Source organism: Rhodococcus sp. D-6, from assembly GCF_040256695.1.
Lineage (GTDB): Bacteria > Actinomycetota > Actinomycetes > Mycobacteriales > Mycobacteriaceae > Rhodococcus > Rhodococcus pyridinivorans.
This window is the reverse complement of record NZ_CP132970.1, coordinates 974,132-1,089,474: the sequence shown is the minus strand read 5'-3', so window position 1 is coordinate 1,089,474 and position 115,343 is coordinate 974,132. Positions and strand designations below refer to the sequence as shown.

Here is a 115,343-nt window from a genome sequence, read left to right as displayed (position 1 = left end):
GACCTGTTCGCCGCGTTCGCGGGCCTGCTCGTACTCGGCCATCTCCAGCGGCGTCGGCGGCAGCGGCACGTCGGGGCCGTACTCGGCCACGAGGTCGTCGAGGGCGATGCCGTGCTGCTCGAGGATGGTCTGTTCGAGTTGCTCGATCCGGAGCGAGGCCTGCGCCCGGGCCACTTCGTCGCGATGCACCGCGTCGGTGAGCTGGTCGCGCTGCACGGACAGTTCGCGGACGAGTTCGCGGGCCCGTTCGAGTTGCTCGGCGCATTCGGCGCGGCGCCGGTTCAGGTCGTCGCGCTGTGCGAGTGCCGTCGCTACGGCCACCTCGAGTTGTTCGGCGAGTCGCTGCCCTGATTCGGCCACCGCCGCGGCGACGACCGCCGCCTGACGACGCGCGACGCGGGCACGTTCGGCACGAGCGCGGGCCTCGCGCTCGGCCTGCGCGGCGCGGCGGAGCGAATCCGCTTTGCCCCGAAGCGCTTCGGCACGTTCCTCGGCCGTGCGTGCCGCGAGTCGCGCCTCGACCTCGACGGCCCGGACCTCGGCGAGCGCGGTCGCGGCCATCTCCCGCTCGGCGGCGGTGTGATCGGTGCCCGCACCGTCGCTACTTCCGGCCGAGTCGTCCTCGGCCAGGCGCAGTCGCTCCTCGAGCTCGACCAGCTTCTCCCGTGCCGCGTCGCGTTCCTTCTCTGCCTCCGTGCGTTGGGCTGCGAGGCGTCCGGATTCGGCGTGAGCGGTGCGTGCCGCCTGGCCGAGCCGACCGAGTTGTTCGTAGACGGCCGACATCGCCGCGTCGGACTCGTTGAGCGCGGCAAGGGTCTGTTCGACGTGTTCGGCGCGTTCGGCCTGTTCCGCGAGTGCGCCCGCGAGGGCTGCGGCCAGTTCCTCGGAGCGACGCTCGGCCTGTTCGAGGCCGGCACGGGAGGTGTCGATCGCCGCCTGGATCTCGAGGGTGCTCGGGGCGCGGTGCGAGCCGCCGACCACCCAACCCGCGCCGGCGAGGTCTCCTCCGCGCGTCACGGCGCGCAGATCGGGCCGGGCAGCGCAGACCCCGAGGGCAGTGGGCAGGTCGTCGACCACGACGGTGCGGGCCAGCAGGCCGTCGACGCCTCCGCGCAGGTCGGCAGGGCACTCGACGACCTCGCGGAGCCATCGGGCACCGGACGGCAGGTCGCCGGTGTCGGTGGGACCGGCAGTGCCGGGCAGGACGAATGCCACCCGGCCCTGGTCGGCTTCGGCGAGCGCTGCGACCGCCGAGATCGCGGCGTCGGCCGACTCCACCTCGAGGGCGTCGGCCGCGGCGCCGAAGGCAGCTGCGACGGCGGCCTCGTATCCCGAGGACACCCGGAGCCGGTCGGCGAGGCGCCCCACGAGTCCGTCGCCGGAACGCGTGTCGATCAGCCAGGCCGCGCCGTCGGTGCGTTCGAGTCCCATCGACAGGGCTTCGATACGGGCGCCGAGCGAGGCGACCACCTTGCCCGCGGCGCGTTCTGCCTCCTGGAGTTCGGTGACCCGCTCGTCGGCGAGCCGCTGTGCTTCCAGCGCTCGTTCGTGCTGCGCGTCGGCGTCGATCTCACCGGCGTCGAGATCGTCGATGCGTGCCTGAGCGGTCTCGAACTCGGCCTGTGCGGCGACGCCGCGGAGCCGGGCCTCCTCGATGGCGACGGTCAGGCGTGCGATCTCCGCGTCGATCGATTCGGCGCGGGTGCGCATCGTCTCGACCTGGCCTGCGAGACGCGCGAGGCCCTCGCGCCGGTCGGCGACGGCACGCACCGCGGCCAGATGTGCGCGTTCGGCGGCCGCTGCGGCCTCCTCCTGCGCGGCGAGCTGCTCGCGGGCCGCCTCGAGGGCTCCGTGCGCGATCTCGACGGCCTCGACCAGTTCCGCTTCCTCGGCGGCGATCCGGTCGGCACGGGCTTCCATCTCGTCGGGATCCTGACCGGAACGGTCCTCGGGTTCGGCGTGCAGGTGCCGGGCGCGTTCCTGCGCGACCCGCACGGTCGCCGAGACGCGCTCGGCGAGGGCGGACAGGCGGAACCAGGTCTGCGACGCCGCTTCGGCACCGGGAGTGAGCTGCGCGAGGGCCTGTTCGTGGCGGGCGAGTTCGGCGTTAGCGTCGTCGAAGGCCGCGAGCACGGTGTCGAGCCGCTCCCGGACCATCTTTTCCTGCTCGTCGTGCCCGGCGAGTTCGGCGCGGCGCGTGACGAGGTCGTCGGCGGCCAGACGTAACCGCGCGTCGCGCAGGTCGGCCTGGATGGTCTGGGCGCGACGCGCGACCTCGGCCTGCCGGCCGAGCGGTTTGAGCTGGCGGCGCAGCTCAGCGGTGAGGTCGGTGAGGCGCGCGAGGTTGGCCTGCATCGAGTCGAGCTTGCGCAGCGCCTTTTCCTTGCGCTTGCGGTGCTTGAGGACGCCGGCGGCCTCCTCGATGAAGGCGCGTCGGTCCTCCGGGCGGGATTCGAGGATCGCGGCGAGGCGGCCCTGACCGACGATGACGTGCATCTCGCGGCCGATACCGGAGTCGGACAACAGTTCCTGTACGTCCATGAGACGGCAGGAACTGCCGTTGATCTCGTACTCGCCCGCGCCGTCGCGGAACATGCGGCGAGTGACGGAGACCTCGGAGTACTCGATGGGCAGCGCACCGTCGGAGTTGTCGATGGTGAGCGTGACCTCGGCGCGTCCGAGCGGCGGGCGGCCGGCGGTTCCGGCGAAGATGACGTCCTGCATCTTGCCGCCGCGCAGGGCCTTGGCGCCCTGCTCCCCCATCACCCAGGTGAGTGCGTCGACGACGTTCGACTTGCCGGACCCGTTGGGGCCCACCACACAGGTGATACCCGGTTCGAAACGGAGAGTCGTCGACGAGGCGAAGGACTTGAAGCCCTTCAACGTCAGACTCTTGAGGTACATGGGTGAGAACTCTACCGGCGGGTTGTGACTGCTTTCCTAGGCCGGGTGCACCGCGCGGACCGTCCCGTCGAAACCGGTCGTGTACAGGACGTTCGGGTCCCAGCCCGGTCCCGAACCGAAGGCGAGCGAGGACATCAGCGGGATGCCCTCGGCGATGCGGCAGCTGTGCCCGGTCGCCGGATCGACCCGCAGGACCGCGCCGGCGAGGTTGAGCGCGATGTACAGCGCGCCGTCGGGACCGATCGTGAGGTCGTCGGGCATAGAGAGCAGCCCCGGCCCGGGCAGGTCGATGCTGCGCACGGGTCCTTCGAGGTCGCGTGCGTCGAGGATGTGGAGCCGGTTGACGTTCTCGAAGGTCGTCACGGTGTAGACGGTGTCGCCGTCGACGGCGATGCCGTTGACGGATCCGAGATCGGTACGGACGACGCGGGCCTCGCCACCGCCGGCGGGCACGAGGGTGAGTCCGACCTCGCCGAGATCGCGTGAGGTGAGCATCGATCCGTCCGACAGCCGGCCGAGGCCGTTGGGCATGACCAGCCCGGTGCCGTGGGTGCCGCGTTCACCCGTATCGAGGTCGAGCGTGTCGATCGTGCCGTCGGCGATCCCGGCCAGCCCCGAGACGGTCGTGTTGCCCACGTTCAGGTACACGGTGGGAACGTCGACGACGATGCCGCCCGGACCGGTCACCTCGGACAGCACGGTGGTCACGCTGCCGTCGGGAGTGATCCGGCGCAGCGCTCCGGGGCCGACGAAGGAGGTGTCCGAGACGAGCAGACTGCCCCGCTCGTCGAACGCAAGGTTCTCGAGGACACCGAGCCCCGACGCGACCGTCGTGACGGACCGCGGTGCGCAGGCAGCCGGACCGGCCGCCGCCGGTGCTGCGGCCAGGGGTGCCACTGCCACAGCGGCGGCTGCTGCCGCCACCATCGTCGAACGTGCACGCCTGCCCATATGTCTCCCCCTCGCCGACCGCGACCCCCGGCCGCGTGCACCCGATCGCGACAGGATACCAAGCCGAACGGACAAACAGGACGGACGTCAACGTTCGACGAAACCGTCGAGGTCGCCGCGCGCGGGATCCCACGAGTCGACGACGAGCCGCACCTCACCGGGGGTGTCGTCGGACCGCAGCCACGCGAGGAGCTGTTCGAGTGCCGGCCGGGGGCCCTCGGCCACGACCATGACGCGACCGTCGGGATGATTCGTCGCGTGCCCGACGAGACCGAGTTCGAGTGCGCGGGCACGCGTGAACCAGCGGAAACCGACCCCCTGGACGCGGCCGTGCACCCACGCCGTGAGCCGTTCGACGTCTGCGGGGGCGCTCATCGATCAGTCCTCAGGGGTGATCGTCAGCGAGACCTCGGTGCCCGCCTCGAGCGTGCGGCCCACCGTGCACACCTTGTCGACGGAGCGTTCGACGAGGGCGATGAGGCGGTCCCGTGCGTCTGCGTCGAGCTCCGACAGGTCGAGGACCATCTCCTCCTCGAGGTGCGGGTAGACCTCGTTCTCGCGGTCGGCGGCACCGGAGACGCGGATCGTCGCGTCGTAGTCGTCGCCGAGCCTGCGGGACAGCGGGAAGTCCGAAGCCATGCCGGAGCACGCGGCGAGCGCGATCTTGAGCAGCTCGCCCGGGGTGAAGACGCCCTCGACGCTCTCCGAGCCGATGAGCACCTCGGCGCCGCGGGAGCTGCGTCCGGTGTAACGACGCGTGCCGGTGCGCTCGACCCACAGCTCGGTGGTGGGAAGGTCGGAAGTCTGGTCAGCCATGGAGGAAATCCTGCCATGTCCCGTCGACCGGGATGTCGCGCAGGATGGTCACGAAGTCCTCGACCTCGGCGGACGACGCGTCGGCACTGCGTCGCAGCACTCCGACCGGTTCGACGGTGCCCGCGGTGGGTACGTCCAGGCGCCGGACCACGCCGTCGGCGAGGTCGTCCCGGGCCGCGCGTTCGGTGGTGATCCACACGGCGTCGCTGCGCCGCACCACCCCGCGTGCCACGGCGAGGTCGAGTGTCTCGATCAGCCCGACCGGCAGTCGCAGGCCGTGACGTTCGAACAATGCCTCGGTCGCGTGGCGCGGTACGGTTCCGCTGGTCGCGACCACCAGGGGGTGTTCGAGCGTGTCGGCGACGGAGACGGAACGCCCGGCGAGGGGGTGGCCGGGCCGGACGACGAGGATCAGCGTCTCGGCGTACAGGAGCTCGAACGACAGCCCCACCATCCGGGACGGTTCGGCCATGCGCCCGAGGACGACGTCGAGGGCGCCGGCGGCGAGCGCCGACAGCAGGACGGCATTGGGGTCGGTGCGGATCCGGATGTCCAGATCGGCGCGCACGCGGCGCAGCTCCGCCAGAGCTTCGGGGAGTACGTACCCGGCCACGGTGGGTAGGGCCCCGATCCGCAGCGGCTCGCGGGCAGGTTCGGCCGCTCCCGCCAGTGCGGCCACAGCTGCGTCCAGTGAGGTGGTGACGTCCTGCGCGTATCGCAGGAAGCGGTGACCCGCCGCGGTGAGGCGCGCACCGTGTCGGCCGCGGTCGAGGAGTTTCGCTCCGGCGAGCACCTCGAGCTCGTTGAGTGTCTTCGTGACGGCCGGCTGACTCAGCTGCAACAGCTCGGCGGCCCGACCGACCTGCCCCTCGCGCGCGACGGTGACGAAACATCTCAGGTGCCGGAGGCGGATGCGTCGCACCTGCTCCGGGACGGACGAGGACGGACCGAACGCGGATTGCATTACTGAAAGTTATGAATCAACTGCCTTTTTGTCAATTTACATGAGTTTTTATTCACCTTATGGTTGTGTCCACAGCTCAGAGATCGGAGATCGCATGTCCACCGGCGAATACGTCGAGCGCGACCACACACTGCACCCACCCGCGCTCACCCCCGGCTACCGCACGTCGGTGCTGCGCGCACCGCGCAACGCGCTCATCACGCCGAAGCCGACCCTGTCGGAGATCACCGGACCCGTCTTCCGCAGCGACGAGCTCGGCGCCCTCGACAACGACCTGATCCTGAACTTCTCGAAGGACGGCCTGCCGATCGGTGAGCGCATCATCGTCCACGGCTTCGTCAAGGACGAGTTCGGCAATCCGGTCGAGGGCGCACTCGTCGAGGTGTGGCAGGCCAACGCCGGTGGCCGGTACCGCCACAAGAAGGACACCTATCTCGCTCCCATCGATCCGAACTTCGGCGGTTGCGGGCGGATGCTCACGGACGCGAACGGCTACTACCAGTTCCGGACGATCAAACCCGGCGCATATCCGTGGGGCAACAGCCGCAACGCCTGGCGCCCGGCGCACATCCACGTGTCGATCCTCGGCCGTGGGTGGGCGCAGCGCCTGATCACCCAGCTGTACTTCGAGGGCGACCCGCTCATCGAGAAGTGCCCGATCGCGCGGACGATCCCGACCGTGGATCAGCTCCGCAGCCTGATCGCCCAGGAGGACCCCGCCTCCAACGCGCCGTTCGACGCCCGCGCCTACCGCTGGGACATCACCCTGCGCGGTCGCCGCGCCACCTTCTTCGAGAACACCGACCTCCCGGGAGCCCCGCGATGAGCCTGCCCACCGATCCCTACCGGCCCGTGCCCCCGCTGCTCCCCCGCGCGATGGTCACGCGTTTCCCGGAAACGCCCTCGCAGACCGGCGGCCCGTACGTCCACATCGGGCTCGCGCCGCAGCAGGCCGGCTTCGACATCTTCGACAACAACTTCGGCAACGTCCTCGTCACCGACGAGACCGAGGGCGAGCGAATCGTGTTGGAGGGCCGCGTCATCGACGGCACCGGCACCCCGGTGCGCGACGCCCTGCTCGAGAGCTGGCAGGCGAACGCGCACGGCCGGTACGCACATCCGGACGACGCACAGGACAAGGATCTCGATCCGAACTTCCGCGGCTGGGGACGCACCGGCGGCGACTTCGAGACGGGCGTGTTCACGATCGAGACGATCAAGCCCGGGGCCGTCACCAACCCCGACGGCTCCGTCTCGGCACCCCACATCCTGCTGGTGGTCTTCGCGCGCGGCATCAACCTGGGGCTGCACACGCGGGTCTACTTCGAGGACGAGGCCGGGCTCAACGCCGAGGATCCCGTCCTGAAGGGCATCGAATGGGAGGTGCGGCGCAACACCCTGATCGCGTCGCGTTCCGAGCGCGACGGACGCACCGTCTACACGATCGACATCCGGCTGCAGGACACTCCGGACGGTGGCGCCGAGACGGTCTTCTTCGACATCTGAACCACCACCTTTCCGAACGGCCCGGTATGCGCGTGCGCTACCGGGTCGTTCGCGGTCGTGGCTGACACTTCGGGCAGCTGTACGACGAGCGGTTCATGAACTTCTCGCGGCGGATCGGCGCGCCGCAGCGTCGGCACGGCTCGTTCTCGCGTCCGTAGACGTTCAGGGAACGCTCGAAGTAGCCGGACTCCCCGTTGACGTTGACGTACAGGGCGTCGAACGACGTACCACCCTGCCCGAGGGCCTCCGCCATCACCTCGGTGGCCGCATCGAGAGCCGACCGGAGCTTCGGACGCGACAGCGCGTCGGTGGGCCGGTTGCCGTGAATCCTTGCGCGCCACAGCGCTTCGTCGGCGTAGATGTTGCCGATGCCGGAGACGACGGTCTGGTCGAGCAGCGCACGCTTGATCTCGGTGTGCTTGGTGCGCAGCACGGCCACGACCGCATCCGGGTCGAACCGGGGATCCATCGGGTCGCGGGCGATGTGCGCGACCGGCAGCGGCAGACGATCACCGTCCACCTCCACGAGCGGGGCCAGGGCCCAGCCTCCGAAGGTGCGCTGGTCGACGAAACGCAGATCGGCACCGTTGTCGAGGACGGCGCGGATACGCAGATGCTTCTCGTCCGGCACGGTCGGAGGCTGCACGAGCATCTGCCCGCTCATCCCCAGATGCACCACGAGAGCCAGATCGGCCGGTTCGAGCACGAGCCACATGTACTTGCCGCGGCGCTCGACCGAAGCGACCTTCTGACCGGTCACCTGCAGTGCGAGATCGCGCGGACCGGGCTCGTGCCGTCGGACGGCACGCGGATGCAGCACCTGCACCGAGTCCACAGTCGCGCCGACGACGTGCGCGTCGAGTCCGCGACGGACCACCTCGACCTCGGGAAGTTCGGGCACCTGCGGTCAGTTGTCCTCGGTGGGCGTGTCGGCGGATCCGGACTGCTGGTCGGAAGCCCCGGCATCACCGGTCTCGGCAGCAGTGCCCTCGGTCAGCGCGTTCCATGCGGCCGACGCGGCCTTCTGCTCGGCTTCCTTCTTGGTGCGTCCGACACCGGTGCCGTAGGGATTGCCACCGATGAGGGCGGTGGCGGTGAATTCCTTGTCGTGATCCGGACCGGTGGCGGTGATCTCGTAGGCGGGAACACCGAGACCGCGCTCGGCGGTGAGTTCCTGCAGACTCGTCTTCCAGTCCAGACCGGCACCTAGGCGCGGGCCGCGTTCGAGCAGTGCGGCGAACAGGCGCAGAACCACTTCGCGCGCGACGTCGATGCCGTGCGCGAGATGGACGGCGCCGAGGAGCGATTCCATTCCGTCGGCCAGGATGCTGGCCTTGTCGCGTCCGCCCGTCAGTTCCTCGCCCTTGCCGAGCAGGAGATGCACTCCGAGCCCGCCTTCTCCGAGGCCGCGCGCCACCTCGGCGAGCGCGTGCATGTTGACAACGCTCGCGCGGATCTTGGCGAGTTCGCCCTCGGACTTGTCCGGGTGGGTGAGGTAGAGCTTTTCGGTCACCGCGAGCCCGAGGACGGCATCGCCGAGGAACTCGAGACGTTCGTTGGTGGGCAATCCGCCGTTCTCGTAGGCGTACGAGCGGTGGGTGAGCGCCAAGGACAGGAGTTCTGCGTCCAGAGGCACGCCGAGGGCGGCGAGGAGAGACTCGTGGCTCTCTTCGCCGCCCTCGGTAGCTGTTTCGGAGGACTTGCTCGTCACGTGAATACCGATTAGACGGGCGCGGTCACCTGACGGCCGTTGTAGGTGCCGCACGACGGGCACGCCACGTGGGGCAGCTTCTTCTCTCCGCAACCCCGGTTCGGGCAGGTGACGAGCGTCGGCGCAGTGGTGTTCCACTGGCTGCGCCGCGACCGGGTGTTGGAACGCGACATTCTGCGCTTGGGGACGGCCACGTCTACTTCTCCTCGTTGTTCGAGCTGTCGATTTGACTGCTGGGTTCTTCGGAGCCCGCGCCGAACTTGGCTGCCAACCCAGCCCAGCGAGGATCCATTGTCTCATGACGGTGCCCGGATTCTGCAATCGCCAGGCGAATGCCGCATTCGGGGCACAATCCCGCACAGTCGTCACTACACAACGGCTGCAGCGGAAGTTCCAGACCAACCGCGTTCACGAGGACCGGTTCGAGATCGATCAGATCGTTCTCGACGCGGTACACCTCGTCGTCCTCGGTGGTCTGCTCAGTGACGCTGTTCGGGTAGGCGAACAGCTCGGTGAGGTACACGTCCACCGGCTCAGTGAACGACTCGAGGCATCGAGAGCACTCGCCGAGGGCGTCGACACGAACACTACCGGTGACCAGGACGCCCTCGGACACCGACTCCAGGCGGAGATCGAGATCGATCTCGGAGCCTTCCTCGATCGCGATCAGATCGAGCCCGATGCGCGAGGGTGACGGCACCTTCCGCTCGACCGTACGCATCGAACCGGGCCGGCGGCCCAGGGAGAGCGTGTCGAACACCAGCCCCGAGTCCCGGCCGGAACGGGACGTGCTGGAATCACGGGTGGACACGGGGAACTCACCTTCTTCGGACGACGCAGGACACGACTCGGTCGTGATAGGGCAACCGCTCCATGATACGCGATGGGCGGCAGGAGCGAAAATCCCGCGGGTCAGCGGCGACGGCTCGCCCGGTGGTCGGCCTCCGCGAAGTCGGGAGCACCCGACAGCCGCAGCTGCTGCCGGCCGCGGCCGACGGACCGCAGCGTGGTGCCGAGCAGTTCCTCGAACTCTCCCAGCTTGCCGTCGATGTACTCGTCGCACTCCGTCCGGAGACGGTCGGACTCGGCGTGGGCCGAATCGATGACACGCGCCGACTCGGCGTGTGCGGCCTGCACGACCTCGGTCTGCGACACCAGACGTGCCTTCTCGGCCTCGCCCTCGGCCACGGAACGCTCGTAGGACGCCTGCCCGGACTCGACCAGACGGTCGGCCTCGACGCGGGCACGCCCGGTCACGCTCTCGTACTGCTTGTTGCCCTCGGCGACGAGATCGTCGGCCTCGGCCTGCGCATCGCGCACCAGTTCCTCGGCGTGGGCGCGGGCCTCCTTGACCATCCGGTCCGCTTGGGCCTTCGCGTCCGCGAGCATGCGGTCGGCGTCGGCGCGCGCGTCCTCGAGGAGGGTGCGTGCCTCCTCGTCGGCGTCCCCGACCGTCTTGTCGGCCTGAGCCCGCGCGTCGTTGATCAGCTTGTCACGGTGATCGAGGACGTCCTGCGCGTCGTCGAGTTCGGGCGGCAGCGCATCGCGCACGTCGTCGAGCAATTCGAGGACATCGCCGCGCGGTACCACGCAGCTCGCCGTCATCGGAACGCTACGTGCCTCTTCGACGATTGCGACCAGCTCGTCGAGTGCCTCGAATACCCGGTACACGCCCAACCCCAATCACTCGCTCGACACGACCGGTGCGGCCGCGCCGCCGTCCAGTCTGCCGCAGCGCAGGGCACGCTCGTGTGCCCTGCGCTCGGTGTGTCGGGATACGGCCGTCACAGGCCGTGCGGAGGGTCCGGTCTATTTCGCGGCGGCCCGCTCGGCCAGGCGCGTGAGCAGACGATCGTGCACGGAGCCCGGCAGCATCTCGGAGACGTCGCCACCGTAGGTCGCGACCTCCTTGACGAGCGAGCTCGAAAGGTAGCTGTAGACCGGGTTGGTGGCGACGAACAGCGTGTCGACGCCGGTGAGCTTGTGGTTCATCTGCGCCATCTGCAGCTCGTAGTCGAAATCGTTGGCGCCGCGCAGGCCCTTGACGATCGCGGTGATCCCCCGCTCGCGGGCGTAGTCGACGAGCAGGCCCTGCCAGGCGTCGACCGTGACGTTCGGCAGGTGCGACGTGGCCTCGGTGAGCATCTCGAGGCGTTCGTCGATCGTGAACATCCCCTGCTTGTTGGGATTGATCGTGACGGTCACGACGACCTCGTCGAACTGGGCCGAGACCCTGCCGATGACGTCGAGGTGTCCGTTGGTGACCGGGTCGAAGGATCCTGGGCAGACCGCGCGGCTCATGACCCAGCACCGTAGCAGGTGGCGATTTCCACTCTCGTCTCGCCGTAGCGCTTCGACCTGCCGACCTCGAATCCCTGCGGCCACACCGTTTCCGGTGATCGCGACGATCGTTCGACCACGACGATCGAGCCGTCCTCGACCCAACCTCCGGACACCAGCGTCCCGAGCACGCCGGTGACGGCCTCCTCGGTCACGGCGTAGGGCGGGTCGGCCAGGACGAGGTCGTAGACGCGGTCGGGGGTGCCCGCAAGCACGGCGGATACCGGTGCGGTGCGCAGCACCGCACCGGACAGTCCGACCGTCGCGATGTTCTCGCGGATCACGCCCGCCGCCTTCGCGTCGGACTCGACGAGCATCGCGTGCTCGGCGCCGCGGGACAGCGCCTCGAGGCCGAGCGCCCCCGACCCCGCGTAGAGGTCGAGGACGGCGGCCCCGTCGATGTCCATGCGTGCGTCGAGCGAACTGAACAGGGCTTCGCGCACCCGTTCGGAGGTGGGCCGGGTTCCGCGGGGCGGCACCTTCAGGCGCCGCCCCCCTGCCCGGCCGGCGACGATCCGTGTCACTCGGCGCTGTCTCCCGTGGACACCTCGACGAGCAGGTCGCCACCTTCGACCTGTTGCACCGGCCCGATCGCGACGCGCGTGATGCGGCCGCCGCGCGGCGCGGTGATCGCGGCCTCCATCTTCATGGCCTCGATCGTGGCGACGGTGTCGCCCGCCGAGACGCTGTCGCCCTCGGACACGACGAGGGTGACCATGCCGGCGAACGGCGCCGCGACGTGACCGGGATGGTTGCGGTCGGCCTTCTCCGCGGCAGGGGTCTCCGCGGCCACCGAGCGGTCGCGCACCGACACCGGGCGCAGCTGCCCGTTGAGGATGCACATGACCGTGCGGTAGCCCTTCTCGTCGGCATCGGAGATCGCCTCGAGGCCGATGAGCAGTTCGACACCCTTGTCCAGGCGCACCCGGTGCTCGTCGCCGTGCCGCAGACCGTAGAAGAACTGGTTGGCCGACAGCTCGGTGGTGTCGCCGTAGGTCTCGCGATGCTGCTCGAACTCCTTCGCGGGACCCGGGAAGAGCAGGCGGTTGAGCATGCGGCGACGCTCGTCGGACGAACCGCCGAGGGCCTTCTCCTCCTCCGGCGCGAGCGGGGTGATCGGCTTGGGCTCGGCGCGGCCCGACAGCGCCTTGCTGCGGAAGGGCTCGGGCCAGCCGCCGGCCGGGGTCCCGAGATCGCCGCGCAGGAAGCCGATCACCGAATCGGGGATGTCGTACTTGCCGGGCTCGGCGGCGAAGTCGTCGACCGAGACGCCCGCGCCCACGAGGTGCAGCGCGAGGTCGCCGACGACCTTGCTCGACGGCGTGACCTTGATCAGGCGGCCCAGGAGGCGGTCGGCGCCGGCGTAGGCGGCCTCGACTTCTTCGAAGCGGTCGCCGAGGCCCAGCGCGATGGCCTGCTGGCGCAGGTTCGACAGCTGACCGCCGGGGATCTCGTGGGTGTAGACGCGGCCGGTCGGTGCGGGCAGCCCCGACTCGAACGGTGCGTACACCTTGCGCAGCGCCTCCCAGTACGGCTCGAGATCGCACACGGCCTGCAGGTCGAGACCGGTGTCGAACTCGCTGTTCGCCGCGGCGGCGACGATCGCCGACAGGGCGGGCTGGCTCGTCGTACCGGCCAGCGCCGCGGACGCACCGTCGACGGCGTCGGCACCGGCGTGCCAGGCCGCGAGGTAGGTGGCGAGCTGACCGCCCGGGGTGTCGTGTGTGTGCACGTGCACCGGCAGATCGAAGTTGCTCCGCAGCGCCGACACGAGCGTCGCGGCGGCCGGGGCGCGCAGCAGACCCGCCATGTCCTTGATGGCCAGGACGTGCGCACCGGCCTCGACGATCTCCTCGGCCAGACGCAGGTAGTAGTCGAGCGTGTAGATCGACTCGTTCGGGTTCGACAGGTCGCCGGTGTAGGACATCGCGACCTCGGCGAGGGTGGTGCCGGTCTCGCGCACCGCGTCGATTGCCGGACGCATCTGGTCGACGTTGTTCAGCGCGTCGAAGATGCGGAAGATGTCGATGCCGGTGTCGGTGGCCTCCTGCACGAAGGCGCGGGTGACGGCCTCCGGGTAGGGGGTGTAGCCGACGGTGTTGCGTCCGCGCAGCAGCATCTGCAGGTTGATGTTCGGGATCGCCTCGCGCAGCGCCGCGAGCCGCTCCCACGGATCCTCGTGCAGGAAGCGCAGTGCGACGTCGTAGGTCGCGCCACCCCACGCCTCGATCGACAGCAGTTGCGGCGTCATCCGGGCCACGTGCCCGGCCACCGTCAGCAGGTCCTTGCTGCGCACGCGGGTCGCGAGCAGCGACTGGTGGGCGTCGCGGAAGGTGGTGTCGGTGACGCCGATCGCCTTCTGGTCACGCAGCGCACGGGCGAAGCCCTCGGGTCCGAGCTCGAGCAGACGCTGACGCGAACCGGCCGGCGGCTCGGCGTTCAGGTCGATCGCGGGCAGCTTGTCGTGCGGGTAGACCGTGGTGGTGCGCTCGCCGTGCGGCTTGTTCACCGTCACGTCGGCGAGGTACCGCAGGATCTTGGTGCCGCGGTCGGCGGACGAGCGCAGAGTCAGCAGGTGCGGGCGCTCCTCGATGAACGAGGTGTTGACGTTGCCGCCGCGGAAGTCCTCGTCGTCGAGCACCGCCTGCAGGAACGGGATGTTCGTGGCGACACCGCGGATACGGAACTCCGCGACCGCGCGGCGCGCGCGGGCGACGGCGGTCTCGAAGTTGCGGCCGCGGCAGGTGAGCTTGACGAGCATCGAGTCGAAGTGGGCGGAGATCTCCGCGCCGACCGAGGTGCCGCCGTCGAGACGGATACCGGCACCGCCCGGAGTGCGGTAGCCGGTGATGCGGCCGGTGTCCGGACGGAACCCGTTGGCGGGGTCCTCGGTGGTGATGCGGCACTGCAGCGCCGCGCCGCGGATGGTGATGCCCTCCTGCGACAGGCCCAGTTCCTCGAGCGACTCGCCTGCGGCGATGCGCAGCTGGGACTGCACGAGGTCGACGTCGGTGATCTCCTCGGTGACCGTGTGCTCGACCTGGATACGCGGGTTCATCTCGATGAACACGTGGTTGCCGCGTTCGTCGACGAGGAACTCGACGGTGCCCGCGCACTGGTAGCCGATCTCCTTGGCGAAGGCGACGGCGTCGGCGCAGATGCGGTCGCGAAGCTCGGGATCGAGATTCGGGGCGGGGGCGAGCTCGATGACCTTCTGGTGGCGGCGCTGCACCGAGCAGTCGCGCTCGTACAGGTGGATGACGTTGCCGTGCTTGTCGGCGAGGATCTGCACCTCGATGTGCCGCGGGTTGACCACGGCCTGCTCCAGGAAGACGGTGGGATCACCGAAGGCCGCGTCGGCCTCGCGGGAGGCGGCTTCGATGGCCTCGCGCAGTTGGGAGGGCTCGGCGACCCGGCGCATGCCGCGTCCGCCACCGCCGGCGACAGCCTTGACGAAGACCGGGAAGTTCATCGTTTCCGAGGCGGCGACCAGCTCGTCGACGTCCGACGACGGCTCCGACGACGCCAGCACCGGGAGGCCGGCGGCCTTCGCCGAGGCGATCGCGCGGGCCTTGTTGCCCGTCAGCTCGAGGATCTCCGCCGACGGACCGACGAAGGTGATGCCCGCTTCGGCGCACGCCGCGGCGAGGTCCGGATTCTCGGAGAGGAACCCGTAGCCGGGGTAGATCGCGTCGGCACCGGCCGACACGGCCGCTTCGACGATCTTCTCGACCGACAGATATGCGCGGACGGGGTGCCCCTCCTCACCGATCTGATAGGCCTCGTCGGCCTTCAACCGGTGCAGGGAGTTCCGGTCTTCGTACGGGAACACCGCGACCGTCCCGGCGCCCAGTTCGTAGGCGGCACGGAATGCGCGGATCGCGATCTCGCCACGGTTGGCGACAAGCACTTTCGAGAACATTGGTCGACGGTACCGCGACGTAACATGCCGCCTTCGACGCGCGTTCCACATCGTGGGACAAGGCGCCCGGATGGCACGACTGGAACGATGCAGTCGGCCCCGTCGTAACACGGCGTCAACATGCCGGGCACGGCCACCGAAACCTCACCGCGGGTTCTGCGGCACGGTGTACGGAACGTAACTCAGGACTTGTCGAGATAGGCCACGCGCTCGGCGTCGAGCGCGGCCCGCACCATGCTTGCGAGCCCCGGGTGGTGTTCGAGGCCGGGATCCTTCTCCGTCACCGTCCGGGAGAAGTCGCGAGCCGCCTCGATGACGTCGGCGTCGTCGACGAGCGAGAGTAACCGCAGCGTCGACACGGTGCCGGACTGGGCGACGCCGAGGACGTCGCCCTCCCGGCGCAACTGCAGGTCGAGCTGGGCGAGTTCGAAACCGTCGGTGGTGCCGGCGACGGCCTCGAGCCGCATCATCGTCGGGGTCGCGGGCTTCGCGTCGGTCACGAGCAGACACAGGCCCTGATGGCCGCCACGACCGACGCGACCCCGCAGCTGGTGCAACTGGCTGACACCGAACCGGTCGGCATCGACGATCACCATCACGGTCGCGTTCGGCACGTCGACACCGACCTCGACGACGGTCGTGCACACGAGCACGTCGAGCTCCGCGGCGTTGAAGGCCTGCATCACCGCGTCCTTCTCGTCGCCGGGGAGGCGACCGTGCAGCAGCCCCACCCTCAGATCCCGCAGCGGACCGGAAGTGAGGAACTCGAACTGCTCGAGCACAGAGACGGTTTCGGGCGGGGCCTGCTTGCCCTTCCCCGATCCCGACGGCTCGGGCCCGTCCGGATCGAAGAGCGCGTCGTCGTCGGAATCGCCGTCGCCGATGCGGGAACACACCACGTAGGCCTGCCGCCCCTCGGCGACCTCCTCGCGGATGCGTTCCCACGCGCGGTCGACCCACTTCGGATGCACCTTCGCCGGCACCACGCGGCTGACGATCGGCGACCGTCCTCTGGGGAGTTCGCGCAGGGTCGAGACCTCGAGGTCGCCGAGCACCGTCATCGCGATGGTGCGCGGGATGGGTGTTGCGGTCATCACCAGCACGTGCGGGGACGCGCCGTCGCGACCCCGCGAGCGCAGTGCGTCGCGCTGTTCGACACCGAAGCGGTGCTGCTCGTCGATCACCACCAGGCCGAGGTCGAAGAACTGCACCGTGTCCTCGATCAGCGCGTGCGTGCCGATGACGATGCCGGCATCGCCCGTCACCGCCTCGTTGAGCGCGGCCCGCTTGCGTGCGACCCCCATCGAGCCGGTCAGCAGGGTCACGCGGGTCGCGAGTTCGTGAGCGCCGAGTTCGCCCGCCGCGGCGAGATCGCCCAGCATCTTCGTGAGCGAGCGCGCGTGCTGCGCCGCGAGCACCTCGGTGGGTGCGAGCAACGCGCACTGCCGACCGGCGTCGATCACCTGCAGCATCGCCCGCAGCGCCACGATGGTCTTGCCGGAACCGACCTCGCCCTGGAGCAGCCGGTTCATGGGGTGTTCGCGTGCGAGATCGGCCGCGATCTCGTCGGCCACCGAGAGCTGCCCGGCCGTCAGTTCGAAGGGCAGCCGCCGGTCGAACTCGTCGGCGATCCCGCCCTCGCGGCGCGGGCAGGACGGCGCCGACCGCACCTCGACGTCGTGCCGGCGTCCGGCGAGCACGAGCTGCACCGCGGCGGCCTCGTCGAACCGCAGACGGTCGCGTGCCCGGTCGATCTCCTGCTTCGTGTCGGGCAGGTGGATCGAGCGGAGCGCCTCGTCGAGGCCCACGAAGCCGTGCTCGTCGCGCACCCACTCGGGCAGCGGATCGTCGACGTGGTCGAGCTGGTCGAGCACCTGCCGCACGCAGCGCATGACGGTCCACGACTCGACCTCGCGGGTCGCGCGGTACATCGGGATCAGCGCGCGGTCGAAGACCGACATGTCGACTCCCGATCCGTCCTGCGCGGTGCGGGCGAGACCCGCCAGGGCGCCGGCGCCCCGCACCCGCGCGGGGGTCGCCGAGACCAGGTCCTCGGCGTCGCGCGGTTCGGGCAGCACGAGATAGCTCGGATGGGTCAGGCTCCACTTGTCGCGGAAGTACTTCACGGTGCCGGAGAACATCGCGCGCACGCCGGGCTTGATGTTGTGCTTGACCCGGTGCGGGTTGAAGAAGGTGACGTCGATGCTGTGGCGATCGGAGCGCAACCGCACCGCGAGGCGTTTGCCGGCGCGGGATTTCATCGGCACCTCCTGCGCCGACTCGACCCGCGCGATGATCGTGATGTGCTGGCCCTCCGCGGGCTGGCTCTCGCCGAGTTCGGCGCCCTGGGTGGCGTAGCGGTGCGGATAGTGCCTCAGTAGATCCTCGACGGTGGTCATCCCGAACGCGTCGTGCAAGGCGTCCGCCGTCTTGCGGCCGAGGACATGATCGAGCCGGTCCGCGAGTGTCGCCACTGCCGTCCCTTCCGCTACTCCTGCGGTGGCCTCGCGGCGCACCGGCTACTCGACGCCGAGCTGCAGCAGGTCGCCGCGCTGACCGCCCTGGTAGACCACCACGTCGATCTCCGGGTGACGGCGATCGAGGTGGGCGGCCAGTTGCTCGACGAGTCCGTCGGGGGCGTCGGCGCCGACCAGCATCGTCACGAGCTCGCCGCCCGCGGCGAGAATCCTGTCGAGCAGCGACGCTCCCGCTGTCACCAGATCATGCTCGATCACTACGACATCATGGCCGGCCAGTCCGAGACTGTCGCCGGGCTCGCACGTTCCGACCCAGGTCAGCGCGCGTTCGTTCGCGTACCGCAGCGATCCCCAGCGCACGCACGACGCCGCCTCCGACATCGCGAAGGCGTCGTCGACCGTCGCGCGCATCGGATCGTGCACGGCCAACGAGGCCAGCCCCTGGACGACGGAGGAGGACGGCAGGAACATCACGTCACGGTCGTCCCGCCGCGCCCGGGCGCCCACGGCGACGACGTCCTGCGCGGAGAGCGCACCGTTGGGCAGCACCAGGACGTCCCGGCTCGGCAGTGCCCGGATCGCCTCGAGCAGTTCGTCCGGGGCTGAGATCTCCTCGGCCCGCAGCACCCGGGCACCCTCCGCCTCGAACAGTTCGGCCGCGCCCTCGCCGCCCACCACTGCGAGGACCGCCCGGGACTGTTCCTCCGCCGACTCGGCACGGACCCGGGCAGGAGCCGTGCCCAGCGCGACGGGACCGTCGCCGCACCCGCGACGCGCGGACTCGAGCGCGAAGCACGTGATGTCGATGCGGCTCAGCGAACCCGCCGCGAGACCGGCCTCCACGGCAGCTCCGGGCTCGCAGCAGTGCACGTGAACGGACCAGCACCCCGATCCCCCGGAAACGATCGCGACCGAGTCGCCGAGCGCGTCGAGGGAGGACCTCAAGGCATCCATGCGCGCGTCGTCGGAATTCCCGACGAGATACATCACTTCGTACTCCTGCTGGTCGCTGTCGTGACGTTCGTCGACGATCTCGGGTTCGACGACAGGCCGCGAGGTGCCGGCGAGCACCATCCGGCGATCGGGCCGTATTCCGGTGGTGACCTCCACCAGGCAGTCGAGCAGCACGAGCAGGCCGAGGCCGCCGGCGTCGACGACCCCTGCCTCGGCGAGGACGTCGAGCTGGGTGGTGGTGCGCTGCAGCGCGTCGGCGGCGGCGTCGGCACTCGCGACGGCGACATCGCACACGGTCGCATCCGTCTCCGAAGCGACGCGGGTCGCGCCCTCGGCCGCAGCTTCGAGGACGCTGACGATGGTGCCCTTCGCGGGTGCGCTGAGCGCTCCGGTCACGAGCGTCGCGGCGTTGGAGAAGGCGGCGGCGAGGTCCCGGGCGCCGACCGTCGTCAGTCCCGCGATCGCGTCGGCGAGACCGCGCAGTGCCTGTGCCAGGATGATCCCGGAATTGCCCCGCGCCCCGGCGAAAGCACCACGCGCGAGCCCTTCGGCGACGTCGGATGCGGTGAGCGCGCCGTCCACGGGCCCGCCGATCCGGGCCGCCGCGGCCTGCAGGGTGATCAGCAGATTGTTTCCGGTGTCCCCGTCGGGCACCGGGAAGACGTTGAGCGAGTTGATCTCCGCTCGGCGCTGTTCGAGCGCTTCCACACCGAACTCGACCCACCGGCGCAGCGCCCGCCCGTCCACCGTGTCCTCGGCTCCGAGCAACGATTCCACCCCCTTCGCCTCGTCCTGCGAGCATCGTCCACCTCTGCGATCGGTACCGTTGCGCACGGTGCCGAGCCCTGGCGAACAGGTTAGCCGCGAGTCGTCGCACCGTCCGGTTTGGCCAACCGCCCTCGAGTTCGCTAAGCTTGCCGGGTTGCCTCGCACGGGCGGCTCGTTCCCCGTGTTCGCAAGGCGAAACAACAGACAGAAGATCTATCCACTAGACACAAGGAGTTCGCGACATGGCTGCCGTCTGCGACGTATGCGCCAAGGGCCCCGGCTTCGGGAAGTCGGTCTCGCACTCGCACCGGCGTACCAACCGTCGCTGGAACCCGAACATCCAGAGCGTGCGCGCTCAGGTTGCACCGGGCAACACCCGCAAGATGAACGTGTGCACCTCCTGCCTCAAGGCCGGCAAGGTCGTCCGCGGCTGATTCCCGGTCGAGTCGTCGCGAAGGCCCCCTGCGCTGATTACGCAGGGGGCCTTCGCCGTTCGATCCTGCGGCCCGATATCGTGCGGGAATGACCGAGAACCAAGTTTCCTTCCCCGACAGCGACTCTCTCCGTTCATTGGTGAGCGTGGAGGACCGCGTCCTGCGGATCGCCGTGGCGACCTCCGAGCACGGCACCTCCCTGTCCCCCGCAGGGATGGAGCAGGGCATCGCAGCCCTGCGTGCGGCAGGCCCGGAGATCGGCGCCGTGCTGCTCGTCGGTGAGGGTGCGAACTTCTGCGCGGGCGGCAACGTCCACGGATTCGCCGCGGCCGAGGACCGTGGCGCCCACCTGCTCGAGATCGCGAACCTCTTCCATGACTTCGTGCGCGCACTGGAGAAGGCGGCCGTGCCGGTCGTCGCCGCCGTGCACGGCTGGGCCGCCGGCGCCGGCATGAGCCTGGCGCTGCTCGCCGACATCGCGCTCGCCGGCCCCGGCACGAAGATGCGCGCCGCGTACCCGTCGATCGGCTTCTCCCCCGACGGCGGCATGTCGTGGACCCTGCCGCGGATCGTCGGCCCGTCGCGGGCACGGGAGATCATCATGACCGACGCCGTGATCGGCGCCGACGAAGCCGTGCGCCTGGGTCTGCTCAGCCGGCTCGTCGCCGACGGCGAGATCCAGAGCGAAGGGTTGCGACTCGCACGAACCCTCGCGCACGGCCCCACGCAGTCCTACGCCGCCATCCGCTCGCTCGTGGCGGGCTCGGCCGGACGATCGCTGTCCGACCACCTCGATGCCGAAGCCGCCTCGATCTCCGCGGCCGCGACGACGCCCACGGGTATCGAGGGTGTCGACGCCTTCGTCGCCAAGCGGCGTCCGGACTGGGATTCGGCCCGCGCCTGACATCCGGGCGGCGGATCGGTGGTCAGGGCAGTCGCCAGTCCACCGGTTCGCCGCCCTGCTCGACGAGCAGGGCGTTCGCGCGGCTGAACGGACGCGACCCGAAGAATCCGCGTGAGGCCGACAGCGGGGACGGGTGCGCCGACTTCACGGTGGGCACACCACCGAGCATGGGTTCGAGGGTCGCCGCGTCGCGGCCCCACAGGATCGCGACGAGCGGGGTACCGCGCGCGACCAGCGCGCGGATCGCCTGCTCGGTGACGGCCTCCCAGCCCTTGCCGCGATGCGAGGCCGGCTGGCCCGGCGCGACGGTGAGGACCCGGTTGAGCAACAGGACACCGTGCTCGGTCCACGGCGACAGGTCGCCCGTGGAGGGCTGCGGCAGACCGAGATCGTCGGTGTACTCGCGGTAGATGTTGGCGAGACTGCGCGGGATCGGCCGGACGGTCGGAGCCACCGAGAAGCTCAGTCCCACAGCGTGACCCGGAGTGGGATAGGGATCCTGCCCGACGATCAGGACGCGGACGGACTCGAACGGCTGTGTGAAGGCACGCAGCACGTTCGGACCGGACGGCAGGTAACTGCGGCCCGCGGCGAGTTCGGCGCGGAGGAACTGCCCCATCGCGGTGATGTCACCTGCGACGGGTTCGAGTGCTCGCGCCCAGCCCGGGTCGACGAGTTCGGACAGGGGCCGACCGGCACGGGGCTCGTCCGCTCCCCCGTCCGCGGACTGTGTGTCGACGGTGTCGGCCACCTGTCACTCCTGGTCGATGCGGCGGAGAGCGGTCCGGTAGTAGGCGGCGTTCGCCGCATACATCTCGGCGTTGGGGTCGAATTCGTTCTCGGGGATCTCGTAGCCCTCGCGGACCTTCGCGGGGATGCCCATCGCCATGCGGCGGGGCGGAAGTTCGAAGCGCGGTGGGATCAGGGCGCCGGCGGCGACCTGCGCCCCGGCGCCGATGACCGATCCGTTGAGGACGAGCGAACCCGAGCCGATCAGCGCGCCGTCACCGATCGTGGAGCCCTCGATGTGCGCGTTGTGCCCGACGACGCACCGCGCGCCGATGACGGTGGCATCGATCGCGGTGCAGTGGATGATCGTGCCGTCCTGGATGTTGGTCTTCTCCCCCACGGTGATCGTGCCGTAGTCCCCGCGCAGCACCGCCGAGGGCCACACGGAGGCACCGGCACCGAGGGTGACGTTGCCGATCACGACCGCGTCGGGGTGAACCCACGCGTCGGGATGGATATCGGGGACACGCTCGCCGAGTGCGTAGACAGCCATGACTGCAGAACCTATCTCGAGCGAACCCCACCCGAAGTGGTCGCCCTAGTGACCAGCGCCCGCCGCAAAGCTCTCCCAGCCTCCGGATCCGTCGCGGCGCTGCCCGTCGACCGTGACGCCGGAGCCTTCCAGGACCACGCCGATCGGCCGCCATCCGTCCGGCAGTGCGACCTCGCGAGGGAAGCACGCTGCGAGGGCATGGTCCTCGCCGCCGGTGAGGATCCATTCCCACGGGTCGGCCGCCAGCACCCGACCGGTCTCGCGGAGTTGCGTGTCGGGAGCGAGCGCACCGGAGTCGAGGTCGATCGCGACCTCCGAAGCCGTGCAGATGTGCTCGAGATCGGCGACGAGACCGTCGGAGATGTCGGTGCATGCGTGGGCGCCTGCTGCGGCCGCTGCAGGACCTGCGGCGTAGGGCGGAGTGGGCACACGATGCGCCGCGACGAGTTCGGGGAAGTCCCGGTTGCCGGACAGCAGCAGGGCCAGACCCGCCGCGGAACGACCGGTGCGACCGGCGAGGGCGACGACGTCGCCGGGGCGGGCGGTGGAGCGGAGCAGCGGTGGCCGTCCGTCGAGTTCGCCGAGCACGGTGACCGAGACGATCACCTGACCCGCTTGCACGAGATCGCCTCCCACGACTCCGGCGCCGATCTCCTCCGCAGCCTCCCCGATGCCCGCCGAGATGCCGTCGAGCACGGCGACGGGAGTCTCGGGCGGACAACCGAGGCCGACGACGAAGGCCGTGGGGCGGGCGCCGACCGCGGCGACATCGGCTCCGTTCTGGGCGACCGCCTTGCGTCCGACCTCTTCCGGGCTCGACCAGTCGAACCGGAAGTGACGTCCTTCGACCAGCATGTCGGTCGAGATCGCGATGCGCCCGTCGGATGCTGTCACGACCGCTGCGTCGTGGCCCGGCCCGACGAGTGTGCTGTCGGGTTGCCGCCGTGCTCTCACCGCGCGCTCGATCACGGGGAATTCGCCGATGTCGGCGACGGTGGGTCCGCTCGGGTTCGTCACGGTGACGGTCGCCTCTTTCTCGGTCGGCGGCGGGAGAGAGCCGGCACGTGCCCTGCTACGTTCGATCACGCTACCGCCCCCTGTCCCCGAGCCCGGATGCTGGACACGATGAACGACACCTCTGCTTCCGATCGCGAACCTTCCGACGACGCCCCCGTCGAGGCACCCGGATCGGACGGGATGCGACGCAGTCCCGCTCTGATCGCCACGGCGATCGCACTGCCCGTCGCCCTGCTGGTCGGAGTGGTGGTGGCGGCCGTGATCGTGTCGCAGTCACCGGTGAATACACCCGTGGGTCTCGGTCCCGTGCCCGCTCCGGAGGCGGAATCCGAATCCTGCTCGCAGTTGCTCGACGCGCTGCCGGAGGAGCTCGGCGACTACACGCGCGCCGAACTGGCCGATCCGGCACCGGTGGGTGCTGCGGCCTGGCAGTCGGACGACGGCGAGGAGGTCGTCCTGCGTTGCGGTCTCGACCGGCCCGACCAGTTCGACCGAGCGGCGGCGCTGCAGGTGATCGACGACGTGCAGTGGTTCGAGGTGTCGGGGGCCGAGCAGGGCATCCCGGCGAGTACGTGGTTCGCCGTCGACCGTCCGGTCTACGTGGCCTTGACCGTGCCCGACGGATCCGGGCCGACCCCGCTGCAGGACATCACGGCGACGATCTCCGCGACGCTCCCGCAGCAGGAGATCGATCCGGCGCCGATCCGCTGAGCCGGACGGACGAGAAAGGTCGGCCCCGGCACCGTGATGTGGTGCCGGGGCCGACCGTGTTCGTCGCCGCGTCGATCAGGACGCGTGCATGGTCCCCGTGCGCTGGTAGCGCTCGTGGAAGGAGAACGCCTCACCGAGCAGGTGCGGGGTGTGACCTGCTCCGGGGGTGGCTTCTGCGCGCTCGATGTAGTCGAGCAGTTCGGCGCGGTAGTCGGGATGCGCGCAGCGCTCCACGACGACCCGCGACCGACGGCGGGGGGACAGTGCGCGCAGATCGGCGAGACCCTGTTCGGTCACGATGACCTGCACGTCGTGCTCGGTGTGGTCGACGTGCGGCACCATCGGGACGATCGACGAGATCGCGCCGTCGCGGGCCGTCGACGGGCTCAGGAACATCGACAGGTAGCCGTTGCGCGCGAAGTCGCCGGAGCCACCGATGCCGTTCATGATGCGGGTGCCCATCACGTGGGTGGAGTTGACGTTGCCGTACACGTCGGCTTCGAGCATGCCGTTCATGGCGATGATGCCGAGTCGGCGGACGATCTCGGGGTGGTTGCTGATCTCCTGCGGCCGCAACATGATGTGGTCGCGGTAGAAGTCGATGTTCTCGACGAAGTCGTTCAGCCCCGCTTCGGACAGTGCGAGGGAAGTCGCCGAGGCGAACCGGACGGTGCCGTGTTTGACGAGGTCGAGCATGCCGTCCTGGATGACCTCCGAGTAGCAGGTCAGCCCCCGGTACGGTCCGCTGTCGAGACCGGCGAGAACGGCGTTGGCGACGTTGCCGACACCCGACTGCAGCGGAAGCAGCGTGTCGGCGGGCAGCCGTCCCGCGGCGACCTCGTGCGCGAAGAAGTCGAGGACGTGGTCGGCGATGGCCCGGCTGGTGGCGTCGGGCGCCGTGAGCGCGGTGGCGCTGTCGGGACGGTCGGTCTCGACGACCGCGACGACGCGTTCCGGATCGATCCGGAAGTAGGGCTGGCCGATGCGGTCCTCGACGTCGGTGAGGTCGATCGGACGACGGTTCGGGGGAAGCGCGGTGCCGTAGTAGACGTCGTGCACGCCGTCCATGGCGGCGGGGATCCACGAGTTGACCTCGAGGATCACCTTCTCGGCGACGTCGAGCCAGGTCTTGTTGTTGCCGATGGACGTGGCGGGGATCAGCTCGCCCGTCTCCGTGATGCCGGAGATCTCGACGACGGCGACGTCGATGTGTCCGTAGTAGCCCTCCCAGACCTGCTGGGCGACGTGCGACAGGTGTATGTCGACGTAGTCCATCCGGCCTTCGTTGATCCGCCCTCGGGCGGTGGGCTCTGCCTGGTACGGCATACGCAGCGCGATTCCGTCGACGTCGGCGAGCATGCGCTCGGTGTCGGAGGCCACCGACGCTCCGGTGAGCAGGTTGATCCGGAAGTCGCCGCCGGTCGCCCGCGTGCGCCGGATGTGTTCGGCGAGCGCCGGGGTCACTGCCTTCGGGGTGCCTGCGCTGGCGAAGCCGCTGATGGCGACCGTGTCGCCGGGGCGAATCCACTGGACGGCGTCCTGAGCCGACACGATCTTCTTGCGGTAGGTCTCATGACGTACCCGAGCCTCGGCCGGGGTCACGACGACCGACTCCACAGACGGCGCTGCGGGGGATGAAAGGGCTGCGTACATGACGACGACCATAGCGACGCGGATGATCCGCTCATCACACTCGGTCCGGATCAGCGATCGCCGTCACCAATTCGGACACAGAGTGCCACGAGTCGCACTCCAAGATCGATGCAATCGGAAGTTGTTGTTTCGCAAGCTTTTACATCATGATCTCTGCCACGCCGACTGACACTGGGTGCCACCCTCTTTCGTGAGAGCCACTCCGTCGCCATCTCTAGGGTATCCCCGTTCGCCGCCGCGTCAGTACCGTTCGCCGCCCCCGGAGAACCGTTCACCGCCGCCGTGACGGAACGTCGTCGGGCACGATTGCAGCATGACGAACTCCACCGACCTGTTGCGCGACGATGCCGAGCACCTCCTCCGCGAGCTGGCAGGCCCCGATGCCCGGCTCCGCGACGACCAATGGGTCGCGATCGAGGCGCTCGTGGTACACCGTCGCCGCGCCCTCGTCGTCCAGCGCACAGGCTGGGGAAAGTCGGCCGTCTACTTCATCTCCGCCAAACTGCTGCGCCGGCAGGGCCGCGGTCCCACGGTGATCGTGTCGCCGCTGCTCGCCCTGATGCGCAACCAGGTCGCGGCCGCCGAGCGGGCGGGCGTCCACGCCGCGACCATCAACTCCGGCAACGTGACGGAATGGGCGGCGATCCACGAGCGGATCGCGGCGGGTGAGGTCGACGTCCTCCTCGTCAGCCCCGAACGCCTCAACAACCCCGACTTCCGCGACCAGGTCTTGCCCTCCCTCGCCCGCGACGCCGGATTGGTGGTCGTCGACGAGGCACACTGCGTGTCGGACTGGGGTCACGACTTCCGGCCCGACTACCGCCGCATCCGCACCCTCGTCGCCGAACTCGGCGACGACATCCCGGTCCTGGCGACGACCGCGACCGCCAACGACCGGGTGGTCGCCGACATCGCCGCCCAGCTCGGTGTCGGCGGGAGCAGCGACCTCGGTGGAAGCAGCAGTGCCGGTTCCGGCGGCACGCTCGTACTGCGCGGCGGTCTCGACCGTCCGTCGCTGCACCTGTCGGTGGTGCGGATCGACGAACCGGCACGACGCGCGGCGTGGCTCGCGCAGCATCTGAAGGATCTGCCGGGCTCGGGCATCGTGTACGCGCTGACGGTCTCCGCCGCCCGCGACCTCGCGGCGTTGCTCACCGACCACGGCTATGCAGTGGCGGCATACACCGGTCAGACCGAGCCGACCGAGCGTGAACAGCTCGAGGCCGATCTCCTCGACAACAAAGTCAAGGCGCTCGTCGCGACCTCGGCGCTCGGCATGGGCTTCGACAAGCCCGACCTCGGCTTCGTGGTGCACCTCGGCGCTCCCTCGTCCCCGATCTCCTACTACCAGCAGGTCGGGCGCGCGGGTCGCTCCACCGAGCGCGCCGAGGTGGTTCTGCTCCCCGGCCCGGAGGACCGCCGGATCTGGCAGTGGTTCGCCTCGGTCGCCTTCCCGGACGAGGCGCTCGTACGACGCGTGATCGCAGCGCTCGATACCGAACGGCCGGTATCGACACCCGCCCTCGAACCGCGGGTCGACCTCACGCGCTCCCGCCTGGAGATGGTCCTCAAGGTCCTCGACGTCGACGGAGCGGTGAAGAGGGTCAAGGGCGGCTGGATCGCCACCGGGCAGCCCTGGACGTACGACGAGGAGCGCTACGGGCGCCTCGAGGAGGCCCGCGCCGCGGAACAGGAGGCGATGCTCGAATACGAACGCACCACCGAATGCCGCATGGTCTTCCTCCGCCGTCAGCTCGACGACCCCGATCTCGACACCCGGAGCCCCGGCTGCGATCACACCGCCGGAGGCCCCGGCTGCGGCCGGTGCGACAACTGCATCGGCTCCCGGTGGGAGACGTCCGTCGGCGACGACGAGGTCGCCCGCACCCGCGCCCGGCTCGAACGCCCCGGTGTGGATCTGCCGCCGCGCCGGCAGTGGCCCACGGGGATGTCGACCCTCGGGATCCCGCTGTCGGGCCGGATCACGGACGGTCCGCGCCCCGGGCGCGTGCTGGGCCGGCTGTCGGATCTGGGATGGGGACCGCGACTGCGCGAACTGCTCGACGGACCGGACCGCGAAGTGCCGAAGGCGGTGGTCGACGCGTCGATCGCGGTGCTCGCCGCGTGGGACTGGGAGGACCGGCCCACCGCCGTCATGGCCATGGACTCCCCCACGCACTCCCTGCTCGTCGAGTCACTTGCGTCCCGATTGGCACAAATCGGACGATTACGAGATCTAGGTGTATTGCGACGCCGAGGCGGGAATACGGAGCCGACGGCAGCGAACTCGGCATATCGGGTCGCCGCACTGATCGACGCGTGGGAGCGACCCGACAACCTCGGGTCGAGTGGTCCGATCCTTCTCATCGATGCGGTGACCGACACCGGCTGGACGTTCACGATGGCGGCGAGAACTCTCGTCGCGGCGGGAGCCGACGCGGTGTTGCCGTACGCACTCGCGAGCCCGAAGTAATCGCCACGAGGAGGACCGACGTAACATGTTTGTGACCGGCATCACAACATGCGCTCGACCTGCACGGACCACAGGGTTCCGATCCCGATTCCGGACACGGGCGTGATCTCGACACCGGAAGTTGTTAGGTTGAAAGGACATATGAGGCCCGTCAAGGAAAGAAGTACCCCGACCCCCGACTCGGCTGAATCGAATACCGCGACCACCTCTTCGGAGGTGGCAGCAACCGAGTCCGGTAGTGAGCCGGCTGCAATCGAATTCCGGCGTCCGCGTATCGCCGACGGTAGACGACTCTGGCAGATCGCGCGTGATTCGCAGGTTCTCGACGTCAATTCCGGTTACGCATATGTGTTGTGGTGTCGCGATTTCGCCGACACATCGGTCGTCGCAACGGACGACACCGATCGCCCCGTGGGATTCGTGACCGGCTACCGCCGTCCCGACTCCCCGAACACCCTGTTCGTCTGGCAGGTGGCAGTCGACGCAGACCAGCGTGGACGTGGAGTGGCGGGCCGTATGCTCGACGCTCTGCTCGACCGACTCGAGCCGCTCGGCGTGACCCGTCTGGAAACGACGGTGAGTCCCGACAACGAAGCGTCGATCGCAATGTTCACCGCTCTCGCGCGTCGCCGCGGAACGCATATCACTCGCACCGAGTTGTTCGCGCCCGACGATTTCCCCGATTCACATCTGGCCGAGGATCTCTACACCATCGGCGAATGATCGCAGCGCGTGTGCGCACGACATCTTCATAATTCTCGAATAATCGCAGGAGGACCACGACATGACCATCCTGGAAAACAAGCCCGAGACCACCAGTAAGCCCGATACTGCGATTTTCTCGCACCTCGAATCCGAGGTCCGGAGTTACAGCCGCGGCTGGCCCGCCGTTTTCGACAAGGCATCGGGATCCTGGCTGCGCAGCGAGGACGGCAAGGACTACCTCGACTTCTTCGCCGGCGCCGGAGCCCTGAACTACGGCCACAACAATCCGGTTCTCAAGTCGGCCCTGGTCGACTACATCATGAGCGACGGCGTCACCCACGGCCTCGACATGTACACCGTCGCCAAGCGCAAGCTGCTCGAGACCTTCGAGTCGCACGTGCTCGCGCCGCGCGGCCTGGACTACAAGGTCCAGTTCCCCGGCCCGACCGGCACGAACGCCGTCGAGGCGGCGCTCAAGCTCGCCCGCAAGGTGACCGGTCGCGAGTCGATCATCAACTTCACCAACGCTTTCCACGGCATGACCCTGGGTGCGCTGTCGGTGACCGGTAACTCGATGAAGCGCGCCGGCGCGGGTATCCCCCTCGTCCACGCCACGCCGATGCCGTTCGACAACTACTTCAACGGCGTCACCGAGGACTTCCAGTGGTTCTCGCGCGTCCTCGACGACGCGGGCAGCGGCCTGAACCGTCCGGCCGCGGTCATCGTCGAGACCGTGCAGGGTGAAGGCGGCGTGAATGTTGCTCGCCCCGAGTGGCTTCGCGCTCTGGCCGACCTGTGCAAGGAACGCGACATCCTGCTGATCGTCGACGACGTGCAGATGGGCTGCGGCCGCACCGGCCCGTTCTTCTCGTTCGAGATCGCCGGCATCACGCCCGACATCGTGACCCTGTCGAAGTCGATCGGCGGATACGGAATGCCGCTGGCGCTCACCCTGTTCAAGCGTGAGCTCGACGTGTGGGGCCCGGGCGAGCACAACGGCACCTTCCGCGGCAACAACCCGGCTTTCGTGACGGCGGCTGCCGCCCTCGAGCACTACTGGGCCGACGACAAGCTCGAGCGCGACACCCTGCGCAAGGGCGAGCGCATCCGCCAGACCTTCATGAACCTGTCGGACATGTTCGACGGCGTCTCGACCCGCGGCCGCGGCCTGGTCCAGGGCCTGGTCTTCGACAAGCCGGAGGACGCCGACAAGGTTTGCGCCCTGGCCTTCGAAGAGGGTCTGCTCGCCGAGACCTCCGGTCCGTCGGACGAGGTCGTCAAGCTGCTGCCGCCGCTGACCATCACCGACGACGAACTCGAGTTCGGGCTGAACATCCTGGCGGAAGCGACCGCCAAGGTCCGTTCCTGAGCGGTCCCCCGCTCCGCCCGTTCCGAACCCACTTGCAGAAGAAGGACTTTCGACACCCATGATCGTTCGTACGACAGAAGAGATCACCGGCACCGAGCGCGACGTCGTCTCGGAGGACGGCCAGTGGCGCAGCAAGCGCATCGTCCTCGCCGGCGACAAGGTGGGCTTCTCGTTCCACGAGACCACCATCGAACCCGGCACCGTCAACGAGTTCCACTACGCCAACCACGTCGAGGCCGTATGGCTCGTCGAGGGCACCGGCAAGCTCCAGGACCTCGACAACGACGTGGAGTACGACCTCGCTCCGGGCACGATGTACCTGCTCAACGGACACGAGCGTCACCGCGTGCTCCCCGAAACGCGCATGCGCATGCTGTGCGTCTTCAATCCCCCGGTCACCGGCCGTGAGGTGCACGACGAGAACGGTGTGTACCCGTTGATCGTCGAACCCGCCTGAGCGCGGTAACCACGTGACCGATGCGGGGCGGACGCTTAGAGTCGAGACCATGACTCCCGAGCGTGCGCCCCGCATCGCTGTCGGCCCCGAGCGCGACCCCCGTTTCGAACGGGCGGTCACGGGCGGGGGCGGCGTGCCCTGCGGACTCGAGGAGACCCCCGACGCGCTCGTCTGGACGGCCGGGCCGCAGGACTTCCCCGAGGTCCTCCCCGCCTCCGTCCGCTGGGTGCAGCTACCGTCCGCCGGTGTCGAGTACTGGCTGTCGCAGGGCGTCGTCAAGGCCCATCCTCGCGTCACCTGGACGTCGGCGGCCGCGGCCTACTCCACGACCGTCGCCGAGCACGCGCTCCTGCTCCTGCTCGCCGGGGTCCGGGCCCTGCCGGCCCATCTGGCGGCCACCTCGTGGACACCCGAGAGTCTCGCGCCGGTCGTCGGCACCCTCCGCGGCGCGACGGTCGGGATCATCGGCGCCGGGGGTGTCGGCCGGGCGCTGATCCCGATGCTGGCCGCGCTGGGGGCGCGCGCGCTCGCCGTCACCCGCAGCGGTCGTCCCGTGCCGGGAGCCATCGAGACGTTCCCCGTCGAACGTATCGACGAGATATGGCCTCTGGCAGATCATTTCGTCATCTCCGCGACAGCCACTCTCGACGTCGAGCAGCTCGTCGGCGCAACCGAGCTCGCAGCGATGAAGTCCACGGCGTGGGTCGTCAACGTCGCCCGGGGCGATCTCGTCGACACCGACGCCCTCGTCGCCGCTCTCCGATCCGGCGCGATCGGTGGTGCAGGGCTCGACGTCACCGATCCCGAACCGCTCCCCGAGGATCATCCGTTGTGGACGCTCCCCAACGCCGTGATCACTCCCCACGACGCCAATCCACCCCCGCTGCGCATCCCGGCCTATCTCGAGCACGTGATCGAGAACGTCACACGCTTCGCATCCGGCCTCGTGCCGATCGGGGTCGTCGATCCCAGCGCCGGCTACTAGGCCACGTCTACCGGGCCACCGTTACCGGGCCATAGGGCTCACTCCGACGGCTTCTCGTCGCGTTCCGCCCATTCCAGGAGCGGATCGAGGGAGAAGACCGCGTCGTCGATACCCGAGTGCAGGTCGCCGAGTTCCTCGAACCGCTTCGGCACGGTCCGGATCGTGAAGTCCCGCGGTTCGAGGTCGTCGATCTCCTCCCACCGCACCGGAGTGGAGACCGTCGCCTCCGACACACCGCGGACCGAATAGGCACTGGCGATCGTGTGGTCGCGCGAGTTCTGGTTGTAGTCGACGAAGACCGCCGACGGGTCGCGTTCCTTGCGCCACCATGCCGTCGTCACGTCGCCGGGCGCGCGTCGTTCCACCTCCCGCGCGAAAGCCCATGCGGCCCTTCGGACGTCGTCGAACTCCCATTCCGGCGCGATCCGGACGTAGACGTGCAGGCCGTCGCCGCCCGAGGTCTTCGGCCAGCCCACGGCACCGAGTTCGTCGAGCACCTCGTGCGCCACCTTCGCGACACGCCGGACCCGGTCGAAATCGCAGTCGGGCATCGGATCGAGGTCGATCCTCCACTCGTCGGGTCGCTCCACGTCGCTGCGCCGCGAGTTCCACGGATGGAACTCCACGGTGGACATCTGCACGGCCCACACGACGTCGGCGAGATGGGTCACGCACAGTTCGTCGGCATCGCGGTCGTAGCGCGGGAAGTGCACCCGCACGGTCTCGACCCAGTCCGGAGCCCCGCGCGGCAAACGCTTCTGGTGTACCTTCCGCCCTTCGAGCCCGTCGGGGAACCGGTGCAGCATGCAGGGCCGTTCGCGGAGTGCCCGGACGATCCCCTCCCCCACGCTCAGGTAGTAGTTCGCGAGGTCGAGCTTGGTCGCCCCGATCTCGGGGAAGTACACGCGCTCGGGGTGCGAGATGCGCACCGTGCGACCGTCCACGTCGAGTTCGACTGCATCGGCGTCCTTGCTCATCCGCGTCTCCCGTCCCTCCCTGCGTGGAGGCGTCCTGTGCACCATCCTGGCCTCTCGATTCCCACCCCCGTGCGGAAATACACCCCGGCGCACGATTTCCTCCGCGTGGCACGTCCGGGCGCTAACGTCGAAGCGATGCTGCTGCACTCGGTTGTCGACACCTCCGTCGCCGTCGCCGCCACACGGTCACGACGCACCAAGATCGATCTGCTGCGGGAATTACTCGGGCGCGCCGAACCTCACGAGGTCGAAGCGGTGGTCTCATGGCTGTCCGGAGAGATGACCCAGGGTCGCCTGGGTGTCGGTTTCCGCACCCTCGCCGGCCTCTCCGCACCGGTCGCCGACGATCCCGTGCTCGACGTCGACGAGGTGTCCGGCTTCCTCGACCGCCTCGCCGGCATCTCCGGTTCCGGATCCACCGCCGCGCGGCAGCAACTGCTCCTGGATCTGTTCGGACGGGCCACCGAGGCCGAGCAGCGTTTCCTCGTCGCGCTCCTCGGCGGTGAGCTGCGGCAGGGCGCGCTCGAAGGGGTGATGACCGATGCGGTCGCAGCGGCAGCCGGTCTCCCCGTCGAACCGGTCCGTCGGGCGGTGATGTTGTCGGGCCGACTCGCGCAGGCCGCAGCGGCGGCCTTCGAGGGTGGTGTCGACGCGCTGGCGGAGTTCGGCCTGGAGCTCGGCCGACCGGTCCGGCCGATGCTCGCCTCACCCGCCGAGTCGCTCGAGGCGGCACTCATCGAGTTCGACGGGGCGGTGAGCGTGGAGTACAAACTCGACGGTGCACGCATCCAGGTGCACCGCCACGAGGACGCGGTGTGGATCTTCACCCGCACGCTGCGCGACATCACCGCATCGGTCCCCGAACTGGTCGAACTCGTCCGGGCGCTGCCGTGCCGCAGTGTCGTGCTCGACGGCGAGACACTCGCGCTCACCGATGCCGGCCGTCCCCGACCGTTCCAGGAGACCATGAGCCGGTTCGGTGCCCGCTCCGAACGCGAACTGCTTCTCCACCCGTACTTCTTCGACTGCCTGCACCTCGACGGCGCCGACCTGCTCGACGAGCCGCTGTCGGTGCGTCGCGACCATCTCGCCCGCGTCGCGGGTGAGCACCGCATCCCCACGCTCGTCGCTCCGGACGCCGACAGCGCCGAGGCGCACCTCGGTGACTCGCTCGACAACGGTCACGAGGGCGTCATGGTGAAGTCGCTCACATCGACCTACACCGCCGGCCGCCGGGGCCGAGCCTGGCAGAAGGTCAAACCCGAGCACACCCTGGATCTCGTGGTGCTCGCCGCCGAATGGGGTTACGGGCGCCGCACCGGCTTCCTGTCCAACCTGCACCTCGGTGCCCGCGACCCCGACGGTGGTCCGCCGATCATGGTCGGGAAGACGTTCAAGGGACTCACCGACGCGCTGCTGCAGTGGCAGACAGAGGAATTCCCACGCCACGAGACACACCGCGACGAGCACACCGTCCACCTGCGACCCGCGATCGTCGTCGAGATCGAACTCGACGGAGTGCAGACGAGCAGCCGCTATCCGGGCGGGGTGGCGCTGCGCTTCGCACGGGTGCTGCGGTACCGGCCCGACAAGTCGGCCGCCGACGCCGACACCATCGATGCGGTCCGCGCGCTGCTGCCCGCGGCACCGGTTCCCGGAAGCGGCCTACCGTAGAAGGAGTGATCGACGTTCCACTCCGTTCCGACGACCTGCCCACTCTCCTGCACGGCCGTCGGATCGCTGTTCTCACCGGCGCCGGGCTGTCGACGGACTCCGGTATCCCCGACTATCGCGGACCGGACTCGCCGCCCCGCAACCCGATGACCTACCAGCAGTTCGTCGACGACGCGGAGTTCCGGCAACGCTACTGGGCCCGCAACCACGTCGGCTGGAAGCACATGGACGCCGCCCGCCCGAATCCCGGGCACCGGGCGCTCGCGGCCCTCGAACGCGCCGGTTCGGTCGTCGGCGTGATCACCCAGAACGTCGACCTGCTGCACACGAAGGCCGGCAGCCGGCAGGTCGTCGACCTGCACGGCACCTACGCGCAGGTCCGATGCCTGTCGTGCGAACACCTCATCTCGCGGTTCACGCTGCACGAACGGCTGTGCGCGGCCAATCCGGGATTCGACGACCGGATGCGCGCGACGACCGGTCTCGAGGTCGCCCCCGATGCGGACGCGGTGGTCACCGACACCGAGGACTTCGTCGTCGTCGACTGCGAGCGCTGCGACGGGATGCTCAAACCCGACATCGTGTACTTCGGGGAGACGGTGCCGCGCCCGCGCGTCGATCTCGCCTTCTCGGTGGTGGACGGTGCCGACGCCCTGCTGGTCGCCGGGAGTTCACTGACGGTGCAGTCGGGGTTGCGGTTCGTACGTCGCGCCGTGCAGCGGAACATCCCGGTGGTGGTGATCAATCGTGGCCCCACCCGCGGGGATGCGCTGGCGACCCTCAAGCTCGAGGCGGGTACCTCGGAGACCCTCGCCTTCCTGGCCGACGCGGTGACCGCACCGACTTCGTGAGGTTCTCAGACCACCCGGACGAGGTCGTCGGCGTGCACGACGGGTCGCTGGAGATCCGGCGGCAGCTGACCGGTCGAGAAGCCGATCATGAAATCGAGTTCGGACGCGTCGTAGGCCACCACCCCGCGCGCGACCGTGCGGCCGTCGGGCGCGACGATGCCGACGACGTCGCCGGCGTGGAAACCGCCACTGGTGCCGGTGATTCCGGCGGCGAGCAACGAGCGTCGCCGCTCCATCACGGCCCGCACGGCACCCTCGTCGAGATACAGCGAACCGTGGACGTCGGCGGCGTGCCGCACCCAGAAACGCCGCGCCGACAGACGCTGTGGGCGGGCCGCGAAGGCCGTGCCGACGTCGGCGGCGCCCAGCGCACGATCGGCCTGGGAGGCCGCGGCGAGCAGCACCGGCACGCCGGAGTCCGCCGCGAGACGGGCCGCGGACAGTTTCGACGCCATGCCACCGGTGCCCAGCGCGCCGCCCGATCCGGCGACCACACCGTCGAGATCCTCGGGGGTGCGGACCTCGGGGATGAGGTTCGCGGAGCCCTTGCGGGGATCCCCGTCGTACAAGCCGTCGACGTCGGACAGCAGGATCAGCGCGTCGGCGCCGATGAGATGCGCGACGAGTGCAGCGAGCCGGTCGTTGTCGCCGAAGCGCAGTTCGACGGTCGCGACGGTGTCGTTCTCGTTGACCACCGGCACCGCCCCGAGCGAACGCAGCCGGTCGAGGGTGCGTTGCGCGTTGCGGTGCTGAGTGCGCCGGCCGATGTCGTCGGCGGTGAGGAGCACCTGGCCCACCGTGCGGTCGTAGCGGGCGAAGGAGGTGCCCCAGGCGTGGGCGAGGGTGAGCTGCCCGACGCTGGCCGCGGCCTGCTTCGTCGCGAGATCACGCGGCCGACTCGTGAGACCGAGCGGTGCGAGCCCGGCACCGACCGCACCCGAGGAGACCACGATGACACTCGAACCCGTGCGGATCCGGGCCTCGATGGCATCGACGAGACGATCGAGCCGGCCACGGTCGAGTCCACCCACCAGGCTCGTGATCGCCGACGAGCCGATCTTGACCACTACGCTGCGGGCGTGGGAGACGACCTCCCGGGTGTCGCTCATGTTCTCCTCGGTACGCTTCGGGCTTCCTGAACGGTGGGGACGCGCGGACGGTTACTCGAACTCGTCGTCGGTGGCCAGGCCGCGGCGCACCTTCTTCGCGTGGCGACGCTCGGCAGCGCCGACGCGGTCGACCTGGTCGAGACGGGCATCGGTGCCGCGACCGGTGGGCACGACGTCCACGCCGGCCTGCGTCTGCGGTTCCCACTCGAAGCCGACCTCGCCGATGGTGACCCAGCATCCGGGTTCCGCGCCGAGCTTGACGAGCTTGTCCTCGACGCCGAGACGGGCGAGTCGGTCGGCGAGGTAACCCACGGCCTCGTCGTTGTCGAAGGCCGTCTGGCGCACCCACCGCTCGGGACGGGTGCCCCGCACGATGAATCCGCCGGGCACCTCGGGATCGCGGACCACGGTGAAGGCCTCCTCGTCGCGGGCGACGGGACGGATCACCGGGCGGGTGGGCGCGGCCGGCGGATGCGCCGCCCGGTACTCGTCGACCATCCTCGCGAGGGCGAACGTCAGCGGACGCAGGCCGTCGCGGCTCACGGCCGAGATCGTGAAGACCGGCCAGCCACGGGCCTCGAGTTCGGGGGTGACGAACTCGGCGAGTTCTTTCGCGTCGGGCACGTCGGCCTTGTTGAGGATGACGATGCGGGGGCGCTCGGCGAGGTCGCCGAGTCCGCTGTCGCCCGACAGCGCAGGCTGGTAGGCGGCGAGTTCGGCCTCGAGCGCGTCGATGTCGGAGATCGGGTCGCGGCCGGGTTCGAGGGTCGCGCAGTCGACGACGTGCGCGAGCACGGCGCAGCGCTCGAGATGACGGAGGAAGTCGAGGCCGAGGCCGCGACCCTCACTGGCGCCGGGGATCAGGCCGGGCACGTCGGCGACGGTGAAGGTCGTGTCGCCCGACTGCACCACACCGAGATTCGGCACGAGAGTGGTGAACGGGTAGTCGGCGATCTTCGGCTTGGCGGCCGACAGCACCGACACGAGCGACGACTTGCCGGCCGAGGGGAAGCCCACGAGGCCGACGTCGGCGACGGACTTCAGTTCGAGGACGAGGTCGAGTTCCTCGCCTTCCTCACCGAGGAGCGCGAAGCCGGGGGCCTTGCGTGCCTTCGACGCGAGTGCGGCATTGCCGAGACCACCGCGACCGCCGTGCGCGGCGACGAAACGCGTGCCGGTGCCCACGAGGTCGGCGAGGATGCGGCCGTCGCGGTCGAGTACGACGGTGCCGTCGGGAACCTTCAGGACGAGGTCGCCGCCGTTGGCACCGTTGCGGTGGCCGCCGGCGCCCTGGGCACCGTTGGTCGCCTTGGCGTGCTGGTGGAAGTGGAAGTCGAGCAGGGTGTGGACGTTCCGGTCGACTTCGAGGACGACATCGCCGCCGTTTCCTCCGTTACCGCCGTCGGGGCCGCCGAGCGGCTTGAACTTCTCGCGGTGGACGGAGGCGCAGCCGTTGCCGCCCTTACCGGCGCTGACGTGCAGCACCACCCGGTCGATGAAGCGGGACATGGGTGGACCTTCTCTCGTCCTAAAAAACAAACCTGGTGATCAACGCAACAAGGGCGGGTCAGGGTGTGCGACCCTGGCCCGCCCCTATTGGGAGTATGTCGCGGGAGCTGGTCCCGCGGTGTCCGTTACCGGACGGCAGATCAGGCGTCTGCCGCAGCCGGAACGATGTTGACGGTCTTGCGACCGCGCTTGGTACCGAACTCGACGGCACCGGCCGCGAGAGCGAACAGCGTGTCGTCGCCGCCGCGTCCCACGTTCACGCCGGGGTGGAAGTGGGTGCCGCGCTGGCGCACGATGATCTCGCCGGCGTTGACGGCCTGGCCACCGAAGCGCTTGACGCCGAGTCGCTGTGCGTTCGAATCGCGACCGTTACGGGAGCTGGATGCGCCCTTCTTGTGTGCCATGACGAACCCTCCTGGGGTTGAAGCTCGAAGCTCGGTTTACTTGATGCCGGTGACCTTGACGACCGTCAGCTTCTGACGGTGGCCCTGGCGCTTGTGGTACCCGGTCTTGTTCTTGAACTTGTGGATGCGGATCTTCGGGCCCTTGGTGTGCTCGACGATCTCGCCGGTGACCGAGACCTTGGCCAGCTTGTCGGCGTCGGTGGTCAGTTCGGATCCGTCGACGACGAGGACCGGGGCAAGCGAGACAGCAGCGCCGGGCTCACCCTCGATCTTCTCGACCTTGACGAGGTCGCCTTCAGCGACCTTGTACTGCTTACCGCCGGTCTTGACGATCGCGTACGTTGCCATCGGACGGCTACCCCTTGCTTCTTCGAACGTGCTCGCGCCACAGTGCTGCGGACGCGACTGGTCTGGTGTGGTTGCTGACTCGGGTCCCGCCGGCATCCTGAATCCGGACGCGGCTGGGCACTATCGCCGAGTAGCGACTGAACAAGATTACGGGAAGGTGACTCTCAGGGTCAAACCGGGTGGCACGGTAGTGCCCGCTTCCGGGCCGGTCGTGACCGGCCCGGAAGCGGAGAGTCACGCTTCGGCGTCCACCGGAGGTCCGGCGGGGCGCCCTGCGGCACGCCGCGAACGCGGCCGCCGCACGATCTCCACCGGCGTCTCGACCGGTGTGCTCGGCCGGGAGTCCGACTCGGCCCCCGTGGACGACCCGGTCGTCGCGGGGACGACGAACACCTTGGCTGTAGGCCCACCGTCCCCGGCGGGCGCTGCGGCCGCCCGGGCGACCCTGCGTGCCCGACGGCGACGCGGAGCCGGTCCTGCGGCCTCGACGGAAGCCGCTCCGTCGGTGCCCTCCCCTGCGCCGGAGACGGCCGTCTCGGACACGGCAGCCTCGGGAACAGCGGTCTCCGCGACCGCGGCTTCGGCTGCTGCGACCTCTGCCTCGATCTCGGCGGGCTCGTCGGAGGCGGTCGTCACCGTGGTGGCGTCCTCCCCTGCGACGGGCTCCTTCGTCGGTGCGGCGACCTTCTCGGGCTCGACGGCCCGCAGCGGCTCGGTGACCTTGACCGGGTCGACGTCGCCCGCAGGTGCGGACGCCGCCTCGGATGCGGTCTCGGTCGCTGCCGGCTCTGCGGCCGGAGCGTCCGCGGCCGGTGTCGAGTTGTGCGCGGCCATCGCGAGCGCGACGGGGTGCGCGGCACGCTTGACGACCTCTTCGGGCGACGGCGTCGTGTGCGTCTCGGCGGCGGGCTCCTGCGAACTCTTGTCGCGTCCACGCTTACGCCGCGAACCACCGCCGGACGAACGACCGGAGTCGTCCGAGGACTTCGACTCGATCGGCTCCGAGTGCACGATGAGGCCGCGGCCGCTGCAGTGCTCACAGGTGGTGGAGAACGCCTCGACGAGACCGGTCCCGAGCCGCTTGCGCGTCATCTGGACCAGGCCGAGCGAGGTGACCTCCGAGACCTGGTGGCGGGTGCGGTCCCGGCCGAGGGCCTCGGTCAGGCGACGCAGTACGAGGTCGCGGTTCGACTCGAGGACCATGTCGATGAAGTCGACGACGATCATGCCGCCGATGTCGCGCAGGCGCATCTGGCGGACGATCTCCTCGGCCGCCTCGAGGTTGTTACGGGTGACCGTCTCCTCGAGGTTGCCGCCGGAACCGGTGAACTTGCCGGTGTTGACATCGATGACGGTCATCGCCTCGGTGCGGTCGATGACGAGCGTGCCGCCGGACGGCAGCCACACCTTGCGGTCGAGAGCCTTCGCGAGCTGCTCGTCGATGCGGTGCGCACCGAAGACGTCCACCGAGTTCTCCGAACGGTAGCGCTCGACGCGCGGCAGCAGGTCGGGTGCGACCGTCCGGATGTAGCTCTCGACGGTGTTCCACGCCGAATCGCCCTCGATGACGAGCTTGGAGAAGTCCTCGTTGAACAGGTCTCGCACGACCTTCACGAGCAGATCCGGCTCCTCGTAGAGCGTCTTCGGCTGGCCCGAGGCGTCGGCCTGCAGCTTCTCGGACTGCTCGCGGATCGACTCCCACTGCGTCTGCAGGCGGGTGACGTCGCGCGAGAGTTCCTCCTCGCTCACGCCCTCGGCGGCGGTACGGATGATCACGCCCGCCTCGGAGGGGACGATCTCGCGGAGGATGTCCTTCAGACGCTTGCGCTCGGTGTCGGGGAGCTTGCGGCTGATGCCCGTGGACGAACCTCCCGGCACGTAGACCAGGAAGCGTCCGGCGAGGCTGATCTGGGTGGTCAGACGCGCGCCCTTGTGACCGACCGGGTCCTTGCTGACCTGCACGACCACCTGGTCGCCGGGCTTGAGGGCCTGCTCGATCTTACGGGAGTTGCCTCCGAGGCCGGCGGCCTCCCAGTTCACCTCACCCGCGTAGAGCACGCCGTTGCGGCCACGGCCGATGTCGATGAACGCCGCCTCCATGGACGGGAGGACGTTCTGCACGCGACCGAGGTAGATGTTGCCGACCATCGACGCCGAACCGGAGGTCGTGACGAAGTGCTCGACGAGGATGCCGTCCTCGAGCACCGCGACCTGCGTCATGCCCGCGTGGGAACCGCCCGTGCGTTCGCGCACGACCATGACCCGGTCGACAGCCTCGCGGCGGGCGAGGAACTCGGATTCGGTGAGGATCGGGGGCCGGCGGCGACCGGCCTCGCGACCGTCGCGACGACGCTGACGCTTCGCCTCGAGGCGCGTCGAACCGCTGATGCCCTGGACCTCGTCCTTGGCGCGGCTCTTCGGACGCGGCTCCCGCTCGTGGACGACCGTGGGAACCGAGTCGTCGTCGGTGCTCGCGGTGTCGGTGTCGGAACCGCGACGGCGACGGCGACGGCGGCGACGACGGGACGTCCCCCCGCCCTGCTCGTCGTCGGTGTCGTGCTCGTCGCTGCTCTGCTCGTCGCCCGAGGCGGACTCGTCGGAGGTGCTCTCCTCGGTGCCGGCGGTCTCCTCGGCGGGAGTCTCCGCTGCGGTGGACTCCGCTTCGGCGGACTTCTCCGTCTCCGCGGCCGCGGACTTCTCCGTCTCCGCGGCGGCGGACTCGGAGTCCTCGCCGGTCGCGGTCGTCTCGTCCTGCTGGTCGGTGTCGGTGCCGTCCCCGCGTCCACGTCCACGACCGCGACGTCCGCGTCGGCGGCGACGCGGCTGGTCGTCCTGGTCTTCGTCCGCCTGGTGCGACGGCGCTTCCTCGGTGGACTCGGCGGCCGGCTCGGCGGTCTGCTGCTCGTCCTCGGCCGGTGCCTGCTCGGTGTCCTTTCCGCGGCGTGCGCGCCGGCGACGCGGGCGGGTCTCCTCCTCTCCCTCGGCAGGCGAGGGTACCTCGGGCTGGAGGAACAGCGGTGCAGCGACGATCGGCTCGGCCGTGGTGGACGGCTCGGGCATCTCGAACAGCGGCGTGCTCTGCTCCACCGACGTGAACAACCCGGTGGGTCCTCCGACGGAGGGGACCTCGACGGCCTGCGGTGCGGTCTCGTCCGCGGTCTTCTCGGCGGGTCGCAGCTCGTCGCTCTCGACCGGCGCGGCCTCGGCGGTCTCCGCAGCCTCGGGAGTCGTCTCCGCGGCAGGCTCGGGGGCGGTCTCGGCCTCGGGAGCCGTCTCCGCCACAGCTTCGGGAGCTGTCTCGGCTGCAGCTTCGGGAGCCGTCTCGGCTGCAGCTTCGGGAGCCGTCTCGGCTGCAGCTTCGGGAGCCGTCTCGGCTTCCTGCACGGCGGGCTCGGCCGTGCCCGTGTCGTCGCTCAACGCAGCGTGCAGGTCCTCCGCGACGTCGCGTGGGAGGGTCGAGTGCGCACTGCGCAGCTCGGTGCCGCGCTCGGCGGCTTTCGCGATCACCTGCTTACTGGTCAGCCCCAGCAACTTGGCGAGGGCATGGACGCGGATCTTGGCAGGCAGACCGAGGAGGTTCCGTCCCCCTGCGTCCGACGCTTCGATCGAGTTGTTCTCCGGCGGCTCTTGATCGGCCACGTAGGTCTCCTAAGGCCCCCGGGCGCGTCCACCACCGACAACAGCGATGTGAGCGGCCACGCGGGGGCGCAGCTTGTGTACTCGCGCCGGGTGGGCGCGAGTCCTTCCGGTCTCGCATCGCGCGGTCGTCCGGTGCCCGTTTTCACTGCACGGCCGAGCAATGCCTGGCTTGATCGCGGGTCGAGCGCCGGAACATCCAGCGTGCCGCCGAGCGAGGTGTCTCCTTCGTCCTCGGCCACAGCGATGTCGGGCATCGATCCGTGATGTCGTTCGGCCGCTCCGCACGCGGTGTGTGCGGAGCAACCTCTGCCAGTATCCCACACGGAGATGCACGGATACGCCAACGGCGCCCCGGAGGGCGCCGTCGGCGGTGTCGGGAGGCGCGAAGCGCGACGCCCCGAGAGGTTTCGTGAGCGACACACCAGGCGCCGCTCGTGCGGGGCTGTTACTTCGCAGCCAGGGCGGGGAACCAGAGAGCGATCTCGCGCTCGGCGGACTCCACCGAGTCGGAGCCGTGGACCAGGTTCTCGCCCGGGTCCAGGCCGAGGTCGCCGCGGATCGAGCCGGGCACGGCCTTCTCGACCGGATCGGTGCCACCGGCGAGTTGACGGAACGCCGCGATCGCGCGCGGGCCTTCGAGGACCGCGGCCACGAGGGGGCCGCCGGTAATGAACTCGATCAGCGAGGGATAGAAGGGTTTGCCCTCGTGCTCGGCGTAGTGCGCTCCGGCGACCTCCTCCGTCGCTGTGCGCAGCTCGAGAGCCACGATGTCCAGCCCCTTGCGCTCGATGCGCGAGAGGATCTCTCCGACGTGACGGCGTGCGACGCCGTCGGGCTTGATCAGTACCAGGGTCCGCTCAGTCACGCGACAAGCCTAGAGGTCGTCCCGCTGGCCCGGCAGCAGACCCCTGGATTCGCGATCCCTGATGTCCTTGCGCAGGTAGAAGATGTACGCCCACACCGCGGCGAAGAGCACACCCACCGCACCGAACGCGAGGTCGACGAAGAAGCCGAGCACGGCGAGCACCTGCAGCGTGATGTTGAACGGGATCGCCCACGACTTCTTCTGCACCCCGGCTCCGAGGAACATGAGAACGGCGAGGCCCACGACGTAGGTCGTCGACCACGCGCTCAGTCCCCCGCCGACGGTCGCGATCACCGGCAGCACCAGCAGCACCACGATCGCCTCGAGCACGAGCGTTCCCGCCATCACGCCGCGGAAGCCCTTCCAGGGGTCCGTCGTCGGCGGCCGGAACTTCTGTTCCTCCGGCTTGTCGTTGCTCACGCGGGATCCTTTCCGAACAGACTGCGGGCCGCACCTGCGGTCACCACCGAACCGGTGACCACGACCCCGGCGCCCGACACCGCTTCGCCGGGCTCGCCGACCTCCTCCGCGATCGCGATCGCGGTTTCGATCGCATCCGGGAGCGTCGCCGCGGTGACGACCCGTTCGTCGCCGAATCGGGCGACGGCGATGTTCGCGAGATCGTCGACGTCCATCGCTCGCGGCGACCCGTTGTGGGTGACGACGATCTCGTCGAAGACCGGTTCGAGCGCCTCGATCAGACCTGCGACGTCCTTGTCGGCCATCACGCTCACGACGCCCACGAGCTTGCGGAAGTCGAATTCCTGGGCGAGCGCGGCCGCGAGGGCCTTCGCGCCGTGCGGATTGTGCGCGGCGTCGAGGAAGACGGTGGGCGCATTGCGCACCCGCTCGAGCCGGCCCGGCGTGGTCACCGACGCGAACGCGTCGCGCACCGCCTCGACATCGAGCTGCTTGCCGGGGCCCGCCCCGAAGAACGCCTCGACCGCGGCCAGCGCGACCGACGCGTTGTGCGCCTGGTGCTCGCCGTGGAGCGGCAGGAAGATGTCGGTGTAGAGACCCCCGAGACCCTGCAGGTCGATCTGCTGTCCGCCGACGGCGACCGCACGCCGCACCACCGCGAACTCGGATCCCTGACGGGCCACGGCCGCGTCGGCCTCGACGGCCTGCCGCAGCAGCACGTCCATCGCCTCCGGTTCCTGCTGCGCGATGATCGCCACGGTGTCGCGGGGCACGAGACCGTCGTCGGGTGCCTTCTTGATGATCCCGGCCTTCTCCCCCGCGATCTCCGTGAGGGTGTCGCCGAGATAGCCGGTGTGGTCGATGCCGACGGGCGTGATCACCGCGACCTGCCCGGTGACGACGTTCGTGGCGTCCCACCGTCCGCCGAGACCGACCTCGACGACCGCCACGTCGACGGGTGCATCGGCGAACGCCGCGAACGCCATGGCCGTGGTGACCTCGAATTTGCTCATCTTCGGGCCACCGGCCGCCTCGGACTGCTCGTCGATCATCCGGACGTACGGTTCGATGTCGCGGTAGGTGTCGACGTAGGTCCGCGGCGAGACCGGCGCGCCGTCGATGCTGATCCGCTCGGTGGCGAGCTGCAGGTGCGGGCTCGTCGTCCGGCCGACCCGGTGGTGCATGCGGGTGAGCAGCGCGTCGATCATCCGGGTTGTCGACGTCTTGCCGTTCGTGCCGGCCACGTGGATCGACGGGTAGCTGTTCTGCGGCGAGCCGAGGATGTCCATGAGCGCGGCGATCCGCGCCAGGGACGGCTCGATCTTCGTTTCCGGCCAGCGCTTGTCGAGCTCGGCTTCGACGAGCGTCAGTTCGGCCAGGTCCACCGGGGACGGCGCCCCCGGGGTGTCGGTGCTCACGCCGCGCCCAGCTCCTTCAGTCGTGCGGTGATCCGTGCGATCTCCTCTTCCGCGATCTGCTTGCGACCGCGGATCTTCTCGACCACCTGATCGGGTGCCTTCGCGAGGAAGGCCTCGTTCGACAGCTTCGCGGAGGTGCCCGTCAGTTCCTTCTCCGCGGCGGCGAGATCCTTGCGCAGGCGCGCGATCTCGGCGCCGACGTCGATGCTGCCGGAGGTGTCGAGCTCGACGGTGACCGTCGCGCGGCTCAGCCGGACCTCGATCGACGCGGTGGCCGAGAACGAGTCCTCCGGCGCGGTCAGGCGCGCGAGCGACTGCACGGCCGGCACCTGCGCGACGAGATCGGCGTCCTCGACACCGACGAGCCGGGCCGCGACCTTCTGCGACGGCTTGAGACCCTGGTCGCTGCGAAACCGGCGGATCTCGGTGACGAGCCTCTGCAGGTCGGCGACCCGCTGCGCCGCGGTCTCGTCGGTGGCGATGCCGGACGTCTCGGGCCAGGACGCGACGACGACGGACTCGCCACCGGTGAGCACCTTCCACAGGGTCTCGGTGACGAACGGGATGACCGGGTGCAGCAGGCGCAGCAGCTGGTCGAGGACGGTGCCGAGCACAACCTTGGTGCCGTCGGCGTGGGCGCTGCCCTCGGCGAGCTGGACCTTGGCGAGCTCGAGATACCAGTCGCAGACCTCGTCCCACGCGAAGTGGTAGAGCGCCTCGCACGCCTTCGAGAACTCGTAATGATCAAAGGCCGCGTCGACCTCGGTCCGCACCTGCTCGAGGCGGTCGAGGATCCACCGGTCGGCGTCGGTGAGCTGCTGGCGGGCCGGGAGCTCGCCGATCACCGCGCCGTTCATCAATGCGAACTTGGTCGCGTTGAACAGCTTGTTCGCGAAGTTGCGCGACGACTGGGCGTGGTCCTCACCGACGGCGAGATCGCCACCCGGGTTCGCGCCGCGCGCCAGCGTGAAGCGCAGGGCGTCGGCGCCGAAACGCTCGACCCAGTCGAGCGGGTCGATGCCGTTGCCGCGCGACTTCGACATCTTCTTGCCGAACTGGTCGCGGACGAGGCCGTGCAGGAACAGATCCCGGAACGGCACCTGCGCCTGGTGCACCGCGTCGTCACCCGACACGTAGGTGCCGAACATCATCATGCGGGCGACCCAGAAGAACAGGATGTCGTAGCCGGTGACGAGAACGCTGGTGGGATAGAACTTGTCGAGCTCGGGGGTCTTCTCCGGCCAGCCCATCGTGGAGAACGGCCACAGGCCGGACGAGAACCACGTGTCGAGCACGTCCGGGTCCTGCTCCCAGCCCTCGGGGGCGATCTCGTCGGGGCCGAAGCACTCGACCTCGCCGTTCGGGCCGTACCAGATCGGGATGCGGTGACCCCACCACAGCTGACGCGAGATGCACCAGTCGTGCATGTTGTCGACCCAGTCGAACCAGCGCGGTTCCTGGCTCGCCGGGTGGATGACGGTGTGACCGTTGCGCACCGCGTCGCCGGCAGCCTGGGCGAGCTTGTCTACCTTGACCCACCACTGCATCGACAGCCGCGGCTCGATGGTCTCGCCGGACCGCTCGGAGTGGCCGACGCTGTGCAGGTAGGGGCGCTTCTCGGCGACGACGCGGCCCTGCGCGGCGAGTTCCTCGCGGATCGCGATGCGCGCCTCGAAACGGTCCATGCCGTCGAAGCGGGTGCCGGAGTCGGCGATACGACCGGCCTTGTCCATGATCGTGGGCATCGGCAGGTCGTGCCGCAGGCCCATCTCGAAGTCGTTGGGGTCGTGCGCAGGCGTGATCTTCACTGCGCCCGTACCGAATTCGGGGTCGACGTATTCGTCGGCGATGATCGGGATCTGCCGGCCGGTGATCGGGTGCTCGAGCGTCGTGCCGATGATGTCCTTGTAGCGCTCGTCTTCGGGGTGCACCGCGACGGCGGTGTCGCCGAGCATCGTCTCCACACGAGTGGTAGCGACGACGACGTGCGGCTCGTCGTCGTTCAGGGAGCCGTAGCGCAGGGAGACGAGTTCGCCCTCGACCTCCTCGAACTTCACCTCGATGTCGGAGATCGCGGTCTGCAGCACGGGCGACCAGTTGACCAGGCGCTCGGCGCGGTAGATCAGCCCCTCGTCGTAGAGGCGCTTGAACATCGTCTGCACCGCGCGGGACAGCCCCTCGTCCATGGTGAAGCGGTCGCGCGACCAGTCCACACCGTCGCCGATGCGACGCATCTGGCCCTGGATCATGCCGCCGGACTCGGCTTTCCACTGCCAGACCTTCTCGATGAAGGCCTCGCGACCGAGGTCCTCCTTCTTCTTGCCGTCGGCGGCGAGCTGCTTCTCGACGACGGTCTGGGTGGCGATGCCGGCGTGGTCCATGCCGGGCAGCCACAGCACCTGGTAGCCCTGCATGCGCTTACGGCGGGAGAGCACGTCCATGAGGGTGTGGTCGAGGGCGTGACCCATGTGCAGGCTGCCGGTGACGTTCGGCGGCGGCAGGACGATCGAGTACCCGGGCTTGTCGCTCGTGGGGTCGGCCTCGAAGTAGCCGGCGTCGACCCACTGCTGGTAGAGCTCCGCTTCGACGGCGCTGGGGTCCCAGCTCTTGGGAAGGGCGTCGGCGGGGTTCTGCGAGTTCTCTGGCGCACTGGTCACCCGTCAATCGTAAGCGTCGCGGCGAACCTCCTGGACACGGGCCACGACAGAGATGGACAAGGGTCGCGACAGAGCCGGACAGGGGTCGCGACAGAAGAGTGTGGCCCGCTCCCCGACCGGGTATCGCAGTGCCGGGCGGCCGAATGCGCGGACGCCGAACGGACAGGACGGAGGACACCGTCATGATGCGGGCATTGATTTTCGCTGCAGGTGCGGCCGCGGGATTCGTCGCGGGGACCCAGGCGGGACGCGAGACCTACGACAAGATGCGGGGGCGTTCGAACGAGCTGTGGCACAACCCGGCAGTGCAGGAAAAGGTCATTCCTGCGGTACAGGACAAGGTGACGGAAGCGGCCGGCGTCGTGAAGGAGAAGGCACCGCACCTCCAGGAGACGGTCGGTGGTCTCGCCGAGAAGGTCACCCATCGCGGCGGATCGGGTCAGCACTCGGCCGGTTCCGGTTCCGCGACGAGCGAGTCGACACCGGCCACCGACGAGCCCACGCGTCCGCCGGTCTCGCCGGGCGACCAGCCGCGCCCGCCCGAATAGCGAGGCAGTAGACCCCGAGCGGACGTCCTCGGTCAGCCCAGCTCGTCCGGCAGGTCGAGCGGGCGACCGAGCACGTGCTCGGACAGGAACGCCTCGACGGTCCGGTACCAGATCTTCGAGTGCTGAGGCTTCAGCACCCAGTGGTTCTCGGACGGGAAGTACAGGAAGCGGTGGACGGTGGTGCCGTCGTCCTCGGCGGGTCGACCCGATTCGTTGAGCAGCTCGTACCACAGGCGCAGGGCTTCGCCGATCGGGACGCGATAGTCCTTGTCGCCGTGGATCACGAGCATGGGCGTGACGATGTCGGCGACGAACAGGTGCGGTGAGTTCTCGACCGCCATCTCCGGGGTCATCTCCCGCTGCCAGTACCAGGCAACGTCGGTGGTCGGGGTGAACTGGTCCAGCGCCCACAGACCCGCGTGGGTGACGACCGCGCGGAACCGGTCGGTGTGCCCGGCGATCCAATTGGCGAGATATCCACCGAACGACCCGCCCATCACCGCGGTCCGCTCCTCGTCGATATCCTCACGCGCGACCGCGGCATCCGTGACGGCCATCAGATCGGTGTACGGTTCGCTCCCCCACCGACCCCAGCCACGCCGCACGAAGTCGTCGCCGTAGCCGGTGGACAGTGCGGGATCGGGCAGCAGCACCGCATAGCCGCGGGCGACGAGGAGCCACGGGTTCCAGCGCCACGACCAGGTGTTCCAGCTGCTCAGCGGACCGCCGTGCACCCACAGAAGCATCGGCGCGGGGTCGTCGGCGGACGCCGTGTGCGGAAGCGCGAACCACGCCCGCAGCGGCGTGCCGTCGGCGGCCTCGGTGGTCAGTTCCTCGAGACGTCCCGGCAGTTCCGGGAGCGCAGCGGGAGCACGTAGCGGCGTGACGGTGCCGGCGTCCGGTCCGGTGAGGTCGATGCGCACGGGGTGCGGCGGCGCTTCGTAGGAGGCGCGCAGCGCGTACGCCCTGCTGCCGTCGGGTGCGAGGCAGACGTCCGTGTAGGCGGCGTCGTCCGCGGTCAGGCGGTCGGGCTGCGCGGACCCGAGTCTCTGCACGAAGACCGGCGCACGGCCGTGATCGTCGGCGGTGAGCACGAGACCGGAACCGTCGGGCAGCCAGGTGACGGAAGTGGGACGTCTGTCCCATTCAGGGGTCTCGATGGTCGTGGTTCCGCTCGCGATGTCCAGGACGCGGACGGTGATCTGCGGCGGGTTCTCCGCGTCGCCCATCGATTCGTGCAGGTAGGCGAGCTTCGTCCCGTCGCGCGAGATCGACGGGTGCGTCGCGTCGCCGGTCTCGTCGTCGACGAGCGGGGTGCGCAGGCCGGTGCCGAGATCGACCCGCACGAGCGTGACCCGGCGCGAGGCGAGCGGACCGGGGACCACCCAGGTCGCGGCGGCGAACGAACCGTCGGCAGCGATGTCGACGGAGCCATCACGCAGCGACCCTCGGATCCCGGGCGTGAGGTCGGTGAACCCGTGGCCGCACGTGTCCGGGACGAGCAGGTGCGGCTGGTCGGGTCCGAGATCGTGGTCCCAGTAGCGCACCGGATAGCCCGTGTGCAGCACCGCGGTGACGACCTTGTCCTTACGGGCGTCCCGGATCCGTTCGTCGTCGGACTCGCTGTGGCCGAGGACGGACGCGACGAGGACGATCCGGTCGGCCCCGGATGCCGCGTGCACCGATGCGAATCCACCCTTGCGGGATCCGACCTGCTCGGCCTCGCCGCCCGCTGCGGGCAGTCGCCACAGCGACACCGGCGGATCGTCCTTGCCCCGGGCGGCGGTGAACAGCAGATCGCCGGACGCGGTGAAGGTCGGGTTCGATTCACCCGTGGTGCCGTGGGTGAGGCGTCGCGCCGGGGCGTTGCCTTCGGGATCCACCTCCCACAAAGCCTCGGTGTACGAGGTGGCCTTGTCGTCGAGCGTCGACTGCGTGATCACCAGGCGATTCCCGTCCGGGGACATCGTGAGGGAGGTGACGCGAGGAAGCGCCAGGTAGTCGTCGAGCTCGTGGAAGGCCGTCATGCCTGGACGATATCGGGAGCGGCGGTGGGCGGTCCGCAAGGTGGCACCGAGTTCGTCTGTAACCTGGTCGTTCGGCGGGTACATCCCGTGGCAACGCCGTCACCCAGTCCGAACGGAGCACTCACATGGTCGACCTCGCATACGTCATCGCCGGCTCGGAAGCGACCGGTGGCGCCGGTCTGCAGGTCGACCTCAAGACGTTCCAGCAGCTCGGTGTGTACGGGGTGGGCACCACGACGTGCATCGTCTCGTTCGACCCGAAGAACAACTGGGGCCACCGCTTCTTCCCCGTCCCGGCCGACGTGATCGCCGAGCAGATCGAGGCCGCCACCGCCGCCCACAATCTCGACGTGGTGAAGATCGGCATGCTGGGCACGCCCGCGACGATCGACGTCGTCGCCGAGGGACTCGAGAAGCAGGACTGGCGGCACGTCGTGCTCGACCCGGTCCTGATCTGCAAGGGCCAGGAGGCCGGCGCGGCCCTCGACACCGACAACGCCCTGCGCGCGCAGGTGCTCCCCCACGCCACGGTCGTCACCCCGAACCTGTTCGAGGCACGGACGCTGTCCGGGATGGACGAGATCACCTCGGTCGACCAGCTCATCGAGGCGGCGCGTCGCATCCACGACCTCGGCCCGAAGTACGTCGTCGCGAAGGGCGGCGTCGAACTCGACGGCGAGGACGCCGTGGACGTGCTGTTCGACGGCTCCGAGGTCACCCTCCTGACGGCACCGAAGGTCGGCAACGAGCGTGTCTCCGGCGCCGGCTGCACCCTCGCCGCCGCGATCACCGCCGAACTCGCGAAGGGCGCGTCGGTCGCCGACGCCGCGGCCCGCGCGAAGGATTTCGTCACGACCGGGATCAAGGGCCGCGTGTCCGCCAACACCCCGTTCGACACCGTCTGGCAGGGCGCCTGATCCGAAGGCGGGAAGCATCCCGTCAGCGCGGCTGCCGCCACATCCCCCACAGGGTCGGCCCACCACCGGGGATGACGATGGCGCGGGTGACCTCGAACCCGAACCGCTCGTAGTAGGGAACGTTCGATTCCTTGCTCGACTCGAGGTAGGCGGGGGCGTGTTCGGCGTCGGCGCGGTCGAGGCCGGCCTTCATCAGGGCTTTGCCGAGGCCGGTCCCCCGCGCATCAGGTGAGGTGCCGATCGTCGACAGGTACCAGTGCGGTTCGTCCGGATGCGCCGCGTCGAGGGTGACGTTGACCTGCCCTCCCCGCTTCATGTAGCGGCCGAGCGCGGCGTAGAAGCCGGGCAGGAGGCGGAGCGAGGTCCACGCATCGGTGCGCCATCGTCCGGGCGGCGCCCACATCGCCGCGCCTCCGACGGTCCCACCGGACTCGGCGATGTCGGTGGCTCCCAATGGCACCATGTGGTGGCGGGCGTCGGCGGCGAAGAAACGGGTCATGCGGCGGATACGGTGCTCCTCGTCCGGGAACATCCACGCGAAGACCGGATCGTCGAAGAACGCCTCGGCGATCACCCGAGCGAAGACCGGAATGTCGCGGCGCGTGGCGGTTCTCGGTTCGACGGCCATGTCGGCAGCCTACGACGAAGACGTGCCCGACGACCTGCCTTCCGTCGCCAGTTCCTTCGCGAGGGGCGTGGGGAACCGCGGCATCACCCGCACCCCACCCAGCCAGTCGTCGAGGCGGGCGGCTTCCTCGCGTAGCACCGCGGTGCCTTCGGCGCCGATGTCCTCGAGCAGATGCAGGCTCACCGCTCCCGTGTCGGTCTGCCACCACGTGCCGACGATCCGTCCGTCCCACCAGGCGGTGGGACCGGCGTTGCCGTTGGAGTCGAACAGCGCCTCCTTGTACGGCCCGAGATACCACTCGCGTTCGGTCCACCCCATGACCGTGGGGTCCAGACCGGGCAGCAGTGCACCCCACGGTTCGACGGGAGCGGGCTCGTCCACGTCGTCGGCCAGGAGGTAGCCGGGACGGCCGTCGAGATCGACCTCCACCACGTCGAGTTCGGCGAGGGCCGCGCGGACGGCAGTGAGGGTGGAGCCGAGCCACCATTTCAGATCCCCCTCGGTGCCGGGACCGAATGCGCGCAGCCACATCCGCACGAGTTCGCGCACACCCGTCGCCTCGTCGACGGGGTCGACGGCCGAGCCCAGCCACGACTCGGTGGTCGTCCAGGTGGGGCGCGAAACCCGCCACGACCCCTTGTTCGACGCCCGGACCACTTTCCCCTCGGCGGAGAGCACCGTGAGCACGCGAGGCGCGAAGGTGACCGGCCCACCCCAGGATTTGCCGGCACCGAACTCCAGCGCGCCGTCGAGGAGCGGGATCTCGGCCTTGAGCTCGCTCGATGTCGCCTCCCGCCCGTCGGCCAGGGCGGCGAGGATGTGGCGGCTCACCTCGTCGAGCCAGCTCTCGCCGTCGTCGTGCAATCCGGCCTTCACGACGTCCTTGACGACCGTGCGCCGTTGTGCGGCGGCAACCCGGGCGCTCGCCCCGGCCTGCACCACCGGGAGGGTGTCGAGCGGGACGACGAAGACGGTGCGCCGCATGGCCATGTGTTTGACCATGGTGCGGTCGTCGTAGAGCGCCCTGTCGAGGTCGGCCACGGTGAACCCGTCCACACGTGCCCACGCCGACAGGTAGACGGTCGCCGGGTCGGTGCCGTGCAGGCACACCAGGGACGTCGCCGCGTCGACGGCGTCGGGGGCGCGGTGGGCGGGATGCAACCGGTGCCGGACGGCCAGTCGTGCCCGGCGTTCGTCCACGTCGATCCTGGGTGCGGCCATGGCCGTCATCGTAGGACCGGCCACCGACCTCGGGCGCGCGGTGAAGGGGCCCCGCGGCCTCAGGCTGCTCGTTCGCGCAGCCAGGCCATCGCCTCCATCCGGTACTCGTCGATGCCCTTGTACTGCGCGATCTCGCGCGGCAGCTCCTCGACGATGTCGGCGAGCTGGTACGCCCACTGCGGGTAGGCGGCGATCTCGGCGAGGGGTGCCATGTAGGTGCGGATGTTGAACACGATCGCACCGGTCGTCGGCAGCCGGATGAGGTGCTCGAGTTCGATGCGCAGCTGGATCCTCCCCCAGTCCTTCTCGGCCATCAGGCGGGGGATGTCGTCCATCCACTCGGGCATCGTCTCGAGGCTCGTGTCGCGGCGCCGCGAGCCGACGGCCGAGAAGGTCCAGTTCACCCGTCGGTAGGGCTGGTCGGCGGTGAGCCGGCGCAGGAACTGCTCGGCCCGGTCGGTGACCCCGTCGCGCGTGAGACCGGGTACGGGACGGTGGATCTCGTGCATGCTCATGCCGATGTCGAATTTCACCGACCAGTCGGCGGAGGAGGTCACCACGGCGGCGTCGAAGTAGAGGTGGCCGTCGCGTTCGGTGACGAGCAGGACGTCGTCGGGGATCTGGCAGGCGACGAACACCAGCGGGTGTTCGGGCAGCGTCTCCGGATCACCCGGGACGAAGGTGCAGTCGATTCCGAGAGGTTGGTTGCGCCAACGGTATCCGGATCCGAGGCGGTCGAGGGTCATGAGGTCGGGATACGACGCGGCCATCTCGCGGAAGTAGAACATCAGCAGGTCCCACGAGGCCGGGGTCATGTGCGGGAGGTAGCGGACCCGGTGCGGGTCCCGCTCGAGGATCCCCTGTCGCAGGGCCATCATCTCGACGTAGTCAGGTCCGAGGTCGACGATGTGCTCGCCCCAGCCGCCGGCGAACGTGTCGACGCGGCGGCGGGCGGGTTCGACGTTGACCCCGTAGCGGAATCTGTTCTCACCTTCGAGAAAAGGCCACGGGAGATAGGACAGGTCGCTGGTAACGGTCACATTCGGTCCTTCCGGTCGGTTCTGTCAGGCGACGGCTCCGAGATAGGTGCCGTGGTGACTCGACAGGTGCGGGCGGATCTCGAGGGAGATCCCGCACCCGGCGCACGAGATCCTGTCGCCGGGTCGCGCGTCGGCCCGCTGTGTCGTCTCGCAGTGGGGGCAGAAAACCGTCAGCGTCACCGTCGACGTGACGTAGGTGATGAGTTCGCAGGGCAGGGCGCCGGCCTGCCGGGCGGCGGCGGTGTAGGCCATGGCCTCGGCGGCCGGACCGGCGACGAGGATGCGTGATCCCGCCCGCAGCGCGGCGACCGCTTCGGCGGCGCGACCGGGTGTCGGGTCGTAGAGGGCGGCGGCGTCGCGTCCAAGTTCGGAGGCGTCGGCCATCCAGTGCCGCACCGCCTTTCGCGCGAGTTCGCAGTCGCTCGCGGCGAGGACGAGGAAGGCGCGACCGGCACGGTCGAGTGCGGGTGGGTCGCCGTGGACGAATCCGGAGGCCTTCACGACCGCACACCCCCGTAGGTGCGGAGCCAGCGCACCCCCGGTTCGCGGGTGCGGGTGATGCCCTTGTAGTCGGCCATATCCTCGGGCAGCTCCTCGAGGACACGGCACAACCGCTCGGCCCATTCCGGTACGCGGGCGATGTCCTCGAAGGGCAGCAGGTAGGTGCGGATGAGGAACATGATCGCGCCGGAGACACCGAGGCGCACGAGGTGCTGGACCTCGACGCGCAGGTTCAGCCGGCGCCCCACGTCCTCGAGCGGCCCCTCGGCGAGCAGCCGCCGGTCGCGTCCCCACACGGGATAGGTCTCGGTGGACTGGTCGAGGAGGCGGTCGACGCTGAGCGACCAGTTGGTGCGGCGGTACTGCCGGCCGGGCTGCAGGCCCATGAGGAACTGCTGGGCGCGCGGGATGACCCCTTCGGTGTGCACGCGCGGGACGGGCCCGTGGATCTGCAGGAAGCTCATGCCGACGTCGAAGCGCAGCGACCAGTCGGCGGCGAAGGTCACCAGTCCGGCGTCGCCCCAGAGGGCACCCTCACGCTGGTCGAGCAGCACGACGTCCTCCTGGAGGTGCCTGCCGACGAACAGCAGGGGTGGTTCGGGCAGGGTGGACGGATCACCGAACACGAAGGACTGTTCGACGCCGAGTGCCCGGTTGGTGAATTGCCGGGCCGCACCGTCCCCGTCGAGCGAGAACGTCTCGGGGTGGGCGGCGGTGAGCATCCGCATGAGGGTGAGCATCGCGTCCCACTGGGCGATCTCCATGTGCGGCAGAGCCTGGAACCGGGTGGGGTCCTCGGCGAGGATGCGGGTGCGTTCGGCGAGATCCTCCCGGTACCGGCCGTCGACGTCGACGGGGTGGGTCCCCCATCCCCCGACGGGTGTCTCCACGACACTGCCGGCGGGTTCGACGTTGGTGCTGTAGCGGTAGGTGTCGCGGGGGAAGGGGAACGGGAAGCGGGCGATGCGGTCGGGGATCGCCGCGCTGTCGCCGAGGGCCTCGAGGTCGATCGTGGTACTCACAGATCCAGCTCCAATCGGGGTCCGTTCGCGCGGGAGACGCACGGCATGAGGCAGTCTCCGGCCTCCTTCTCGGCGGCGCCGAGATACAGGTCGCGGTGTTCGATGTCGCCGCTCACCACGGGCAGCCGGCACTCCCCGCACACGCCCTGACGGCAGAGGCTGGGGACCGCGATGCCGCGGGATCCGAGCGCTTCGAGGAGGCTGACACCCGAGGCGACGTCCACGTCGACGCCGCTGCGGGTGAGGTGTGCGGTGAACGGTTCGCCGGGGTCGAGGTCGCCGACCCCGAAGTGCTCGTAGTGCACGCGGGCGCCGGGCCAGCCGGCGCGACCGGCACGGTCGGTGAGTTCGTCGATGAGCGCAGCCGGGCCGCACGCGTAGAGGTGGGTGCCGATCGGCTGGTCCAGCAGCGCGGGTCCCATGTGCTCCCAGAAGCCGTCGCGGCCGGTGTGGAGGTGGAGGCGGTCGCCGCACAACTGCTCCAGGTCGTCGAGGTGGGCGGCGTCGCCCTCCCGGTGGACGTAGTGCACCTCGAACGAGCGGCCCCACTGCACGGCGGCGCGGACGTGGGACAGGATCGGGGTGACGCCGATTCCGCCGGCGACGAGCAGGTGGTGCCGCGCGGTGAGGACCGGGGCGAAGGCGCTGCGCGGGGTGCTCACCTGCACCCTGTCCCCCGCTCGCAGGGAGTGGATCCAGCGGGAGCCACCGCGGCCGTCCTCCTCGAGCCGTACGGAGATGCCGTAGTGGTCGGGCTCGAAACCGGGTCCGGTGAGGGAGTAGGAGTTCCGGCGGGATTGCCCCTCCGGCCCGGTTCCGCAGGTCACGACGATGTGACTGCCCGGGGTGAAGGAGGGCAGGAGTGCGCCGTCGGACGCGACCAGCCGCATGTGCCGCACGGTCGGGGTCAGTGCGGTGACCTCGTCGACCGCCAGCACCAGGCCGGCGTCGGACGGCACGTTCGTTGCGGGGCTGTCGGACATCAGGGTCATCAGCGTTCCTCCGCGTCGATCATGTAACCGAGGTAGGCCGCGTGGTGACGCGAGACATGGTGGTAGACCACGAGTTCCGCGCGGCAGTTCGGGCAGGTGGTGCACCGGCCGACCTCGACGTCGGCGAGATGGGTGGTGTGACAGTGTGCGCAGTAGACCGCGCGGTCGGCGGTGTCGATCGGGACGGGCATGATCTCCTCGTCGACGAGCCCGCCGGCCACCGCCACGGCCCTTGCGGCGAGGACGGCGGCCTCGGATCCGACGAGGACGAGTCGGCAGCCGACCCGGGAGGCGTCGAGCTGCCGTCGGAGGACGCGGGCAGCCGTGTCGCCCCACTCGGCGGGCAGACGCATCCAGTCCACCCGCCGACCGTCGAAGGACAGCAAGAGATTCCGCGCCTGCTCGGCGGCCTCGTCGCCGAAGGACAGGATCGTGAAGGTCCGTCCCCCGCCGGCGATGCTCCGTTCCTCGTCCCACCTCGGCACACTGGTGGTGTCCATACAGACGTTCACGGCATCTCCTAGGGCGCGAAGGAGCGGAGGCCGACGTAGAAGGCGAGCGCGCCTTCGGGGGTGGTGAAGCGGATGCGGGATCCCTCGGGGAAGAAGATCGCGTCGTACGCACGGGCGATCTCGACCTGGCCGGTGTCGAGGTTCTCGAGGCGGAACTCGCCGTCGAGGACGACCTTCATCTCGTCGTATTCGTAGGTGTAGTCGAGGGGCGCCTCGGTGGGTTCGAGACGGAAGTAGCCGGAGGCCATGGGGCAGCCTTCGGGATTCGGGTGGACGTCGTCGATGTAGCCCTTCGTTCCCGGGAACTCGTCGACCGACATCTGCGGGAGGTTCTTCCAGAAACCGGAGGTCACTCGGAATGCGGGCACGGTGGTGGTCTCGGACATGGCAACTCCTCAAAGGGAAGGAATGCGCGAACGCGCGGTGTGCAACGAGAACGTCGATCGCTGACGTGAAACAGACGATAATGGGAAGAAACGCAGCGATGGTTGCAGTTCTGTTAACGCGCGTAACCGATTCCTCTCGAGGGCAAGGGAATCCGGTCCCTCGAGGAGGTTCCCCGGAGCCGGACGGAACATCCGTCAGCGGCCGGGATCGAAGAGGGCGCGATGCCAGATACGCGTGACGATCTCTGCGGCCCGTTCGAGCGGTATGGGCGTCTCCTGCAGGGCGTCCTGCGCGTACCAGACGTAGGCCGACCCAGCGCGGGCGGATCGCCCGGTCCGACTCCGGTGCCGTCGCCCGGCTGCGCGCCGCGGGCTCGGTGATGCCCGGCAAGACCCACATACCCGAGTTCTGCCAGTGCGCGACCAGCGACAACCTGCTCGGCCGGGAGACCGGGAACCCGTGGGATCCGTCCCGTACGCCGGGCGGTTCGAGCGGTGGCGCCGCGGCTTCCGTCGGCGCCGGTCTCGCGACGATCGCGCTCGGCTCGGACGGCGGCGGGTCCATCCGCATCCCGTCGGCCTTCAGCGGACTCGTCGGGTTCAAGCCGACCACCGGATCGTGCGCGGACGAACGGGGTTTCCGCGCGATGACTGATTTCGTCACTGCCGGCCCGCCGGCCTGGACGGTGGACGACGCCCGCATCATGACGGAGATCCTCGCCGAGACGACCTTCGAACGCACCACGGTGCGGCACCGGCGGATCGCCTTCTTCCGGCGCCCGGACGGACGTCCGGTCGATCCCGCGGTCGCCCGCACCATCGAGACCGTCGCCGGAATCCTGTCGGATCTCGGGCACGAGGTCGTCGAGACCGACATCCCGATCCGGGGGTGGAACGAGATCTTCGGGCCGCTCGTGCTCGACGACGGGCTGCGCGAACGCGCCCATCTGCTCGACGATCCGGAGCTGCTGACCCCGCTACGAGCGGGCGAGTCCGCGAGCCGCGATGCAGCTGACCAGCGCCGAGGTCGCCGGTGCCCGCGGGCACTGGACGGATTCCTCCTCCGCATGGACGATTTCCTGCACCGTTGCCGTCAAGGGCATCGACACCCTGAACGGTACCGAGGTCGACGACCTCTACTTCTCTGACTGCGAGTTGCCCGCCGACTCGGTGGTCGGTGAGGTCGGCCAGGGCTGGTCCCAGCTCATGCCCGGGCCGGCGACCGAGCGGCTGATCCTCGCCGCCCAGATGCTCGGCGTCGCCGAACGTGCCTTCGACGACCCCTAGGGTCTGGCGCGGGCGTCGTCGATGGCCAAACTCGAGGCGACGGAGGTCGCCAAGAACACGGCCCTCGAGTGCATGCAGATGATGGGCGGCTACGGCTACTCCACCGAGTTCGACATGGTGCAGCACGTGCGCGCGGCCCTCGGCGCGACGATCTACGGCGGAACCAACGAGATCCAGCGCGACATCATCGGGAACTCGTTCGGTCTCCGATGGAACCCTCGCTCACACGAACATCGCAGCGGCGGGACGGTCCTTCGACCGTCCCGCCGCTGTTTGTCGTTCGCATACAGGCGGTTTCCACGCCAAGCGTCACCGCGATCTCACGGTTGCGTAACACGCCCGTCATGGATACCGTGTTTCCTTCTATTCGACAGCGATTCCTACAGTGAAACTTCGTCGAACCGAGGAGCCCCCATGACGCTGGAAGCCACCGACACATCCGTGCTGCGCCTCCCGTCCACGAACGGCCGGTCCCCCGAGACCTCCGGCACCGCCGGTCTGGCCGAGCTCGCACACGCGACCGGCACCCGCTTCATCCTCGCCGTCTTCACCACCCTGTCCGGAAAGCCCTGCGCCAAGCTGGTTCCCGTCGAATCCGTCGACGAGCTCGCCACCGACGGTGTCGGTTTCGCCGGCTACGCCGCGGGCTCGATGGGCCAGGTCCCCAAGGACCCCGACCTGGTCGCCATCCCCGACGTCTCGTCCTTCACCCCCATCCCCTTCGTCCGCGAGGGCCTGGCGCTGGTCCACTGCGACCCCTACGTCGAGGGCAAGCCCTGGCCGTACGCCCCGCGGGTGATCCTCAAGACCGCGCTCGCGCAGGCCGCCGCCAAGGGCCTGAGCGTCAAGGTGGGCACCGAGATCGAGTACTTCCTCGTCCAGCGCGACGAGAACGGAACCCTGCGCACCGCCGACGCCCTCGACACCTCCCGCCAGCCCTGCTACGACGCCCGCGACGTCACCCGCATGTACGAGCACCTGACGTCGATCTCCTCGGCGATGAACACCCTCGGATGGGGCAACTACGCCAACGACCACGAGGACGGCAACGGGCAGTTCGAGCAGAACTTCCAGTACGCCGACGCCCTGACCACCGCCGACCGCGTCATCACCCTGCGTTACCTCATCTCCGTGCTCGCCGAGCAGCGCGGCATGACCGCGACCTTCATGCCCAAGCCGTTCGCCGATCGCACCGGCTCCGGGATGCACATGCACCTGTCGCTGTGGCAGGGCGACACCCCCGTCTTCCCCGACGCGAACGATTCCCGCGGACTCGGACTGTCCAAGACCGCCTACTCGTTCGTCGCCGGCATCCTCGAGCACGCCTGCGCCCTGCAGGGTGTCATCGCACCGACGGTCAACTCCTACAAGCGCACCGGCGCCACCAGCACCGCCTCCGGCGCCACCTGGTCGCCGCGTTACGCGACCTACGGCGGCAACGACCGCACCCACTACCTGCGCGTCCCCGACGCCAACCGCGCCGAACTGCGCGGCGGGGACGGCTCGGCCAACCCCTATCTCGCCACCGCCGCAACCGTCGCCGCCGGCCTCGACGGCATCGAACGCGATCTCGATCCCGGCGAGCCGGGCACCGGCGGCACCGCCACGCTGCCGATGACGCTACTGCACGCCATGGACGCCCTCGAGGCCGATCCGGTGGTCTCCGGCGCACTCGACGCAGCCGGTGCGGGCGTCGCCGACTACTTCGCCTCCCTCAAGCGCGAGGAGTTCTTCCACTGGCACAACACCGTGACCCCGTGGGAGATCGACAGCTATCTGACCGCTTTCTGACCACCGACTTCTTCCAGACCCATCGAACAGGAGAGACGACCATGTGCGGAATCGTCGGACTTCATCTGCGAGACGCCTCGCTCGAGCCCCGGTTGGGCAGCCTGCTGACCGGGATGCTCGGGCAGATGGTGGACCGCGGACCGGATTCGGCGGGCGTCGCCGTCTACGGCAACCCGGTCTTCTCCCCCGCCGGGGAGTCGTCGGTCTCGGTGCTCGACGCACCCTCGGACCTCGCCACCGCCGTCGGTGACACACTGGGTGTGACCGTCGGGGCGCTCGATCTCGCCCCCACCACCGTGCTGCACGCCCCCGTCCCCGCGACCCTGCTCGCCGACACCGTCCGCACGCTGGCCCCCACCGCGACCGTCATCGGTTTCGGCGACGACGTGACCGTCCTCAAGGGCACCGGCGATCCCCGCGATCTCGCCGAGACCTTCGGCCTGCCCGCCGCCTCCGGCCGGCAGGGTGTCGGCCACACCCGCATGGCCACCGAATCCGCCGTCACCGCAGCAGGATCGCACCCCTTCGCCGTCGGCCCCGACCAGTGCCTCGTGCACAACGGCTCGTTCTCCAACCACCTGTCGATCAAGCGCGAACTCGAGGACGAGGGCGTGGTGTTCGACAGCGAGAACGACACCGAGGTCGGCGCACGCTTCGTCGCCAAACACCTCGCCGAGGGCGCCGATCTCGAGAAAGCACTGCGTCTGCTCGGTGAACGCTTCGACGGCTTCTACACCCTGCTGGTGTCCACCTCCGATTCCTTCGCCGTGGTCCGCGATCCGATCGCCTGCAAGCCCGCGATCGTCGCCGAGTGCGACGCCTACGTCGCGATGGCCTCGGAATTCCGCGCCCTGGCAGGACTTCCCGGCATCGCCGACGCCCGCATCTTCGAACCCGAACCGGACCGGGTCTACGTGTGGCGACGCTGACCGGCCGCGCGAATCCCGACTCCGCCGTCCCGATCTCATCCCCGGAGGCAATCATGACCACCGACACCCTGCTCCCGACCGCCACCTACGACCTGGCGACGACCACTACCCGCGAACTCAATGCGGCACTGCACGCGATGGAGGCCCCGGCCTCGATCGAGGTAGTGAACCCGCAAGGCGCCCACGCACTCGCCTGCGGCCTGAACCGGCCGATCGACGTCCGCATCGACGGCCACGTCGGCTACTACGCAGCCGGGATGAACCAGCACGCCCACGTGACCATCGATGGCAACGCCGGCGTCGGGGTCGCGGAGAACATGATGTCGGGCAGTGTGCGCGTCACCGGCGACGCCTCGCAGTCCGCCGGTGCGACCGCCCACGGCGGGCTGCTGGTCATCGAAGGCAACGCCGCCGCACGCTGCGGCATCTCGATGAAGGGCGTCGACATCGTCGTCGGCGGTGATATCGGTCACATGAGCGCCTTCATGGGACAGGCCGGCCGACTCGTCGTCCTCGGCGATGCCGGTGAGGCCCTGGGCGATTCACTGTACGAGGTGCGGATCTACGTGCGGGGCAGCGTCGCCTCGCTCGGTGCGGACTGCGTCAAGAAGGAGATGCTCCCCGAGCACATCGCCGAGCTGCAGGAACTGCTCGACACGGCCGGTTTCGACGCCGACCCGGCCGAGTTCACCCGCTACGGCTCGGCCCGGCAGCTCTACCACTTCCACGTCGACAACGCTTCGGCCTACTGAGAGCCCCCGACGTTCTTCCGCCCGCTCGACCCCCGAGGAGACTTCCATGACCTTCCAGCCCGGACTGCGTGAGTCGGCCACCTTCGACCGCAACGTCATCCACGAGATCCAGCGCGCCGCCGCGACCGGCATCTACGACATCCGCGGCTGGGGTGCCAAGCGCAAGGTTCCCCACTTCGACGACCTGCTCTTCCTCGGCGCGTCCATGTCGCGTTACCCACTCGAGGGCTACCGCGAGAAGTGTGAGACCGACGTCGTCCTCGGCGACCGCAACGCGAAGTACCCGCTGCACCTCGACATCCCGGTCACGATCGCCGGAATGAGCTTCGGTGCGCTGTCCGGTCGCGCGAAGGAGGCCCTCGGGCGTGGCGCCAGCGAGGTCGGCACGTCCACCACCACCGGCGACGGCGGCATGACCCCGGAAGAACGTGGGCAGTCCAAGCACCTCGTCTACCAGTACCTTCCGTCGCGATACGGCATGAACCCCGACGACCTCCGCAAGGCCGACGCCATCGAGGTCGTGCTCGGCCAGGGCGCCAAGCCCGGTGGCGGCGGCATGCTCCTCGGGCAGAAGATCACCGAGCGGGTCGCGGGGATGCGTACCCTGCCGGTGGGCATCGACCAGCGCAGCGCGTGCCGGCACCCCGACTGGACCGGCCCCGACGACCTCGCCATCAAAATCCTCGAACTGCGCGAGATCACCGGCTGGGAGAAGCCGATCTACGTCAAGGTCGGCGCGACCCGCACCTACTACGACGTCAAGCTCGCCGTGAAGTCCGGCGCCGACGTCGTGGTGGTCGACGGGATGCAGGGTGGCACCGCTGCCACCCAGGACGTCTTCATCGAGCACGTCGGCATCCCGACCCTGGCCGCGCTCCCCCAGGCGGTGCAGGCCTTGCAGGAGATGGGTGTGCACCGCACCCCGGGCGGCGTGCAGCTGATCGTCTCCGGCGGTATCCGCTCCGGCGCCGACGTTGCCAAGGCGATGGCCCTCGGCGCGGACGCCGTCGCCATCGGCACGGCCGCGCTGATCGCCCTCGGCGACAACGATCCGAAGTACCAGGCCGAATACGAGAAGCTGGGCTCCGCAGCCGGTTTCTACGACGACTTCCAGGACGGCAAGGACCCCGCCGGCATCACCACGCAGGATCCCGACCTGCAGGCCCGCTTCGATCCGGTAGAGGGTGGCCGCCGCCTCGCGAACTACCTGCGGGTGCTCACCATGGAGGCCCAGACCATCGCCCGGGCGTGCGGCAAGTCGCACCTGCGCAATCTCGAACCGCAGGACCTCGTCGCGGTCACGATGGAGGCCGCCGCGATGGCTCGGGTGCCCCTGGCCGGCACCGACTGGATCCCCGGCCGCAGCGCCTTCTGACCGTGGCGACAGGCCTGCCACCGCACTTCCCGAGAGGACACAAGATATGACCGCCTTCGACACGCTCTGGGCATCGATCCTGGATGTCGGTAAGCATCCGACGACCGGGGGCTATCGCCGATTCGCTTGGAGCGACGCCGATTTCACTCTCCGCGAGTGGTTCCGCGGCTGCGCCGCCGAGCGCGGCATGGACGTCGAAGAGGACCGGAACGGGAACCTGTGGGCGTGGTGGCTCCCCGTCGGCTGGGAAGGCGATCCCACCGACGCCTTCGTCACCGGTTCGCACCTGGACTCGGTGCCCGACGGCGGCGCGTTCGACGGACCACTCGGCGTGGTCTCGGCGTTCGCCGCGGTCGATCTGGTCCGGGAGCGCGGCATCGTCCCGACCGTGCCGATCGCGATCACCGCGTTCTCCGACGAGGAGGGTGCCCGCTTCGGTGTGGCTTGCGTGGGCAGTCAGCTCACTACCGGGGCGCTCGCTCCGCAGCGTGCGCTCGGCCTGCGTGATCGTGACGGAATAACGTTGGCCGAGGCCATGACCCGCGCCGGTCGCGTGCCCGAACACATCGGCACCGACCCCACCCTCGTCGACCGGGTCGGGGTGTACGTCGAACTTCACGTCGAACAAGGCCGGGCCCTCGACCTCGTCGATGCACCGGTCGCGGTCGCGTCGTCGATCTGGCCGCACGGCCGATGGCAGTTCACCTTCACCGGTGAGGCCAACCACGCCGGAGCCACGCGCCTGGTGGACCGCCGCGACCCGATGCTCGCCTACGCATCGTCGGTGCACAGCGCCCGCTCGTGTGCCGCGGCGGCCGGTGCGGTCGCCACCTTCGGCAAACTCGAGGTGCTGCCCAACGGGGCCAACGCGATCCCCTCCGAGATCAAGGCCTGGCTCGACGCTCGCGCCGCGGACGAGGAGACCCTGACGACGCTGGTCGCCGAGATCGAGGCCGAGGCCCGCAAACACTGCCTGCCGGACGAGATCGGACTCGATGTCTTCGCCGAATCGATCACCCCGATCGTCGAGTTCCCGGCCGGACCGCGCGAACGGTTGCGCCGCGCGCTGTCGCATCTCGGGGACATCCCGGTACTGCCCACCCAGGCGGGACACGACGCGGGCATCCTCTCGGAGAAGGTTCCCACCGCAATGTTGTTCGTGCGCAACCCCACCGGCGTCTCGCATTCACCGCACGAGTTCGCCGAGGCCGACGATTGCAACATCGGAGCGCAGGCGCTGGCCGACATCATGGCGGACTGGACGACGGGCAGTTAGGTGGCCGCGCAGGTGATCCGGTCCGGCGAGCGGCGGCGGGTGCCCTGGCGCAACGGCGCCGGGATCACGGAGGAGGTCGCGACCGGACCCGACGGCCCCTCCGGCCGTCCGCTGTGGCGGATCAGCGTGGCCGAGCTGGGCTCCGAGCCCAGCGAGTTCTCGGCCTTTCCCGGCACGGAACGGATCTTCACCGTCATCGGTGAGCACGGCGCCGACCTCGACTCGGGCCACGGACCCCGTTCGCTGGATCCGTGGCGTCCACACTCGTTCGCCGGTGAGGACGCGCCCCACTGCGTCCCCCGAGGCGCCACCCGTGCATTCAATGTCATGACCGAGCGCGGGGGCGCCACTGCGGCCGTCGGGTACTTCGCGCTCGACACGGTGTGCGACACCGCCGCAGATGGTGTCACGGCCCTCTACGTGCGATCGGGCTCGGTGCAGGCCGGTACCGAACGAGCTGCGCCCGGGGACTGCGTCCTGATCCGCGGCGAGGCCGTCACCCTACGAGGCTCGTCGGCCACCGGACTACTGGTCCGCATCGAACCCACTTCCTCCCTCTGACATCGACTCCCCCACCGACCTCCTGATTCGGAGGCCGACCGAACAAAGGATCCTCAGGTGACGGACACGACCAAGTTTCTGATCGTCGGCGGCGGCCTCGAAGGCCTGGCCATCGCCTACTCCCTCGCCGACCGCGGCGAAACCGACGTCCTCGTCCTCGAGCGCGACACCCTCTGCTCGGGCATGACCGGTAAATCGAGCGGCGTCGTGCGGTGCCACTACGGCACCCCTTCGCTGGCCGCGATGTCCTGGTACGGCGTCGATATTTTCACCAGGGCGACCGAAATCTTCGGCGACGACATGGCATTCCGCCGGTGCGGTTACGTCGTCGGTGTCGCGGAGAACAACGTCAAGCCGCTCGAGGCGAACATCGAGATGATGCAGGGCCTGGGCATCGCCACCGAACTCATCTCCCACGACAAGATGGCCGAACTGTGGCCGGGCCTGAACCTCGACGATTTCGCCCTGTTCGCCTACGAACCGCTCGGCGGTCGCGGCGAGGCCTACATGGCGGGAATGGCGTTCGGTGCAACGGCACGTCGGATGGGCGTGAAGATCCGACAGAGCAGCCCAGTGGTGTCGTTGCTGCAGAACGCCGCGGGCCGGGTCTACGGCGTCACTCTCGCCGACGGGTCCGAGGTGCACGCCGAGCAGGTCGTCGTCGCGGCGGGACCGTGGACGCCGGCACTCGTCGCCGGTGTCGGCGTCGACATCGACGTCCGGGCGCAGCGCGCGCAGTTGGTTCTCGTCGACCAGGGTGTCCCGACCCCGGAGGTGCCCGTGCTGTCCGATCTGGCGGGTCTGCAGTACATCTGCCGTGAGCCGAACGGTGAACTCCTGGTGGGCAATTCCGATCATCAAACGCCGCAGTACATCGATCCCGACAAGTACGTGAACCGCGCCGACGACTCGACGATCGAGAAGAACATCATGAAGCTCGGCAACCGACTTCCCGACATGCCGGACCCGCGGATCACCAGTTCGTACGTCGGTGCCTACGACGTCACCGAGGACTACAACCCCGTCATCGGTCCGGCACCGGTCGAGGGTCTGTTCCTGGCGACGGGATTCTCCGGGCACGGATTCAAGATCTCCCCCGCGGTGGGCAAGCTGGTCGCCGACCTGCTGATCGACGGGAAGACCGACCTTCCGAACGTGAACCCGGACGACTTCCGTTTCTCCCGCTTCGAGGAGGGTGATCTGCTCCTGAGTCTCAACCCCTACGAAGGCGCCGGCGAGATGCGCTGATCCCCACCTACTCAGCACTCGTGCCCTCCACGGACCCGGCCGGATCCCTGTCGTCCGGATCTGTGGAGGGCACCGCCATGTCCGCATTGCGGCGTTCACCACCGGTGGACACACGCTACGCTGACGAGATGGCCAGCCCAGATCGTCCCGTCTTGTACGACGATTCCGGACGCGAAGTTCCGCGCGGCACCCCGACGGGTGTGGATCTCGAGCGCGCGATCGCCCACCAGGTGCGGTCGTTGCGGCTGGCCAGCGGCCTGTCCGTCGGCGACATGGCCGCGAAGGTGGGGATCTCCAAGGCGATGCTCTCGAAGATCGAGAACGCCCAGACCTCGTGCAGTCTGTCGACGCTCGCCCGGCTCGCCGTCGGCCTCGACGTCCCCGTCACCTCGCTCTTCCGGGGCGCGGACGCGCACCGCGACGCGGTGTTCACCAAGAACGGGCACGGCGCCGAGATCGTCGGTCGCGGTACGCGGGTGGGCCATCACTACGAACTGCTCGGCGCGCTGCGGGGACAGCACAAGAGACTCGAACCGGTGCTGGTGACCCTCACCGATGCGAGCGACGTCTTCCCGCTCTTCCAGCATCCCGGCACGGAATTGCTGTACATGCTCGAGGGCGAGATGCTCTACGGCCACGGCGATTCCGAGTACCACCTGCAACCGGGCGACGCCCTGCTCCTCGACGGCGAAGGGTTGCACGGACCGAACGAGCTGCTGAAGCTGCCCATCCGATTCCTCGCCGTCACGGCGTATCCCGACAATCACCAGCCGTGAACGACCGGCAACCGTGAACACGACGGAGCCCTCACCGCCCGGTGCGGTGAGGGCTCCTGCCGTTCGATCGGTGAAGCTCGCCGGTCAGGACTTGGGCACGATCACGTCGCGATCCTCGGCGAACACCTCGGGACGCAGCGTCGACGGACCGGTGGGTGAGAACGAGTCCATCACGTAGGCCGTCTCCCCATGGACCGGGACGTCGATGCCCCGCATCTCCGTCTCGGTGTCGACCCGGATGCCCATGATCTTGTCGAGCGCCTTCGCGATCAGGAAGGTCACCGCGAACGAGTAGGCGAACACCGCGGCCATCGCGACGATCTGGCGTCCGAGGAAGTCGATCCCGCCGCCGAAGAACAGACCGTCGACACCGGCCGGCGCGGCGGCCGTCGCGACGAAGGCGATGAGGGTGGTGCCTACGACGCCGCCCATGAGGTGGATGGCAACGACGTCGAGTGAGTCGTCGTAGCCCATGCGGAACTTCCAGCTCACGGCGAAGCAGCCGACGGCACCGGAGACCACGCCGATCAGCAGGGCACCGAGCGGGGACACGAGGCTCGCTGCGGGCGTGATGCCCACGAGTGCGGCGATCACGCCCGAGATGGCACCGAGCGTCGTCGCGTGCTTCTCCTTGATGCGTTCGACGATCAGCCAGCCGAGCAGGCCGGCCATCGCGGCGACGAGCGTGTTGAGGACGACGACACCGGCCGTGTGGTTGGCGCCGCCCGCCGAACCGCCGTTGAAGCCGAACCAGCCGAACAGCAGGATTCCGCCACCGAGCACGACGAGGGGCAGGTTGTGGGGACGTGCCACGTGCGGGAATCCACGGCGGCGACCGAGTGCGATGGCGAGTGCCAGCGCCGCGACACCCGAGTTCATGTGCACGGCGGTGCCGCCGGCGAAGTCGTGGGCGGCGAGCGTGTTGGCGATCCATCCGCCCTTCGTGCCCGCTTCCTCGTCGTCGAAGGCGAAGACCCAGTGCGCGACCGGGAAGTAGACGAGGACGACCCAGATGCCCGAGAACACCAGCCACGCCGAGAACTTCATCCGGTCCGCGACACCACCGGCGATGATCGCCACCGTGATGCCTGCGAAGAGGAGGTGGAAGGCCGCGGTCAGTGCGGCGGGCATCCCTCCGTCCGGGTCCTCCTCGAGCAGCGAGCCCAGACCGATGTCGGTGAAGGGATCGCCGATGAGGCCGAGGCCCCCGACGCTGTCACCGAGCACGGCGGCCGGACCGAACAGCACCCACAGGACGGCCGTGACGGCGAATCCACCGAACACCATCATGATCATGTTGAGCGCGCTCTTGACTCCGAGCATGCCGCTGTAGAACAGCGCCAGGCCCGGAACCATCAGTACGACTGCTGTGAACGCCGCCAAAACCCAGGCGGTATCGGCGGCCGCGAGTGCCTGTTCCATATAAGTCCACCCTGTTCGATCCCGGGGTTCACGACCCCTACGTCAGTCGGTGACCCACATTCATCACCGTCCCCTGAGAGTGGACCCACTCTGTAATGTCCCTGCGAGGCGCGGGTGAACTTCGTGTAACGCCACCGCAGTTCACCGGACGGGGATGCCGTTGCGTCCGGGCAGGCAGTATGGAGGACGAGACGCCGCATCCCGCGGTGTGCACAACCTGTGCCACCCGGGTATCCCTGCCCTGCCCGGGTTCCGCGGGAACGACGGCTCGAACCGCTGCACGCATCTGGGAGGTAGACGATGGGACGGGTCACGACACGTCGACCGGTACTGCGCATCACTGCGGACAGGGCGACGCGACGTCCCGATACCCTCGCCGTCGAGGAACCGCTCGAGATCAGGGTCGGCGGTGAGTCGCTCACCATCACGATGCGCACCCCCGGTCACGACGTCGATCTCGTCCACGGATTCCTGCTGGCCGAAGGGATGATCGGCAGTCGCGAGGACATCGCCGCCGTTCGCTACTGCGACGGGGTGGACGAGAGCGGCGCCAACACCTACAACGTTCTCGACGTCGCCCTCGCGCCCGGCGTCACCGTCCCCGAAGGGACGGGGCGACGCGCATTCACGACGACCTCCGCGTGCGGGGTGTGCGGGAAGAACTCGCTCGACGAGGTGCGCACGCGCACGCGATATCCACTGAAGGATGCCGGCACCACCTCTATCGGAACGCACACCCTCACCGAACTTCCCGACACACTGCGTCGGCACCAGCAGGTCTTCGAGTCGACCGGCGGTCTGCACGCGGCCGCACTGTTCACCCCCGACGGGGCGCTGCTGGCCCTGCGCGAGGACGTCGGCCGGCACAACGCCGTCGACAAGGTGATCGGCTGGGCCCTGACCGACAACCGGGTGCCGCTCTCGCACAGCGTGCTCATGGTGAGCGGACGCGCCTCGTTCGAACTCGTGCAGAAGGCGGTCATGGCCGGGATCCCCGTGCTCGCGGCGGTCTCGGCGCCGTCGTCGCTGGCCGTCGATCTCGCCGCGGAGTCCGACCTCACCCTCGTGGGCTTCCTCCGCGGCGACACGATGAACGTCTACACCGTCCCCGAACGCATCAAGACCGACTGATCGGCGGCATCAACCGCACGTGCCGTCCTGCGCCTCGCCCGCGCGTACTCCGTCGACGAACGCCCGCACGTCGTCGACGGACTCCTCGAGTACCGCCCGGTGATCGGCTCCGTCGTATACCCGATAGCTCAGGTCGGCTCCGTTGCCGCACAGCGCCGCGGTCACCTGATCGGTGACCGGACGCAGTACCAGCGCGTCGTCGCTTCCCTGCACGACGAGCGTCGGCACCCTCAGGGTGAGCGGTTCGACCTCCTGACCGGCGTAGTACTCACGGAGCGGTTCGAGGTCCGCATCCGGAGCGAACACCTGATCCACCGGTACCGTGCTCGCCACCTCGCGGATGTCGTCCATGCACCCGGTGCGCGCGGCGTCGAGCAAGGGGCGCGAGGCGTCGGTGAGCATCGCGTCGGCGTCGATGCTCGGGTCCGCCGCCTGCGCTCCGAGCAGCAGCACCGGCAGGAAGCCGAGCGCCGGACCGATCGCGGGTCCGGCGGTCGCGTAGTACTCGGCCGTCTCACTCGTGCGACTGCCCGGGGCGAAGGCGACCGCGCCCTGCAGTTCGAGTTCAGGGGCGCGTTCCGTGCCACGAGCCGCCGCATGCAGCGCGGCGTGCCCGCCCTGACTGTGTCCCATCGCGATCCATCGGGTGCCGATAGCCGGATCGAGTTGACGAGCGGCACGCACGATGTCGACGACACTGTCGGCTGCGCTGTCTCCGTTCATGTAGGGATGTCCGCCCGGTGTGCCGAGGCCTTCGTAGTCGGTCTGGACCACGGTGTAGCCGTCTGCGACCCACCGGTCGAGCATGGCAGTCGTCCTGCTGATGTAGGAGTGGGCGGGACCACCGGGGGTGTCCGCGGACGGCGCACAGGCGTCACCGACCCCGGTGGTGCCGTGCGCCCAGCTGATCACGGGCCAGCCTCCGGCGGGCGCTTCTCCCTCGGGGATCGCGACCGTGCCCGAGACGAGGGTGGGGCGCCGATCGGCACCATCGGACAGGTAGGTGATCAGATGCGTTCGCGACGCGCTGGGAAGCGCCGCCGTACCGGTGAGGGTGCGTTCGGTGACGAGGGAGCCGGGTCCCCCGGCAGTCTCCTCGGCGTCGTCGCCGAAGTCGGAGCAGGACGTGATGCCGAGCATCGACGCTGCGGCGAGTACTGCCATCACACGCCGGGAAGTACGAGAGAGCATGAATCCTCCGTTGGGATGTCAGTCCACGTTCGGCGCTCACTGCACGCCGTTGACGTGGCTACCGCCGTCGACGAACAGCGTGTTGCCTGTGGGATAGCGGGAGTCGTCGCTCGCGAGAAAGGCTGCGACCGTGCCGATGTCGTCGAGAGGGTCGCCGATGCGGCCCATCGGGTTCGCCGCGGCCTGCGTGGCGGCCATCTGCGGGTCGGCCGCCGCCACCCGTCGGTATGCCGCGCTCTGCACGCCGGGGCAGATCACGTTGCAGCACAACTGTTTCGGCGCCCATTCCCGAGCCGCAGTACGGTCGTGCTGCGCAGTGCCGAATTCGCGCACCGCGGCATCCACCATGGCGTGCACCTGTGCGCGGTCGGTGACGTCGGTCGGGACGAAATCCGCGGCCGATCCCCATCCCGGCGCCGGTGACGATCGCCACCCGCCCGTCCAACTTCCCCATGCCGTTCCTTTCCGATACGACGGCGTGTGCGGCGCAGGCCGTCAGCGAGGACGGGGAACCGTCCTGTCGATGAACAGCGCCTCCACGGACACGCACACCGTGCCGTCCGCGGTCCTGATCTCGCCGACCGTGTTGATCTTGCGGCCGTCCTGTTCGACCAGACGACCGGTGATCGTCAGCGGCTCGAACAGTGGGGTCGGCCGGTGGTACCGCACGTTGAGCTGTGCGGTGGCGCCGCTGCGCCCGGCCCAGGCGTTCGCCACACCCAGCGTGTGATCGAGCAGGAGGGCGGAGACTCCGCCGTGCACGTGCCCGGGCGGGCCCTGGTACGGGAAGGTCAGTTCGACGACGCCTTCCACCGATCCGTCTTCGCGACCGGCCAACACCAGCGGCGGAGCGAGCGCGTTCTCCGGACCGGTGACCGGATCGTGCCGGGTGACGCCCTCCCCGTGCCACATGTCGATCAGTCGCTCCCGCACTTCGGGAGCGTGTTCCTCGAGGTGCTCGGCGATATTGTCGAGCTCTTCGGCGACCCGCTCGAGATTCGCGTTGCCACGGTCGGTGCGCAGCAACGCGTCCACCACGCGCCGCGCGGCGGCGGTGGCGCGGTCGACGGCGGTGTCCTGCGGTGCCGAGGTCAGAACCGTACCGTCGGGAGCGTGTCCGACGACGGGGTGGGTGTCCGGGTCGACTCTCATCGAATCTCCATCGTGGCGTGGGTGAGCACCGGTTGCCCGTCGCGCTCGGGACATGTGGCGAGCAGGGTGAGGGTGTCGCCGTCTCGCCAGACCTCCGTCTCGATCGTCTCCCCGGGGTACAGCGTGCCGGCGAAGCGGACCGAGAACGACCGGACCCGGGTCGGGTCTCCACCGAGCACACCGTCGACGACGGCCTTGCACACGACACCGTACGAGGCGAGTCCGTGCAGGATCGGCCGATCGAAACCGGCTGTCTTCGCGAATTCGGGATCCGCGTGCAGCGGGTTCATGTCGGCACTGAGCCGGTACACCAGTGCCTGTTGCGTGCTCGTAGGTGACACCAGGGTCTTGTCGGCGTCCCGTTCCGGCACTGCGTTCGACACATGGGGCCCGGCGTCTCCGCCGAAGCCGCCCTCACCGCGCGCCCAGATCTGCATCGCACTGGTCCACAACGGGTTTCCGTCGGCATCCACTGCGGACTGTTCGAGCACGATCACGGCGGCCTTGCCCTTGTCCCACACATCGGAGATGCGAGACGAGACGGTCGCCGAACCCGAGATCGGGATCGGGGCGTGCACGGTGACGGACTGGCCACCGTGCAGGATCCTGCGCAGGTCGATGTCGATTCCCGGCAGGCTCAGTCCGGCCTGTGTCACCGCACCGGCAGAGACACCCTGACCGGCGACCATCGCGAAGGTCGGCAGGACCCGCAGGTCCTTCTCGTACACCCACCGCAGTTCGGCGGGATCGAGCGAGTCGACACCCGCACCCAGACCGAGGTGGTAGAGGATCACATCGCGTTCGGTCCACGAGGCATCGCGGACGGTGGGCGCAGCGGAGAGCGCGACATCGGTATCGATGGGCATGGGGCGTCACTTTCCGGGCTCGGGATCGCGGGGCAGGCCGAGAAGCCTCTCACCGATGATGTTCAGCTGGACGTTGGTCGTCCCACCGGCGATGGACATGCACTGCACGTTGAGGAACATGTGGGTCGCCGAGGTTCGGTCCTGGTCGTCGAGCAACGACGCAGTACCGGCCCAGTCCATCGCGGTCTCCCAGACCTGCTGGAGGTGCTCGACGCCGAGGAGCTTGGCGACGGAGGACTCGGCACCCGGCTGTGCACCGGCCAGGGACCGCAGAGCGGTACGCAGACCCATGAGGCCACCGGACGCGGCATCGCCGAGAACCTTGCCGAGGACGGTGAGTTGTTCGTCGTCCGGCCCACCGGGCATACCGTTCGCGAGCGCCATGAGGGTCTCGCAGCCGGCACCGAAGGTCGAATCGTGCGAGAGGGAGACGCGTTCGTTGGCGAGGGTGGTACGGGCGAGTTTCCATCCGTCCCCGGGCTCGCCGACGAGGCACTCGTCGGGCACGAACACGCCGTCGAGGAACACCTCGTTGAACAGGGCTTCGCCGGTGATCTCCCGCAGCGGCCGGATGTCGAGCCCCTCGGTGTTCCTGATGTCGATCAGGAAGTAGGACAGGCCTTTGTGCTTGGGCGCTTCCGCGTCGGTGCGGGCGAGGCAGATGCCCCAGTCCGCGACCCGCGCCATCGACGTCCACACCTTCTGGCCATCGAGCCTCCATCCGCCGTCCACCTTGACGGCCTTGGTGGACAGGCCCGCAAGGTCGGACCCGGCGCCGGGCTCGGAGAAGAGCTGACACCACACGAGATCCCCGCGCAACGACTGCGGGACGAATCGCTCGATCTGCTCGGTACTGCCGTGCGCGATCAGGGTCGGCACCACCCAGTTGCCGATGATCATGTCGTGCGGTTCGAGTTCGGCGGCGCGCAGTTCCTCGGCGACGACGAGTTGCGTGACGGCGTCGGCGGCCTTCCCCCACGGTTCGGGCAGGTGGGGAGCGGTGTAGCCCTTCTCCGCCAGATACGCCTTCCGCGCTGCGTTCTCCAGCGACTTCGCCGGCTCGAGTTCGGCACGGACGTCGGCGCGGATCCGTTCCGCCTCGGGCGGAAGATCGACGCTCAGCACGCGGCGGGCACCGTCGAGCGTGAGGTGGGCGACCCGGCGCCGCCACGACGCCGTGGAGCCGAGCAGGATCCGGAGGGACTGCGCGCGGCGCATGTACAGGTGCGCGTCGTGCTCCCAGGTGTAGCCGATACCGCCGAGCACCTGGATGCAGTTCTTGGTGACCTGGAAGGCGGCCTCCGGGGCGATGGACGCGGCGACCGCCACGGCCAGCGACGCCTCGTCGTCCGGCACGTCCTCGCGCCGCGCTCGCGCTGCGTCCCAGGCCACGACCCGAGCCTGTTCGGTGAGGCAGAGCATCCGGGCGACGGTGTGCTTGACACCCTGGAACTGTCCGATGACACGGCCGAACTGCTTGCGGACCCGCGCATAGTCCGCGGCGGTGGTGGTCGCCCAGTCCGCGAGACCGGCGGCCTCGGCGGCGAACAAGGTCGCGGCGATATCGACGATCCGATGCGGGTCCGATCTCAGCACGTCCCCGTCGGACAACGTCAGGGCGCTCACGGTGATCTCGGCGTTGCGGCGGATCACGTCGTAGCTGGGCAGGTTCGTGACCTCGACCCGGTCGCGGGTCACGACGACGAATACCCGCTCACCACCGTCGTCGGCCGCGAGCAGGAACACATCCGCGACCTGGCCGCCGAGGGCGACACCGGAGGTTCCCGAGAGCGTGACGGAATCGCCGTCGCGCTCCACGCGCAGGTCCCCCGGCTGCAGGGCGACCGCACCGAACAGCGAACCGTCCGCGAGCCCGTCGAGTTCGCTGCGACGGCCGGCCTCGTCGAGGACTGCGGACACGATCACGGTCGGAAGGAACGGGCCCGGCACCATGGCCCGTCCGAGTTCTTCTGCGACGATCGCCGTTTCGAGTAGTCCGAAACCGGCGCCTCCGACCTCTTCGGGCAGGTGCAATCCCAGCATGCCGAGTTCGGCGAACGAGCTCCAGTACGTCGGGCGGGCTTCCGTCTTCGCTTCGACGGCCGTGCGGATCACGTCGGGTGTGGCGTGTCGCGCCGCCCAGCCGCGCACGGAATCGCGGAGTTCGCGGTCCTCGTCGCTCAATCCCAGAGTCATTACGGGTCCTTTGGGTAGAAGATGTCCGGCGTCAGATGCGCTCGATGATGGTGGCGGAGGCCATCGCGCCACCCGCACACATCGTGACCAGCGCCGTCGAACGGTTCGAACGCTCGAGTTCGTGCAGTGCACTGGTGATCAGTCGCGAGCCGGTGGAACCGACGGGATGACCGAGCGCGATGGCACCGCCGTTGACGTTGACCTTGCTCATGTCGGCCCCGTGGACCTGAGCCCAGGACAACACGACCGAAGCGAAGGCTTCGTTGATCTCGACGATGTCGATGTCGGACAAGGACATTCCGGTGCGTTCGAGTACCGCGCGAGTCGCGTCGATGGGGCCGTCGAGGTGGTAGTACGGGTCCGAACCGACGAGCGTCGACGCGACGATACGGGCACGTGGCCGCAGACCCGCCTCGCGCGCCTTGTCCTCGCTCATCAGCAGTACAGCGGCCGCGCCGTCGCTGACCTGGGAGGAGTTTCCGGCGGTGTGGATTCCGTTCTCGATGACCGGCCGGAGACCGGCGAGTCCTTCCGCGGTGGTTTCGCGAAGACCTCCGTCACGCGTCACGGTCGCGATCTCACCGGTGGGCTCGCCCTCCTTGGTCACGACCGGCGCCTGCACCGGGACGATCTCGCGATCGAACCGGCCTTCGGCCCACGCGGCCGCGGCGCGCTGCTGCGACTGGAGCCCCAGGGCGTCGACGTCGTCACGCTTGATGCCGCGCTTGTGGGCGATCCGTTCGGCGGAAGTGAACTGGTCACCCATGTCGATCGACCAGTCGTCCGGATAGGGGTTGCCGGTGCCCGGTGCGTTGGCCTGACCGAGGAACACCCGGCTCATCACCTCGACGCCGCATCCGATTCCCGCGTCGATCTGCCCGGACGCGATCAGTCCGGCCACCATGTGGACCGCCTGCTGCGACGAACTGCATGCGCAGTCGATGGTGGTCGCGGCGGTCGTGTACGGGAGACCTGCGTGGAGCCAGGCCTGGCGGGTCACGTTGTTGGACTGCTCCCCCGCTTGGGTCACGGCGCCCCCGACGAGCTGACCGACCTGGTCGGCAGGCAGTCCGGTGCGGTCGAGAACGGCCTTCTGGGCGGCACCGAGCAACACCGCGGGGTGGACCCCGGCCAGCTGTCCGCGACGACGACCGATCGGCGTCCGCGCGGCCTCCACGATGACGACCTTGCTCATGCCTACTCCCAGCTCTCGACGTTATTGAAATTTATTCTAGTAACGGTGGTCGCAGTTTCCCGCACGGTCCCACCGAGCGGGACCGGCCTTGCGGAATGTGGCCTTCGGGAATCGCCCGTCAGCGCGTACCGGCGGGCAGATCGACCAGCAGAAGGTCGCACGCGACACGCAGATCGGACTCGACCTCGGGGATCGATATCCGCCCGTTGAGCGCGGACTGGACGAGACCGAACCACAGTGCCACAACCAACCGCACGACGGTTGCGTCCCGCACCGTGGGTTCCGCGATACCCGCGGCGGCCAGGAGCAGTCCGTCGAAGTGCTGGTCGATCTTCGCCACGTCGGGAATGGTGGCGGCGTTCGACGACGCGGCGGATCGGATCATCGCGTTCGCCAGCAACGGAGTGCGCACAAGCGCCCGGGTGGCCTGCAGCAACGCGTCGTATACGACGTCGACAGGCGACGAGGACGACTGCGAGCGCCTGGAGAGGTGGATTCCCATCCGATCGATCCGATCCACCATGACCGCGACGAACAGATGGGTCTTGGACGGAAAGTAGCGGTAGAGGGTCCCGATGGCGACACCGGCGAGTTCGGCGACCTCCTGCATCCGGACGCGCTCGAGATCCTTCATCGCACCCAGGTGCGCAGCAGCATCGATGATCCTGCCGTATCGCGCATGCTGTTCCGCCGAACTCGGTTCTGCGGCGTCCCGGGCCTCCGCAAGTCTGGGCATGCTCGGCTCCTCCCCTTCACGACCGGTGGCGCATCGACCACTGCCGGCGACGAACGTTCCAGGTGGGCACGTCTCGTATCCCGCCTGATCCCGGCCAGTGGGACCTGTCCCGTGGGTGGACCGACCACCACCCGAGACTAGAATGAATACTAATTCCGGCGCGGTGCACTGACGAACCGCCGCAATCGAACAGGAGACGTTCCATGGGTGAATCCGTAAGTCTGGCCGGACGCGCGGCGGTCGTGACCGGCGCCGGGGCCGGCCTGGGCCGCGCCGAAGCCCTCGCCCTCGCCGAGGCCGGTGCCGCCGTCGTCGTCAACGACATGGGCGACGCGGCGCACGAGGTGGCAGAGGAAATCGTCGCGTCGGGAGGCCAGGCCATCGCCGTCACCGGCGACGTGTCCGACTGGGCTCTCGGCGGTCGCCTCGTCGAGGACTCGGTCAAGGCATTCGGGTCCTTCGACATCCTCGTCAACAACGCGGGCATCATCCGCGACAAGATGATCTTCAACCTCACCGAGTCCGACTGGGACGACGTGATCCGAGTGCACCTCAAGGGCCATGCCGCCACCTCACATGCGGCGGCGGTGCACTGGCGTCAGGCGAGCAAGGCTGCGGGTGGACCGGTCTACGGCCGCGTCGTCAACACCTCGTCGGAGGCCTTCCTCTTCGGTTCCGCCGGACAGCCGAACTATTCCGCTGCGAAGGCAGGCATCACGGCTCTGACACTGTCCACGGCGCAGGGGCTGGCGCGATACGGCGTCACCGCGAATGCGATCTGCCCCCGCGCACGCACCGCGATGACCGCTGAGGCCTTCGGCGAGGCCGGCGCCACGACCGGACTCGATCCCCTGGCGCCGGAGCGCGTGGCCACCCTCGTGCGTTACCTCGCCTCACCGGCGTCCTCGGAGATCACCGGACAGGTGTTCGTGGTGTACGGCAAGATGGTCGCGCTCATGGCCGCACCCACCGTCGAGAACCGCTTCGACGCCGCCGGTTCGGCATTCACGGTCGAGGAACTCGACGAGCAGCTCTCGTCGTACTTCACCGGCCGCGGCCCGTACGAGACCTACGCCGCCTACAGCATCGCGGAACTCGAGAAGGCCGCGCTGGCCGTCGACTGATCGCTTGACACCGGACCCACGAAGGGAGCACGCCATGAGACTTGCAGACAAGGTTGCGATCGTCACCGGTGGCGCCGGAGGGATCGGGCGCGGCATCGTCAGAGCATTCGTGGACGAGGGTGCCCGCGTCCTGTTCGTCGACATCGACCGGCCCGCGGGTGAAGCCCTAGAAGCCGAGGTCGGCGAAGCCGGGAAATTCCTGTACGCGGACATCTCCGACGAGTCGAGCGCCGAGACGATCGTCGCGGACGCCGTCGAGCATTTCGGAAAGCTCGACGTGCTCGTCAACAACGCGCACGCGTCCCAGCAGGCGCCACTGCTCGAGACCACACAGGAGATGCTCGACCTGTCGTTCGGCACGGGCTTCTATCCGACCTTCCGATTGATGAAGGCAGCGCACGCCCAGCTCGCCGCGAACAAGGGGTCGGTGATCAACTTCGCGTCGGGAGCCGGGATCGACGGGAGCGCCACGCAGAGTTCGTACGCCGCTGCGAAGGAAGCGATCCGGGCGATCAGCCGGGTCGCGGCGAACGAATGGGCCGCGGAGGACATCAATGTCAACGTCATCTCGCCTCTGGCACTGACCGAGGGCGTCGAGGCGTACATCGCGGCCAACCCCGGCGTCGAGGAGGCGCTACTGGCGAAGACCCCGATGCACCGCTTCGGTGACCCGCAGGCCGATATCGGCCGTGTCGCGGTCTTTCTGGCCAGTGAGGATGCGTCCTACATGACGGGCCAGACACTCATGGTCGACGGCGGGACCATCACACTGCGCTGATCCACCGACGGACCGGATTCGACCGCCAACGACGACGAGCGCCTCGGCACTTTCGTGCCGAGGCGCTCGTGCAGTTCCGAAGGGTCTTCGGAATCAGGCGGTCTTGTCGCGCCGTTCCCGATCGGTCTTGCGCGGCACGATCGTCGGAAGGACGTTGTCGTTGACGGTCTCGGCGGTGACCACGACCTTGGCGACGTCGTCGCGGCTGGGGATGTCGTACATCACGGGCAGGAGCACCTCCTCCATGATGGCGCGGAGCCCGCGGGCGCCGGTGCCACGGAGGATCGCCTGGTCGGCGATCGCTTCGAGTCCGTCCTGGGAGAACTCGAGTTCGACGCCGTCCATCTCGAACAGGCGCACGTACTGCTTGACCAGAGCGTTCTTCGGCTCCGACAGGATCTGGACGAGTGATTCCTTGTCGAGATTGGTCACCGACGCGAGGATCGGCAGGCGACCGATGAACTCCGGGATCAGGCCGAACTTGATGAGGTCCTCGGGCATGACGTCGGCGAAGTGGTCGGTGGTGTCGATTTCGGCCTTCGACCGAACCTCGGCGCCGAAGCCGATGCCGCGCTTGCCGACGCGGTCGGAGACGATCTTCTCGAGACCCGCGAATGCACCCGCCACGATGAACAGCACGTTCGTGGTGTCGATCTGGATGAACTCCTGGTGCGGATGCTTGCGACCACCCTGCGGCGGGACGGATGCCTGGGTGCCTTCGAGGATCTTCAGCAGCGCCTGCTGCACGCCCTCGCCCGACACGTCGCGAGTGATCGACGGGTTCTCGCTCTTGCGGGCGATCTTGTCGACCTCGTCGATGTAGATGATGCCGGTCTCGGCGCGCTTGACGTCGTAGTCGGCGGCCTGGATGAGCTTGAGGAGGATGTTCTCGACGTCCTCACCGACGTAGCCGGCCTCCGTCAGTGCGGTGGCGTCGGCGATGGCGAAGGGCACGTTGAGCATCTTCGCGAGCGTCTGCGCGAGGTAGGTCTTGCCACAACCGGTGGGGCCGAGAAGCAGGATGTTGGACTTCGCGAGTTCGACCGTCTCACCGCGGGAGTCGCGACCCTTGTCGCCGGCCTGGATGCGCTTGTAGTGGTTGTAGACCGCCACGGCCAGCGTGCGCTTGGCGTCGTCCTGGCCGATCACGTAGTTGTCGAGGAAGTCGCGGATCTCGGCCGGCTTGGGCAGCTCGTCGAGCTTGACCTCGCTGGTCTCGGCCAGCTCCTCCTCGATGATCTCGTTGCAGAGATCGATGCACTCGTCGCAGATGTAGACACCGGGGCCCGCAATGAGCTTCTTGACCTGCTTCTGGCTCTTTCCGCAGAAGGAGCACTTGAGCAGATCTCCGCCGTCACCGATACGTGCCATCAGTCAGGTCCCTACTTCCTCGTGTGCGTGCAACCGGTCCCGCAACCACCACACGGGGCGGTCCCGGGGAGCGGGCCCTTTGATCGACCGTACCCGGATGTCGGCGCGCAGGTCGACCGGTTCTGCGCGTTTCCGGTCATATTTGTACACCACAACATGTGTCGGCGATCACAGTCCCGGCGTCGGTGGTTCCGGAAGGCACCGTGCCTTCCGGAACCGCCTGCGACGTTCTACTTCTGGGCCGAGAGCTTGCGGTACTCGAGGACCCGGTCGATCAGACCGTATTCGACGGCCTGCTCCGCCGTGAGGATCTTGTCCCGATCGGTGTCCTTGCGGATCTGCTCGGGATCCTTACCGGTGTGCTTCGAGAGCGTGTTCTCCATGAGGGTACGCATGCGCTCGATCTCGGCGGCCTGGATCTCGAGGTCGGAGACCTGTCCCTGGATGCCACCCGTCGCGGGCTGGTGGATGAGCACGCGAGCGTTGGGCAGCGCCAGACGCTTGCCGGGGGTGCCGGCGGCGAGCAGGACGGCCGCGGCGGATGCCGCCTGCCCGAGGCACACCGTGGTGATGTCGGCGCGGACGTACTGCATGGTGTCGTAGATCGCCATGAGCGAGGTGAACGAACCACCCGGCGAGTTGATGTACATGGTGATGTCGCGGTCGGGATCGAGCGACTCGAGCACCAGCAGCTGGGCCATCACGTCGTTGGCGGACGCGTCGTCGACCTGGACGCCGAGGAAGATGATGCGCTCTTCGAACAGCTTGTTGTACGGGTTGGATTCCTTGACGCCGTAGCTCGAGTGCTCGATGAACGACGGGAGGATGTAGCGGCTCGCGGGCGAGGCAGGAGCGGCGCCGCCGAGCTGGCGCGGATCGAACATGTTGGTCATCGCTTCTCCAAGAATTCGGTGGTGTGAGGGCAGATCGGGCCGGGACCTAGTTGGCGGTGCCGCCGGCCTGCTGCGCCCGGGAGACGACGTGGTCGACGAAGCCGTATTCGAGCGCCTGCTGCGCCGTGAACCAGCGGTCGCGGTCGGAGTCCTTGGTGATCTGCTCCACCGACTGGCCCGTGTGCTCCGCGATGAGCTCGGCCATCTCGCGCTTGGTGTGTGCGAACTGCTCCGCCATGATCGCGATGTCGCTCGCCGTACCACCGATGCCTGCGGACGGCTGGTGCATCATGATCCGCGCGTGCGGGAGTGCGTAACGCTTGCCCTTGGTACCGGCGGAGAGCAGGAACTGACCCATCGAGGCGGCGAGACCCATCGCGAAGGTCGCGACATCGCACTCGACGAACTTCATCGTGTCGTAGATCGCCATACCGGCGGTGACCGAACCGCCCGGTGAGTTGATGTACAGGGAGATGTCGCGGGTGGGGTCCTCGGCCGACAGCAGAAGGATCTGCGCGCACAGCTTGTTCGCGATGTCGTCGTCGACCTGGGTGCCCAGGAAGATGATGCGCTCGCGGAGCAGGCGTTCGTACACCGAGTCGCTGAGGTTCAGCCCAGCAGTGGCCGAGGTCATCGCGGGACCGATGGATGTCGCCGGATTCTGAGGAGTCACGGGTACCTGCCTTCTCGTCGATCGTGGGTTGCTGACACTGACACTAACGAAACGGGGCGGCACCGGATGCCCGGTGCCGCCCCTCTTCGCTGAAAGCGGAAATTCGTGGCCCCTGGGGTTTCGAATCTCCGCGGGTCGCCCGACTACTCGGAGGCCGAGTCCTCGGTGGTCTCCGCCTCGGCGTTCTCGCCCTCGGCGTCATCGTCCTTCTTGGTGCCGAACAGCTCGGCGGTGTCGACGGTCGCACCCGTGGTGTCGGTCACGTTGGCGCGATCGACGACGGTGCCGAGCGCCTTGCCGCGGCGGACGTCGGCGAAGACGGCACCGAGCTGGTTGGCCTGGCTGATCTGCTGGATGAACTGCTCCGGCGGGATGCCGTAGCGCTGCGCCTGGAAGAAGATGCGCTCGGTCAGCTCCTGCTGCTCGACCGTGGTGTTCTCCGCCTCGGCGATCGCGTCGAGGAGCAGCTGGGTCTTCACCGAACGCTCGGCGGACTCGCGTGCTTCCTTGTCGAACTCCTCGCGGCTCGAACCCTGGGCCTCGAGCAGCTCGTTCAGCTTGGTCTCGTCGTGATCGAGCTCGTGGATCGCGTCGTGCAGCGCGCTGTCGACCTCGGCCTGGACGGCAGCCTCGGGAACCGGGATGTCGACGGTCTCGAGGAGAACCTCGAGGACCTTGTCGCGGATCTGGCCGGCCTGCTCGACCTGCTTGACGCGCTGGACGCGCTCGCGGAGGTCGGCCTCGAGCTCGCCGATGGTGTCGAACTCGCTCGCGAGCTGCGCGAACTCGTCGTCGGCCTCGGGCAGCTCGCGCTGCTTGACGGTGTTGACCTTGACGGTGACGACGGCTTCCTTACCGGCGTACTCGCCGGCGACCAGCGTGGAGGTGAACTCCTTCGACTCGCCGGCGGACAGGCCGATGATCGCCTCGTCGAGTCCGTCGATGAGCTGGCCGGAGCCGACCTCGTGCGACAGGCCCTCGGTGGCGGCCTCGGGAACTTCGTTGCCGTCGACCGTCGCGGACAGGTCGATGGAGACGAAGTCGCCGTCCTGCACCGGACGCTCGACACCCGTCAGGGTGCCGAAGCGCTGACGCAGCGACAGAAGCTGCTCGGCGATGTCCTCGTCGGTGATCTCGACGGGATCGACGGTGACGGCGATCTCGGAGAAATCGGGGAGGGTGATCTCGGGACGCACGTCGACCTCGGCGGTGAACGCCAACTCGACGTTGTCCTCGAGCTTGGTGACGTCGATCTCGGGCTGGCTGATGACCTTGACGTCGTTCGCGGTCACGGCTTCGCTGTAGCGGCTCTGGATGGCCTCGTTGATGACCTGGTCCAGGACGGCTCCGCGGCCGACGCGGGCCTCGAGGATCTTGCGAGGTGCCTTACCGGGGCGGAAGCCCGGGATGCGGACCTGGCCGGCGAGGGCCTTGAAAGCGCGGTCGAAATCAGGCTGGAGCTCCTCGAAGGGCACCTCAACATTGATACGGACTCGCGTCGGGCTCAGCTGCTCGACGGTGCTCTTCACGGACATGCTCCTTCTGTCGTGCTCTCTTGTCGGTCGTTCGTGTCACTACTGAGCGCGCTGACGCTGTTCGATCTGGTCGGGATGACAGGATTCGAACCTGCGACCCTCCGCTCCCAAAGCGGATGCGCTACCAAGCTGCGCCACATCCCGGTCGTGAAGGCACCGCATCCGACCGCGGGACCCATCGCAGAATCCTACGGCCCCCCGATTATGAAATCCAAAGCGAGGTCCGGTACAGTCTCATCTCGCAAGCCGCAGCACCGGTCGACACCGGCGCTGCAGGCGCAACGGGGATGTAGCTCAATGGTAGAGCCCCAGTCTTCCAAACTGGCTACGCGGGTTCGATTCCCGTCATCCCCTCCACGGAGGAAGCCCGCCGGGTGCACACAGCACCGGCGGGCTTCGTCGTTCCGGACCGTCCCGTCCGGCCCAGCTCATCCGCATTCCGACGACCGCACGAACCACCGCGTCGTGATTCCTCGTCGCGTCCCTCCAGCGGACGCGACCGCGAACGGGTGGGGCGTCGTCGGATGACACCGTAGGGGATGTGGAGGGACCGGCCCCGCCCCACCTCCGGTCGGTCCCTCTCCACCATCGAATGCCGTTCTCCGGTGTGAAATCCGAGTATCGTCGTCTCACCCCCGTAGGTCAGCGGTCGGTCGAGAAGGCGCCGGCGTCAACGACGGCGCCGGCTGTACCGACGGCGCCTCGCTATGCAGGGAGGCAACGATGCCTCGGCGCCACAGACCGACTCCGGACATGCCCCCGACCCCCGCTCCGACCGTCGGCGTCGAGGAGGAGTTCTTCCTCGTCGACCCGACCTCCGAACGGCTGACCGCGAGCAACGACCTCGTCGTGGCCGCAGCCGCCCGGCTCGGACTCGACATGGACTACGAGCTCAAACGCATCCAGGTCGAGGTGAACACACCGGTCTGCCGCAGCTCGGCCGAGTTGCGCGCGCGTGTCGTCGAGGGCCGGACCGTCGCAGCCGCGGCCGCGCGGGAGGCGCACGCGGGTCTGCTCGCGTCGGGTGTGTCGCCCACGCTCCAGAAGCTCGCGTCCGTGACGGATGTGCCGCGCTACCGGACGATGGCCGAGCGGTACGGACGTCTCGCCGAGGAGCAGGAGGTCTGCGGCTGCCACGTCCACGTCGGTGTCGCGGACCGCGAAACCGCCGTCCTGGTGTGCAATCACGTCCGGGTATGGTTGCCCACCCTGCTGGCCGCGACGGCCAACTCGCCCATCCATCGGGGCCGCGACACCGGGTACGCCAGTTGGCGGGCGATCATGGCCTCCCGGTGGCCGTGCGCGGGTCCTCCCCCGCGGTTCACGTCGGCGGATCACTACGACGCGATCGTCGCCATGATGATCGAGAGCGGCAACATCCTCGATCCGGGCATGGTCTATTGGGACGTGCGTCCCTCGGCGCATCTGCCCACCGTCGAGATCCGGGTGAGCGACGTGCCGGCGACCGTCGACGAGACTGTTCTCCTGGCGATGCTCGTCCGCGCGCTCGTCGCCACCGCCGAACGAGAGGTCCGGGCGGGCATCACTGCTCCTCCGGTCGCCGACGAGGTCGTCCACGCCGCGTACCTGTGCGCTGCTCGCGAGGGGCCGACCGGACGTGCCGTCGACGTGTTCACCGGGCGGCCCACCACCGCGCAGCAGTCCTTCCGCGCCTTCCTCCGGTACATCGGCCCCCGACTCGAGGAGGCCGGCGACCGCCGGTGCGCGGTGGCGATGTGGGAGGCGATCCTCGCCCGCGGCACCGGGGCGATGCTGCAGCGACGCGCGTTCGCCCGCCGTCACGCCGTCGCCGACGTCGTCGACGCGCTCCACCGGGCGTTCGTCGCCGGACCGCAGACCCCTCCACTGTCCGGCGGAGCCCATCCCGCCCCGGACGTCCCCGCGCTCTGATCCCGCGACCTGCCGTTTGGAGCGCCTTCCCTCGGGTATTCGCGACCACACGAGCCAGGACGAGGGAGCACGTATGCGCGCGATGGTCTATCGCGGCCCCTATCGGGTCCGCGTCGAAGAGAAGGACATTCCCCGGATCGAGCACCCCAACGACGCCATCGTGCGCGTCGAGTTGGCGGCGATCTGCGGTTCCGACCTGCACCTCTACCACGGGATGATGCCCGACACCCGCGTCGGTACGACCTTCGGTCACGAGTTCGTCGGGGTGGTCCACGAGGTCGGGCCGTCGGTGCAGAGCCTGAAACCCGGCGACCGGGTCATGGTCCCGTTCAACGTCTTCTGCGGGTCGTGCTTCTTCTGCGCGCGCGGCCTGTACTCCAACTGCCACAACGTCAACCCCAACGCCACCGCGGTCGGCGGCATCTACGGCTACTCGCACACCTGCGGCGGCTACGACGGCGGCCAGGCCGAGTTCGTGCGGGTGCCGTTCGCCGACGTCGGCCCAACGATCGTGCCCGACTGGATGGACGGCGAGGACGCCCTGATGCTCACCGACGCCCTCGCGACCGGCTACTTCGGTGCACAGCTGGGTGACATCGTCGAGGGCGACACGGTCGTGGTCTTCGGCGCCGGACCGGTGGGCCTGTACGCGGCGAAGTCCGCCTGGTTCATGGGTGCCGGCCGGGTCATCGTGATCGACCACCTCGAGTACCGGCTGGAGAAGGCCCGGACCTTCGCTCACGCCGAGACCTACAACTTCGCGGAGTACGACGACATCATCGTCCACCTGAAGAAGATCACCGGTCATCTCGGAGCGGACGTCGCCATCGATGCGGTCGGGGCGGAGGCCGACGGCAACTTCCTGCAGCACGTCACGGCCGCGAAACTGAAGATGCAAGGTGGCTCGCCGGTCGCGCTGAACTGGGCCATCGACGGTGTCCGCAAGGGCGGCACCGTCTCGGTGGTGGGCGCCTACGGCCCGATCTTCAGTGCCGTGAAGTTCGGTGACGCACTCAACAAGGGGCTGACCTTGCGGATGAACCAGTGCCCCGTCAAACGTCAGTGGCCCCGTCTGTTCGAGCACGTCCGCAACGGCTATCTGAAGCCGAACGACATCGTCACGCACCGTGTCCCGCTCGGACACATCCCCGAGGCCTACCACATGTTCTCGTCGAAGCTCGACAGGTGCATCAAGCCGATCATCGTCGCCGACGGGAGTTGAGGAGGATCCGCCATGGCCTACACCGCAGACAAGCCCGAACCCCCGGAGACCCCCGACCAACTGCGCGCCCGCATCCCCGGATGGGGAGTCGACCTGGATCCTCGCGATCGGCCCTCGGTGCCGAAGGAACGCTTCGCACCTGAGACGACCGGCGCGCACTGGGACTTCCCCGAACGCCAGCCCGGGTACGAGACCCGCGAACGCTCGATCGAGCATGCCTTCGTCACCCCGGTCTTCGGCATCACGGCGCCGCTGAAGGGACTGTCCGGCGTCGTGCGCAGGCACGCCTACCGCCGCTACAGCGAAGGCCGCGCCGCGCACTGGTTGCTCCTGATCGGCGCCGACCGCATCGACGTCGCCGAGAGCCGGGTCCGGGCCCTGATGCAGGGCCGTCCCGACAATCCCGTGACCGAGAGCGGGATCCGGTCGGAGATCACCGCGCACGGCGGGGCGTCGAGGCGGCGGAGTTCGCGTGCCGACGTCAACCACCAGTGGCTCGATCCGTTCGTCTCCGGCGCACCGTGGATCGCCGCAGCGGGTCTGGGCGCAGCGGTGGTGGTACGCCGGAAAGGGCGCTCACGGAGGTGAGAACCGGCACTTGGGGAGATCCCGAATCCAGCAACGACGTGTCACCTTTTCGACTCGATAGTGCAAAGCGAGAGTCAAGCAGGGGTGTGCGTCGTTCACGATATGAGACCGTCCCTCTTGTGAAGGACACCTCCGACGACCTCCCTCGGGCCCTCTCTCCCGGCTCCTCCGTCGTCGCCGCGGTCCTTCTCGATGCCACCCCCGACTGGGATCGGGTCGCCGCCGTGCTCGCGCCCGGCAACCACGAGTCGCCCAGTTTCCGGCACCGGGTGGTGGAACTGCCGTTCGGGCTCGATCCGCCGCGCCGCGCCGGGCATCCCGACTCGGATCCGCCGTGGCATCTCGAGCGGGTCGCCCTGCCCGCCCCGGCGACTTTCGAGGAGGTACTCGCCTACGCCCGCACGGCCCCCGACCCCTCGGGTCTCCGGCACCCGCGCTGGGAACTGACCTTGCTCGACGGCCTCGGCGGTGGCCAGTCGGCGCTGGTGATCCGGCTCCGGCATCTCGGCTCGGCACCCTCACCCGGTCAGTCCGAGTCCATGTTGTCGTGGGCGAGATCGGTGTCCGAACAGGGCGTCGAGTCGTTCCGCACCGCGGCGCACATGTTCACCTCGCTGGGCACCGGATTGATCAACGCCCTGCTCGGACGCACCGGCGACCACGAGGAGCCCGCACCCCGCGCGCCGCGACTGCACGTACTCGACGCGGATCTCGCCGCCCTGCGTCACGCCTGCGAACGCGCGGGCTGCCGCGTGTCGAGCGGGTTCTCCACTGCGATGCTCCTCGCGTGCAGCGAGTACCGGCGGCGGCACGGCCGCTCGATCGACGATCTGCGTGTCGTCGTCCCCGGGCCGGACGGCGGGGCGGTGCCTATGGCACCCGAGGACGAGGCGGACATCCACGCGATGGACACGGTCGATCTCATGCGACGCATCGACATCTCGTTCCCGTCCTCCGCCGGAGCACACTCCGACATCGCCGTCGGTCCGCGGGACGTGGTGGTGTCCACGCTCCCCGGTTCCCACGCGCCGCTCTACGTCGGCGGCGCGAAGATCGAGCGGTACTACGGCTTCGGTGCGGCCGACGGCGCGATGATGACCGCGTCGGCGATGTCCTATCGCGACACCTGCTGCATGGGCCTGGCGGTGGACCCCACGGTCGTCCCCAACCGCGATTCGTTCGATTCGTGCCTGCAGGAAGGGATGCGCGCGGTCCTCGGGGAGTGACTCCCCGCGTCGGTACGCTGGAGGACAGGACCCTCCCCCACCGGAAGGATCGGCCCGTGGAACTTCTGCTCATCCTCGCCGCCGTCGGTGCCGTGGTGTACTTCGTCTCCCGCTCCCAGAAGAGCACCACCCGTCACCGCACCGTCACCCTCGACAACGCCAAGGCCGACGCACGGCAGGCGATCGAGCGTCTCGGCGGCCAAATCTACAACCTGACCGGCACCGACGACGCCTCGCGTCAGGCGCTGGCGGACGCCTCCGAGCGCTTCACCGCCGCAGGCTCCCAGATCGAGCAGGCGAACTCGCCGATGCAGGCGCGTCTCGCGAAACAGACCGCGCTCGAAGGTCTGTACTACATCCGAGCTGCGCGCCTGGCGATGGGCATGGACCCGGGGCCGGAGATCCCAACGCTCGACGGACAGAAGTCCGCCGGCGAGGTCACCGAGAAGCGCACCGTCGACTTCGAGGGCCGCACCATCGCCGCGTCGCCGTCACCGTCCTCCGCGACGCCGAACTACTACCCCGGCGGCCGCGTCGCGGGCCGGCCTGTCCCTGCGGGCTGGTATTCGGAGCCGTGGTGGAAGCCCGCCCTGGTCGCGGGCGCGTGGGGCGTCGGCTCGATGCTGCTCTTCTCGACGATGTTCGCCGGGATGGCCGGTGTCCCCTACGACGCGCAGGCATTCGAATCCGGTGTCGGTGATCCGTCGGCGGAGACAGGTGCCGGCGACGACTTCGGCGGTGGTGACGAGTACGGCGGGGGCGACGAGTACGGAGGCGGTGACGACTTCGGTGGCGGCGACTTCGGTGGCGGAGACGGCGGCGGATTCGATTTCGGGGGCTTCGATTTCTGAGTCGGATCTGCTGAGTCGGGTCAGCTGAGTCGGGTCAGCTGAGTCGGGTCAGCTCGGCTGACAGACCGGGCACCAGAACAGGTTCCGCGCCTGCATGACCGAGTGCAGAACGGGAGTCCCGCAGATCCGGCAGGGTTCGCCGGCACGGCGGTAGACGTACGTCCGGGGCCTGTTCTTGGCGTAGGCCGGTGCGCCGTGGTCGTGTTCGGGTCGCACGACGTGCATGCGCCCGTGCTCCACACCGACGTTCATCAGTTCGACGAGGTCGGCCCAGATCGCGTCGAACTCTCTGCGGGACAGCTTGTTTCCCGGACGTTCCGGGTGGATGCCGTGACGGAAGAGCACTTCTGCGCGGTAGACGTTGCCGACGCCGGCGATGACGGCCTGGTTCATGAGCAACGCGCCGATCGCGGTGCGTGATCTGCCGATACGGTGCCATGCCCGCTCGGGATCGGCGTCGGGTCGCAGCGGGTCTGGACCGAGCCGGGCCTCGATCGCCTCGACCTCGCCGGGGGTGAGCACCTCGCACGCCGCCGGACCACGCAGGTCGCTGCCGTGGCGCGCGCCGATCATCCGCATCCGCACCTGTCCGACCGGTTCGCCGAGCGGCAACTCGCGGTCGGTGAACTCACCGTAGATACCGAGGTGCACGTGGACGGCGAGACCGCCCTCGTAGTGGTGGAAGAGATGCTTGCCCCACGCGTCCGCGTGGGTCAGGACGCGCCCGTCCACGGCGGCGGCACCGTCGGCGAACCGCCCCTGCGGACTGGACACCCGCACCGGCGCACCCGAGTACCACTCGTGGTGCAGCCGGGCAAGCCGGTGCAGGATGTGTCCTTCGGGCACGGATCAGGCAGGTGCGCCGGGAACTGCCGGAGCCTCGCCGGTCTTCTCGTACTCGGCGAGGATGTCGATACGGCGCTGGTGACGCTCCTCGTTCGACCACTCGGTCGACAGGAAGGCGTCGACGATCGCGAGGGTCTCCTCGAGGCTGTGCATGCGGCCACCGATGCCGATGAGCTGCGCGTTGTTGTGCTCGCGCGCAAGCTTGGCGGTGTCGACGCTCCAGGCGAGGGCGCAGCGCGCACCTCGCACCTTGTTGGCGGCGATCTGCTCGCCGTTACCGCTGCCACCGAGCACGATACCGAGGCTGCCCTCGTCGGCGACGGTGCGCCGAGCAGCCTCGATGCAGAAGGCCGGGTAGTCGTCGAGGGCGTCGTACTCGAACGCACCACAGTCGATCGGCTCATGGCCGTTCTTCTTCAGGTGCTCGATGATCTCATTCTTCCGTTCGAAGCCCGCGTGGTCGGCTCCCAGGTAAACGCGCATGGGCCGAGTCTAACGAGACTCGTCCGCTCGCCCGCACGCGCCGTTCGCCGTGCGAGGGGCGGGTCGGAGCACACCCCGCCGGGGGCGGGTCAGAGGGCACCACGCCGGGGGCGGGTCAGAGGGCACCACGCCGGGGGCGGGTCGGAGGGCACCGTAGCGCGGCGGGTGGGTGCCGCTGGCAGTCCGGAGGCCGCGAGCCGTGATGCATCACGGTAGTCCGCGCCCGACCCGAAGCCGAGAATCGAATTCGGAGTGAGCACAAGTCTGTACGGCGGAGCGTTGCGACCTTCGGTCCCGAGCGTGGCGAACCCCGCCCCGGCAGGTCAGCGGCGCATCGCCCAGACCTTCGGGCCGCCGTCCGGCAGCTCCACGACACCGGTAACGACGAATCCGAGACGTTCGTAGAGCGCGACGTTCGCCTCCGAGGAGGTCTCCAGACAGGCCGCGACCCCCTGCCGCTCGGCCGCGCGAAGTCCTGGTTCGAGGACGGCCCGTCCCAGGCCGCGCCCCTGCGAGGCGGGATCGACGCCCACCGTGGCCAGGAACCACCCTGGCTCGCTCGGTTGCAGTTCCGCGGTGGCCTGCTCGGCCAGTTCGGCGGCGCGGGCACGATCACCCCGCAGCTCCGTCACCCGATCGGAGACGGACGTGAACGCCTCCTCGAGTCCGGTGGAGCCGGGCGTCGTCCAGACGGCCACGGCGTCGACGTCGTCGGAGACCCATACCTCGCCGCAGCGCATGCCGATCTCGGCGAGGAAGAGCCCTTGGAGGTCGCGGACCCGGGTCTCGTGGTCCCGGCCGTCGACGGTGTAGCGGGTGAACGGATAGTCGCGGAACGCTCGTCCGAGCGTTGCCGTCGCCTTCTCGACATCGTGCACCGTCGCCGGCCGGACCACATGATCGTTCGACACGCCGTTGCACTCTACCGAGCGCCACGGCGGTGCCCGGTCAGGAGAAGTCGGGCTCCTCGTCGCGGCTGCGCTTGAGCTCGAAGAAGTGCGGGTAGGACGCGAGGGCAACCACACCGTCCCATACCTTGCCGGCCTCTTCCCCGCGCGGGATCTTCGACAGGACGGGCCCGAAGAAGGCGATGCCGTTGACATGGATCGTCGGGGTACCGACGTCCTGGCCCACCTTGTCCATGCCGGCGTGATGGCTCGTGCGCAGAGCCTCGTCGTAGGCGTCGCTGTCGGCGGCCTCGGCCAGCGAGGCGTCGAGGTCGAGTTCGGCGAGCGACGCGGCGATCACGTCCGCGAAGTCCTTGTTGCCCTCGTTGTGGATGCGGGTGCCCATCGCCGTGTACAGCGGGGAGAGGATGTCGTCGCCGTACTTCTGCGCCGCAGCGATCGCGACGCGCACCGGGCCCCAGGCTTTCGTCATCAGCTCGGCGTACTCCTCCGGCAGGTCGCGCCCCTCGTTCAGCACGGCCAGGCTCATGACGTGGAAACGCGCCTCGATGTCGCGCACCTTCGTGACCTCGAGGATCCAGCGCGAGGTGATCCAGCACCACGGGCACAACGGATCGAACCAGAAGTCGGCGATGTCCTTGCCGGTCGAGGACGCGGCGGTCAGGTCGCTCAAGAGATCTCCTCACAAGAGTTCGTACGGGCCGGACAACTACAAGCATGTTCAACACGGCCCCGTCGACGATTCTTCCTGAACCGGGCCGTAGTGCGGGCGGTAGCCGTAACGTCGGAGCCGGGAAGCAGGTCCGGCACGCATCACAGCGGAGGCACCACGATGTCGGGTGAGGAAACGTTTCTGATCGTCGGCGCGGGTCTGGCCGGCGCCAAGCTGGCAGAGGAACTGCGCGCCCGCGACTTTCCCGGGCGCATCCTGCTCATCGGCGCGGAGGAGCACCTGCCCTACGAGCGACCGCCGTTGTCGAAGGACTACTTCGCCGGACGCAAGCAACTCGCCGACTTCACGGTGCACGACGGCGACTGGTACCGCGACCACCGCGTCGAACTGCTGCTCGGCACGAAGGTCACCGCGATCGATCCGGCCGCCCACACGGTGACGCTGCCCGACGGGTCGACGCTCCACTACGACAAGCTCGCGCTCGCCACGGGCTCGACGCCCCGCACGGTCCCGATTCCCGGAGCCGACGCCGAACGCGTGTACGTCATGCGCACCATCGAGGACTCCGATGCGCTGCTCACCGCGATCCAGGGCGAGACCGACCACGCGGGATGGCTGGCCGTCATCGGCGCGGGATGGATCGGCATGGAGATCGCCGCGAACGCCCGCGACCGGGGCGCGGGCGTGGTGGTCGCGGAGACCGCGAAGCAACCCCTGTCCGGTGCCCTCGGCGAGGAGATGGGTGCGGTGTTCGCCGACCTGCACCGCGCGCACGGTGTCGATCTGCGGACGAACACCTCGGTGCGCGAGATCGTCGCCTACGACGGTCGCGCGAGCGGCATCCGGTTCGGCGACGACAGTGTGGTGCCCGCCGACGCCGTGCTCGTCGCGGTCGGGGCGCGCCCGAACATCGAGCTGGCCCGCGACGCCGGACTCGCGGTGGACGACGGCGTGCTCGTCGACGCGTCGCTGCGGACGAGCGACCCGGACATCGTCGCCGTCGGCGACATCGCGTCGGCGGAGCATCCGCTGCTCGGCACCCGTGTGCGCGTCGAACACTGGGCGAACGCTCTGAACCAGCCGGCCGTCGCGGCCGCGACGATGCTCGGACGTGAGGCGACCTACGACCGGCTCCCTTATTTCTTCACCGACCAGTACGACCTTGGCATGGAGTATGTCGGGCTCGCGCCCCGCGACGCGCGGGTGGTCACCCGCGGCGACGTGCCGGGACGGCAGTTCCTCGCGTTCTGGCTCGACGACGAGCAGCGGGTCCGGGCGGGGATGAACGTCAACATCTGGGATGCCGGGGACGACCTCCGCGCACTCATCGCCTCCGGGCGGCCCGTCGACGTCGGCCGGCTGACGGACACCACGGTGCCGTTGTCCGACGTCGCTCCGTGAGGGTTCGCCGATCATGATGGGATGGACGCCGACCGACATTCCGTCGTGAGAAGGAGTTCTCCCGTGGCACCACCGAATCTGACCCGCGAGCAGGCCGCCGAACGGGCCGCGATCCTGTCCGTCGACAACTACAGCATCGAACTGGATCTCACCGACGGTGCCGGCGCGCCGGGCACCACGACCTTCCGATCGGTGACCACCGTGCGATTCGACGCGACCGAGGGAGCCTCGACGTTCATCGACCTCATCGCGAAGACCGTGCATTCGGCGACCCTCAACGGCGACCCCGTCGACGTGTCCGGATACTCCGAGGAGACCGGCATCACCCTTACCGGGCTCGCCGCTCACAACGAACTCGTCGTCGACGCCGACTGCCTGTACACGAACACCGGCGAGGGCCTGCACCGGTTCGTCGACCCCACAGACGACGCGGTGTACCTGTACTCGCAGTTCGAAACGGCCGACGCCAAGCGGATGTTCGCGTGCTTCGACCAGCCCGATCTCAAGGCCACCTTCGACCTGCAGGTCACCGCGCCGCAGGACTGGGCCGTGATCTCCAACGCCGACACCGTACAGACGGCGGCCGCGCAGCCGGGTCTGCACATCTTCCGCACCACCCCGCGGATGAGCACCTATCTCGTCGCGCTCATCGCCGGTCCGTATGCCGTGTGGTCCGACGAGTACACCGACGAGCACGGCACCATCCCGCTGCGCATCTTCTGCCGAGCGTCGCTCGCGGAGTACATGGACGCCGACCGGCTGTTCACCGAGACCAAACAGGGCTTCGGCTTCTACCACGCCAACTTCGGGATCCCCTACGCCTTCGGCAAGTACGACCAGCTGTTCGTGCCCGAGTTCAACGCCGGGGCGATGGAGAACGCCGGAGCGGTGACCTTCCTGGAGGACTACGTCTTCCGGTCCAAGGTCACCCGCTACTCCTACGAGCGCCGCGCCGAGACCGTCCTGCACGAGATGGCGCACATGTGGTTCGGCGACCTCGTCACCATGCGCTGGTGGGACGACCTGTGGCTCAACGAGTCGTTCGCGACGTTCGCGTCGGTGCTGTGCCAGGCCTCGGCCACCGAGTACACCAACGCGTGGACGACCTTCGCGAACGTCGAGAAGTCGTGGGCCTACCGGCAGGACCAGCTGCCGTCGACGCACCCGATCGCCGCCGACATCCCCGACCTCGCCGCGGTCGAGGTCAACTTCGACGGCATCACCTACGCCAAGGGCGCGTCGGTGCTCAAGCAGCTCGTCGCCTATGTGGGGCAGGAGCCCTTCCTCGCCGGTCTGCGCGAGTACTTCCGCGACCACGCCTACGGCAACGCCACCTTCGACGACCTGCTCGCCGCGCTGGAGAAGGCCTCCGGCCGCGACCTGTCGGACTGGGGTGCCCAGTGGCTCAAGACCACCGGCCTGAACATCCTGCGACCGGACTTCGAGGTCGACGACCAGGGACACTTCACGCGTTTCGCGGTGGTGCAGGAAGGTGCCCAGCCCGGCGCCGGTGAGTTCCGCGTGCACCGCCTCGCGATCGGTGTGTACGACGACGACGGCTCCGGCAAGCTCGTCCGCACGCACCGCGTGGAGATCGACGTGGACGCCGCCGAGCGCACCGAGGTCCCCGATCTGGTGGGCGTGCCGCGCAGCGCGTTCGTCCTCGTCAACGACGACGACCTGACGTACTGCTCGGTGCGGCTCGACGAGGAGTCGCTCGCGACCGTCATCGACCGGGTCGGCGACATCGCCGAGTCGCTGCCGCGCACCCTGGTGTGGTCGGCGGCGTGGGAGATGACCCGTCAGGCCGAGATGAAGGCGCGCGATTTCGTCGCCCTCGTGCAGCGCGGTATCGCCGCCGAGACCGAGGTCGGTGTCGTCCAGCGTCTGCTCATGCAGGCGCACACCGCGCTGGAGAGCTACGCCGACCCGTCCTGGGCCGCGGAGCAGGGCCGGGCGGACTTCGCCAACCGTCTGCTCGAGCTCGCCCGCGAGTCCGTCGCCGGCTCCGACCATCAGCTCGCGTTCGTCAACGCGCTGACCACCGCGTACCTGTCTCCCTGGCACACCGAGGTGCTCGAGGAGCTGCTGGGCGCTGATCCGGCGACGGTCGGCCTGCCCGGGCTGACGGTCGACACCGATCTGCGCTGGCGGATCGTCCAGGCGCTCGCCGCGGCGGGTGAGGTCGACGCCGAGGGCGTGGAGTCGCCGTTCATCGACGCGGAGGCCGAACGCGACCCGACGGCCGCGGGTGCCCGCCAGGCGGCGGCCGCCCGCGCGGCCCGTCCGCAGGAGACCGTCAAGGAGCAGGTGTGGCAGACCGTCGTGCACGACGACAGCGTCCCGAACATCACGGCGCGCGCCGTGATCGGCGGTTTCGCCCCGGCCGGTCAGGGCGAATTGCTCGAGCCGTACGTCGCGCGGTACTTCGCGGAGGTGCCGGGAGTGTGGGAGCGTCGTTCGAGCGAGGTCGCGCAGACCGTCGTGATCGGGCTCTACCCGTCGTGGTCGATCAGTGAGCAGTCGGTGGCTGCGGCAGACGAGTTCCTCGCCGGCGACCATCCGCCGGCGCTGCGCCGGCTCGTCGTCGAGGGTCGTGCCGGGGTCGTGCGCTCGTTGAAGGCACGCGCGTTCGACGCGTCCTGACGCGCCGACCTCACCGAACGACCGTGGGCGGTGCCCACATGAGACGCCCACATGAGACGACTGTGGCCCGCCGCCTCTCCTTCGCGGAGTGGCAGCGGGCCACAGATGGTCGTGGGCTCCGGACTAGGGAGCGACCATGGCGTTCGCGATGACGCGGACCGCACTGGTGATGCCGTCGAGCAGATTCCCCTGGCCGAAGGACGACACGGCCGCGGTCACGCCGAGCTGCAGCACCCGGTCGGTGGCGCGGTCGGCGGCGGTGCGACCCGAGCGGATCTCGATGCTCCGCTGGTTCGGGAAGACGGCGACGAGGACCGAGTTGTCGGCGTCCGGCGTCGTCGGCAGCAGGGCGTCGGTCGCCGCGGCCGGATTCTCGTCGTCACCGATGTAGACGGTGAACCGCACATTGGTGATCCGCGTCGCGTGCGTGAGCGTGTCGTCGAGGGTGATGAGGTCGCGGTCCTTGAAGGGCGCACCCGTGAAGGCCTGACCGAGACCGCGCACGGCGGAGATGCGTCCGCTCGCGGTGAGTGCCGCACCGTGCGGCAGGTTCTCCGGCGCGACGACCGGACGCTGGATCACGTCACCACTTGCCACTTGCGGTACCTCCGATCAGCTCCGCCGAGGTCAGAGCGGCATGACCGTGACCATGATGCGGGTATTTCCAGGGATGGGTCGATTCGTCGGTCGCGGTCCACAGGAGCGGTCCGTGCTCCCATTTCCGGTCGAGCGTGTACGGGTCGTCCGACGGCGTGGAGCCCGGGTACTTGCTCAGGACGAAGGACAGCCCACCGAAGACCAAGACGATCAGCAGCGGGATGCCGACGAAGATCAGGGTTGTCTCGAGAATGCTCACAGCCAAACGTTAGCCCAGCCGGGCCCGAAAGGCCTCATACGCCCCGGAGAACGGCCCGATCAGGCCGCGCCCTCCCCAGATAGGGCAGCCAGGTGGGGTGCAACTCGGGCAGGGTGGCGAGCAGGCGCCAGTGCCGGCCCTTGGGCGGATTCGGCACCACACGCAGGGTCCATCCGAGTTCGGTGAGCAGCTTGTCGGCCTTGCGGTGGTTGCACGGCGCGCAGCATGCGACGCAGTTCTCCCAGGTGTGCTCGCCGCCTCGGCTGCGCGGCACGACGTGGTCGATCGTCTCGGCCTTGCCCCCGCAGTAGGCGCACCGGTTCAGGTCGCGGTGCATGAGCGCGGCCCGGGTGAGCGGCACCCGCGCGTGATACGGAACGCGCACATAGTTGCGCAGACGGATCACCGATGGCAGCTGCACGGACCATTCTGCCGACCGCACCAGCGGGGCGAGCGGATCGTCGTGCACGGTATCGGCCTTGCCCCCGGCCATCAGGACCACGGCCCTGCGAGCGGGCAGGGCCGTGAGTGGCTCGTAGGTGGCGTTGAGCAGCAACACTCGACGTTTCAACCAGTCGGGTACCGTCGCGGTGCTGTCGTGCACCACGCGCAGTGTGGTAGCCCCCGGCACCCCTGCAGGGGCGTCCGCGGGCGGGAGTTGTCGATGCGAGCTGCTGCTGTGCTTCATACGACCTCCGAAAAGACTGGGAACAGTGGACCACGGATGCTCCCGAATCGCACCCCAAATCAGCGGACCGGTCCAGGTCGGGCCGGTGAACATCCGGTGACGGTCCCGCCCGGCACGGCTCGTCGGGCGGTGTGCGGTCGGGAGCGGGCACAATGGACGGTCGAGAGGGACGGTGAACGAATACAGATGAGTGACGAGCAGACCTTCTACGAGGCGGTCGGTGGCGCCGAGACGTTCCGCCGGCTCACTGCACGGTTCTACGAGGAGATCGCACGGGACGAGATCGTCCGGCCCCTGTATCCCGAGGAGGATCTCGGTCCGGCCGAACGACGCATGCGGATGTTCCTCGAGCAGTACTGGGGCGGCCCGCGCACCTACTCCGAGGAGCGGGGCCACCCGCGGCTGCGCATGCGTCATCATCCCTTCCGGATCGGGCCGCTCGAGCGCGACGCCTGGTTGCGCTGCATGCACACCGCGATCGCGTCGATCGACGAGAAGACGCTCGACGACGAGCACCGCCGGCAGCTCGTCGACTACATGAACATGGCGGCCGACTCGATGATGAATTCCCCCATCTGACCGAGGTCGGCGCAGCTCAGCGGCCCAGAATCCGGCGCAGGCGGTCCTCCACCTTCTGGGTGAACCGCGCCGCCGGCGACAGGTGACGACGCAGGACGGCGTGCTTGCGCACGTATTCGGGGACCTCCCACAGAGCGGTGGTCCCGGCTCGGAAGAGCGCCGCGTCCCCGGCACGCAAGGTGCGCGGCTCGGAGTCTGCGGACGAGACGATGACCGAGCCCTCCACGATGTGAACAATCTCGTCGACGCCGAAATGCCAGTCGAAGCGACCGGCCGTGCAGTCCCACACGTGTGTGGTGGTGGTGCGGTCGGCGCTGGTCGCCCACTGACCGCTGCGCGCCACGGGCGCGCCCTCGCGGATCCACGCAGGGTCGATCGGGTCGTCGCGCAGCTCCACGTCGTCCAACCGGACCGCGACGATCGATGTCGTATTCATGCCGTTCGTCCTATCATGCGGGCAGGCCCGGACGGAACGGCCGCGGCCACGTTCGCCCTGCCTTTCGCCCTGTCGTCTGACACGATGAGTCCCGTGGCCCACCCCGCAGCACCGACCTCCGGACGAGGCGACCCGACGGCGCCGTGGTGGCGCAACGCGGTCTTCTACCAGGTCTATCCCCGCTCGTTCGTCGATGCGAACGGTGACGGCATCGGCGACCTCGCGGGGGTGCGCAGCCGCCTCGGCTATCTCGAACTGCTCGGTGTCGACGCGATCTGGCTCAACCCGGTGATGCGTTCACCGATGGCCGATCACGGCTACGACGTCTCCGATCCTCGCGACATCGACCCGCTGTTCGGGGACATCGCCGATCTCGAAGCGCTGGTCGCCGACGCCCACGCGCGCGGCATCCGGGTGGTGATGGACCTCGTGCCGAACCACGTCAGCGTCGAGCACCGCTGGTTCCGGGCCGCGCTCGAAGCCGGGCCGGGCAGCCGTGAACGCCGGCGCTTCCACTTCCGCGACGGGCGCGAACCGGACGGCAGCGCACCACCGAACAACTGGCCGAGCGTCTTCGGCGGGCCGGCCTGGACCCGCATCACCGAACCCGACGGCACGCCCGGTCAGTGGTATCTGCACGTCTTCGCTCCCGGGCAGCCCGATCTGAACTGGGACGACGAGGAGGTCGTCGAGGACCTCGACAAGACCCTGCGGTTCTGGCTGGACCGGGGCGTGGACGGTTTCCGGATCGACGTGGCCCACGGGATGGCCAAGCCCGCAGATCTTCCCGACCACGAGGGGTGGGAGACCAACGAACTGCTCGGGCACTCCCCCGCCGACCCTCGGTTCAACAATCCCGAGGTGCACGACATCCACCGCCGCATCCGGCGGGTCTTCGACGAGTATCCGGACTCGGTGGCGATCGGTGAGATCTGGGTCGACGACCACGAACGGTTCGCCGAGTACCTGCGCCCGGACGAACTGCATCTCGCTTTCGACTTCCACCTGACGCTGTCGGACTGGGACGCCGACGCCGTCCGCGACGCGATCGAGAAGGGCCTGGCGGCGGTGACGTCGGTGCATGCCTCACCGACGTGGACGCTGTCGAACCACGACGTCGACCGCGAGGTCACTCGGTACGGAGGCGGTGAGGTCGGGCTCGCGCGGGCACGCGCGATGATCCTCGTCGCCCTCGCGCTCCCGGGAGCAGTGTTCGTCTACAACGGTGCCGAACTGGGGTTGCCGAACGTCGACCTGCCCGACGAGGTGCTGCAGGATCCGGTCTGGGAGCGATCCGGCCACACCGAACGCGGACGCGACGGATGCCGCGTGCCGCTGCCGTGGGAGGGCGAAACACCGCCCTTCGGGTTCACCTCCGCCGGGTCCGCGTGGCTGCCCCAGCCGCCGGAGTGGTCGGCGCTCACCGTCGAGAAGCAACTCGAGGATGCGGGCTCGACGCTCTCGCTGTACCGCCAGGCGATCGAGATCCGTACGGAGCGAAGGCGATCCGAGGGCGGTGGGATCGGCTGGTACGGAAGCCCGGCGGGGTGCCTGGCCTTCCGCCGTTCCGACGGCCTGACCTGTGTTCTCAACGCCGGCGACGTCGCGGTCGATCTGCCTCCCGGCGAGGTGCTGCTCGCGAGTGCGCCGCTCACCGGACACGCACTGCCACCGGACACCGCCGCCTGGTTGGCGTGAGGCTCCCTCAGAGGACGCTCAGACCGAGCCCCCCGCCGCGGCGCAGATAGACCGACCCGAAGCGGGCGTCGAGGCGCATCCAGGTGGCGGACGCCCGGACCCGGACCACCTCGGCGGGATCGATACCCGTCGAGTCGACGCTGTCACGACCGGCACCCGGCACGAAGCCCATCGCACCGAGCGCGAACACCATGCGCATCGGCACACCCACGGTCGTCCCGGCACCGCTCACCTCGAGAACCTCTTGGGCGAGCAACGACGCCGGCGGTCCCTGCGCGCCGTGCTCGCGGGTGAGCGCGACGCCGCGTTGCGCGAGTGCGACGAGGATCCGTGCCGGCACGTCGTCGACGTGGACGTAGCCGTCGTCGGGTGGAAGTGCGCCGCGCCAGGCGGAATCCATCGCCCAGCCCGGGTCGACCTCGGTGCGCGGTTCGGACCCGGCGAGGAGCGCGGCCCGCAGCGACTCGGCGGCCACGCAGGTGTCGGCCGGAGCCACGGTTCCGCGGACGACGCGTCCGGCGAGCACCTCGAAACCGGTGCGTGTCCACACACCGAGCAATCCGTCGCCGCGGCGGCGCAACCGCACCACGGCAGCCTCGTCGAGACGCGCGGCCCGGGCCAGGAATGCGGCGAGGTCGACGCTGTCGTCGGGGTCGGCGAGCGTCAGGAGGCGCTCTGCGCGTCGGATCCGGTCGTCGGTCACGTCGGCCTCGTCAATTGCGGTGCCACCGTCAGTTTCGTTGCCACTGACGCAGGAACTCGCGTTCGTCGTCGCTGAGCCGGCGCAGGCGCTGGGTCTCGATGTCGAACGCCGCGATCTGGGTGGACGCGACCACCGCCGGCGCCGAGTCGACCGGGGCACCGCCCGGCCGCACCTCGTAACCGATCGTGAAGTCGACCGCGCGTACCTTCTCGGTCCACATCAGCACGTCGAGCGGACCGTCGTCGTGGCGCAACTGCCCTCGGTAGCGGACGTGGAGGTCGGCGATGACGGCGCCTTCACGCAGGTCCCGGGTGGGGCGGCCGTCGGCGAACAACCACGGGATCCGCGCTTCTTCGAGGAGGGTGACCATCCGCGCGTGGTTGATGTGCTGGAAGACGTCCATGTCGGACCACCGCACCATCACCTCGGTGTGGAAACCGAACTGTTCGCCCGCACCGCTCACTCGTTACCTCCGATCGGATGCGCGCGTGCGCACCATGCCCCTGATCTGTCGTGCCGCCACCGAGAGGGTGGCGAGGTCCAGACTTCCAGACGCGAATATCTCGTCGAGCGCCGCCCTCGCACGGACGAGTTTGGAGCCGTTGGACGACTCCCAGTCCTCGATCATCTCCTCGGTCGACTCCCCGGGTTCGGCGCCGGCGAGCACGTCGAGGACGAGCGACCGCAACGAGCCGTACAGGTCTTCGCGCAGCGCGAGGCGTGCCAGCGAATGCCAGCGGTCGCCCCGCTCGAGACCGGAGACCGCCGTGAGCAGGCGGTCGACGCCGAGACGCGCGTCGAGGGCGTAGTAGAGATCGGCGACCTCCGCCTCGTCGCGCTGCTCTATGTCGGCGATGTCGATGACGTCGAGCAGCGGGAACTGGTCGAGGAGCCGGAAGACGACGCCCGTGAGCTCCTCCGGTGCTCCTCGTTCGAGGAGCGGGCGGGTACGACGAAGGAAGTCCTCGGCGTGGTGCCCGCGCATCCAGTCCGCGACCCGCGGTGCGAGACGCGCGAAGGCATCGCGGTAACGGCTGATCTCGGCACCGACCGCGAGGGGCTGCGGTCGCGTGGCGAGGAGCCGGCGCGACGCCCGGTCGAGCACGCGGCGGGATTCGAGCAGCAGGTCGTCCTCGATGTCGACAGGCAGCCCGGCGGCCCGGATCTCGTCCCACAGGGCCGGTAGCCCGAAGATGGTGGTGACGGCGGTGTAGGCGCGGATGGCGTCGGTCGCCGACGCCCCGGCCTCCTCGGCGAGCCGGTAGACGTAGGTGGGGCCGCCGTTGTCGACCGTGGTGTTGGCCAGCATGGTCGCAACGATCTGCCGACGCAGCGGATGCGCCCGGATCCCGGCCCGGAACCGCTCGCGCAGAGCGGGCGGGAAGTAAGCGGGCAGGATCGACGCGAAGGTCTCGTTGTCGGGCAGGTCCGTGGCCAGCAGGTCGTCGACGAGGGCGAGCTTGACGTGGGCGAGGAGCTGCGCCAGCTCCGGCGACGTCAACCCCTCCCCCGCCGCTTCACGACGATCGAACTCGGCCTCGTCGGGCAGGGCCTCGAGGCCGCGGTCGAGTCCACGATCGAGTTCCAGGGCTGCGAGCATCCGACGGTGCACCCCCAGCAGGGACGGCGCGACGGCCCGCTCGAGTCCGAGCACGGCGTTCTGCGAGATGTTGTCGGCGAGAACGAGTTCGGCGACGTCGTCGGTCATCGACGCGAGCAGCGGATTGCGGTCCTCCGCCGCGAGTTCGCCGGCGGTCACCATAGCGTCGAGGAGAATCTTGATATTGACCTCGTGGTCGGAGCTGTCGACGCCGGCCGAGTTGTCGATCGCGTCGGTGTTGATCTTTCCGCCGGCGCGCGCGAACTCGATGCGGCCGCGTTGCGTGACACCGAGATTGCCGCCCTCGCCCACGACCCGGGCACGCAGTTCCCGCCCGTCGACGCGCACGCCGTCGTTGCTCTTGTCCCCCACGTCCGCATGGGTTTCCGTCGACGCCTTCACGTAGGTGCCGACACCGCCGTTCCACAACAGGTCGACGGGTGCGCGCAGGATTGCGCGGATCAGTTCGGGCGGTGGGAGTGCGGTGACGTCGTCGGGCAGGTCGAGCACCGCACGCACCTCGGGACCGACGGGCACCGACTTGGCCGTCCGGTCCCACACCCCGCCCCCGGCCGAGACGAGTTCGGTCGAGTAGTCCTTCCACGACGACCGCGGCAGTTCGAACAACCGGCGCCGCTCCTCGAACGACCGCTCCGGATCGGGATCGGGATCGAGGAAGATGTGCCGATGGTCGAAGGCCGCGACGAGCCGGATGTGCCGGCTGAGCAGCATGCCGTTGCCGAAGACGTCACCGCTCATGTCACCGATGCCGACGACGGTGAAATCGTCCGTCTGCGGGTCGGATCCGAGTTCGCGGAAGTGACGCCGGACGCTCTCCCATGCACCGCGCGCGGTGATGCCCATCTCCTTGTGGTCGTAACCGGCGGAGCCACCTGACGCGAACGCGTCGCCGAGCCAGTAGCCGTATTCCGCCGCAACGGAATTCGCGAGGTCGGAGAATGACGCGGTGCCCTTGTCCGCGGCCACCACGAGATACGGGTCGTCGTTGTCGTGACGCACGACCCGCTGCGGCGGGACCGTGTCGTTGCGGGCGGCGTCGAGGTTGTCGGTGATGTCGAGCAGACCGGCGATGAAGCACCGGTAGCACCGCTCGCCACGCTCGCGGACGGCGCGCCGGTCCGCCTCGGCGTCACCGGTCGGACGCGGGGCGTGCTTGACGACGAAGCCGCCCTTCGCACCCACGGGCACGATCACCGCGTTCTTCACGGCCTGCGCCTTGGCCAGGCCGAGCACCTCCGTGCGGAAGTCCTCCCGGCGGTCGGACCAGCGCAGACCACCGCGGGCGACGGGACCGAACCGCATGTGGACGCCCTCGACGCCCGGGGCGTAGACGAACACCTCGAAAGCCGGTCGCGGCTGGGGTAGTTCGGCGATCCGTCGCGGATCGAACTTGAGCGACAACGCCCGGCCGTCCGGGCGCTCGTGCCCGATACCGCCGGCCACGTAGAAGTTGGTGCGCAGGGTCGCACGGATCAACGAGAACAGTCCCCGGAGGATGCGGTCGGTGGCCAGGGCGGTCACCTCTGCGATCGTCGTCGTGAGTTCCTCGGCGATCTGCTGTTCGCGTTCGGCGGAGGCGTTCTCCGGATCGAATCGGGACTCGAACAGCCCGACGAGCAGCGCCGCGGTGTGGGGGGCGCCGAGCAGCACACCTTCGATGTTGTACTGGCTGTACGGAAATTCGGTCTGGCGCAAGTACTTCGCGTAGGCGCGGAGAAGCACGACCTGCTTCCAGGTGAGCCCGGCGCGCAGCACGAGCTGGTTGAACCGGTCGGTCTCGACCGCCCCCCGCCAGGCCACGGTGAAGGTGTCGGTGAGACGATCCGCCAGGGTCGGATCGGCCTCCACGATGCCGTGCTCGATGTCCTCGGGCAGACAGAGTCCGAAATCGTATATCCCGCACTCGATTCCGTCCGATCGCGGCAGCCGGTAGGGCCGCTCGTCGACGACCTCGACGCCGAGGCTCTGCAACACCGGGAGGATCCGGCCGAGGGTGACCGTCTCGTCGGCGATGTACAGGGTGAAACGCAACGACAACGGATCGTCGGAACCCGGACGGTACAGGTGCGTGTCGAGATCGCCGGAGTCGAGCGCTTCCAGACGCCGCAGGTCGTCCAGGGCACGTTCGGAGCCGAAGCCCTCCTTGTACGCCTCGGGCACGACCTCGGCGTACCGCTGCACCAGCAACGGATCGAGATCGCCGGTCGCGGCCGCCGCCTCACCGAGCCGATCGGCCCAGTTGCGGGTCACTTCCGCGAGCATCGCCTGGATCCGCAGGCGGTTCTCCTCGGAGGTGTCCACCTCGCGACGTGCGCGCCCGGAGAAACGGATCGTCACGTGCAGCAACGCGAGGTCACGTTCGGAGACCCGCGCGGTGTAGTCGAGTACGCCGCCACCGAACTCGCGCAACAGGATGTCCTGGATCGCCACGCGCACCTTCGTCGTGTAGCGGTCGCGCGGCAGGTAGACGAGGCACGAGATGTACCGCCCGTAGGTGTCGACGCGGACGAACAACCGCACCTGCCTGCGGATGTCGACCACCGCCGTGACGGTCTCGTAGAGGGTGTCGGTGTCCATGGAGAACAGTTCCGCGCGGGGCACCGTCTGCATGATCTCGAGCATCGCCTGGCCGCTGTAGGACGACAGCTCGACCCGCGCCCGCGCGACGACCTCCCGCACCCGGCGCGAGACCACGGGGATGTCGAGGATGTTCTCGTGCAGAGCGGTCACGGTGAGGACACCGAGGAAACGATCCTCCCCGACGAGCGCGCCGTCGGCGTCGAGCCGGGCGACGCCGACGAAGTACGGATAGACGGAACGGTGCACGGTGGCGGGAAGCGCGCCCTGAGTGAGCACGAGCAGCGGGCGGCGGCACGTGCCGACCTCACCGGGCAGGTCGAGCGGGTCCGCGACCGAGGCATCGGTGCGCAGCACTCCCCTGCCGCTGCCGGGCACGGGCGTCGCGCGCACGTTGTCGTCGCCGCCGTCGGGAACGAAGTCGTAGCGCCGGTAGCCGAGAAGGGTGAAGTTCCCGCCGCTCAACCAGCGCAGCAGTTCGGCGGTCTCGGTGAGCTCGTCGGCCGTGTAGTGCGCCGGCGGATCGGCGGCCAGGCCGTCGAGCGCGTCCGCGAGGTCGCGCTGCAGGGCGTGCATCTTCCCGGAGTCCGACGCCACCTGCCGCACATCGGACAGTACGCGCCGCAAGCCGTGATCGATCTCCTCGAGCGATTCGTCGTCGACGGGCCCGCGCAACTCGATGTGCATCCACGATTCGGCGACTCCACCCGAGGCCCGTCCGCCTTCGTCGGCCAGGCGCTCGAGGTCGCCCTCGGCGGTGCGGCGCGCAGACAGGACAGGGTGGATGACCGTCGCCACCGAGACACCCAGCCGGGACAGCAGTGCCAGCACCGATTCGACGAGCAGCGGCATGTCGTCGGTGACGATCTGTACGGCGACACCCATGCCCTCGGTGCGGCGCACACCGACGACAGCGGTGCCCGGTGCGCGGCGACGACCGAGACGGACGTGCTCGAGCGCGGCCGCGCCGTGGTCCGTGGTGAACTCTCCGGAGCCCTGATAGATCCGCTCGAGGACCGCCTCGGGAGAGGTATCGCTCTCCGTTGCATTTGTCTGCACCACAGCCGGATCGGCCATCGACACCCTTCCTGCTCTGTCGGGCGGATACACCGCGCGCCGCGGACGGACTCGTGATCGAGCCTATCCGCGGCGCGCAGTCGGGGGGTCGGAACCGGCGGGTCGGGTAACAGCCGGGCCGGTCGACAGGATGTACCCGCTCAGCCGGTGGGCGTGACGGCGCGGTGCCGGTCGAGCACCGCCCGTACCTCGTCTGTCAACGGCTGCGACGTGTCGGTCTCGGGATCGAAGCCGACGAGCACGGTGTCGGCGACCGCGCACACCACGCCGTCCCGGTCGAGGATCGTCTGACGCACCGTGAACGAGCTCGTGCCGAGACGAAGCACCGTCGTCTCGACCTCGATCGGCGCCGAGGAATCCTTGATCGGACGCAGGAACTCGACGTCCATCTTCCGGAGCACGACGGCATCGCGGGCCGGCAGCTCGCTCCGGAAGAACTTGATGCGCCCTTCCTGCAGGTATTCCACGACCTTGGCGTTGTTGACGTGCCCGAGCCGATCGGAGTCGCCCCAGCGCACCTCGACCGGGCACCGGTAGGGCCGGTGGCCGTTGCGCTCAGTCACGCGTGAGCTTCCGGTGCGTGACGCGGTGCGGACGTGCCGCATCGGCTCCGAGACGCTCGATCTTGTTCGCCTCGTAGGCCTCGAAGTTGCCCTCGAACCAGAACCACTTGCCCTCTTCGACGTTGCCCTCCCACGCCAGGATGTGGGTACAGGTGCGGTCGAGGAACCAGCGGTCGTGGGAGATCACGACGGCGCAACCCGGGAACTGCTGCAGCGCGTTCTCGAGCGACGACAGGGTCTCGACGTCGAGGTCGTTGGTCGGCTCGTCGAGGAGGATCAGGTTGCCGCCCTCCTTGAGCGTGAGCGCCAGGTTCAGGCGGTTGCGCTCACCACCGGAGAGCACACCGGCCGGCTTCTGCTGGTCGGGACCCTTGAACCCGAACGCGCTCACGTACGCGCGCGACGGCATCTCGTTCTGCCCGACCTCGATGAAGTCGAGACCGTCGGAGACCACCTCGAAGACCGTCTTCTTCGGGTCGATGTTCGCGCGGTTCTGGTCGACGTAACTCAGCTTGACCGTGTCGCCCACCTTGACGGTGCCGCTGTCGGGCTCCTCGAGACCGACGATGGTCTTGAACAGCGTGGTCTTGCCGACGCCGTTGGGACCGATGACACCGACGATGCCGTTGCGCGGCAGCGTGAACGACAGGTCCTTGATCAGGACACGGCCGTCGAAGCCCTTGTCGAGGTGCTCGACCTCGACAACGACGTTGCCCAGACGCGGCGGCGTCGGGATCTGGATCTCCTCGAAGTCGAGCTTGCGGTACTTCTCGGCCTCGGCTGCCATCTCCTCGTAGCGGGCCAGACGCGCCTTGTTCTTCGTCTGCCGTGCCTTGGCACCGGAGCGGACCCACTCGAGTTCCTCGCGGAGCCGCTTCTGCAGCTTCTGGTCCTTCTTGCCCTGGACCTCGAGACGCTCGGCCTTCTTCTCCAGGTAGGTGGAGTAGTTGCCCTCGTAGGGATGCAGCTTGCCGCGGTCGACCTCGCAGATCCACTGCGCGACGTGATCGAGGAAGTACCGGTCGTGGGTGACGGCCAGCACGGCGCCCGGGTAGGACGCGAGGAACTGCTCGAGCCACAGCACCGACTCGGCGTCGAGGTGGTTGGTGGGCTCGTCGAGGAGCAGCAGGTCGGGCTTGCTCAGCAGCAGCTTGCACAGCGCGACACGGCGGCGCTCACCACCGGAGAGGTGGGTGACGGGTTCGTCCGGCGGAGGGCAGCGCAGTGCGTCCATGGCCTGCTCGAGCTGCGAGTCGAGATCCCACGCGTTGGCGTGGTCGAGCTCCTCCTGGAGCTTGCCCATCTCCTCCATCAGCTCGTCGGAGTAGTCGGTGGCCATGAGCTCGGCGATCTCGTTGAACCGGTCGAGCTTGACCTTGATCTCGCCGAGGCCCTCCTCGACGTTCTCCCGGACCGTCTTCTCCTCGTTGAGGGGCGGCTCCTGCTGGAGGATGCCGACGGTGGCCTCCGGATCGAGGAAGGCCTCGCCGTTGCTGGGCTGGTCGAGCCCGGCCATGATCTTGAGAATCGACGACTTGCCCGCGCCGTTGGGTCCGACGACGCCGATCTTCGCGCCGTGGTAGAAGCTCATGGTGACGTCATCGAGGATGACCTTGTCACCGTGCGCCTTGCGCACCTTCTTCATCGTGTAAATGAACTCCGCCATGACCACCAGCGTATCGGTCGACGGTCGATAACCCACATCGTGCGACCACGGGATGCCCGGGCCGCGCCCGCGTCAGCGCCGCAGCAGCTCCGCGACGAAGCCTGTCGTGTCGGGCAGCGACGCGAACATCGTCTCCGAATGCCCCGTCGGGTACGTCCGGAACTGCGCGTTCGCGCCCCCGGCCCACAGGTCCCCGATCAGTTCGAACGCGAGCGGCGCGGGCACCGTCGTATCGCGCAGACCCTGCGCGAGGAACAGTGGCCGGTCGTAACCACGGGTCGGCACCGCGACATAGTCGGTGAAGGCGGCGCGGAACCGGTCGTCGCTCAGCGGACGGGCGAGGACCTCGCCGATGCCGATCTCGCCGTAGCGGTCCATCAGCTCGTCGTAACAGAGTCGCTCGGCGGCGTCGACCACCTCGCGACCGAGGGGAGTGAGGTATCCGTCGACGTCCAGGGAAGGATCGGCGTCGCGCAGACCCGCGAAGATGTAGGCGGCGAACGCCGTGAGCCCGTCGAGACCGAGGTCGGGGAAGCCCGGGAATCCGAGCGGGAACAGGTACTCGAGGTTGGACGGGGCGCCGGTCGTGAGTGTCCCGCGAAAGTCCAGTTCGGGCGCGCGGGTGGTCGCAGCGTGCGCGGTGTGCAGACCGGTGTGCCCACCCTGCGACTGGCCGATCACGACCCAGCGGTCGGACAGCGACGGTTCGACAGCGCGTCCCGCCCGCACGATGTCGATGACGCTGTTCGCGGCGCTCTGCCCGTCCAGATAGCGGTGCAGCCCGCCCGACCCGAGGCCCGGATAGTCGGCTGCCACGACGGCATAGCCCTGCCCGAGCCAGTGGTCGAGATAGGCAGTGTCGCGCGGTGTGCGCGGCAACCGCGAGGGCGCGCACGAATCGTCGAGACCGACGGTCCCGTGGGCCCACGCGACGACGGGCCACCCGCCCTCGGGCGGCGTGCCGGGAGGGACGAACAGTGCCCCGGTCGCCGTGGTCGGGGTGCCGTCGCGCCACTGCGTGGTGTAGGCGAGGACGCGAGCCGAGGACGCCCCGGGCAGGGACGATTCCGGGTCGAGCGTGGCGACCTCGACAACCTTTCCCGGCGCCGGGTTCGCGCCCACCGCGGGAGGTGACACGACGGTCGTCAGCAGTGCCAGAGCACCGGCGAGCAGCAGGGCGGGGACGTGCGTGGTACGGGTCACGCCGAGGACGATACGGACCGTCCGGCCGCGGCGTCCGTATTCGTCCGATTCGCCGCGGCGCGACAGGATGTGCACGTCGGATCGGCGCGGCTAGCGGCCTTCGCGGTCGCGGCGCGCCAGCTCGGCGAACATCGCGTTGTGTGCCGCGAGATCGGCGTCGTCGTCGCGCTCCGCGGCCCGGTCGACACGTCGCGCCGTGCGCCGGTCGCTGCGCGACCACTGGACGAGCAGGGCGAGCATCACGAGTACGAGCGGGATCTCGCCGGCCGACCATGCGATGCTGCCGCCGACCTTCTGATCGGAGAACAGGTCGTAGTTCCACGGTAGTGCCAGGCCGCGGTAGTAGCTCTCGGCCATCACCGTGCCCATGCTCATGAGGGTCACGCCGAAGAAGGCGTGGAACGGGAGCGAGCCGAAGACCATCGCCAGCTTCGTCACGGGCTGAAGGTCGCGTGGCGACGGGTCGACGCCGATCACCACCCAGTAGAACAGGTAGCCGCTGAGCAGGAAGTGCAGGTTCATCAGGACGTGGGCGGTGTGACTGTCGATGAACGCGGTGAAGATCCCTCCGAGATACAACGCGTAGAAACCGCCGACGAACATCACCGATGCGACGATCGGATGCGTGAAGAAGCGCGACAGCGGGCTGTGCAGGAACTCGAGGATCCATTCGCGCGGTCCGGGAGGGGCGTTGCGGCCGGCCGGCTTGAACGCACGCAGGGCGAGGGTCATCGCCCCGCCGAGCGCAAGGAGCACCGGGGCGAGCATCGACAGAGCCATGTGCGCGCCCATGTGCACGCTGAACATCGCCGGCGAGTACATCCCGACGCCCGAACTGGTGGCGACGAACAGCACGAAGCAACCCGAGAACCAAGCGATCGACCGGCCGACCGGCCACGAGTCGCCGCGCTTGCGCAGCGTCCACAGACCGATGGCGTAGGCGGCGGCGAACACGAGAGCAGCCGTGCCGAAGATCAGGTCGAAGCGCCACTGGCCGAAGAACAGGCTCACGAACGACGGCGGTACGTCGAGCTGGTAGCCGAGCTCGACCTCCTGGATCGTCGGTACCGAGGCCGGCGGCGGCGGGGGCGTGCGGCCGAGTCCCACGGCCAGGCCGATGGTCGCGGCGAGGACGAACGCTTCGACGAGGGTGAACCGCACGAGCGCGGACCGGCTCGTGGGGTCGGCTTCGAGGGCCGGAAGCGCCCGGCGTCGCTGAGCCCAGCCGAAGATGCCGAGCAGGATCAGCGCGACGGTCTTCGCGAGCAGCAACCCGCCGTAGGTGGTGGTCGTCAGGTCGTCGAACGACATGCGGACCGCGGCGTTGATCACGCCGCTGACAGCCATCACGACGAACGCGAGTCCGGCGACGAAGGAGAACCGCCGGGCGGCGACATCGGTGTGCTCCCCTCCCCGCATCGAATGGGCGAGCAGCGCGAACAACCCGCCGGCCCAGACGGACGCCGCGCCGAGGTGCAGCACGAGGCTGTTGGTCGCCATATCGTGCGAACCACCCGACGAGGAGTGCCCGGTCAGGGCGATCGGCATGAGGGCGACGAACGACAGCAGCAACAGATACGGCGTCCACGACCAGCGCACTGCGAGTCGGGTCAGCAGCGCGGTGATCAGCGCGAGCACGGTCGTCCAGGCCCAGGCCAGCGCGACCTCCACCTGACCGAGCGCCGAGAACAGGTTCTCCGGACGGATGGCCTCACTCAGCGGACTGCCGGAAGTGTCGGACAAGGTCAGCGGCACCATCAGCGCCGCTGTCACGGCCCACACCGTCGCCGCGACGCCCGCCGTCCGCACGGCGCGATAACCGCCGACGTCGAGTACCCCGCTCCGCTGCGGGGGCACGAGGAAGGCGGCGAAGAACAGCGAGCCGATCGTGATGACCGTCGCGATCTCGGAGATCGCGCGGACCGCCGGGAGACCGTAGGTGGTGAGCGGACCGGGATCGGGGATGCCGAGCAACACCAGAGCCTGCGCAGCGGACAGTCCGACCGCGAACGCCGCGACGAGGGCGGCGAGGAGGCCGAAGAGAATCAGCAGTGCCGGCGGGTTTCCCCTCATGGGGGCGGGCGCCGGAGGCTGCGCGGGAGACGCGAGCTCGGATGTTGCCATGCCTACCAGGGTAGGACGTTCACGCCATGACCTACGACACGCCGTCGGAGTCCCCCGTCCCCCGTATCCGTGGACGTAACAACGTCGACGGCGTGCTGCAGGGCCACGAGTGTGTCGGCCGCCACCATCGCGTCGCAGTGTGGAAGCGCGGCGGACATCGACCCGGTCGAGGGCGTGAAACCGGACTGCCCGGCCCGGGGGTTGAGCCACACCAGCCGGTGCGCGCGACGCCGGATCCTGGCCAGGACGTGGGCGAGTTCGGTGGGATCGTCGCTGTCCCAACCGTCGGACGCGACGACGACGATCGCTCCGCGCATCAGGTGTCCGTGATGGGAGGCGACCACCTCGGCGAGCGAACCGGCGATGCGGGTGCCTCCGAACCGCGTCCGTACCCGCTCGTTGGCGACGCCGATCGCCTGATCGACCGACCGGTGCCGGAGGACCGGCGTCAGACGCGCAGCTGTGGTGGAGAACACGAAGACCTCAGCCGTTCCGGTGTGGGCGAGCGCACGCACGAGATGCAGATACACCCCGATGTAGGGACGCATGGAACGGCTGACATCGCAGAACACGACGACCTGCCGCCGGCGTCGACCCGGTCGCGTGCGGATCAGCCGGAGCGGCTCGAACCCCGTGCCGCGGGAGGCTGCGATGCTCGCGCGGATATCGACGCGTCCGGTGTGGCGTTGCACCCGGCGGCGGGTGCGGCGGATCGCCCAGCGCGCTCCGGCCGCCTCGATCCATGTCTCGAGGAGTGCGAGTTGCGCCGGGTCGAGGTCGTCGAACCGCTGATCGGCGATCTCGGCCAGTGCGCTCGCCACCTCGCGCCCCGGGCGGCCGGGTGCCCGCTCCCCCTCTGCGGATTCGACGATCGTCCTGGTGACCCATGGAACGTCGTGCCCGGAAGTGGGAACCCCGATGGGCCGGCTGGGTCCGTCCGGTGTCGACGCCCCCGGCGCGCCTTCGTCCTCGGGTCCCGTGCGACGGGCGTGCGGGTCGAGCGGAACTGGTGCCTCGCCGAACACCCGGTCGAAGACCGTATCGAAGGTGGACAGGCTCTCGTACCGGTCGACGAGGGTGAGCCGCGCGGTCCAGTACAACCGAGTCCGCGTGGTTGGCGGACACGCACGCAAGCCGCGCGTGAAGGTCGCCGCTCCGTCCGCCGGGACCACGATCCCGGCGGACCTGAGCCGGTCGACCAACGCGACTGTGAAGGCGGCGTGATCGACCCCGGGGAGCAGCCCGGCGCTCATTACACTTCGGTGGAGACGAAGCGGGTCAGCGCCTCCCCCAGCGCGTCGCCGTCGTCGGGAGTCTTCGCCAGTGCCGCGAGCGACATCGCCGCTTCAGGCCGAACGAGGTCGGTGACACCGAGCGCGGCGAGGGCCGATACCCAGTCGATGGTCTCCGCGATTCCGGGTGCCTTGTCGAGATCGAGTCCGCGGGCCACCGCGACGAAATCTGTGGCACGTTCGACGAGCGCGAGGTTCGCCGATGGCACCGTGCGACGCAGAATCGCCACCGCCCGGGCGCGGTCGGGGTAGTCGATCCAGTGGTACAGGCAACGTCGCCGCAGTGCGTCGTGTAGGTCGCGGCTCCGATTCGAGGTCAGCACGACAACGGGCGGGCGGGTCGCGGTGAGGGTGCCGAGTTCGGGAATGGTGACGGCGAACTCCCCCAGGAACTCGAGCAGCAACGCCTCGAATTCGTCGTCGGCACGGTCGATCTCGTCGACGAGCAGAACGGCGGGTGTGTCGCCGCGGTGGCGGACGCAGCGCAGGATGGGGCGTTCGAGGAGGTATTCCTCGGAGTACAGGTCGGCTTCGGCGGGAACGTCGCCGCGCGCCTCGGCGAGCCGGATCGCGAGCAACTGGCGTTGGTAGTTCCAGTCGTAGAGGGCCTCGGCGACCGACAGTCCCTCGTAGCACTGCAACCGGATCAGCGGGCTGCCGAGAATCTGCGCGAGCACCTTGGCGGCAGTGGTCTTGCCGACCCCAGGTTCGCCCTCGAGCAACAGCGGTCGCCCCAATGCGACGGCGAGGTGGATGGCGGCGGCGGTGCCCTGATCGAGTAGGTGATCGTGGCTGTCGAATCTGGCCATCACGTCGTCGACGCCGGTGAAGATGCCCGGAGAGGACGGGTCGGTCACGCGACGTCGTCCTTCTCGAAGCGACTGCGGCAACCCGGGCAGCAGAACCACATCGTCCGGCCCGCAACGACGAGGTGCGGGGTGGACTCGGTGATCGTGACGGTCATCCCGCACACCGGGTCGACGGCCGTCTGCGGCTTCGACTCCGTCTCCCTCGGCACCTCGACGCGTCGACAACTCTCCTCGGAGGGGCGGGTGAGGCTGCCGCTGCGCGCGACTCGCACGATGTCGGCCACGATCGACAGTCCGATCTCCGCGGGGGTGCGGGCACCGATATCGAGCCCGACCGGGGTGTGCACGTGGGCACGCTCGTCGTCGGTCGGATCCACCTCGTCGAGCACCGCGGCGCCACGGGTGTGACTGGCGACCAGACCGATATAGCGGCTTCCGGCGTCGAGCGCCGCGCGGATCACACTCCCCTCGTCGCCTCCGTGACTCGCGACGATCACCACCGACGCCTCGGCAGGCACTCGCGTCCCGCGGATCCGTTCCACCGAGTAGTCGACGCGCCGCGCGAAGTCGCTCACGGCGTCGGCCACGGGCGAGTCCCCGAAGACGGCCACCACGAGCGCAGGCATCCGCGGCTCGAGAAAGATCTCGGTGGCCCCACCGGACATGCACGGGTTGACCGCGATCGTCGCCCCCGGGGTGTCGGGGAACTCGGCGGCTCCGGCCGGCAGCACCCGTAGGAGCATGCTCTCCCCTCGCTCGAGCACCGTGCGGGACATTTCGCGCACCGAGTTCTCGGTGCACTGTCCGCCGACGAACCCCTCGATCGTGCCGTCGGCGTGGACGAGCGCCCGGTCGCCCGAGTGCGCGGACGTCGGCGGCTGTGCCCGTACGACGGTCGCTTCCACGAACGGGCGGCGTTCGTTGCGCAACTGTGCTGCCCGCACCGCAAGGTCCATGTCCTCGTACTCCGCTCGTTCCACTCGAATCCTTCTGTCGCGTCGCTCAGATCGGCGGGGTCGCGCGACCCTGCATGGCTTCCCACACCCGCGACGGCGTCAACGGCATGTCGGCGTGCCGGACGCCGAGGGGTTTCAACGCATCGACCACGGCGTTGACGATCGCGGGTGGGGAACCGACCGTGGCGGATTCGCCGATGCCCTTCGCGCCGATCGGGTGATGCGGTGACGGAGTGACGGTGAACGCCGTCTCGAGCGTGGGTACCTCGAGGGCGGTGGGGATCAGGTAGTCCATGAACGACCCGCCCAGGCAGGTGCCGTTCTCGTCGAACGCGATCATCTCCATCAGGGCCATGCCGATCCCGTCGACGATGCCACCGTGCACCTGCCCTTCGATGATCATCGGGTTGATGCGGGTGCCGCAGTCGTCCACGGCCAGGAACCGGCGGATCTTCACCTCCGCGGTGCCGGGATCGACGTCGACGACACAGAAGTAGGCGCCATAGGGATAGGT

At 68.9% G+C, this 115,343-nt stretch carries 103 protein-coding genes, 2 tRNA genes and 2 pseudogenes (2 of these 107 running past the window's edge); 37 read left to right on the top strand and 70 right to left on the bottom strand.

Annotated features, from left to right (window positions below):
* The 5 genes from smc to RBB84_RS05150 all read right to left on the bottom strand — a co-directional run.
* Window positions 1-2,904: the 5' portion of a chromosome segregation protein SMC gene (smc, locus tag RBB84_RS05170; RefSeq protein ID WP_064256372.1), read on the bottom strand. 723 nt of this gene lie to the left of the window's left edge; the window shows 2,904 of its 3,627 coding nt (coding positions 1-2,904); the start codon lies at window positions 2,902-2,904; the stop codon falls past the left edge of the window.
* Between the two features lie 36 nt (window positions 2,905-2,940).
* Window positions 2,941-3,855 carry an SMP-30/gluconolactonase/LRE family protein gene (locus RBB84_RS05165; RefSeq protein WP_064256373.1) on the bottom strand — a complete coding sequence of 305 codons (915 nt, stop codon included), beginning with the start codon at window positions 3,853-3,855 and terminating at the stop codon, window positions 2,941-2,943.
* An 87-nt stretch (window positions 3,856-3,942) separates the two neighbouring features.
* Complete coding sequence (locus RBB84_RS05160; RefSeq protein WP_024100619.1) at window positions 3,943-4,230, bottom strand: acylphosphatase; 288 nt, start codon at window positions 4,228-4,230, stop codon at window positions 3,943-3,945.
* Window positions 4,231-4,233: 3 nt separating this feature from the next.
* Complete coding sequence (locus tag RBB84_RS05155; protein ID WP_006551214.1) at window positions 4,234-4,671, bottom strand: OsmC family protein; 438 nt, start codon at window positions 4,669-4,671, stop codon at window positions 4,234-4,236.
* The gene (locus RBB84_RS05150) at window positions 4,664-5,635 is read right to left on the bottom strand and encodes a LysR substrate-binding domain-containing protein (RefSeq protein WP_064256374.1); all 972 of its coding nucleotides are present in this window, start codon (window positions 5,633-5,635) and stop codon (window positions 4,664-4,666) included. The genes RBB84_RS05155 and RBB84_RS05150 overlap by 8 nt, the downstream gene beginning before the upstream one ends.
* A gap of 94 nt (window positions 5,636-5,729) precedes the next feature.
* Between RBB84_RS05150 and pcaH the strand changes: the two genes are divergently transcribed.
* Both pcaH and pcaG read left to right on the top strand, forming a co-directional pair.
* Window positions 5,730-6,461 (top strand): protocatechuate 3,4-dioxygenase subunit beta, encoded by a 732-nt coding sequence (gene pcaH / locus RBB84_RS05145; protein ID WP_006551212.1) that lies wholly within the window; start codon window positions 5,730-5,732, stop codon window positions 6,459-6,461.
* Entirely contained in the window at window positions 6,458-7,141 is a 684-nt protein-coding gene (gene pcaG, locus RBB84_RS05140) for a protocatechuate 3,4-dioxygenase subunit alpha (protein ID WP_064256375.1), read from the top strand. Before pcaH ends, pcaG begins: the two co-directional genes overlap by 4 nt.
* Window positions 7,142-7,178: 37 nt before the next feature.
* Here pcaG and mutM read toward each other — a convergent pair whose 3' ends face one another.
* The 10 genes from mutM to RBB84_RS05090 form a co-directional block, all read right to left on the bottom strand.
* The gene (gene mutM, locus RBB84_RS05135) at window positions 7,179-8,042 is read right to left on the bottom strand and encodes a bifunctional DNA-formamidopyrimidine glycosylase/DNA-(apurinic or apyrimidinic site) lyase (protein WP_006551210.1); all 864 of its coding nucleotides are present in this window, start codon (window positions 8,040-8,042) and stop codon (window positions 7,179-7,181) included.
* A 6-nt stretch (window positions 8,043-8,048) separates the two neighbouring features.
* The gene (gene rnc, locus RBB84_RS05130; RefSeq protein WP_006551209.1) at window positions 8,049-8,852 is read right to left on the bottom strand and encodes a ribonuclease III; all 804 of its coding nucleotides are present in this window, start codon (window positions 8,850-8,852) and stop codon (window positions 8,049-8,051) included.
* A gap of 11 nt (window positions 8,853-8,863) precedes the next feature.
* Window positions 8,864-9,046, bottom strand: coding sequence for a 50S ribosomal protein L32 (rpmF, locus tag RBB84_RS05125; protein ID WP_006551208.1), 183 nt, complete (start codon window positions 9,044-9,046; stop codon window positions 8,864-8,866).
* A 2-nt stretch (window positions 9,047-9,048) separates the two neighbouring features.
* Entirely contained in the window at window positions 9,049-9,663 is a 615-nt protein-coding gene (locus tag RBB84_RS05120; protein WP_006551207.1) for a DUF177 domain-containing protein, read from the bottom strand.
* A 101-nt stretch (window positions 9,664-9,764) separates the two neighbouring features.
* Entirely contained in the window at window positions 9,765-10,523 is a 759-nt protein-coding gene (locus RBB84_RS05115; RefSeq protein WP_006551206.1) for a DivIVA domain-containing protein, read from the bottom strand.
* 138 nt (window positions 10,524-10,661) lie between these two features.
* Window positions 10,662-11,153 carry a pantetheine-phosphate adenylyltransferase gene (gene coaD / locus RBB84_RS05110; RefSeq protein WP_006551205.1) on the bottom strand — a complete coding sequence of 164 codons (492 nt, stop codon included), beginning with the start codon at window positions 11,151-11,153 and terminating at the stop codon, window positions 10,662-10,664.
* Window positions 11,150-11,716 carry a 16S rRNA (guanine(966)-N(2))-methyltransferase RsmD gene (rsmD, locus tag RBB84_RS05105; RefSeq protein WP_006551204.1) on the bottom strand — a complete coding sequence of 189 codons (567 nt, stop codon included), beginning with the start codon at window positions 11,714-11,716 and terminating at the stop codon, window positions 11,150-11,152. Before rsmD ends, coaD begins: the two co-directional genes overlap by 4 nt.
* Window positions 11,713-15,114: a pyruvate carboxylase gene (locus RBB84_RS05100; RefSeq protein WP_006551203.1), complete on the bottom strand. Its 3,402-nt coding sequence runs from the start codon at window positions 15,112-15,114 to the stop codon at window positions 11,713-11,715. Before RBB84_RS05100 ends, rsmD begins: the two co-directional genes overlap by 4 nt.
* Window positions 15,115-15,296: 182 nt before the next feature.
* Window positions 15,297-17,588 carry an ATP-dependent DNA helicase RecG gene (recG, locus tag RBB84_RS05095; protein WP_064256376.1) on the bottom strand — a complete coding sequence of 764 codons (2,292 nt, stop codon included), beginning with the start codon at window positions 17,586-17,588 and terminating at the stop codon, window positions 15,297-15,299.
* A gap of 45 nt (window positions 17,589-17,633) precedes the next feature.
* Window positions 17,634-19,322, bottom strand: a complete 1,689-nt coding sequence (locus tag RBB84_RS05090) for a DAK2 domain-containing protein (protein ID WP_033096480.1) — start codon at window positions 19,320-19,322, stop codon at window positions 17,634-17,636.
* A 233-nt stretch (window positions 19,323-19,555) separates the two neighbouring features.
* On the opposite strand from RBB84_RS05090, the gene rpmB reads away from it, so the two are divergent.
* Together rpmB and RBB84_RS05080 are read left to right on the top strand one after the other, a co-directional pair.
* Window positions 19,556-19,747, top strand: coding sequence for a 50S ribosomal protein L28 (gene rpmB, locus RBB84_RS05085; RefSeq protein WP_006551201.1), 192 nt, complete (start codon window positions 19,556-19,558; stop codon window positions 19,745-19,747).
* 88 nt (window positions 19,748-19,835) lie between these two features.
* Window positions 19,836-20,651, top strand: coding sequence for an enoyl-CoA hydratase-related protein (locus tag RBB84_RS05080; protein ID WP_006551200.1), 816 nt, complete (start codon window positions 19,836-19,838; stop codon window positions 20,649-20,651).
* 22 nt (window positions 20,652-20,673) lie between these two features.
* Here RBB84_RS05080 and RBB84_RS05075 read toward each other — a convergent pair whose 3' ends face one another.
* From RBB84_RS05075 to RBB84_RS05065, 3 genes are read right to left on the bottom strand one after another with little or no spacing between them, the layout of a single operon-like run.
* The gene (locus tag RBB84_RS05075; RefSeq protein ID WP_064256377.1) at window positions 20,674-21,402 is read right to left on the bottom strand and encodes a uracil-DNA glycosylase; all 729 of its coding nucleotides are present in this window, start codon (window positions 21,400-21,402) and stop codon (window positions 20,674-20,676) included.
* A gap of 3 nt (window positions 21,403-21,405) precedes the next feature.
* Window positions 21,406-21,933, bottom strand: coding sequence for a gamma carbonic anhydrase family protein (locus RBB84_RS05070; RefSeq protein WP_024100610.1), 528 nt, complete (start codon window positions 21,931-21,933; stop codon window positions 21,406-21,408).
* A 45-nt stretch (window positions 21,934-21,978) separates the two neighbouring features.
* Window positions 21,979-22,902 carry a thiamine-phosphate kinase gene (locus tag RBB84_RS05065; RefSeq protein WP_231912023.1) on the bottom strand — a complete coding sequence of 308 codons (924 nt, stop codon included), beginning with the start codon at window positions 22,900-22,902 and terminating at the stop codon, window positions 21,979-21,981.
* A gap of 228 nt (window positions 22,903-23,130) precedes the next feature.
* Here RBB84_RS05065 and RBB84_RS05060 point away from each other — a divergent pair, with 228 nt between their 5' ends.
* Window positions 23,131-23,661 (top strand): DUF3515 domain-containing protein, encoded by a 531-nt coding sequence (locus RBB84_RS05060; RefSeq protein ID WP_230809627.1) that lies wholly within the window; start codon window positions 23,131-23,133, stop codon window positions 23,659-23,661.
* Window positions 23,662-23,736: 75 nt separating this feature from the next.
* On the opposite strand, the gene RBB84_RS05055 is transcribed toward RBB84_RS05060, so the two are convergent.
* Window positions 23,737-25,278 carry an acetyl-CoA hydrolase/transferase family protein gene (locus RBB84_RS05055; RefSeq protein ID WP_033096702.1) on the bottom strand — a complete coding sequence of 514 codons (1,542 nt, stop codon included), beginning with the start codon at window positions 25,276-25,278 and terminating at the stop codon, window positions 23,737-23,739.
* A 349-nt stretch (window positions 25,279-25,627) separates the two neighbouring features.
* Here RBB84_RS05055 and RBB84_RS05050 point away from each other — a divergent pair, with 349 nt between their 5' ends.
* The 5 genes from RBB84_RS05050 (at window position 25,628) to RBB84_RS05030 (ending at window position 31,303) form a co-directional block, all read left to right on the top strand.
* Window positions 25,628-27,787 (top strand): DEAD/DEAH box helicase, encoded by a 2,160-nt coding sequence (locus RBB84_RS05050; RefSeq protein ID WP_064256378.1) that lies wholly within the window; start codon window positions 25,628-25,630, stop codon window positions 27,785-27,787.
* A gap of 216 nt (window positions 27,788-28,003) precedes the next feature.
* Window positions 28,004-28,510, top strand: coding sequence for a diaminobutyrate acetyltransferase (ectA, locus tag RBB84_RS05045; RefSeq protein ID WP_006551193.1), 507 nt, complete (start codon window positions 28,004-28,006; stop codon window positions 28,508-28,510).
* A 61-nt stretch (window positions 28,511-28,571) separates the two neighbouring features.
* A complete protein-coding gene (ectB, locus tag RBB84_RS05040) occupies window positions 28,572-29,861 on the top strand; it encodes a diaminobutyrate--2-oxoglutarate transaminase (protein WP_006551192.1) in 1,290 nt (429 codons plus the stop codon).
* A gap of 58 nt (window positions 29,862-29,919) precedes the next feature.
* Window positions 29,920-30,318 carry an ectoine synthase gene (locus RBB84_RS05035; RefSeq protein ID WP_006551191.1) on the top strand — a complete coding sequence of 133 codons (399 nt, stop codon included), beginning with the start codon at window positions 29,920-29,922 and terminating at the stop codon, window positions 30,316-30,318.
* A 49-nt stretch (window positions 30,319-30,367) separates the two neighbouring features.
* Window positions 30,368-31,303 (top strand): D-isomer specific 2-hydroxyacid dehydrogenase family protein, encoded by a 936-nt coding sequence (locus RBB84_RS05030; RefSeq protein WP_024100603.1) that lies wholly within the window; start codon window positions 30,368-30,370, stop codon window positions 31,301-31,303.
* Between the two features lie 38 nt (window positions 31,304-31,341).
* Here the strand turns inward: RBB84_RS05030 and ligD are convergent, their stop codons facing one another.
* Window positions 31,342-32,280, bottom strand: a complete 939-nt coding sequence (gene ligD / locus RBB84_RS05025; protein WP_064256379.1) for a non-homologous end-joining DNA ligase — start codon at window positions 32,278-32,280, stop codon at window positions 31,342-31,344.
* A gap of 135 nt (window positions 32,281-32,415) precedes the next feature.
* On the opposite strand from ligD, the gene RBB84_RS05020 reads away from it, so the two are divergent.
* On the top strand, window positions 32,416-33,954 hold the full coding sequence (locus tag RBB84_RS05020; protein ID WP_064256410.1) for an ATP-dependent DNA ligase: 1,539 nt from the start codon (window positions 32,416-32,418) through the stop codon (window positions 33,952-33,954).
* 5 nt (window positions 33,955-33,959) lie between these two features.
* Window positions 33,960-34,805 (top strand): NAD-dependent protein deacetylase, encoded by an 846-nt coding sequence (locus RBB84_RS05015; protein WP_064256380.1) that lies wholly within the window; start codon window positions 33,960-33,962, stop codon window positions 34,803-34,805.
* Between the two features lie 5 nt (window positions 34,806-34,810).
* Here RBB84_RS05015 and proB read toward each other — a convergent pair whose 3' ends face one another.
* The 9 genes from proB to RBB84_RS04970 all read right to left on the bottom strand — a co-directional run bounded on the left by proB (window position 34,811) and on the right by RBB84_RS04970 (window position 47,174).
* On the bottom strand, window positions 34,811-35,914 hold the full coding sequence (proB, locus tag RBB84_RS05010; RefSeq protein WP_006551186.1) for a glutamate 5-kinase: 1,104 nt from the start codon (window positions 35,912-35,914) through the stop codon (window positions 34,811-34,813).
* Between the two features lie 51 nt (window positions 35,915-35,965).
* A complete protein-coding gene (obgE, locus tag RBB84_RS05005) occupies window positions 35,966-37,423 on the bottom strand; it encodes a GTPase ObgE (protein WP_019289071.1) in 1,458 nt (485 codons plus the stop codon).
* A gap of 140 nt (window positions 37,424-37,563) precedes the next feature.
* Window positions 37,564-37,827 (bottom strand): 50S ribosomal protein L27, encoded by a 264-nt coding sequence (rpmA, locus tag RBB84_RS05000; RefSeq protein WP_006551184.1) that lies wholly within the window; start codon window positions 37,825-37,827, stop codon window positions 37,564-37,566.
* 36 nt (window positions 37,828-37,863) lie between these two features.
* The gene (gene rplU, locus RBB84_RS04995; RefSeq protein ID WP_006551183.1) at window positions 37,864-38,175 is read right to left on the bottom strand and encodes a 50S ribosomal protein L21; all 312 of its coding nucleotides are present in this window, start codon (window positions 38,173-38,175) and stop codon (window positions 37,864-37,866) included.
* Between the two features lie 234 nt (window positions 38,176-38,409).
* Window positions 38,410-41,781, bottom strand: coding sequence for a translation initiation factor IF-2 N-terminal domain-containing protein (locus tag RBB84_RS04990; protein ID WP_350247634.1), 3,372 nt, complete (start codon window positions 41,779-41,781; stop codon window positions 38,410-38,412).
* 478 nt (window positions 41,782-42,259) lie between these two features.
* The gene (gene ndk, locus RBB84_RS04985; RefSeq protein WP_006551181.1) at window positions 42,260-42,679 is read right to left on the bottom strand and encodes a nucleoside-diphosphate kinase; all 420 of its coding nucleotides are present in this window, start codon (window positions 42,677-42,679) and stop codon (window positions 42,260-42,262) included.
* 9 nt (window positions 42,680-42,688) lie between these two features.
* Window positions 42,689-43,099 carry a DUF4233 domain-containing protein gene (locus tag RBB84_RS04980; RefSeq protein ID WP_006551180.1) on the bottom strand — a complete coding sequence of 137 codons (411 nt, stop codon included), beginning with the start codon at window positions 43,097-43,099 and terminating at the stop codon, window positions 42,689-42,691.
* Window positions 43,096-44,517, bottom strand: a complete 1,422-nt coding sequence (locus RBB84_RS04975) for a folylpolyglutamate synthase/dihydrofolate synthase family protein (RefSeq protein WP_006551179.1) — start codon at window positions 44,515-44,517, stop codon at window positions 43,096-43,098. Before RBB84_RS04975 ends, RBB84_RS04980 begins: the two co-directional genes overlap by 4 nt.
* A complete protein-coding gene (locus RBB84_RS04970; protein ID WP_064256382.1) occupies window positions 44,514-47,174 on the bottom strand; it encodes a valine--tRNA ligase in 2,661 nt (886 codons plus the stop codon). The genes RBB84_RS04975 and RBB84_RS04970 overlap by 4 nt, the downstream gene beginning before the upstream one ends.
* A 182-nt stretch (window positions 47,175-47,356) precedes the next feature.
* Here RBB84_RS04970 and RBB84_RS04965 point away from each other — a divergent pair, with 182 nt between their 5' ends.
* Window positions 47,357-47,722 (top strand): hypothetical protein, encoded by a 366-nt coding sequence (locus tag RBB84_RS04965; protein WP_064256411.1) that lies wholly within the window; start codon window positions 47,357-47,359, stop codon window positions 47,720-47,722.
* Window positions 47,723-47,754: 32 nt separating this feature from the next.
* On the opposite strand, the gene RBB84_RS04960 is transcribed toward RBB84_RS04965, so the two are convergent.
* Window positions 47,755-49,749 (bottom strand): alpha/beta fold hydrolase, encoded by a 1,995-nt coding sequence (locus tag RBB84_RS04960; RefSeq protein WP_064256412.1) that lies wholly within the window; start codon window positions 49,747-49,749, stop codon window positions 47,755-47,757.
* Window positions 49,750-49,874: 125 nt separating this feature from the next.
* Here RBB84_RS04960 and thiD point away from each other — a divergent pair, with 125 nt between their 5' ends.
* Window positions 49,875-50,666: a bifunctional hydroxymethylpyrimidine kinase/phosphomethylpyrimidine kinase gene (thiD, locus tag RBB84_RS04955; RefSeq protein ID WP_006551175.1), complete on the top strand. Its 792-nt coding sequence runs from the start codon at window positions 49,875-49,877 to the stop codon at window positions 50,664-50,666.
* A gap of 22 nt (window positions 50,667-50,688) precedes the next feature.
* Here thiD and RBB84_RS04950 read toward each other — a convergent pair whose 3' ends face one another.
* From RBB84_RS04950 to RBB84_RS04915, 8 genes are read right to left on the bottom strand one after another with little or no spacing between them, the layout of a single operon-like run.
* Window positions 50,689-51,294, bottom strand: a complete 606-nt coding sequence (locus tag RBB84_RS04950) for a GNAT family N-acetyltransferase (RefSeq protein WP_024100595.1) — start codon at window positions 51,292-51,294, stop codon at window positions 50,689-50,691.
* Between the two features lie 9 nt (window positions 51,295-51,303).
* Window positions 51,304-52,515 (bottom strand): winged helix DNA-binding domain-containing protein, encoded by a 1,212-nt coding sequence (locus RBB84_RS04945; RefSeq protein WP_019289065.1) that lies wholly within the window; start codon window positions 52,513-52,515, stop codon window positions 51,304-51,306.
* A 59-nt stretch (window positions 52,516-52,574) separates the two neighbouring features.
* Window positions 52,575-53,555: a DUF3445 domain-containing protein gene (locus tag RBB84_RS04940; protein WP_019289064.1), complete on the bottom strand. Its 981-nt coding sequence runs from the start codon at window positions 53,553-53,555 to the stop codon at window positions 52,575-52,577.
* Between the two features lie 24 nt (window positions 53,556-53,579).
* Entirely contained in the window at window positions 53,580-54,056 is a 477-nt protein-coding gene (locus tag RBB84_RS04935; protein WP_006551171.1) for a dimethylamine monooxygenase subunit DmmA family protein, read from the bottom strand.
* The gene (locus tag RBB84_RS04930) at window positions 54,053-55,078 is read right to left on the bottom strand and encodes a DUF3445 domain-containing protein (protein ID WP_082921033.1); all 1,026 of its coding nucleotides are present in this window, start codon (window positions 55,076-55,078) and stop codon (window positions 54,053-54,055) included. Before RBB84_RS04930 ends, RBB84_RS04935 begins: the two co-directional genes overlap by 4 nt.
* Complete coding sequence (locus RBB84_RS04925) at window positions 55,075-56,070, bottom strand: PDR/VanB family oxidoreductase (RefSeq protein WP_006551169.1); 996 nt, start codon at window positions 56,068-56,070, stop codon at window positions 55,075-55,077. Before RBB84_RS04925 ends, RBB84_RS04930 begins: the two co-directional genes overlap by 4 nt.
* Window positions 56,070-56,570: a dimethylamine monooxygenase subunit DmmA family protein gene (locus RBB84_RS04920; RefSeq protein ID WP_006551168.1), complete on the bottom strand. Its 501-nt coding sequence runs from the start codon at window positions 56,568-56,570 to the stop codon at window positions 56,070-56,072. Before RBB84_RS04920 ends, RBB84_RS04925 begins: the two co-directional genes overlap by 1 nt.
* Before the next feature lie 20 nt (window positions 56,571-56,590).
* On the bottom strand, window positions 56,591-56,968 hold the full coding sequence (locus tag RBB84_RS04915) for an ethanolamine utilization protein (RefSeq protein ID WP_060651112.1): 378 nt from the start codon (window positions 56,966-56,968) through the stop codon (window positions 56,591-56,593).
* A 377-nt stretch (window positions 56,969-57,345) separates the two neighbouring features.
* On the opposite strand from RBB84_RS04915, the gene RBB84_RS04910 reads away from it, so the two are divergent.
* From RBB84_RS04910 to RBB84_RS04865, 10 genes and pseudogenes are all read left to right on the top strand, one after another.
* Complete coding sequence (locus RBB84_RS04910; protein ID WP_231912020.1) at window positions 57,346-58,116, top strand: amidase family protein; 771 nt, start codon at window positions 57,346-57,348, stop codon at window positions 58,114-58,116.
* Window positions 58,061-58,462, top strand: a pseudogene (locus RBB84_RS04905) (acyl-CoA dehydrogenase family protein); the annotation flags it as partial. The gene RBB84_RS04910 and the pseudogene RBB84_RS04905, both read left to right, overlap by 56 nt.
* 207 nt (window positions 58,463-58,669) lie before the next feature.
* Entirely contained in the window at window positions 58,670-60,046 is a 1,377-nt protein-coding gene (gene glnT, locus RBB84_RS04900) for a type III glutamate--ammonia ligase (protein ID WP_064256414.1), read from the top strand.
* A gap of 41 nt (window positions 60,047-60,087) precedes the next feature.
* A complete protein-coding gene (locus RBB84_RS04895) occupies window positions 60,088-60,975 on the top strand; it encodes a glutamine amidotransferase (protein ID WP_064256384.1) in 888 nt (295 codons plus the stop codon).
* Window positions 60,976-61,028: 53 nt separating this feature from the next.
* Entirely contained in the window at window positions 61,029-61,727 is a 699-nt protein-coding gene (locus RBB84_RS04890) for a protein glxC (RefSeq protein WP_050993466.1), read from the top strand.
* Window positions 61,728-61,773: 46 nt separating this feature from the next.
* Window positions 61,774-63,102: an FMN-binding glutamate synthase family protein gene (locus RBB84_RS04885; protein WP_006551158.1), complete on the top strand. Its 1,329-nt coding sequence runs from the start codon at window positions 61,774-61,776 to the stop codon at window positions 63,100-63,102.
* Between the two features lie 46 nt (window positions 63,103-63,148).
* On the top strand, window positions 63,149-64,378 hold the full coding sequence (locus tag RBB84_RS04880; RefSeq protein WP_024100583.1) for an allantoate amidohydrolase: 1,230 nt from the start codon (window positions 63,149-63,151) through the stop codon (window positions 64,376-64,378).
* On the top strand, window positions 64,379-64,939 hold the full coding sequence (locus RBB84_RS04875; RefSeq protein ID WP_024100582.1) for a HutD family protein: 561 nt from the start codon (window positions 64,379-64,381) through the stop codon (window positions 64,937-64,939).
* Window positions 64,940-64,996: 57 nt separating this feature from the next.
* On the top strand, window positions 64,997-66,187 hold the full coding sequence (locus RBB84_RS04870) for an FAD-dependent oxidoreductase (protein ID WP_064256385.1): 1,191 nt from the start codon (window positions 64,997-64,999) through the stop codon (window positions 66,185-66,187).
* 128 nt (window positions 66,188-66,315) lie between these two features.
* Entirely contained in the window at window positions 66,316-66,963 is a 648-nt protein-coding gene (locus RBB84_RS04865) for an XRE family transcriptional regulator (RefSeq protein ID WP_024100581.1), read from the top strand.
* Between the two features lie 84 nt (window positions 66,964-67,047).
* Here the strand turns inward: RBB84_RS04865 and RBB84_RS04860 are convergent, their stop codons facing one another.
* Window positions 67,048-68,385, bottom strand: coding sequence for an ammonium transporter (locus tag RBB84_RS04860; RefSeq protein ID WP_064256386.1), 1,338 nt, complete (start codon window positions 68,383-68,385; stop codon window positions 67,048-67,050).
* A gap of 300 nt (window positions 68,386-68,685) precedes the next feature.
* On the opposite strand from RBB84_RS04860, the gene fdhD reads away from it, so the two are divergent.
* Window positions 68,686-69,516, top strand: coding sequence for a formate dehydrogenase accessory sulfurtransferase FdhD (gene fdhD, locus RBB84_RS04855; protein ID WP_019289053.1), 831 nt, complete (start codon window positions 68,686-68,688; stop codon window positions 69,514-69,516).
* 9 nt (window positions 69,517-69,525) lie between these two features.
* On the opposite strand, the gene RBB84_RS04850 is transcribed toward fdhD, so the two are convergent.
* From RBB84_RS04850 to RBB84_RS04820, 7 genes and pseudogenes are all read right to left on the bottom strand, one after another.
* The gene (locus RBB84_RS04850) at window positions 69,526-70,707 is read right to left on the bottom strand and encodes an alpha/beta fold hydrolase (protein WP_037216488.1); all 1,182 of its coding nucleotides are present in this window, start codon (window positions 70,705-70,707) and stop codon (window positions 69,526-69,528) included.
* A 36-nt stretch (window positions 70,708-70,743) separates the two neighbouring features.
* Window positions 70,744-71,161: pseudogene (locus RBB84_RS04845) on the bottom strand (SDR family oxidoreductase).
* 41 nt (window positions 71,162-71,202) lie between these two features.
* Window positions 71,203-71,859 carry a PaaI family thioesterase gene (locus RBB84_RS04840; RefSeq protein ID WP_016691875.1) on the bottom strand — a complete coding sequence of 219 codons (657 nt, stop codon included), beginning with the start codon at window positions 71,857-71,859 and terminating at the stop codon, window positions 71,203-71,205.
* Window positions 71,856-72,725: a MaoC/PaaZ C-terminal domain-containing protein gene (locus RBB84_RS04835; RefSeq protein ID WP_064256387.1), complete on the bottom strand. Its 870-nt coding sequence runs from the start codon at window positions 72,723-72,725 to the stop codon at window positions 71,856-71,858. The genes RBB84_RS04840 and RBB84_RS04835 overlap by 4 nt, the downstream gene beginning before the upstream one ends.
* A gap of 6 nt (window positions 72,726-72,731) precedes the next feature.
* The gene (locus tag RBB84_RS04830) at window positions 72,732-74,921 is read right to left on the bottom strand and encodes an acyl-CoA dehydrogenase (RefSeq protein ID WP_016691873.1); all 2,190 of its coding nucleotides are present in this window, start codon (window positions 74,919-74,921) and stop codon (window positions 72,732-72,734) included.
* A gap of 31 nt (window positions 74,922-74,952) precedes the next feature.
* Window positions 74,953-76,116 carry a steroid 3-ketoacyl-CoA thiolase gene (locus tag RBB84_RS04825; protein ID WP_064256388.1) on the bottom strand — a complete coding sequence of 388 codons (1,164 nt, stop codon included), beginning with the start codon at window positions 76,114-76,116 and terminating at the stop codon, window positions 74,953-74,955.
* A gap of 118 nt (window positions 76,117-76,234) precedes the next feature.
* Window positions 76,235-76,852 carry a TetR family transcriptional regulator gene (locus tag RBB84_RS04820; protein WP_037216487.1) on the bottom strand — a complete coding sequence of 206 codons (618 nt, stop codon included), beginning with the start codon at window positions 76,850-76,852 and terminating at the stop codon, window positions 76,235-76,237.
* Window positions 76,853-77,055: 203 nt separating this feature from the next.
* On the opposite strand from RBB84_RS04820, the gene RBB84_RS04815 reads away from it, so the two are divergent.
* Together RBB84_RS04815 and RBB84_RS04810 are read left to right on the top strand one after the other, a co-directional pair.
* Complete coding sequence (locus RBB84_RS04815) at window positions 77,056-77,976, top strand: 3-oxoacyl-ACP reductase (RefSeq protein WP_019289046.1); 921 nt, start codon at window positions 77,056-77,058, stop codon at window positions 77,974-77,976.
* Between the two features lie 34 nt (window positions 77,977-78,010).
* Window positions 78,011-78,754 carry an SDR family oxidoreductase gene (locus RBB84_RS04810; RefSeq protein ID WP_064256389.1) on the top strand — a complete coding sequence of 248 codons (744 nt, stop codon included), beginning with the start codon at window positions 78,011-78,013 and terminating at the stop codon, window positions 78,752-78,754.
* Window positions 78,755-78,847: 93 nt separating this feature from the next.
* Here RBB84_RS04810 and clpX read toward each other — a convergent pair whose 3' ends face one another.
* The 5 genes from clpX to RBB84_RS04785 form a co-directional block, all read right to left on the bottom strand.
* Window positions 78,848-80,125 carry an ATP-dependent Clp protease ATP-binding subunit ClpX gene (gene clpX / locus RBB84_RS04805; protein WP_006551142.1) on the bottom strand — a complete coding sequence of 426 codons (1,278 nt, stop codon included), beginning with the start codon at window positions 80,123-80,125 and terminating at the stop codon, window positions 78,848-78,850.
* A 230-nt stretch (window positions 80,126-80,355) separates the two neighbouring features.
* Complete coding sequence (locus RBB84_RS04800; RefSeq protein ID WP_016691867.1) at window positions 80,356-81,018, bottom strand: ATP-dependent Clp protease proteolytic subunit; 663 nt, start codon at window positions 81,016-81,018, stop codon at window positions 80,356-80,358.
* Between the two features lie 46 nt (window positions 81,019-81,064).
* A complete protein-coding gene (locus RBB84_RS04795; protein WP_006551141.1) occupies window positions 81,065-81,652 on the bottom strand; it encodes an ATP-dependent Clp protease proteolytic subunit in 588 nt (195 codons plus the stop codon).
* Between the two features lie 182 nt (window positions 81,653-81,834).
* Window positions 81,835-83,220, bottom strand: a complete 1,386-nt coding sequence (gene tig / locus RBB84_RS04790) for a trigger factor (protein ID WP_346772272.1) — start codon at window positions 83,218-83,220, stop codon at window positions 81,835-81,837.
* A 73-nt stretch (window positions 83,221-83,293) separates the two neighbouring features.
* Window positions 83,294-83,370: transfer RNA gene (locus RBB84_RS04785), tRNA-Pro, on the bottom strand.
* A gap of 139 nt (window positions 83,371-83,509) precedes the next feature.
* On the opposite strand from RBB84_RS04785, the gene RBB84_RS04780 reads away from it, so the two are divergent.
* The 6 genes from RBB84_RS04780 (at window position 83,510) to RBB84_RS04755 (ending at window position 89,024) form a co-directional block, all read left to right on the top strand.
* Window positions 83,510-83,583, top strand: a tRNA-Gly gene (locus RBB84_RS04780).
* Window positions 83,584-83,979: 396 nt separating this feature from the next.
* On the top strand, window positions 83,980-85,137 hold the full coding sequence (locus tag RBB84_RS04775; protein WP_064256390.1) for a glutamate--cysteine ligase: 1,158 nt from the start codon (window positions 83,980-83,982) through the stop codon (window positions 85,135-85,137).
* Between the two features lie 73 nt (window positions 85,138-85,210).
* Window positions 85,211-86,359 (top strand): zinc-dependent alcohol dehydrogenase, encoded by a 1,149-nt coding sequence (locus RBB84_RS04770; RefSeq protein WP_064256391.1) that lies wholly within the window; start codon window positions 85,211-85,213, stop codon window positions 86,357-86,359.
* Between the two features lie 12 nt (window positions 86,360-86,371).
* Complete coding sequence (locus RBB84_RS04765) at window positions 86,372-86,947, top strand: hypothetical protein (protein ID WP_064256392.1); 576 nt, start codon at window positions 86,372-86,374, stop codon at window positions 86,945-86,947.
* A 119-nt stretch (window positions 86,948-87,066) separates the two neighbouring features.
* Complete coding sequence (locus RBB84_RS04760; RefSeq protein ID WP_006551136.1) at window positions 87,067-88,173, top strand: wax ester/triacylglycerol synthase domain-containing protein; 1,107 nt, start codon at window positions 87,067-87,069, stop codon at window positions 88,171-88,173.
* Window positions 88,174-88,229: 56 nt separating this feature from the next.
* Complete coding sequence (locus tag RBB84_RS04755; protein WP_064256393.1) at window positions 88,230-89,024, top strand: hypothetical protein; 795 nt, start codon at window positions 88,230-88,232, stop codon at window positions 89,022-89,024.
* Window positions 89,025-89,072: 48 nt separating this feature from the next.
* Here RBB84_RS04755 and RBB84_RS04750 read toward each other — a convergent pair whose 3' ends face one another.
* From RBB84_RS04750 to RBB84_RS04735, 4 genes are all read right to left on the bottom strand, one after another.
* Window positions 89,073-89,870 (bottom strand): DNA-formamidopyrimidine glycosylase family protein, encoded by a 798-nt coding sequence (locus RBB84_RS04750; protein ID WP_064256394.1) that lies wholly within the window; start codon window positions 89,868-89,870, stop codon window positions 89,073-89,075.
* 3 nt (window positions 89,871-89,873) lie between these two features.
* Complete coding sequence (locus RBB84_RS04745) at window positions 89,874-90,353, bottom strand: ribose-5-phosphate isomerase (RefSeq protein ID WP_006551133.1); 480 nt, start codon at window positions 90,351-90,353, stop codon at window positions 89,874-89,876.
* 323 nt (window positions 90,354-90,676) lie between these two features.
* Window positions 90,677-91,264 carry a GNAT family N-acetyltransferase gene (locus tag RBB84_RS04740; protein WP_024100565.1) on the bottom strand — a complete coding sequence of 196 codons (588 nt, stop codon included), beginning with the start codon at window positions 91,262-91,264 and terminating at the stop codon, window positions 90,677-90,679.
* A gap of 37 nt (window positions 91,265-91,301) precedes the next feature.
* Window positions 91,302-91,925: a DsbA family protein gene (locus tag RBB84_RS04735; protein WP_024100564.1), complete on the bottom strand. Its 624-nt coding sequence runs from the start codon at window positions 91,923-91,925 to the stop codon at window positions 91,302-91,304.
* A gap of 168 nt (window positions 91,926-92,093) precedes the next feature.
* Here RBB84_RS04735 and RBB84_RS04730 point away from each other — a divergent pair, with 168 nt between their 5' ends.
* The gene (locus RBB84_RS04730; RefSeq protein WP_024100563.1) at window positions 92,094-93,335 is read left to right on the top strand and encodes an FAD-dependent oxidoreductase; all 1,242 of its coding nucleotides are present in this window, start codon (window positions 92,094-92,096) and stop codon (window positions 93,333-93,335) included.
* A gap of 63 nt (window positions 93,336-93,398) precedes the next feature.
* Entirely contained in the window at window positions 93,399-95,981 is a 2,583-nt protein-coding gene (gene pepN, locus RBB84_RS04725; RefSeq protein ID WP_064256395.1) for an aminopeptidase N, read from the top strand.
* A 123-nt stretch (window positions 95,982-96,104) separates the two neighbouring features.
* Here pepN and RBB84_RS04720 read toward each other — a convergent pair whose 3' ends face one another.
* Genes RBB84_RS04720 through RBB84_RS04710 form a run of 3 tightly spaced genes read right to left on the bottom strand, consistent with a single transcriptional unit; the run spans window position 96,105 to window position 97,525 of the window.
* A complete protein-coding gene (locus tag RBB84_RS04720) occupies window positions 96,105-96,578 on the bottom strand; it encodes a DUF5130 domain-containing protein (protein ID WP_006551128.1) in 474 nt (157 codons plus the stop codon).
* Window positions 96,565-96,837, bottom strand: coding sequence for a membrane protein (locus RBB84_RS04715; protein ID WP_006551127.1), 273 nt, complete (start codon window positions 96,835-96,837; stop codon window positions 96,565-96,567). The genes RBB84_RS04720 and RBB84_RS04715 overlap by 14 nt, the downstream gene beginning before the upstream one ends.
* A gap of 34 nt (window positions 96,838-96,871) precedes the next feature.
* Entirely contained in the window at window positions 96,872-97,525 is a 654-nt protein-coding gene (locus RBB84_RS04710) for an HNH endonuclease (RefSeq protein WP_082921034.1), read from the bottom strand.
* Between the two features lie 186 nt (window positions 97,526-97,711).
* On the opposite strand from RBB84_RS04710, the gene RBB84_RS04705 reads away from it, so the two are divergent.
* Complete coding sequence (locus tag RBB84_RS04705; RefSeq protein WP_006551125.1) at window positions 97,712-98,104, top strand: globin; 393 nt, start codon at window positions 97,712-97,714, stop codon at window positions 98,102-98,104.
* A 16-nt stretch (window positions 98,105-98,120) separates the two neighbouring features.
* Here the strand turns inward: RBB84_RS04705 and RBB84_RS04700 are convergent, their stop codons facing one another.
* Window positions 98,121-98,540 (bottom strand): cupin domain-containing protein, encoded by a 420-nt coding sequence (locus tag RBB84_RS04700; protein ID WP_006551124.1) that lies wholly within the window; start codon window positions 98,538-98,540, stop codon window positions 98,121-98,123.
* 93 nt (window positions 98,541-98,633) lie between these two features.
* On the opposite strand from RBB84_RS04700, the gene RBB84_RS04695 reads away from it, so the two are divergent.
* The gene (locus RBB84_RS04695; protein ID WP_231912021.1) at window positions 98,634-100,238 is read left to right on the top strand and encodes a glycoside hydrolase family 13 protein; all 1,605 of its coding nucleotides are present in this window, start codon (window positions 98,634-98,636) and stop codon (window positions 100,236-100,238) included.
* A 7-nt stretch (window positions 100,239-100,245) separates the two neighbouring features.
* Here RBB84_RS04695 and RBB84_RS04690 read toward each other — a convergent pair whose 3' ends face one another.
* The 11 genes from RBB84_RS04690 to RBB84_RS04640 all read right to left on the bottom strand — a co-directional run.
* On the bottom strand, window positions 100,246-100,941 hold the full coding sequence (locus tag RBB84_RS04690) for a hypothetical protein (protein WP_082921035.1): 696 nt from the start codon (window positions 100,939-100,941) through the stop codon (window positions 100,246-100,248).
* A gap of 28 nt (window positions 100,942-100,969) precedes the next feature.
* Window positions 100,970-101,404, bottom strand: coding sequence for a thioesterase family protein (locus tag RBB84_RS04685; protein ID WP_016691845.1), 435 nt, complete (start codon window positions 101,402-101,404; stop codon window positions 100,970-100,972).
* A gap of 3 nt (window positions 101,405-101,407) precedes the next feature.
* Complete coding sequence (locus RBB84_RS04680) at window positions 101,408-106,216, bottom strand: NAD-glutamate dehydrogenase (RefSeq protein WP_064256397.1); 4,809 nt, start codon at window positions 106,214-106,216, stop codon at window positions 101,408-101,410.
* 140 nt (window positions 106,217-106,356) lie between these two features.
* Window positions 106,357-106,779 (bottom strand): acyl-CoA thioesterase, encoded by a 423-nt coding sequence (locus tag RBB84_RS04675; RefSeq protein WP_019289031.1) that lies wholly within the window; start codon window positions 106,777-106,779, stop codon window positions 106,357-106,359.
* Complete coding sequence (ettA, locus tag RBB84_RS04670) at window positions 106,772-108,445, bottom strand: energy-dependent translational throttle protein EttA (protein ID WP_006551119.1); 1,674 nt, start codon at window positions 108,443-108,445, stop codon at window positions 106,772-106,774. The genes RBB84_RS04675 and ettA overlap by 8 nt, the downstream gene beginning before the upstream one ends.
* Before the next feature lie 72 nt (window positions 108,446-108,517).
* Window positions 108,518-109,723, bottom strand: coding sequence for a lipase family protein (locus tag RBB84_RS04665; RefSeq protein WP_064256398.1), 1,206 nt, complete (start codon window positions 109,721-109,723; stop codon window positions 108,518-108,520).
* Between the two features lie 15 nt (window positions 109,724-109,738).
* Window positions 109,739-111,772 (bottom strand): cytochrome c oxidase assembly protein, encoded by a 2,034-nt coding sequence (locus RBB84_RS04660; protein WP_037216483.1) that lies wholly within the window; start codon window positions 111,770-111,772, stop codon window positions 109,739-109,741.
* 2 nt (window positions 111,773-111,774) lie between these two features.
* Window positions 111,775-113,025 carry a VWA domain-containing protein gene (locus RBB84_RS04655; RefSeq protein WP_019289028.1) on the bottom strand — a complete coding sequence of 417 codons (1,251 nt, stop codon included), beginning with the start codon at window positions 113,023-113,025 and terminating at the stop codon, window positions 111,775-111,777.
* Window positions 113,025-113,873, bottom strand: coding sequence for a MoxR family ATPase (locus RBB84_RS04650; protein WP_138845521.1), 849 nt, complete (start codon window positions 113,871-113,873; stop codon window positions 113,025-113,027). The genes RBB84_RS04655 and RBB84_RS04650 overlap by 1 nt, the downstream gene beginning before the upstream one ends.
* Before the next feature lie 44 nt (window positions 113,874-113,917).
* A complete protein-coding gene (locus RBB84_RS04645; RefSeq protein WP_064256417.1) occupies window positions 113,918-114,829 on the bottom strand; it encodes an XdhC family protein in 912 nt (303 codons plus the stop codon).
* A gap of 46 nt (window positions 114,830-114,875) precedes the next feature.
* Window positions 114,876-115,343 carry the end of an aerobic carbon-monoxide dehydrogenase large subunit gene (locus tag RBB84_RS04640; RefSeq protein WP_064256400.1) on the bottom strand. The gene runs 1,926 nt beyond the window's last position, so the window shows 468 of its 2,394 coding nt (coding positions 1,927-2,394); its start codon lies off the right edge, out of view; its stop codon occupies window positions 114,876-114,878.

Bases quoted from the DNA above. Each gene is read 5' to 3' on its own strand.
- RBB84_RS04885 (WP_006551158.1), top strand. From the start codon at position 61,774: ATGACCTTCCAGCCCGGACTGCGTGAGTCGGCCACCTTCGACCGCAAC.
- RBB84_RS04895 (WP_064256384.1), top strand. From the start codon at position 60,088: ATGTGCGGAATCGTCGGACTTCATCTGCGAGACGCCTCGCTCGAGCCC.
- RBB84_RS04840 (WP_016691875.1), bottom strand. From the start codon at position 71,859: ATGAGAGTCGACCCGGACACCCACCCCGTCGTCGGACACGCTCCCGAC.
- RBB84_RS04830 (WP_016691873.1), bottom strand. From the start codon at position 74,921: ATGACTCTGGGATTGAGCGACGAGGACCGCGAACTCCGCGATTCCGTG.
- RBB84_RS05160 (WP_024100619.1), bottom strand. From the start codon at position 4,230: ATGAGCGCCCCCGCAGACGTCGAACGGCTCACGGCGTGGGTGCACGGC.
- RBB84_RS04860 (WP_064256386.1), bottom strand. From the start codon at position 68,385: ATGGAACAGGCACTCGCGGCCGCCGATACCGCCTGGGTTTTGGCGGCG.
- RBB84_RS04795 (WP_006551141.1), bottom strand. From the start codon at position 81,652: ATGACCTCGGCCACTGCTGGGCTGAACCTCAGCGACTCGGTGTACGAA.
- RBB84_RS05165 (WP_064256373.1), bottom strand. From the start codon at position 3,855: ATGGGCAGGCGTGCACGTTCGACGATGGTGGCGGCAGCAGCCGCCGCT.
- rpmB (WP_006551201.1), top strand. From the start codon at position 19,556: ATGGCTGCCGTCTGCGACGTATGCGCCAAGGGCCCCGGCTTCGGGAAG.
- RBB84_RS04925 (WP_006551169.1), bottom strand. From the start codon at position 56,070: ATGACCCTGATGTCCGACAGCCCCGCAACGAACGTGCCGTCCGACGCC.
- RBB84_RS04865 (WP_024100581.1), top strand. From the start codon at position 66,316: ATGGCCAGCCCAGATCGTCCCGTCTTGTACGACGATTCCGGACGCGAA.
- RBB84_RS04765 (WP_064256392.1), top strand. From the start codon at position 86,372: ATGGCCTACACCGCAGACAAGCCCGAACCCCCGGAGACCCCCGACCAA.
- RBB84_RS04920 (WP_006551168.1), bottom strand. From the start codon at position 56,570: ATGGACACCACCAGTGTGCCGAGGTGGGACGAGGAACGGAGCATCGCC.
- RBB84_RS04775 (WP_064256390.1), top strand. From the start codon at position 83,980: ATGCCCCCGACCCCCGCTCCGACCGTCGGCGTCGAGGAGGAGTTCTTC.
- clpX (WP_006551142.1), bottom strand. From the start codon at position 80,125: ATGGCACGTATCGGTGACGGCGGAGATCTGCTCAAGTGCTCCTTCTGC.
- ettA (WP_006551119.1), bottom strand. From the start codon at position 108,445: ATGGCGGAGTTCATTTACACGATGAAGAAGGTGCGCAAGGCGCACGGT.
- RBB84_RS04660 (WP_037216483.1), bottom strand. From the start codon at position 111,772: ATGGCAACATCCGAGCTCGCGTCTCCCGCGCAGCCTCCGGCGCCCGCC.
- RBB84_RS04915 (WP_060651112.1), bottom strand. From the start codon at position 56,968: ATGTCCGAGACCACCACCGTGCCCGCATTCCGAGTGACCTCCGGTTTC.
- RBB84_RS04810 (WP_064256389.1), top strand. From the start codon at position 78,011: ATGAGACTTGCAGACAAGGTTGCGATCGTCACCGGTGGCGCCGGAGGG.
- glnT (WP_064256414.1), top strand. From the start codon at position 58,670: ATGACGCTGGAAGCCACCGACACATCCGTGCTGCGCCTCCCGTCCACG.
- RBB84_RS04880 (WP_024100583.1), top strand. From the start codon at position 63,149: ATGACCGCCTTCGACACGCTCTGGGCATCGATCCTGGATGTCGGTAAG.
- thiD (WP_006551175.1), top strand. From the start codon at position 49,875: ATGGTCGACCTCGCATACGTCATCGCCGGCTCGGAAGCGACCGGTGGC.
- coaD (WP_006551205.1), bottom strand. From the start codon at position 11,153: ATGAGCCGCGCGGTCTGCCCAGGATCCTTCGACCCGGTCACCAACGGA.
- proB (WP_006551186.1), bottom strand. From the start codon at position 35,914: ATGAGCGACACCCGGGAGGTCGTCTCCCACGCCCGCAGCGTAGTGGTC.
- RBB84_RS04800 (WP_016691867.1), bottom strand. From the start codon at position 81,018: ATGACCAACATGTTCGATCCGCGCCAGCTCGGCGGCGCCGCTCCTGCC.
- RBB84_RS05100 (WP_006551203.1), bottom strand. From the start codon at position 15,114: ATGTTCTCGAAAGTGCTTGTCGCCAACCGTGGCGAGATCGCGATCCGC.
- pcaH (WP_006551212.1), top strand. From the start codon at position 5,730: ATGTCCACCGGCGAATACGTCGAGCGCGACCACACACTGCACCCACCC.
- obgE (WP_019289071.1), bottom strand. From the start codon at position 37,423: ATGTCCCGCTTCATCGACCGGGTGGTGCTGCACGTCAGCGCCGGTAAG.
- RBB84_RS04835 (WP_064256387.1), bottom strand. From the start codon at position 72,725: ATGCCCATCGATACCGATGTCGCGCTCTCCGCTGCGCCCACCGTCCGC.
- RBB84_RS04705 (WP_006551125.1), top strand. From the start codon at position 97,712: ATGAGTGACGAGCAGACCTTCTACGAGGCGGTCGGTGGCGCCGAGACG.
- RBB84_RS04680 (WP_064256397.1), bottom strand. From the start codon at position 106,216: ATGGCCGATCCGGCTGTGGTGCAGACAAATGCAACGGAGAGCGATACC.
- RBB84_RS04960 (WP_064256412.1), bottom strand. From the start codon at position 49,749: ATGACGGCCTTCCACGAGCTCGACGACTACCTGGCGCTTCCTCGCGTC.
- RBB84_RS04815 (WP_019289046.1), top strand. From the start codon at position 77,056: ATGGGTGAATCCGTAAGTCTGGCCGGACGCGCGGCGGTCGTGACCGGC.
- rplU (WP_006551183.1), bottom strand. From the start codon at position 38,175: ATGGCAACGTACGCGATCGTCAAGACCGGCGGTAAGCAGTACAAGGTC.
- RBB84_RS04965 (WP_064256411.1), top strand. From the start codon at position 47,357: ATGATGCGGGCATTGATTTTCGCTGCAGGTGCGGCCGCGGGATTCGTC.
- RBB84_RS04950 (WP_024100595.1), bottom strand. From the start codon at position 51,294: ATGGCCGTCGAACCGAGAACCGCCACGCGCCGCGACATTCCGGTCTTC.
- RBB84_RS04645 (WP_064256417.1), bottom strand. From the start codon at position 114,829: ATGGACCTTGCGGTGCGGGCAGCACAGTTGCGCAACGAACGCCGCCCG.
- rpmA (WP_006551184.1), bottom strand. From the start codon at position 37,827: ATGGCACACAAGAAGGGCGCATCCAGCTCCCGTAACGGTCGCGATTCG.
- ectB (WP_006551192.1), top strand. From the start codon at position 28,572: ATGACCATCCTGGAAAACAAGCCCGAGACCACCAGTAAGCCCGATACT.
- fdhD (WP_019289053.1), top strand. From the start codon at position 68,686: ATGGGACGGGTCACGACACGTCGACCGGTACTGCGCATCACTGCGGAC.
- pcaG (WP_064256375.1), top strand. From the start codon at position 6,458: ATGAGCCTGCCCACCGATCCCTACCGGCCCGTGCCCCCGCTGCTCCCC.
- RBB84_RS05155 (WP_006551214.1), bottom strand. From the start codon at position 4,671: ATGGCTGACCAGACTTCCGACCTTCCCACCACCGAGCTGTGGGTCGAG.
- RBB84_RS05050 (WP_064256378.1), top strand. From the start codon at position 25,628: ATGACGAACTCCACCGACCTGTTGCGCGACGATGCCGAGCACCTCCTC.
- RBB84_RS04700 (WP_006551124.1), bottom strand. From the start codon at position 98,540: ATGAATACGACATCGATCGTCGCGGTCCGGTTGGACGACGTGGAGCTG.
- RBB84_RS05020 (WP_064256410.1), top strand. From the start codon at position 32,416: ATGCTGCTGCACTCGGTTGTCGACACCTCCGTCGCCGTCGCCGCCACA.
- RBB84_RS05060 (WP_230809627.1), top strand. From the start codon at position 23,131: ATGCGACGCAGTCCCGCTCTGATCGCCACGGCGATCGCACTGCCCGTC.
- ligD (WP_064256379.1), bottom strand. From the start codon at position 32,280: ATGAGCAAGGACGCCGATGCAGTCGAACTCGACGTGGACGGTCGCACG.
- RBB84_RS04730 (WP_024100563.1), top strand. From the start codon at position 92,094: ATGTCGGGTGAGGAAACGTTTCTGATCGTCGGCGCGGGTCTGGCCGGC.
- RBB84_RS05080 (WP_006551200.1), top strand. From the start codon at position 19,836: ATGACCGAGAACCAAGTTTCCTTCCCCGACAGCGACTCTCTCCGTTCA.
- RBB84_RS04770 (WP_064256391.1), top strand. From the start codon at position 85,211: ATGCGCGCGATGGTCTATCGCGGCCCCTATCGGGTCCGCGTCGAAGAG.
- RBB84_RS04655 (WP_019289028.1), bottom strand. From the start codon at position 113,025: ATGAGCGCCGGGCTGCTCCCCGGGGTCGATCACGCCGCCTTCACAGTC.
- RBB84_RS04825 (WP_064256388.1), bottom strand. From the start codon at position 76,116: ATGAGCAAGGTCGTCATCGTGGAGGCCGCGCGGACGCCGATCGGTCGT.
- RBB84_RS05150 (WP_064256374.1), bottom strand. From the start codon at position 5,635: ATGCAATCCGCGTTCGGTCCGTCCTCGTCCGTCCCGGAGCAGGTGCGA.
- RBB84_RS04820 (WP_037216487.1), bottom strand. From the start codon at position 76,852: ATGCCCAGACTTGCGGAGGCCCGGGACGCCGCAGAACCGAGTTCGGCG.
- RBB84_RS05030 (WP_024100603.1), top strand. From the start codon at position 30,368: ATGACTCCCGAGCGTGCGCCCCGCATCGCTGTCGGCCCCGAGCGCGAC.
- RBB84_RS04650 (WP_138845521.1), bottom strand. From the start codon at position 113,873: ATGGCCAGATTCGACAGCCACGATCACCTACTCGATCAGGGCACCGCC.
- RBB84_RS04710 (WP_082921034.1), bottom strand. From the start codon at position 97,525: ATGAAGCACAGCAGCAGCTCGCATCGACAACTCCCGCCCGCGGACGCC.
- RBB84_RS04945 (WP_019289065.1), bottom strand. From the start codon at position 52,515: ATGGCCGCACCCAGGATCGACGTGGACGAACGCCGGGCACGACTGGCC.
- RBB84_RS04745 (WP_006551133.1), bottom strand. From the start codon at position 90,353: ATGCGCGTTTACCTGGGAGCCGACCACGCGGGCTTCGAACGGAAGAAT.
- RBB84_RS05035 (WP_006551191.1), top strand. From the start codon at position 29,920: ATGATCGTTCGTACGACAGAAGAGATCACCGGCACCGAGCGCGACGTC.
- RBB84_RS04890 (WP_050993466.1), top strand. From the start codon at position 61,029: ATGACCACCGACACCCTGCTCCCGACCGCCACCTACGACCTGGCGACG.
- RBB84_RS05070 (WP_024100610.1), bottom strand. From the start codon at position 21,933: ATGGCTGTCTACGCACTCGGCGAGCGTGTCCCCGATATCCATCCCGAC.
- RBB84_RS04850 (WP_037216488.1), bottom strand. From the start codon at position 70,707: ATGCTCTCTCGTACTTCCCGGCGTGTGATGGCAGTACTCGCCGCAGCG.